The sequence below is a fragment of the Chryseobacterium manosquense genome (genome assembly GCF_014623485.1).
GTDB lineage: Bacteria > Bacteroidota > Bacteroidia > Flavobacteriales > Weeksellaceae > Kaistella > Kaistella haifensis.
In genome coordinates, this window is record NZ_CP060203.1 from 1 (window position 1) to 115,343 (window position 115,343).

113 protein-coding genes, 4 tRNA genes and 2 pseudogenes (1 of these 119 running past the window's edge) are annotated in these 115,343 nt (G+C 37.0%); 63 read left to right on the forward strand and 56 right to left on the reverse strand.

What is annotated here, in order from left to right; all coding sequences use genetic code 11:
- Both H0S70_RS14040 and H0S70_RS00005 read left to right on the forward strand, forming a co-directional pair.
- Positions 1-109 (forward strand): annotated as a pseudogene (locus H0S70_RS14040) (IS982 family transposase); the annotation flags it as partial.
- 16 nt (positions 110-125) lie between these two features.
- Entirely contained in the window at positions 126-962 is an 837-nt protein-coding gene (locus tag H0S70_RS00005) for a dienelactone hydrolase family protein (RefSeq protein WP_188321238.1), read from the forward strand.
- A gap of 70 nt (positions 963-1,032) precedes the next feature.
- Here H0S70_RS00005 and H0S70_RS00010 read toward each other — a convergent pair whose 3' ends face one another.
- Positions 1,033-1,512: a Dps family protein gene (locus tag H0S70_RS00010; protein WP_123248509.1), complete on the reverse strand. Its 480-nt coding sequence runs from the start codon at positions 1,510-1,512 to the stop codon at positions 1,033-1,035.
- A gap of 233 nt (positions 1,513-1,745) precedes the next feature.
- Here H0S70_RS00010 and H0S70_RS00015 point away from each other — a divergent pair, with 233 nt between their 5' ends.
- From H0S70_RS00015 to H0S70_RS00040, 6 genes are all read left to right on the forward strand, one after another.
- Positions 1,746-2,951 carry an NAD(P)/FAD-dependent oxidoreductase gene (locus H0S70_RS00015; protein WP_188321239.1) on the forward strand — a complete coding sequence of 402 codons (1,206 nt, stop codon included), beginning with the start codon at positions 1,746-1,748 and terminating at the stop codon, positions 2,949-2,951.
- Between the two features lie 80 nt (positions 2,952-3,031).
- Complete coding sequence (locus H0S70_RS00020) at positions 3,032-4,285, forward strand: CinA family nicotinamide mononucleotide deamidase-related protein (protein ID WP_188321240.1); 1,254 nt, start codon at positions 3,032-3,034, stop codon at positions 4,283-4,285.
- A gap of 71 nt (positions 4,286-4,356) precedes the next feature.
- Positions 4,357-5,019 (forward strand): head GIN domain-containing protein, encoded by a 663-nt coding sequence (locus H0S70_RS00025; protein WP_188321241.1) that lies wholly within the window; start codon positions 4,357-4,359, stop codon positions 5,017-5,019.
- Between the two features lie 96 nt (positions 5,020-5,115).
- The gene (locus H0S70_RS00030; RefSeq protein ID WP_188321242.1) at positions 5,116-7,203 is read left to right on the forward strand and encodes a M13 family metallopeptidase; all 2,088 of its coding nucleotides are present in this window, start codon (positions 5,116-5,118) and stop codon (positions 7,201-7,203) included.
- Between the two features lie 156 nt (positions 7,204-7,359).
- The gene (locus H0S70_RS00035) at positions 7,360-9,441 is read left to right on the forward strand and encodes a M13 family metallopeptidase (RefSeq protein ID WP_188321243.1); all 2,082 of its coding nucleotides are present in this window, start codon (positions 7,360-7,362) and stop codon (positions 9,439-9,441) included.
- A 108-nt stretch (positions 9,442-9,549) separates the two neighbouring features.
- Positions 9,550-10,377, forward strand: a complete 828-nt coding sequence (locus tag H0S70_RS00040) for a TerC family protein (RefSeq protein WP_123248514.1) — start codon at positions 9,550-9,552, stop codon at positions 10,375-10,377.
- Positions 10,378-10,412: 35 nt separating this feature from the next.
- Here the strand turns inward: H0S70_RS00040 and H0S70_RS00045 are convergent, their stop codons facing one another.
- From H0S70_RS00045 to H0S70_RS00100, 12 genes are all read right to left on the reverse strand, one after another.
- Positions 10,413-11,234: a flavin reductase family protein gene (locus H0S70_RS00045; protein ID WP_123248515.1), complete on the reverse strand. Its 822-nt coding sequence runs from the start codon at positions 11,232-11,234 to the stop codon at positions 10,413-10,415.
- Positions 11,235-11,255: 21 nt separating this feature from the next.
- Entirely contained in the window at positions 11,256-12,503 is a 1,248-nt protein-coding gene (gene fahA / locus H0S70_RS00050; protein WP_188321244.1) for a fumarylacetoacetase, read from the reverse strand.
- Positions 12,504-12,578: 75 nt separating this feature from the next.
- Positions 12,579-13,040, reverse strand: a complete 462-nt coding sequence (locus H0S70_RS00055) for a hypothetical protein (protein ID WP_188321245.1) — start codon at positions 13,038-13,040, stop codon at positions 12,579-12,581.
- Positions 13,041-13,090: 50 nt separating this feature from the next.
- On the reverse strand, positions 13,091-14,221 hold the full coding sequence (gene hppD, locus H0S70_RS00060) for a 4-hydroxyphenylpyruvate dioxygenase (RefSeq protein ID WP_188321246.1): 1,131 nt from the start codon (positions 14,219-14,221) through the stop codon (positions 13,091-13,093).
- 152 nt (positions 14,222-14,373) lie between these two features.
- On the reverse strand, positions 14,374-15,651 hold the full coding sequence (locus H0S70_RS00065) for an acetyl-CoA hydrolase/transferase family protein (protein WP_188322162.1): 1,278 nt from the start codon (positions 15,649-15,651) through the stop codon (positions 14,374-14,376).
- A 119-nt stretch (positions 15,652-15,770) separates the two neighbouring features.
- Positions 15,771-16,958, reverse strand: coding sequence for a homogentisate 1,2-dioxygenase (locus H0S70_RS00070; RefSeq protein ID WP_188321247.1), 1,188 nt, complete (start codon positions 16,956-16,958; stop codon positions 15,771-15,773).
- A 123-nt stretch (positions 16,959-17,081) separates the two neighbouring features.
- Positions 17,082-17,624 carry a hypothetical protein gene (locus H0S70_RS00075; protein ID WP_228453753.1) on the reverse strand — a complete coding sequence of 181 codons (543 nt, stop codon included), beginning with the start codon at positions 17,622-17,624 and terminating at the stop codon, positions 17,082-17,084.
- Positions 17,625-17,641: 17 nt separating this feature from the next.
- Positions 17,642-18,079, reverse strand: a complete 438-nt coding sequence (locus H0S70_RS00080) for a hypothetical protein (protein ID WP_188321249.1) — start codon at positions 18,077-18,079, stop codon at positions 17,642-17,644.
- A gap of 11 nt (positions 18,080-18,090) precedes the next feature.
- Positions 18,091-18,888: a lysophospholipid acyltransferase family protein gene (locus H0S70_RS00085; protein WP_088264246.1), complete on the reverse strand. Its 798-nt coding sequence runs from the start codon at positions 18,886-18,888 to the stop codon at positions 18,091-18,093.
- A 25-nt stretch (positions 18,889-18,913) separates the two neighbouring features.
- Positions 18,914-19,543, reverse strand: coding sequence for an NUDIX hydrolase (locus H0S70_RS00090; protein ID WP_188321250.1), 630 nt, complete (start codon positions 19,541-19,543; stop codon positions 18,914-18,916).
- Positions 19,544-19,705: 162 nt separating this feature from the next.
- Positions 19,706-21,265 (reverse strand): Rne/Rng family ribonuclease, encoded by a 1,560-nt coding sequence (locus H0S70_RS00095; RefSeq protein WP_188321251.1) that lies wholly within the window; start codon positions 21,263-21,265, stop codon positions 19,706-19,708.
- 413 nt (positions 21,266-21,678) lie between these two features.
- Positions 21,679-21,969 (reverse strand): HU family DNA-binding protein, encoded by a 291-nt coding sequence (locus tag H0S70_RS00100; RefSeq protein WP_088264242.1) that lies wholly within the window; start codon positions 21,967-21,969, stop codon positions 21,679-21,681.
- Positions 21,970-22,016: 47 nt separating this feature from the next.
- Between H0S70_RS00100 and mutY the strand changes: the two genes are divergently transcribed.
- From mutY to H0S70_RS00135, 7 genes are all read left to right on the forward strand, one after another.
- Complete coding sequence (gene mutY, locus H0S70_RS00105) at positions 22,017-23,048, forward strand: A/G-specific adenine glycosylase (protein WP_188321252.1); 1,032 nt, start codon at positions 22,017-22,019, stop codon at positions 23,046-23,048.
- Between the two features lie 148 nt (positions 23,049-23,196).
- Positions 23,197-23,823, forward strand: coding sequence for a gliding motility lipoprotein GldD (gene gldD / locus H0S70_RS00110; RefSeq protein WP_228453754.1), 627 nt, complete (start codon positions 23,197-23,199; stop codon positions 23,821-23,823).
- 53 nt (positions 23,824-23,876) lie between these two features.
- The gene (locus tag H0S70_RS00115; protein WP_123904397.1) at positions 23,877-24,797 is read left to right on the forward strand and encodes a PfkB family carbohydrate kinase; all 921 of its coding nucleotides are present in this window, start codon (positions 23,877-23,879) and stop codon (positions 24,795-24,797) included.
- Positions 24,798-24,861: 64 nt separating this feature from the next.
- Positions 24,862-26,691, forward strand: coding sequence for a peptidylprolyl isomerase (locus tag H0S70_RS00120; RefSeq protein ID WP_188321253.1), 1,830 nt, complete (start codon positions 24,862-24,864; stop codon positions 26,689-26,691).
- Between the two features lie 65 nt (positions 26,692-26,756).
- A complete protein-coding gene (locus tag H0S70_RS00125; RefSeq protein ID WP_031502392.1) occupies positions 26,757-28,121 on the forward strand; it encodes a peptidylprolyl isomerase in 1,365 nt (454 codons plus the stop codon).
- Between the two features lie 82 nt (positions 28,122-28,203).
- Entirely contained in the window at positions 28,204-29,187 is a 984-nt protein-coding gene (locus H0S70_RS00130) for an NAD(P)H-dependent flavin oxidoreductase (RefSeq protein ID WP_188321254.1), read from the forward strand.
- Between the two features lie 131 nt (positions 29,188-29,318).
- Positions 29,319-30,767 carry an IS1182 family transposase gene (locus H0S70_RS00135; RefSeq protein ID WP_188321255.1) on the forward strand — a complete coding sequence of 483 codons (1,449 nt, stop codon included), beginning with the start codon at positions 29,319-29,321 and terminating at the stop codon, positions 30,765-30,767.
- Positions 30,768-30,984: 217 nt separating this feature from the next.
- Here the strand turns inward: H0S70_RS00135 and H0S70_RS14395 are convergent, their stop codons facing one another.
- Together H0S70_RS14395 and H0S70_RS00140 are read right to left on the reverse strand one after the other, a co-directional pair.
- A complete protein-coding gene (locus tag H0S70_RS14395) occupies positions 30,985-31,113 on the reverse strand; it encodes a hypothetical protein (RefSeq protein WP_262891123.1) in 129 nt (42 codons plus the stop codon).
- A 56-nt stretch (positions 31,114-31,169) separates the two neighbouring features.
- Positions 31,170-31,505 carry a HopJ type III effector protein gene (locus H0S70_RS00140; RefSeq protein WP_188321256.1) on the reverse strand — a complete coding sequence of 112 codons (336 nt, stop codon included), beginning with the start codon at positions 31,503-31,505 and terminating at the stop codon, positions 31,170-31,172.
- 193 nt (positions 31,506-31,698) lie between these two features.
- On the opposite strand from H0S70_RS00140, the gene H0S70_RS00145 reads away from it, so the two are divergent.
- The 7 genes from H0S70_RS00145 (at position 31,699) to H0S70_RS00175 (ending at position 36,534) form a co-directional block, all read left to right on the forward strand.
- Positions 31,699-32,673, forward strand: a complete 975-nt coding sequence (locus H0S70_RS00145; RefSeq protein ID WP_088264236.1) for a DNA cytosine methyltransferase — start codon at positions 31,699-31,701, stop codon at positions 32,671-32,673.
- Positions 32,660-33,409 carry a hypothetical protein gene (locus H0S70_RS00150; RefSeq protein ID WP_188321257.1) on the forward strand — a complete coding sequence of 250 codons (750 nt, stop codon included), beginning with the start codon at positions 32,660-32,662 and terminating at the stop codon, positions 33,407-33,409. The genes H0S70_RS00145 and H0S70_RS00150 overlap by 14 nt, the downstream gene beginning before the upstream one ends.
- 187 nt (positions 33,410-33,596) lie before the next feature.
- Positions 33,597-33,740 (forward strand): hypothetical protein, encoded by a 144-nt coding sequence (locus H0S70_RS00155; RefSeq protein WP_188321258.1) that lies wholly within the window; start codon positions 33,597-33,599, stop codon positions 33,738-33,740.
- Between the two features lie 115 nt (positions 33,741-33,855).
- Positions 33,856-34,374: an HNH endonuclease gene (locus H0S70_RS00160; protein WP_188321259.1), complete on the forward strand. Its 519-nt coding sequence runs from the start codon at positions 33,856-33,858 to the stop codon at positions 34,372-34,374.
- 61 nt (positions 34,375-34,435) lie between these two features.
- The gene (locus H0S70_RS00165; protein ID WP_123248532.1) at positions 34,436-35,305 is read left to right on the forward strand and encodes an Abi family protein; all 870 of its coding nucleotides are present in this window, start codon (positions 34,436-34,438) and stop codon (positions 35,303-35,305) included.
- A 227-nt stretch (positions 35,306-35,532) separates the two neighbouring features.
- Positions 35,533-35,814 carry a hypothetical protein gene (locus tag H0S70_RS00170; RefSeq protein ID WP_188321260.1) on the forward strand — a complete coding sequence of 94 codons (282 nt, stop codon included), beginning with the start codon at positions 35,533-35,535 and terminating at the stop codon, positions 35,812-35,814.
- Positions 35,815-35,826: 12 nt separating this feature from the next.
- The gene (locus tag H0S70_RS00175) at positions 35,827-36,534 is read left to right on the forward strand and encodes a hypothetical protein (RefSeq protein WP_188321261.1); all 708 of its coding nucleotides are present in this window, start codon (positions 35,827-35,829) and stop codon (positions 36,532-36,534) included.
- A gap of 72 nt (positions 36,535-36,606) precedes the next feature.
- Here H0S70_RS00175 and H0S70_RS00180 read toward each other — a convergent pair whose 3' ends face one another.
- Entirely contained in the window at positions 36,607-38,952 is a 2,346-nt protein-coding gene (locus H0S70_RS00180; RefSeq protein WP_188321262.1) for a polyribonucleotide nucleotidyltransferase, read from the reverse strand.
- Between the two features lie 251 nt (positions 38,953-39,203).
- On the opposite strand from H0S70_RS00180, the gene H0S70_RS00185 reads away from it, so the two are divergent.
- A complete protein-coding gene (locus H0S70_RS00185; RefSeq protein WP_031501857.1) occupies positions 39,204-39,446 on the forward strand; it encodes a GlsB/YeaQ/YmgE family stress response membrane protein in 243 nt (80 codons plus the stop codon).
- A 70-nt stretch (positions 39,447-39,516) separates the two neighbouring features.
- Here H0S70_RS00185 and rpsO read toward each other — a convergent pair whose 3' ends face one another.
- On the reverse strand, positions 39,517-39,786 hold the full coding sequence (gene rpsO / locus H0S70_RS00190) for a 30S ribosomal protein S15 (protein WP_123904408.1): 270 nt from the start codon (positions 39,784-39,786) through the stop codon (positions 39,517-39,519).
- A 176-nt stretch (positions 39,787-39,962) separates the two neighbouring features.
- Here rpsO and H0S70_RS00195 point away from each other — a divergent pair, with 176 nt between their 5' ends.
- From H0S70_RS00195 to H0S70_RS00205, 3 genes are all read left to right on the forward strand, one after another.
- Positions 39,963-40,532 (forward strand): pyruvate decarboxylase, encoded by a 570-nt coding sequence (locus H0S70_RS00195; protein WP_228406609.1) that lies wholly within the window; start codon positions 39,963-39,965, stop codon positions 40,530-40,532.
- Between the two features lie 79 nt (positions 40,533-40,611).
- Positions 40,612-41,934, forward strand: a complete 1,323-nt coding sequence (gene mgtE / locus H0S70_RS00200) for a magnesium transporter (RefSeq protein WP_394367328.1) — start codon at positions 40,612-40,614, stop codon at positions 41,932-41,934.
- Positions 41,935-41,945: 11 nt separating this feature from the next.
- Complete coding sequence (locus tag H0S70_RS00205) at positions 41,946-42,671, forward strand: ABC transporter substrate-binding protein (RefSeq protein ID WP_188321264.1); 726 nt, start codon at positions 41,946-41,948, stop codon at positions 42,669-42,671.
- Positions 42,672-42,722: 51 nt separating this feature from the next.
- On the opposite strand, the gene dapA is transcribed toward H0S70_RS00205, so the two are convergent.
- On the reverse strand, positions 42,723-43,595 hold the full coding sequence (gene dapA, locus H0S70_RS00210) for a 4-hydroxy-tetrahydrodipicolinate synthase (RefSeq protein WP_188321265.1): 873 nt from the start codon (positions 43,593-43,595) through the stop codon (positions 42,723-42,725).
- A 110-nt stretch (positions 43,596-43,705) separates the two neighbouring features.
- Between dapA and H0S70_RS00215 the strand changes: the two genes are divergently transcribed.
- Genes H0S70_RS00215 through recO form a run of 4 tightly spaced genes read left to right on the forward strand, consistent with a single transcriptional unit; the run spans position 43,706 to position 48,383 of the window.
- Positions 43,706-44,476: a 5'-nucleotidase C-terminal domain-containing protein gene (locus H0S70_RS00215; RefSeq protein ID WP_188321266.1), complete on the forward strand. Its 771-nt coding sequence runs from the start codon at positions 43,706-43,708 to the stop codon at positions 44,474-44,476.
- Positions 44,469-45,419: a bifunctional metallophosphatase/5'-nucleotidase gene (locus tag H0S70_RS00220; RefSeq protein ID WP_188321267.1), complete on the forward strand. Its 951-nt coding sequence runs from the start codon at positions 44,469-44,471 to the stop codon at positions 45,417-45,419. The genes H0S70_RS00215 and H0S70_RS00220 overlap by 8 nt, the downstream gene beginning before the upstream one ends.
- A gap of 43 nt (positions 45,420-45,462) precedes the next feature.
- Complete coding sequence (gene porZ / locus H0S70_RS00225) at positions 45,463-47,694, forward strand: type IX secretion system anionic LPS delivery protein PorZ (RefSeq protein WP_188321268.1); 2,232 nt, start codon at positions 45,463-45,465, stop codon at positions 47,692-47,694.
- On the forward strand, positions 47,694-48,383 hold the full coding sequence (recO, locus tag H0S70_RS00230) for a DNA repair protein RecO (protein ID WP_123904415.1): 690 nt from the start codon (positions 47,694-47,696) through the stop codon (positions 48,381-48,383). The genes porZ and recO overlap by 1 nt, the downstream gene beginning before the upstream one ends.
- Before the next feature lie 70 nt (positions 48,384-48,453).
- Here recO and H0S70_RS00235 read toward each other — a convergent pair whose 3' ends face one another.
- Positions 48,454-49,176 carry a hypothetical protein gene (locus H0S70_RS00235; protein WP_188321269.1) on the reverse strand — a complete coding sequence of 241 codons (723 nt, stop codon included), beginning with the start codon at positions 49,174-49,176 and terminating at the stop codon, positions 48,454-48,456.
- Between the two features lie 58 nt (positions 49,177-49,234).
- Between H0S70_RS00235 and H0S70_RS00240 the strand changes: the two genes are divergently transcribed.
- Positions 49,235-49,669 (forward strand): RNA-binding S4 domain-containing protein, encoded by a 435-nt coding sequence (locus H0S70_RS00240; RefSeq protein WP_123248544.1) that lies wholly within the window; start codon positions 49,235-49,237, stop codon positions 49,667-49,669.
- Here H0S70_RS00240 and H0S70_RS00245 read toward each other — a convergent pair.
- Positions 49,666-50,175: a shikimate kinase gene (locus H0S70_RS00245; protein ID WP_123248545.1), complete on the reverse strand. Its 510-nt coding sequence runs from the start codon at positions 50,173-50,175 to the stop codon at positions 49,666-49,668. The genes H0S70_RS00240 and H0S70_RS00245 overlap by 4 nt on opposite strands.
- A gap of 128 nt (positions 50,176-50,303) precedes the next feature.
- Here H0S70_RS00245 and H0S70_RS00250 point away from each other — a divergent pair.
- From H0S70_RS00250 to H0S70_RS00260, 3 genes are all read left to right on the forward strand, one after another.
- Positions 50,304-50,376, forward strand: a tRNA-Lys gene (locus H0S70_RS00250).
- 36 nt (positions 50,377-50,412) lie between these two features.
- A tRNA-Leu gene (locus H0S70_RS00255) sits at positions 50,413-50,498 on the forward strand.
- Between the two features lie 83 nt (positions 50,499-50,581).
- Positions 50,582-50,654 (forward strand) — tRNA-Lys (locus tag H0S70_RS00260).
- A 105-nt stretch (positions 50,655-50,759) separates the two neighbouring features.
- On the opposite strand, the gene panC is transcribed toward H0S70_RS00260, so the two are convergent.
- Positions 50,760-51,608, reverse strand: a complete 849-nt coding sequence (gene panC, locus H0S70_RS00265) for a pantoate--beta-alanine ligase (protein WP_188321270.1) — start codon at positions 51,606-51,608, stop codon at positions 50,760-50,762.
- A gap of 195 nt (positions 51,609-51,803) precedes the next feature.
- On the opposite strand from panC, the gene H0S70_RS00270 reads away from it, so the two are divergent.
- The 8 genes from H0S70_RS00270 (at position 51,804) to H0S70_RS00305 (ending at position 62,163) form a co-directional block, all read left to right on the forward strand.
- The gene (locus tag H0S70_RS00270) at positions 51,804-52,574 is read left to right on the forward strand and encodes a glycogen/starch synthase (protein WP_188321271.1); all 771 of its coding nucleotides are present in this window, start codon (positions 51,804-51,806) and stop codon (positions 52,572-52,574) included.
- A gap of 16 nt (positions 52,575-52,590) precedes the next feature.
- Positions 52,591-54,174 carry a DUF4270 family protein gene (locus tag H0S70_RS00275; protein WP_188321272.1) on the forward strand — a complete coding sequence of 528 codons (1,584 nt, stop codon included), beginning with the start codon at positions 52,591-52,593 and terminating at the stop codon, positions 54,172-54,174.
- Positions 54,175-54,203: 29 nt separating this feature from the next.
- Entirely contained in the window at positions 54,204-56,057 is a 1,854-nt protein-coding gene (glmS, locus tag H0S70_RS00280) for a glutamine--fructose-6-phosphate transaminase (isomerizing) (protein WP_188321273.1), read from the forward strand.
- Between the two features lie 111 nt (positions 56,058-56,168).
- The gene (porK, locus tag H0S70_RS00285) at positions 56,169-57,587 is read left to right on the forward strand and encodes a T9SS ring complex lipoprotein PorK/GldK (protein ID WP_088263528.1); all 1,419 of its coding nucleotides are present in this window, start codon (positions 56,169-56,171) and stop codon (positions 57,585-57,587) included.
- Between the two features lie 41 nt (positions 57,588-57,628).
- Positions 57,629-58,315 carry a type IX secretion system motor protein PorL/GldL gene (gene porL, locus H0S70_RS00290; RefSeq protein ID WP_188321274.1) on the forward strand — a complete coding sequence of 229 codons (687 nt, stop codon included), beginning with the start codon at positions 57,629-57,631 and terminating at the stop codon, positions 58,313-58,315.
- A gap of 54 nt (positions 58,316-58,369) precedes the next feature.
- A complete protein-coding gene (porM, locus tag H0S70_RS00295) occupies positions 58,370-59,929 on the forward strand; it encodes a type IX secretion system motor protein PorM/GldM (RefSeq protein WP_123248354.1) in 1,560 nt (519 codons plus the stop codon).
- A gap of 245 nt (positions 59,930-60,174) precedes the next feature.
- Positions 60,175-61,056 carry a type IX secretion system ring subunit PorN/GldN gene (porN, locus tag H0S70_RS00300; protein WP_228406785.1) on the forward strand — a complete coding sequence of 294 codons (882 nt, stop codon included), beginning with the start codon at positions 60,175-60,177 and terminating at the stop codon, positions 61,054-61,056.
- Positions 61,057-61,134: 78 nt separating this feature from the next.
- Entirely contained in the window at positions 61,135-62,163 is a 1,029-nt protein-coding gene (locus H0S70_RS00305; RefSeq protein ID WP_188321275.1) for an NAD(P)/FAD-dependent oxidoreductase, read from the forward strand.
- A gap of 143 nt (positions 62,164-62,306) precedes the next feature.
- On the opposite strand, the gene H0S70_RS00310 is transcribed toward H0S70_RS00305, so the two are convergent.
- The 7 genes from H0S70_RS00310 to H0S70_RS00340 all read right to left on the reverse strand — a co-directional run bounded on the left by H0S70_RS00310 (position 62,307) and on the right by H0S70_RS00340 (position 69,926).
- Positions 62,307-63,062: a succinate dehydrogenase/fumarate reductase iron-sulfur subunit gene (locus H0S70_RS00310; protein ID WP_123248351.1), complete on the reverse strand. Its 756-nt coding sequence runs from the start codon at positions 63,060-63,062 to the stop codon at positions 62,307-62,309.
- Positions 63,063-63,075: 13 nt separating this feature from the next.
- A complete protein-coding gene (locus H0S70_RS00315) occupies positions 63,076-64,992 on the reverse strand; it encodes a fumarate reductase/succinate dehydrogenase flavoprotein subunit (protein ID WP_188321276.1) in 1,917 nt (638 codons plus the stop codon).
- Between the two features lie 11 nt (positions 64,993-65,003).
- Positions 65,004-65,660, reverse strand: a complete 657-nt coding sequence (locus H0S70_RS00320) for a succinate dehydrogenase cytochrome b subunit (protein WP_188321277.1) — start codon at positions 65,658-65,660, stop codon at positions 65,004-65,006.
- 16 nt (positions 65,661-65,676) lie between these two features.
- Complete coding sequence (locus H0S70_RS00325) at positions 65,677-67,107, reverse strand: anion permease (RefSeq protein ID WP_031502137.1); 1,431 nt, start codon at positions 67,105-67,107, stop codon at positions 65,677-65,679.
- A 14-nt stretch (positions 67,108-67,121) separates the two neighbouring features.
- Positions 67,122-68,282, reverse strand: coding sequence for a porin (locus H0S70_RS00330; RefSeq protein WP_188321278.1), 1,161 nt, complete (start codon positions 68,280-68,282; stop codon positions 67,122-67,124).
- A gap of 470 nt (positions 68,283-68,752) precedes the next feature.
- Positions 68,753-68,839, reverse strand: a tRNA-Ser gene (locus H0S70_RS00335).
- Between the two features lie 67 nt (positions 68,840-68,906).
- The gene (locus H0S70_RS00340; RefSeq protein WP_188321279.1) at positions 68,907-69,926 is read right to left on the reverse strand and encodes an asparaginase; all 1,020 of its coding nucleotides are present in this window, start codon (positions 69,924-69,926) and stop codon (positions 68,907-68,909) included.
- A 289-nt stretch (positions 69,927-70,215) separates the two neighbouring features.
- On the opposite strand from H0S70_RS00340, the gene H0S70_RS00345 reads away from it, so the two are divergent.
- Positions 70,216-70,884 (forward strand): TrmH family RNA methyltransferase, encoded by a 669-nt coding sequence (locus tag H0S70_RS00345; RefSeq protein ID WP_188321280.1) that lies wholly within the window; start codon positions 70,216-70,218, stop codon positions 70,882-70,884.
- Here H0S70_RS00345 and H0S70_RS00350 read toward each other — a convergent pair.
- Both H0S70_RS00350 and tsaD read right to left on the reverse strand, forming a co-directional pair.
- Complete coding sequence (locus tag H0S70_RS00350; RefSeq protein WP_188321281.1) at positions 70,871-71,563, reverse strand: RsmE family RNA methyltransferase; 693 nt, start codon at positions 71,561-71,563, stop codon at positions 70,871-70,873. The two genes, H0S70_RS00345 and H0S70_RS00350, sit on opposite strands and share 14 nt — an antisense overlap.
- 1 nt (position 71,564) lies before the next feature.
- A complete protein-coding gene (gene tsaD / locus H0S70_RS00355) occupies positions 71,565-72,608 on the reverse strand; it encodes a tRNA (adenosine(37)-N6)-threonylcarbamoyltransferase complex transferase subunit TsaD (protein WP_188321282.1) in 1,044 nt (347 codons plus the stop codon).
- 4 nt (positions 72,609-72,612) lie between these two features.
- Between tsaD and H0S70_RS00360 the strand changes: the two genes are divergently transcribed.
- The 3 genes from H0S70_RS00360 (at position 72,613) to H0S70_RS00370 (ending at position 78,442) form a co-directional block, all read left to right on the forward strand.
- Complete coding sequence (locus H0S70_RS00360) at positions 72,613-77,397, forward strand: translocation/assembly module TamB domain-containing protein (protein WP_188321283.1); 4,785 nt, start codon at positions 72,613-72,615, stop codon at positions 77,395-77,397.
- A gap of 130 nt (positions 77,398-77,527) precedes the next feature.
- Complete coding sequence (locus H0S70_RS00365) at positions 77,528-77,998, forward strand: Lrp/AsnC family transcriptional regulator (RefSeq protein WP_031502165.1); 471 nt, start codon at positions 77,528-77,530, stop codon at positions 77,996-77,998.
- 69 nt (positions 77,999-78,067) lie between these two features.
- On the forward strand, positions 78,068-78,442 hold the full coding sequence (locus H0S70_RS00370; protein WP_031502164.1) for a hypothetical protein: 375 nt from the start codon (positions 78,068-78,070) through the stop codon (positions 78,440-78,442).
- Between the two features lie 99 nt (positions 78,443-78,541).
- Here the strand turns inward: H0S70_RS00370 and H0S70_RS00375 are convergent, their stop codons facing one another.
- The 14 genes and pseudogenes from H0S70_RS00375 to H0S70_RS00440 all read right to left on the reverse strand — a co-directional run bounded on the left by H0S70_RS00375 (position 78,542) and on the right by H0S70_RS00440 (position 91,184).
- Positions 78,542-79,489, reverse strand: coding sequence for a transketolase family protein (locus H0S70_RS00375; protein ID WP_188321284.1), 948 nt, complete (start codon positions 79,487-79,489; stop codon positions 78,542-78,544).
- A 43-nt stretch (positions 79,490-79,532) separates the two neighbouring features.
- The gene (locus tag H0S70_RS00380; RefSeq protein WP_188321285.1) at positions 79,533-80,384 is read right to left on the reverse strand and encodes a transketolase; all 852 of its coding nucleotides are present in this window, start codon (positions 80,382-80,384) and stop codon (positions 79,533-79,535) included.
- A gap of 83 nt (positions 80,385-80,467) precedes the next feature.
- A complete protein-coding gene (locus tag H0S70_RS00385; protein ID WP_188321286.1) occupies positions 80,468-81,904 on the reverse strand; it encodes a sodium:solute symporter in 1,437 nt (478 codons plus the stop codon).
- A 98-nt stretch (positions 81,905-82,002) separates the two neighbouring features.
- A complete protein-coding gene (locus H0S70_RS00390; RefSeq protein WP_031503175.1) occupies positions 82,003-82,287 on the reverse strand; it encodes a GNAT family N-acetyltransferase in 285 nt (94 codons plus the stop codon).
- A 47-nt stretch (positions 82,288-82,334) separates the two neighbouring features.
- Positions 82,335-82,736 (reverse strand): OsmC family protein, encoded by a 402-nt coding sequence (locus tag H0S70_RS00395; protein ID WP_188321287.1) that lies wholly within the window; start codon positions 82,734-82,736, stop codon positions 82,335-82,337.
- A gap of 98 nt (positions 82,737-82,834) precedes the next feature.
- A complete protein-coding gene (locus tag H0S70_RS00400; RefSeq protein WP_228453755.1) occupies positions 82,835-83,026 on the reverse strand; it encodes a hypothetical protein in 192 nt (63 codons plus the stop codon).
- A 61-nt stretch (positions 83,027-83,087) separates the two neighbouring features.
- A complete protein-coding gene (locus tag H0S70_RS00405; protein ID WP_394367329.1) occupies positions 83,088-84,125 on the reverse strand; it encodes an LLM class flavin-dependent oxidoreductase in 1,038 nt (345 codons plus the stop codon).
- 23 nt (positions 84,126-84,148) lie between these two features.
- Positions 84,149-84,805 carry an NAD(P)-dependent oxidoreductase gene (locus tag H0S70_RS00410; RefSeq protein WP_188321289.1) on the reverse strand — a complete coding sequence of 219 codons (657 nt, stop codon included), beginning with the start codon at positions 84,803-84,805 and terminating at the stop codon, positions 84,149-84,151.
- Positions 84,806-84,900: 95 nt separating this feature from the next.
- A pseudogene (locus tag H0S70_RS00415) lies at positions 84,901-85,776 on the reverse strand (pirin family protein).
- Positions 85,777-85,891: 115 nt separating this feature from the next.
- Positions 85,892-87,283, reverse strand: coding sequence for an MFS transporter (locus tag H0S70_RS00420; protein ID WP_188321290.1), 1,392 nt, complete (start codon positions 87,281-87,283; stop codon positions 85,892-85,894).
- Positions 87,284-87,330: 47 nt separating this feature from the next.
- A complete protein-coding gene (locus H0S70_RS00425) occupies positions 87,331-87,639 on the reverse strand; it encodes a HigA family addiction module antitoxin (protein WP_123248328.1) in 309 nt (102 codons plus the stop codon).
- 11 nt (positions 87,640-87,650) lie between these two features.
- A complete protein-coding gene (locus tag H0S70_RS00430; RefSeq protein WP_031503166.1) occupies positions 87,651-87,932 on the reverse strand; it encodes a type II toxin-antitoxin system RelE/ParE family toxin in 282 nt (93 codons plus the stop codon).
- A gap of 147 nt (positions 87,933-88,079) precedes the next feature.
- Entirely contained in the window at positions 88,080-89,750 is a 1,671-nt protein-coding gene (asnB, locus tag H0S70_RS00435; protein ID WP_188321291.1) for an asparagine synthase B, read from the reverse strand.
- Between the two features lie 228 nt (positions 89,751-89,978).
- Positions 89,979-91,184 carry an RsmB/NOP family class I SAM-dependent RNA methyltransferase gene (locus H0S70_RS00440; protein WP_031503164.1) on the reverse strand — a complete coding sequence of 402 codons (1,206 nt, stop codon included), beginning with the start codon at positions 91,182-91,184 and terminating at the stop codon, positions 89,979-89,981.
- A gap of 172 nt (positions 91,185-91,356) precedes the next feature.
- Here H0S70_RS00440 and H0S70_RS00445 point away from each other — a divergent pair, with 172 nt between their 5' ends.
- Positions 91,357-91,689, forward strand: coding sequence for a zinc ribbon domain-containing protein YjdM (locus H0S70_RS00445; protein WP_123904462.1), 333 nt, complete (start codon positions 91,357-91,359; stop codon positions 91,687-91,689).
- Positions 91,690-91,934: 245 nt separating this feature from the next.
- Here H0S70_RS00445 and H0S70_RS00450 read toward each other — a convergent pair whose 3' ends face one another.
- On the reverse strand, positions 91,935-92,882 hold the full coding sequence (locus H0S70_RS00450; protein WP_123248324.1) for a sulfate/molybdate ABC transporter ATP-binding protein: 948 nt from the start codon (positions 92,880-92,882) through the stop codon (positions 91,935-91,937).
- 80 nt (positions 92,883-92,962) lie between these two features.
- On the opposite strand from H0S70_RS00450, the gene H0S70_RS00455 reads away from it, so the two are divergent.
- Positions 92,963-93,625, forward strand: coding sequence for a YceI family protein (locus H0S70_RS00455; RefSeq protein ID WP_031503159.1), 663 nt, complete (start codon positions 92,963-92,965; stop codon positions 93,623-93,625).
- Between the two features lie 203 nt (positions 93,626-93,828).
- Positions 93,829-96,486 carry an alanine--tRNA ligase gene (gene alaS, locus H0S70_RS00460; RefSeq protein ID WP_188321292.1) on the forward strand — a complete coding sequence of 886 codons (2,658 nt, stop codon included), beginning with the start codon at positions 93,829-93,831 and terminating at the stop codon, positions 96,484-96,486.
- A 68-nt stretch (positions 96,487-96,554) separates the two neighbouring features.
- Here alaS and H0S70_RS00465 read toward each other — a convergent pair whose 3' ends face one another.
- The 4 genes from H0S70_RS00465 to H0S70_RS00480 form a co-directional block, all read right to left on the reverse strand.
- Positions 96,555-96,797: a hypothetical protein gene (locus H0S70_RS00465; RefSeq protein WP_123904465.1), complete on the reverse strand. Its 243-nt coding sequence runs from the start codon at positions 96,795-96,797 to the stop codon at positions 96,555-96,557.
- A 78-nt stretch (positions 96,798-96,875) separates the two neighbouring features.
- Positions 96,876-97,370 (reverse strand): GNAT family N-acetyltransferase, encoded by a 495-nt coding sequence (locus H0S70_RS00470; RefSeq protein WP_188321293.1) that lies wholly within the window; start codon positions 97,368-97,370, stop codon positions 96,876-96,878.
- A gap of 18 nt (positions 97,371-97,388) precedes the next feature.
- Positions 97,389-98,594: a metallophosphoesterase gene (locus tag H0S70_RS00475; protein ID WP_188321294.1), complete on the reverse strand. Its 1,206-nt coding sequence runs from the start codon at positions 98,592-98,594 to the stop codon at positions 97,389-97,391.
- 76 nt (positions 98,595-98,670) lie between these two features.
- Positions 98,671-99,738: a 3-oxoacyl-ACP synthase III family protein gene (locus H0S70_RS00480; protein ID WP_188321295.1), complete on the reverse strand. Its 1,068-nt coding sequence runs from the start codon at positions 99,736-99,738 to the stop codon at positions 98,671-98,673.
- 98 nt (positions 99,739-99,836) lie between these two features.
- Here H0S70_RS00480 and H0S70_RS00485 point away from each other — a divergent pair, with 98 nt between their 5' ends.
- The 6 genes from H0S70_RS00485 (at position 99,837) to rny (ending at position 104,508) form a co-directional block, all read left to right on the forward strand.
- Positions 99,837-100,406, forward strand: coding sequence for a hypothetical protein (locus H0S70_RS00485; RefSeq protein WP_188321296.1), 570 nt, complete (start codon positions 99,837-99,839; stop codon positions 100,404-100,406).
- A gap of 7 nt (positions 100,407-100,413) precedes the next feature.
- Positions 100,414-101,136, forward strand: a complete 723-nt coding sequence (gene ubiE / locus H0S70_RS00490; protein ID WP_188322164.1) for a bifunctional demethylmenaquinone methyltransferase/2-methoxy-6-polyprenyl-1,4-benzoquinol methylase UbiE — start codon at positions 100,414-100,416, stop codon at positions 101,134-101,136.
- 3 nt (positions 101,137-101,139) lie between these two features.
- Positions 101,140-101,910, forward strand: coding sequence for a type IX secretion/gliding motility protein PorT/SprT (gene porT / locus H0S70_RS00495; RefSeq protein WP_188321297.1), 771 nt, complete (start codon positions 101,140-101,142; stop codon positions 101,908-101,910).
- Between the two features lie 141 nt (positions 101,911-102,051).
- Entirely contained in the window at positions 102,052-102,354 is a 303-nt protein-coding gene (locus H0S70_RS00500; RefSeq protein WP_188321298.1) for a hypothetical protein, read from the forward strand.
- Positions 102,354-102,641 (forward strand): cell division protein ZapA, encoded by a 288-nt coding sequence (locus H0S70_RS00505; RefSeq protein ID WP_188321299.1) that lies wholly within the window; start codon positions 102,354-102,356, stop codon positions 102,639-102,641. Before H0S70_RS00500 ends, H0S70_RS00505 begins: the two co-directional genes overlap by 1 nt.
- 295 nt (positions 102,642-102,936) lie before the next feature.
- The gene (gene rny, locus H0S70_RS00510; RefSeq protein WP_188321300.1) at positions 102,937-104,508 is read left to right on the forward strand and encodes a ribonuclease Y; all 1,572 of its coding nucleotides are present in this window, start codon (positions 102,937-102,939) and stop codon (positions 104,506-104,508) included.
- Positions 104,509-104,572: 64 nt separating this feature from the next.
- Here the strand turns inward: rny and H0S70_RS00515 are convergent, their stop codons facing one another.
- Complete coding sequence (locus H0S70_RS00515) at positions 104,573-105,037, reverse strand: acyl-CoA thioesterase (protein WP_188321301.1); 465 nt, start codon at positions 105,035-105,037, stop codon at positions 104,573-104,575.
- 72 nt (positions 105,038-105,109) lie between these two features.
- Between H0S70_RS00515 and H0S70_RS00520 the strand changes: the two genes are divergently transcribed.
- Positions 105,110-105,460, forward strand: a complete 351-nt coding sequence (locus tag H0S70_RS00520; protein WP_188321302.1) for an arsenate reductase family protein — start codon at positions 105,110-105,112, stop codon at positions 105,458-105,460.
- A gap of 60 nt (positions 105,461-105,520) precedes the next feature.
- Here the strand turns inward: H0S70_RS00520 and gcvT are convergent, their stop codons facing one another.
- Both gcvT and idi read right to left on the reverse strand, forming a co-directional pair.
- Positions 105,521-106,603 carry a glycine cleavage system aminomethyltransferase GcvT gene (gene gcvT / locus H0S70_RS00525; RefSeq protein WP_188321303.1) on the reverse strand — a complete coding sequence of 361 codons (1,083 nt, stop codon included), beginning with the start codon at positions 106,601-106,603 and terminating at the stop codon, positions 105,521-105,523.
- Between the two features lie 37 nt (positions 106,604-106,640).
- Positions 106,641-107,150 (reverse strand): isopentenyl-diphosphate Delta-isomerase, encoded by a 510-nt coding sequence (gene idi, locus H0S70_RS00530; RefSeq protein ID WP_188321304.1) that lies wholly within the window; start codon positions 107,148-107,150, stop codon positions 106,641-106,643.
- Positions 107,151-107,296: 146 nt separating this feature from the next.
- Between idi and H0S70_RS00535 the strand changes: the two genes are divergently transcribed.
- Complete coding sequence (locus H0S70_RS00535) at positions 107,297-107,698, forward strand: LNS2 domain-containing protein (RefSeq protein ID WP_031501435.1); 402 nt, start codon at positions 107,297-107,299, stop codon at positions 107,696-107,698.
- A gap of 3 nt (positions 107,699-107,701) precedes the next feature.
- A complete protein-coding gene (locus H0S70_RS00540) occupies positions 107,702-108,661 on the forward strand; it encodes a D-2-hydroxyacid dehydrogenase (RefSeq protein WP_188321305.1) in 960 nt (319 codons plus the stop codon).
- 69 nt (positions 108,662-108,730) lie between these two features.
- On the opposite strand, the gene mscL is transcribed toward H0S70_RS00540, so the two are convergent.
- Positions 108,731-109,102 carry a large conductance mechanosensitive channel protein MscL gene (mscL, locus tag H0S70_RS00545; RefSeq protein WP_188321306.1) on the reverse strand — a complete coding sequence of 124 codons (372 nt, stop codon included), beginning with the start codon at positions 109,100-109,102 and terminating at the stop codon, positions 108,731-108,733.
- 185 nt (positions 109,103-109,287) lie between these two features.
- On the opposite strand from mscL, the gene H0S70_RS14045 reads away from it, so the two are divergent.
- Positions 109,288-109,443 carry a hypothetical protein gene (locus H0S70_RS14045; protein ID WP_228453756.1) on the forward strand — a complete coding sequence of 52 codons (156 nt, stop codon included), beginning with the start codon at positions 109,288-109,290 and terminating at the stop codon, positions 109,441-109,443.
- Positions 109,444-109,491: 48 nt separating this feature from the next.
- On the opposite strand, the gene lgt is transcribed toward H0S70_RS14045, so the two are convergent.
- Positions 109,492-110,361 (reverse strand): prolipoprotein diacylglyceryl transferase, encoded by an 870-nt coding sequence (lgt, locus tag H0S70_RS00555; RefSeq protein WP_123248307.1) that lies wholly within the window; start codon positions 110,359-110,361, stop codon positions 109,492-109,494.
- 18 nt (positions 110,362-110,379) lie between these two features.
- Positions 110,380-110,634, reverse strand: coding sequence for a membrane protein insertion efficiency factor YidD (gene yidD / locus H0S70_RS00560; protein WP_188321307.1), 255 nt, complete (start codon positions 110,632-110,634; stop codon positions 110,380-110,382).
- 184 nt (positions 110,635-110,818) lie between these two features.
- Between yidD and H0S70_RS00565 the strand changes: the two genes are divergently transcribed.
- The 3 genes from H0S70_RS00565 (at position 110,819) to H0S70_RS00575 (ending at position 114,065) form a co-directional block, all read left to right on the forward strand.
- The gene (locus H0S70_RS00565) at positions 110,819-111,790 is read left to right on the forward strand and encodes a beta-ketoacyl-ACP synthase III (RefSeq protein ID WP_088467774.1); all 972 of its coding nucleotides are present in this window, start codon (positions 110,819-110,821) and stop codon (positions 111,788-111,790) included.
- An 81-nt stretch (positions 111,791-111,871) separates the two neighbouring features.
- Positions 111,872-112,696: an SDR family oxidoreductase gene (locus H0S70_RS00570; RefSeq protein WP_123248305.1), complete on the forward strand. Its 825-nt coding sequence runs from the start codon at positions 111,872-111,874 to the stop codon at positions 112,694-112,696.
- Between the two features lie 91 nt (positions 112,697-112,787).
- Positions 112,788-114,065 carry a replication-associated recombination protein A gene (locus H0S70_RS00575; RefSeq protein WP_188321308.1) on the forward strand — a complete coding sequence of 426 codons (1,278 nt, stop codon included), beginning with the start codon at positions 112,788-112,790 and terminating at the stop codon, positions 114,063-114,065.
- A gap of 23 nt (positions 114,066-114,088) precedes the next feature.
- On the opposite strand, the gene pheA is transcribed toward H0S70_RS00575, so the two are convergent.
- Positions 114,089-114,928, reverse strand: coding sequence for a prephenate dehydratase (gene pheA / locus H0S70_RS00580; RefSeq protein WP_188321309.1), 840 nt, complete (start codon positions 114,926-114,928; stop codon positions 114,089-114,091).
- 158 nt (positions 114,929-115,086) lie between these two features.
- On the opposite strand from pheA, the gene pepE reads away from it, so the two are divergent.
- Positions 115,087-115,343 carry the start of a dipeptidase PepE gene (gene pepE, locus H0S70_RS00585; protein WP_188321310.1) on the forward strand. Its footprint extends 436 nt past the window's final position, so the window shows 257 of its 693 coding nt (coding positions 1-257); it begins with the start codon at positions 115,087-115,089; its stop codon lies beyond the right edge, outside the window.

A 115,343-nucleotide genomic window follows, 5' to 3' on the forward strand; every position in this document is an offset into this window, starting at 1 on the left:
TTTTAAAACCAGAATCTTAAGTAAAATTACGGCTCTAACTTTTATTCAATTTGTAAATGTTTTTGTTTTTAATAGAAAAATGAACAAAATTAAAGTATCTTTAATTTAATAATGCACTACGAGTTATGAAACTTTTATTACTCACCGTTTCGCTTTCGATCTTGTTTTCCGCCGCTTCCTGTAAAGAGAAAACTGCTTCTGAAAAAGAAAATACAACAACCGCAGAAAATGTAAGCGGTAATATTAAAACTGAAGAACTGAAAACCGAGATCAACGGTGTTACTCACCGCTCTTTTGCAGCTTACAATCCTGATATTGAAGGAAAATTGCCTGTAGTTTTCGTACTGCCGGAATGGTGGGGACTAAATGATTATGTAAAAAGCCGTGTGAAACAGCTTGCTGGATTGGGTTATTACGCAGTGGGTGTCGATTATTATGGTGACCAGAAAGTGGTTGAAACTCCTGAAGAAGCACAAAAGCTTGCCTCGCATTTCTATAATATTCCGGTTGATGCCCGTAGAATGTTCGATGCGGCAAAGCATCAGGTAATCCTCGCGGAGAAATCTGATTACAGTAAAATGGCCATCGTCGGTTATTGTTTCGGTGGAGCTCAGGCATTGAATATGGGCCGGCTTTCAAGCGATTTCAAAGGTGTGGTAAGCTTCCACGGAAATCTGAAAACAGGCATCCGCGCTAAAAATAATAAAGTAAAGTATCTCGTCCTGAACGGTGCTGCGGATAACTTTGTTCCGAAAGAAGAAATCGCAGCCTTCAAGAAAGAAATGGACAGTGCAAAAATCGATTATAAATTCGTAAATTATCCGAATGCGCTGCATGCCTTTACCAATCCGGATGCAACTGCAATAGGAAAGAAATTTAATCTTCCGATTGCCTACAATAAAGAAGCGGATGAGAAATCATGGCAGGAAATGAAAACTTTTCTAGCGGGAATTTTGAAGTAAATTTTTCATTAGGAAAATCTCCGGCGCAACGAAGTTGCGCCGGAGATTTTATTTAAATATCAAAAACTTTCTACGATCCTTTGAAATATTTTCTCAGTTTCCAAGCCATTTTTTCGTGTTGTTGCATAAGGCCGGTCAAGAAATCGGAAGTACCTTTATCTTTATATTTTGCCTCCGTATCGTCAACATGTTTACGCAAAGCTTTTACAATAGTTTCGTGATCAGCTACCAATTCCTTAATCATTTCCTGGTTGGTTGGGATTTTTCCTGGATTTTCAATCAATAGTGATAATTCTGCAAACTCAGAAGTTGTTCCTACTGCAACTCCGCCCAAAGTGCTGATTCTTTCCGCAACTTCGTCAATCGCTTCCGCAACAGCATCGTACTGTTCTTCGAATAATTTGTGCAGTTCCATGAAATTATCTCCTGAAAGATTCCAATGGAATTTTCTCAACTTGATGTAAAGTACGTTTCCATCAGCCAATACATGGTTTAGAAGGTCATTTACTGAAGTCAAATTTTTGTCTGTAATTCCTAAGTCTGGTTTCATAATAATATTTTTTTTAATGTTATTGAATGATATTTAAAATGAAATGCATCGAGCAAGGGAATGGTCGATGCGGTGTTCTTTACATAACAAATTTTAAACCAATGAAGCAGTAGAAAGCCTGTTTCAGTGTTAATTTTTTCTTAAATCTATAATAAAAGGAAAATTCATTTTTTTTAATTAATATTTAAAAAATTAAGGCTCAGATTTTGATAGGTCTGACAAAAATTAAATCTATGGATCTGAAATCGAATGAACCTTTTTGGTTGGTGAAAAACGGAATTTTAAATTCTTTTCCTTCTTTGAAGTCTGACGAAAATTGTGATGTGTTAATCGTCGGAGGCGGAATTACCGGAAGTTTGATGGCGCACCAAATGATTGCAGACGGTTACAAAACAATCCTCATCGATAAACGTGAAATTGCAAACGGAAGCACTTCTGCAACCACTTCGATGTTGCAATATGAAATCGATATTCCGCTTTACGAATTATCGGAAATGATTGGAAAAGATGGCGCTGTGAAAAGTTATCGAGCTTGTTCGGAATCGATTGATATTTTAGAAAAACTTTCGAAAAAAATAAAATCTAAAGCGGGTTTTCAAAGAAAAAAATCGCTGTATTTCGCTTCTAAAAAGAAAGATATTTCATGGTTGAAAAAGGAATTCGACGCGAGAAATTCTGCCGGTTTTAATGTAAAATGGATTGATTCTGATGAAATCCAAAAAAAATATGGACTGAAGAATACTTTTGGCGGCATTTTATCAGTTAAAGGTGCGAGTATCGATGCATTCATTTTAGCGCACGAACTTTTGGCTTTTAACCTTAAAAAAGGACTCAAAATTTACGATAGAACCGAATTGAAATCCGTGAAATATCATGAGGGATTTAATGAAGTGATGACCAGTAATGAAGTGAAAATTAAAACTAAAAAGATTGTTTATTGCAACGGTTATGAAAGTAAAAATTTAATAAAAGAAAATTTTGTCCAATTGAAAAGCACTTTCGCAGCAGTTTCGGAAATTGATAAGGAAAACATCAAAAATTTAAACAAAACACTCTTCTGGAATACCGATGAGCCCTATCTTTATATGAGAACAACCGACGATGGGAGATTACTGATCGGTGGAGGAGATGAAGATTTTCAGGATCCCGAAAAACGCGATAGAATGATTGTAAAAAAAGAAAAAGAAATTCTGAAAACCTTGAAAAAATTACTTCCGGAACATCAATTTTACACCGATTTTACTTGGGCAGGAACTTTCGGTGAAACCAAAGACGGACTTCCTTATATCGGGGAACACCGGAAATTCAAGAATTCCTATTTTGTACTAGGTTTTGGGGGCAACGGAATCACTTTTTCGGTAACGGGAATGGCGATGGTGTCTGCATTTATGAAAAATAAAAAACATCCGCTCACCGAGTTTTTTAAATTTGGAAGATAAAATACAAAAGAGAAATTAAATATTGGTTGACGAGGTAGTGTTCCTTTCAATTTTAGTAAATTTACATCTCAAACCTTTATATGAAAGCAGTTCTAATCACCATTGGCGACGAAATTTTGTCCGGAAATACCGTAGATACAAACTCCAATTATATCGCAGCTCAACTTAAAAATATTGGAATTGCAGTTCAACAGATTTTCACGATTTCAGATGATGTTGAAACCATTAAAACAGCTTTGAAATCAGCTTTTGAAATTGGGACTCTCGTGATAACAACCGGTGGTTTGGGTCCGACCAAAGATGATAAAACGAAAATTGCTTTTGCGGAATTTTTTGAAGATGAATTGAAGCTGGATGAAGAAACTTTCGAGCATCTTCGAAAATTAATGATTAAAAGAAAACGCGAACATTTGTTGGAAATTAATCAAAATCAAGCAGTAGTACTTTCGAAAGCACAGATTTTTCAAAACGAAAATGGAACCGCACCTTGCCAAATGATATGCAAAGATGGTAAAATTGCAATTTGCCTTCCCGGAGTTCCTTATGAAGTGAAACCGCTGATTCAGAACAAAATTATTCCTTATTTAAAAGAGCATTTTGCGTTGCAATACATCGTTTCACGCATTATTTCGGTGGTTGATTTTCCGGAGAGTTTGCTTTCGATGAGAATTGAAAATTGGGAATTGGCGCTTCCGGAAAATATTTCTTTGTCCTATTTGCCCATCGGAAATCGGGTGAAATTGAGATTAACAGGTGTTGGAGATGATTTTCAAATTATTGAAAATCAATTAGATAAAGAGGTTGAAAAACTTCGACCATTCATTGAAGAAAAAGTAATTTCATGGAACGGAAATGAAATTCAGGAAATTTTAAAAGAAATATTAACGAAAAAAAATCTCACCATATCTACTGCCGAAAGCTGTACGGGAGGCGAAATCGCGCGATTGATTACTTCGGTTTCAGGAAGTTCGAAGTATTTTCAGGGAGGAATTGTGCCTTACAATTATCATCAAAAAATAAAAATTCTAGGTGTTTCTGCGGAAACGATTTCGGAAAAAACGGTGGTTTCCCAAGAAGTCGCTCAGGAAATGACTTTGGGTTGCCAAAAATTGTTCGGAACCGATATTTCGGTTTCTACGACAGGGGTTTCAGGACCAAACTCTGATGAATTTAATAATGAAATTGGGGTTGTTTTCTATTCTATTCGAGTGAGGGATTTTGAGAAAACCAATCGGCTTTTTCTTCCTCATTTAGAGCGAAATGATTTTGCAAATTTTGTTTCTCAACGAGTTTTGCAGGATTTAGTGGAGATTTTGGTGAAAGAAATTAGGTGATTATTATAAAGATTGAAAAGAAATAAAATAATAGAGAAAACGTTTACATAAAAGAAAAAATCAATATCATTATGAAGAAAGTATTAGGAAGTTTTTTGATTCTGGCATTTCAGTTATCATTTGCACAATCCGTTAGAAATGTAGGTTCATTCAATTCGCTGAAGGTTTACAATAAGCTTAACATCACGCTTATTCCATCCAACGAAAACAAAGTGGAAACCGAAACAGAAGATGCGGAGGTAGAAACCATTAACAAAAATGGTGAACTAAAAATAAAATTATCGCCAGCAAAAATCCTTCAAGGCGGAACAATTTCAGTTAAAGTATATTACCAAAAAATCAATGATATCCAGGCAAGCCAAGGTTCATCGATTACTTCAACAGATGAAATGGAAACCAGCATGCTTTCGCTAACCTCAAATGAAGGTTCGAAAATCGATATGAATGTAGATGCAGAAAAATTGAATGTGAAAACAAACTCTGGCGGTGAGGTGAAAATTTCTGGAAAAGCCGATAATCAGGATATTGTAGTGAATTCTGGAGGGAAATATTACGGAAAAAATGCAGTTTCGAAAAACACCAGTGTTACTGCGAATGCAGGTGGCTTTGCTGAAGTATATGTTAAAGATTCCGTAAAAGCAACCACTCGCGCTGGTGGAATTATTGATATTTACGGAGATCCCGACGATCGAAAAGTAAAGAACGTGATTGGCGGAAAAATAAATTTCAAATAAAACCAGAAACCATTCTTTTTCAAGGATGGTTTTTTTATTAAGAAAATGTAACATTTAAAATTTCTTTCAGACTAAACGATAAATCATATTTCATCAATGAAAAAAATCAACATAACCGTGCTTGCTTTTGCAGGAATCATTGCATTAAATTCATGCACCGCAAAAAATGGAGCAGCTACAAATTCCGCTACACCAATTCCACCAACAGAAACGGCGAACGAAAATCCTGAAAAAGGTTTGGATCTCAGCACAATGGACAAATCGGTTCGTCCGCAAGATGATTTCTACAATTTCGTGAACGGAACTTGGATGAAAACAGCTGTAATTCCTTCGGATAAATCCACTTGGGGAAGCTTCAACAAGCTGGCTGAAGATACCGACAATAATTCCATGACGATCCTCAATTCACTTCTTAGCGAGAAATTTGCAGAAGGAAGCGAAGGCAAAAAAATCCAGGATTTATATGGAACTTATATGAATATGGATAAGCGAAATGCAGACGGAATTAATCCGATTAAAGGAGATTTGGCGAAAATTGATGGAATAAAATCGGTTTCGGATCTTCAGAATTATCTGATTGAAGCGACTAAAAATGGAGAAAATCCGTTCTACGGTTGGGAAATCGATGCAGATTTGAAAGATTCTAAAATGAACGCGGTTTATCTAGGAAACGCCAGCTTGGGGATGGGGCGCGATTATTACCAAAAAGACAATCCTAAAAACGCTGAGGCAATGGCAGAATACACCAAATATGTCGCTTCAATGTTGGATGTTTTAGGATACAAAAATTCAGCAGCAACTGCACAGAATATCGTGAAGTTCGAGAAAAGTATTGCAAAAACTTACCTAACCAATGAGCAAATTCGTGACGCTACTTTGCAATACAATCCGAAAACAATGACCGAACTTTCAGCTTTGGTGAAGAATGTAAATCTTCCGAAATATCTTGCAGCAGTTGGCGTTAAAACGGATAAAGTAATTGTTGGCGAATTAAATTATTACAAAAATTTAGATCAGTTCATTAACCAAAAAAATCTTCCTTTAATTAAAGATTATATGAAATTTCACTTGCTTTCCGGCAGTGCATCTTATCTATCTAAAAATTTAGATGAGCAAAAATTCAATTTTTACGGAAAATATTTGAGAGGTCAGCAAGAGCAAAGAGCTCAAAACAAAAGAGGTTTCGAGTTGATCAACGGAGTTTTGGGTGAAGCTTTCGGAAAATTATATGTTGAGAAATATTTCCCGGCTGAAGCGAAATCTCAAATGGTGGAACTGATTGGTTATCTTAAGAAAAGTTTCGCGACACACATCAACAATTTATCATGGATGTCGCCGGTAACCAAAGAAAAAGCGATGAAAAAGCTCAATACTTTCACCGTGAAAGTGGCTTATCCGGACAAGTGGAAAGACTATTCTAAACTTCAGTTTGAATCTGCTGAAACCGGCGGAACTCTGTATAAAAATCTTCAGAATTATACCGCTTGGCAATATCAAAAAGATTTGGATAAAATCGGAAAACAGGTTGATAGAACAGAATGGGGAATGTCACCACAAACCGTAAACGCGTACTATAACCCTCTAAACAACGAAATCGTTTTCCCGGCGGCTATTTTGCAACCTCCGTTCTTTAATCCAGAAGCTGATGCAGCGATTAATTTTGGTGGAATTGGTGCCGTAATTGGCCACGAAATGACTCACGGTTTTGATGATTCCGGAGCCCAATTCGATGCAGAAGGAAATCTTGTTGATTGGTGGACTGCAGAAGATAAAGCCAACTTCGAGAAAGCGACAAAATCCCTCGCAGCACAATACGACAGCTATGAACCAGTGAAGGGAACGCATGTGAATGGAACCTTCACCAATGGTGAAAATATCGCAGATTTGGGAGGAGTAAATATTTCGTACGATGCATTGCAAATGTACCTCAAAGACCACGGAAATCCTGGTTTAATCAGCGGCTACACGCAAGATCAGCGTTTCTTTATGAGTTGGGCAACCGTGTGGAGAACTTTACAAAAAGAAGCGGCATTAATCAACCAAATTAAAACCAACGAGCATGCACCGGGACTTTACCGCGCATTTGGACCTTTGGTGAATACCGACGCATTCTACAAAGCATTTGAGGTGAAAGAAGGCGACAAACATTACAAAAAACCGGAAGAAAGAATTAAAATCTGGTAAAGAAAGATTCGAAAATATTGTATACAAATCACCTTGTGAAATTCTCAGGGTGATTTTTTATTTGCAGGGTTTAAAATATATTTTTATTTTTAGACAAAGAGGTAACAAATCGCTTTGCGAAGCGACTATTTAAGGATCAATTCTAAATTTTATCTAATGAAAAAAATTTCAATAAGTATTCTTGCATTTTCAGGAATCGTATTTCTCAGTTCATGTTCGAGTAAGAATACAGCACAATCTACAACTGCTCCTGAAACGCAAACCACACCGGCAACTGCAAAAGAAGAAGGTCTTAATCTTTCTTATATGGACACTTCGGTGCGTCCACAGGACGATTTCTTTAATTATGTGAACGGCAATTGGATCAAAACTGCAGAAATTCCGTCAGACAAATCGAGTTGGGGAAGTTTTAATGCACTTCGTGAAGATGTGGATGTTGCTTCTTTGGAAATTTTAAATAAAATTTTATCCGATAATTTTGCTCAAGGTTCTGAAGGTCAGAAAATCCAAGCACTTTACGGAACTTTCATGGATTGGGACAAAAGAAATGCCGATGGAATTAATCCTATCAAAGCAGATTTGGCTAAAATTGATCAAATCAAAACGATTGCAGAATTGCAGAAATATTTAATTGATGCCACCAAAACGGGAGATAACCCTTTTTATGCTTGGCGCGTAGGTTCTGATATGAAAAACTCTAAGATGAATGCGGTTTATTTTGGAGGACCTAGTTTGGGATTAGGAAGAGATTATTATCAAAAAGAAAATGAAGCCAACACGAAAACTTTAAATGAATATAAAAATTATGTGGCTCAACTGTTCACTGTTTTAGGCGACACAAAAGCTGATCAAACCGCTCAACGAGTAGTTGCTTTCGAAAAACGTCTTGCGAATGATCTTTTAACAAACGAGCAAAACCGGGATGCAAATTTGCGCTATAACCCGAAAACAGTAGCAGAACTTCCTGGACTGGTGAAGAATATCGATCTGAAAGGATATCTTTCTGCAGCAGGAGTGAAGACCGATAAAGTGATTGTAAGTGAATTGAAATATTATCAAAACATGGATTCTTGGATGAATGCGCGCACGCTGCCTTTAATTAAAGAATACATGAAAGCTAGAATGATTGCCGGAAACGCAACCAATCTTGATAAAAAGTTGGATGATATCAATTTCAATTTCTACTCCAAATATCTTCAAGGACAAAAAGAACAACGCTCTATGGATAAAAGAGCTTTAAGTGTAATAAACGGCACTTTGGGCGAAGCTTTTGGTAAACTTTACGTAGAAAAATATTTCCCAGCTGGTGCAAAGGAGCAGATGGAAACTTATATCGATTACCTGAAAAAAGCTTTCAAACAGCATATTGATAACCTCGATTGGATGTCGGATGTTACAAAAACAAAAGCGCAGGAAAAACTCGCGAAGTTCAGTGTGAAAATTGCTTATCCTGATCAGTGGAAAGATTATTCTAAACTTCAGCTCACCGCTCCAAAAGATGGCGGAACATACTACGGGAACCTGATGAAAGTAAGCGAATGGCAATATGCAAAAAACTTGGACAAGGTAGGAAAACCTGTTGATAAAACGGAATGGGGAATGTCGCCTCAAACAGTAAACGCCTATTACAGCGGTTCCAACAACGAAATCGTTTTCCCTGCAGCTATTTTGCAACCGCCATTTTTCAACTTCAAAGCTGATCCAGCGGTAAATTTCGGTGGAATTGGCGCAGTAATCGGGCACGAAATTTCACATGGTTTCGATGATTCTGGTTCGCGATTTGACGGTGATGGAAATCTCAACAATTGGTGGACGGAAGCTGACAGAAAAAATTTCGATGCGAAAGTGGGAGCTTTGGCAGCTCAATATGATCAATATGAGCCAGTAAAAGGCAGTTTCGTGAACGGAAAATTCACCAGCGGTGAAAATATCGGTGATTTAGGTGGAGTAGCAGTGGCTTACACTGCATTGCAAATGTATTTGAAAGATCATGGAAATCCTGGTTTGATTAGTGGTTTCAATCAAGATCAGAGATTTTTTATGAGTTGGGCCACCGTTTGGCGTACTAAATCTACCGATCAATACATGACTAACCAAGTGAAAACCGATCCGCATTCGCCGGGATATTTCAGAAGTTTCGGGCCGCTTGTCAACCAAGATGCTTTCTACAAAGCATTTGACGTAAAACCAGGCGATAAACTCTATAAAGCTCCAGAAGAAAGAATTAAAATCTGGTAATCACAAAAATCACTCAATTTTTTGGGTGATTTTTTTTTATTAAAACTCGTAAAAATTAACATTCAATATATTATTTAATTGCTATTTTTGTTGAAATTTATATAATCAATGGAATTCCTTTCAGTAATAGATTTACCCAATTTTGCAGATCCTCAAATCTGGATCAGTTTGCTTACACTTACCTTCCTCGAAATTGTTTTAGGAGTAGACAATATTATTTTTATTTCAATCATTTCCGACAAATTACCCAAAGAAAAACAGAGATTTGCCAGAAATCTCGGTTTGGCATTTGCGATGATTTTCCGAATCGGACTTTTGTTGATGATCAATTGGATTATCGGTTTGAAAGAAGCTGTTATCACATTACCTTGGTTCAATGAACCCGGATCGGAATTGCCACTTTCTCTAAGTTGGAAAGATATCATTCTTCTTGCCGGAGGTATTTTCCTTATCGGAAAAAGTACTTTCGAAATTCACGGAAAAATGCAGGGGCATGATGATGCTCCAAAACCAAAATCCAGCGCTTCTACGCTGATGACGATGGTGGTTTTGCAGATTATCCTGATCGATATGGTGTTCTCACTGGATTCTATTCTTACTGCTATTGGATTGGTTGACAGTGTTTTACTGATGATTATTGCGGTAGTTGTTTCCATCGGAATTATGATGGCTTTTGCAGGACCAATTTCTGCAATTATCAATAAATATCCGAGTTTACAGATGTTGGCGCTTTCTTTCTTGGTCGTAATCGGTGTGATGTTGGTTGCGGAAGGAATTCACCAACATGTGAGCAAAAACATCATTTATTCTTGTCTTGCGTTTAGTTTGGTGGTAGAAATGCTCAACATCAAATTTCGAAACAATCAGAAGAAGAAATATCTGAAACTGAATCCGGATTTGAACAAAGATTTAAGCATAAAAGAAGAAAACGAGTAATAAAAAAAGAGTGAATTTTTTCACTCTTTTTTTGTTTAAAATATCAAGGTTTCCCAAGCTTTTTCTATTTCGTTTTCCCTAAGTAATTTTTGGGCTTCTTGGTGTAAATTTTCATCATCGGTAAAATTTCCTTCTGGCAATTTTTCAATGTTGGCAAGCATTCCCAAATCGTTTCCCGTGAAAATTTTGCTGTATTTGATTTCGTTCGGCAACAAATCAAAACCAATTCCTTTGGTTACCAACGGTTTCGGAACTTCAAATAAATTGCTTTCATTGTTTCTGGCGTACCAATTTCCACCTAATCTAGCCACCAAATCGAGTTTCATTTGGTCTAAACTCCCTTCATCATTCAAGTATTTTTCGTGAAGATGAATTTTAATGATTTCACAAATTACCAAATTTCCGGCTCCTCCTTCTGTTCCTAAATGTTTTATTTCTAATACTTTACATTCGAAATTTACAGGGCATTCTTCAATTAGTTTCGGTCGAATTAATTCTGCATCTTTCATCGTAAGACCGGATTTTACAAACTCATTTACGCCTTTTTCGTATTCGGTAGAAGCAAGCGAAATTTGCTGTACAATTGGATGATTCACAATCCCAATCGCCACTTCCGGAACTTCCAAAACGTTTTCCAAAGTATGTTTGGTCGTATTGTCCCGAACTCTTCGCGCCGGAGAAAAAATCACCACCGGTGGATTTGAACTGAATAGATTAAAAAAACTGAATGGGCTTAAATTCACATTTCCTTCCGCGTCAATAGTAGATGCAAGTGCGATCGGTCGTGGTGCAATTGCCGTCTGCAAAAGGGTTTGCAATTGAAGATTGTTTAAATCTTTTGGTGAAATAGTTTTCATGATGAATTTTAATTGAAAGAATTATTTCGCAGGCAATATTTTACCTGAAACTTCGCCAAAACCTACACGAATTCCGTCTTTTTCAGCAAAACCACGCATGATGATCGTATCGTTATCTTCAATAAATTTTCTTTCTTGTCCATTATTTAATTGGATTGGATTTTGGCCTCTCCATGTTAATTCAAGCATGGAACCGAAGGAATTTGGATGCTCTCCCGAAATCGTTCCGGATGCATATAGATCTCCCACTTCCACATTGCAACCATTTACCGTATGATGGGCCAATTGCTGCACCATATTCCAATACATGAATTTGTAATTGCTTTGCGAGATGAGGTTTTCCGAACCATTTTCAGGTTGCAAATAAACCTCAAGATTGATGTCGTAATTCTGTTCTCCTGTAAATTTTAAATAATCCAAAACTTCAGGTTCTTGTTTTGGAGATGAAGTTCTGAATGGGTTTAAAGCTTCCATTGTCACTAACCAAGGCGAAATAGAACTTCCGAAATTTTTCCCTAAAAATGGTCCAAGCGGAACATATTCCCAACTTTGAATATCTCGCGCCGACCAATCGTTGAAAAGCACCATTCCGAAAATAGCATTTTCAGCTTCCGAAGTGGAAATACTTTCGCCCATTTCGGTATGTTTATTCACCACAAAAGCCATTTCCAGCTCGAAATCGAGTTGTTTTGATGGCCCGAAAATAGGTTTTTCGGAATCCGCAGGTTTTGTTTGACCTTTCGGACGAATAATTTCGGTTCCGGAAACCACGATAGATGAAGCGCGACCGTGATATCCTACCGGAAGATGTTTCCAGTTCGGAAGGAGCGCATTTGCTGGATCGCGGAACATTTTTCCTACATTGGTTGCATGTTCGATGCTGCTGTAGAAATCGGTATAATTCGGAATATGCAGTGGCATCATCATTTTCACTTGATCTAAACTGAAAAAACATTCTTCTAAAGTTCTTTCATCATTGGCCATTTGAGAATTTTCTGAGAGAAGTTCTTGGATTTTAAGTCTTACAGCATTGGTAACCGGTTTGCCAAGCTCGATGAATTCATTTAATGTATAAGCCTCAAAAACATTTTCATTAAGACCTTCGATTTCATCAAAAAAACCGTAGTCGTAAAGCGTTGCCAAATCAATCACGATATCGCCAATTCGCGTACAACAAGCTATATATTCTTTATTGAAAGCCGCAACTCCGAACGGTATATTATGGATTGAAAAATCTGAGTTTTGTTCGTAATTTACAAAAGACTTCATTTTGTTTGGTATTTTTAAAAAGAAGGTTCAAGGGTAAAAATTTGCTTTTATCTTGAACCTTTTTTATGTTTAAATTTATTTTTGATTGATGGCAGATTCCTCTATCCATCGTTCTTTGGTATTAATGTCGATCAAGTAAAGGATTTTCTTTTGTTTCGTCATGAGTAAAGTTTTCGTCACTGGCAATGGAATTTTGATGCCTTCGAGTTTGTCGGCCCGCATCGAAATCAAATTGGATTTTGGACGAACGATATCGCCGGAAAAAACATTGGAAGACGATTCTCCGGTTTTTTTGTCATCAAACATCTCTACATAAGTCACCAAATTTCCTTTAATGATGATGAAACTTCGTTCGGTGTGATCCTCAAAATCCTTTATCAGAACAAATTTTCTGTTATCGATGTTTACGTCGGAAAGGTTCTGGTTGATTCCGCGTTTTTCTTCCAATCTTTGGATAATCGCATTGATCGTGCCATACTGAGCATTCAACCCAAGTGTGGAAAAACAAAAGACGATGCTGAAAATTAATTTTTTCATGGATGATTTTAAATGATTTTAAAGGGAACTAAACGATGTTGATTACAGTTTTATAAATTTCCGCGACGTTCTTGTTCTTTTTCTAAAGCTTCAAATAACGCTTTGAAATTTCCTGCACCAAAACTTTGTGCGCCGTGTCTTTCGATAATCTCGTAGAAAAGAGTAGGGCGATCTTCTACTGGTTTGGTGAAGATTTGTAGCAGATAACCTTCTTCATCACAGTCGATCAAAATTCCCAAATCTTCCAATTTTTTCAGGTCTTCGTCGATTTGTCCGACTCTTTGGGGAACCATTTCATAGTAAGCGTTTGGCGGTGCCGGAAGAAATTCTATTCCTCGTGCTTTCAATTCGGTTACGGTTTTGATGATGTCTTTGGTGGCAACCGCAATATGTTGTACGCCTTCACCTTCGTAGAAATCGAGGTATTCTTCAACTTGAGATTTCTTTTTACCTTCCGCAGGTTCATTGATCGGGAATTTCGCGTAACCATTTCCATTACTCATCACTTTCGACATTAGCGCAGAATATTCTGTATTGATTTGTTTGTCATCAAAACTTAAGATATTCACAAATCCCATTACTTTTTCGTACCATTCAACTGTAGGAATCATTCGATCCCATCCTACATTTCCTACGCAATGGTCCACATACAGTAACCCAACTTCCGATGGATTATAATCGCTTTCCCATTTTTGATAACCCGGCATAAAATCTCCGGAATAATTTTTTCTTTCTACAAACATATGAACGGTTTCGCCGTAGGTGTAAATTCCAGACATTCGTACTTCACCGTGTTCATCGGTAATTGTAGTTGGTTCCATATAAGGTTTCCCGCCACGTTTGGTGGTTTCTTCGAAAGCGGCGTAAGCGTCATCAACCCAAAGTGCCAAAATTTTCACTCCATCGCCATGTTTTTTTTGATGCTCACAAATCGGGGAATCAGAGTTTAAACCAGAAGTTAAAACCAAACGAATTTTTCCCTGTTGAACAACGTAAGAAGCGCGATCTCGAACGCCCGTTTCCGGTCCTGCGTAAGCTACTGATTGAAATCCGAAAGCTGTTTTGTAGAAATGGGCTGCTTGTTTTGCATTTCCAACATAAAACTCGATATAATCAGTACCATTAATTGGTAAAAAATTTTCTGCCTGTGCTATTTTTTCGGCGAAAGTAAGTGTTGACATTTTATTCTTTTTTTAGATATGCCAATTTACAAAATTTTTAGGATAGCCGAAATTCCATTTTCTATGGATGTCTTTTAATTAAAATTAATTGATAAAAAAATACCGTAAAAATAAAATGCCCCAAAAAGTTAGAAACTCTTCTGGGGCATTTTTTATTTTTGATAAAATCTTTCAAAGGCTGCTTTTTCGAGCATTTCCCGATCATCAGGATGAGAAATTTCGATAAGGGCTTTTGCTCTCTGTTTTAAATTTTTTCCGTAGAGATAGGCTGTCCCGAATTCAGTTACCACATAGTGAATATGGCCTCTTGTGGTTACCACGCCAGCTCCTGGTTTTAGGAACGGTACAATTCGCGGAACTCCTTTTTTCGTTCTTGATGAAATTGCGATAATAGGTTTTCCTCCTTCGGAAAGCGCTGCGCCACGCATGAAATCCATCTGGCCACCAATTCCGCTGAACTGAAAGGTCCCGATAGAATCTGCGCAAACTTGTCCTGTAAGATCGATCTCAATTGCCGAATTGATAGCCACCATTTTTTTGTTTTTCATGATATTGATCGGGTAATTCACATGTTCCACATCCATGAAAGCAAATGAAGGATTATCATCAATGTAATCATACAATTTCTTGGTTCCGAAGGCAAAACTGGTAATGGTTCTGTTCAGGTGCGTTCCTTTATATTTGTTATTTACGATGTCTTTTGCCACCAAATCTACAATACCATCGCTGATCATTTCGGTATGAATTCCTAAATCTTTATGGTTATTTAAACATTTCAAAACGGCATCAGGGATGGTTCCAATTCCCATTTGCAGGGTGGACCGATCGTCAATCAATTCCGCGACATTTTTGCCGATCAGTAGTTCTTGTTCGCCCACTTTTGCGCCATAATCTACGGTTAAAAGTTCCTCTTCATGCCAAACCATTTTATGTATTTTAGAAACATGAATCAACCCATCACCATGAGTTCTCGGCATTTTTGGATTTACCTGAGCAATAATTGTTTTCGCAGTATCTACAGCACTTCTAGCGACATCTACTGAGGTTCCCAAGGTGCAATATCCGTGTTGATCGGGTGGTGAAACGGTTATCATCGCAACATCAATTGGTAAATGTCCGTTTTTGAAAAGCAATGGAATTTCACTTAAAAAAACAGGAACGAAATCTCCATGATCGGAATTTACGGCATCGCGAACCGGTGAGGAAACAAATAGGGAATTAACAAAAAAATGATCGCCGTATTGAGGTTTTGCAATTTCTACATTTCCTTGTTGGGTAATAGAAACAAATTCTACATTGGTGAGGCGTGAGGATTGCTTTGCAAGCTCATTAATCAAAAAGTTTGGGGTACATGCGCTGCCATGCGAAAAAATTCTATCTCCGCTTTTTATGAGAGATACCGCTTCTTCTGCGCTTACATATTGAATCATATTTTCAGTTGTTTGATTTCTCAAATTTACTAAATTCTGCTAAGAGCCGAAATGAGGAATCTCAGCTTTTGAAGAAATTATCGCTAATTTCTGTCATGTTTTAGGAAAAAAAATAATGATTATTCTTGGGAACGATCCCCTAAATAATTATCTGAATTTTCGAGCCACGAAGTCGCATACGAAGGATCTTCGACTTTCATTGCTTCTTCGGTAAGCTTCAAAGGGCGGAAAGGATCAACCATTACGGCGTACTCTTCGGTAAATTTTTTGCCAATGCTGCGTTCCATCGCTCCAGGATGCGGGCCATGTACAATTCCTCCCGGATGTAGGGTAAAATCCATCAAATCGATATGATTTCTGCTCATGAAATCGCCTTCAGTATAGAAAAGAACTTCGTCCGAATCAATATTCGAGTGGTTGTAAGGAGCCGGAATCGCAAGCGGATGATAATCGTACATTCTTGCCACAAACGAACAAACTACGAAGTTGTGCGCCTCAAATGTTTGATGAATAGGCGGTGGTAAATGAACTCGACCGGTAATAGGTTCGAAATTTTTGATATTAAATTTAAAAGGATAAAAATATCCGTCCCAACCAACCACATCGAAAGGGTGGCTTGCATATACGAAATCCCAAATTTGATTTTCCTTTTTTATTTTAATCGTGAATTCACCTTTTTCATCTTTGGGATCTACAAAGGTTGGCGCAATGATATCCCTTTCGCAAAACGGAGAATGTTCCAGAAGTTGCCCAAATTCGTTTCGATAGCGCTTTGGGGTGTAAATAGGCGAGTGTGCTTCAATAAAGAAAATTACATTATTCTCAGTTTCAAATTCGATTTGATAAATGGTACCCCGAGGAATAATAAGGTAATCGCCCACGGAAAATTCCAGATTTCCAAGAAAAGTTTTCAACGTTCCTTTACCTTCGTGAATAAAGAGTAACTCGTCGCATTCCGCATTTTTGTAGAAATATTCGGTGGATTTTTTCGGTTTTGCCAATCCCATTTTCAGATCATTGTTCAGCAAAAGTGCTTTTCGGCTGTCGATAAAGTCGTTTTCTGCAGTGATATTCATTCCTTTAAGCATTCTGGGAGTCACATTTTTTTCAACTGCAATTTTCGGCGTCACATCTTTAGGTTCGCTGATCGATTTGATTTGCGTTGGACGATGGATATGATAGAGTAGGGATGAAATTCCGTGAAAACCTTCGGTACCAAACAATTGTTCGTAATAAAATTGGTCGTTTTCAGACTTGAAAATCGTATGTCTTTTCTGAGGTATTTTTCCGGAATGGTGGTATCTCATTTTTATTTACTTTTTAATTATCGTAAATTTAATGAAATTTTCCTGATCTTGAGGGAATGAATATATCTGGTTTAATTTCAGATATTTAATGGTTGAAAATCAAACGAAAAAGGATTTGGATATTTATTCAAAAGTCATCATCGGCTCATAAAAATCTTCCTCCATCAGGCCGAATTGCTGACAAAGAAGCTGAATTCCATTGATATTTTTTAGGAGATCTTCCTCTTTTGAAATTAAAGGGATATTTCCCATATCCGTATGCAGGATAAAATTATCGTCGGATTTACTGATTTCGGTAGGTGAAAAAGGAAGTTTACGGAAATAATTTTCTGCCTTTTCTATAAGCACTTCTTTGTTTTCAGGATAAATCAAAACTCCGCCGGGAGTAATTTTTTCTAATACTGAAACTAAATCATCTGAGTTGATTTCTTCGGATATTAAAATGATATTTGGTTCAAAATCTTTCGCTTTTTCGGCATCATCCGTTTCTAAAATCACAAAATCATGATTTGAAAATCGATTTTCGCCATTCATTAGAAAAAAATCATATTCTTTTCCTGAAAAATCAAGTACGTGAAAAACCATTTTGGCAATAGAAAACTGAGAAGTATAAAGTAATACACGAGTTTTGCTTGTAGAATATTGCAAGATTTCTGAAAAGGTCATGGTCTTTGATCGAAAAGTTATGAAGTAGCGTTAATTTTATTTTTGATGATTTCCTGAAAAACCGAAGTTATATTGTTCCAACGGTTTTTATCGCCTTCCATAATCATCGATGCATCGGATTTGCTTCCCGATTGCTTCCCGATTTTTACATTAATGCTTGTCGAAATATTGTCGTAAACTTTTTGATAATCTTCGCGAATCATGCGGAAATTATTTTGCGAAAGTGCATTTTCAATTTTTTTGCGCTCCTCGGATGTAATTTTGAAATCTTTTTTGAATTTCTTGCCCTGTGCTTCCAAAGAATAATGTGCATTATTCCCTTTGATTAAAAGGTTTTCGTAGATCGGAGCATAACCGCCGCTTCGGGAATAGCTGTAATCGAAATCAGAATATTTCTTCTGCGTATTACAGGCAGCTAATATTACAAATATGAATAATGCAATAATTTTTTTCATTAAGAAAATTTTTAAGATTTTACAGTAGCTTTTTGAGCTTTCAAGGTTTCATCATATTCATGTAGAACGTTGAAATCTTCGGTCTGTTCGATGGCGACCATTATTTTATTCAGAATGGTTTGTGCATCATCATTATCATAATCAATATCTAAAGGCTTCTTAAATTCCATCGTAGGTTTAACGCCGGTTACTTTAACTCGCAAACCTTTTTTATCGAAAGCTCTTCTAAAACCATTAATTTTAATAGGAATCACGATCGGTCTTTGGTTTTTTACCAGCTTAGCGGTTCCTTTTCTTCCCTGCGCGAAAGCCGAGGTTGTTCCTTGTGGGAAAGTGATTACCCATCCGTTATCCAGTGCTTTCATGATATTTTCAACCTCGGTTAAATCTACCATTCTATTCACATTTTGCCCTTCTGCGCGCCAAGTTCTTTTTACGGTAACAGCACCTGCAAGTTTGAAGATCTTGGTCATCAACCCTTTATTCATCGTTTCTTCGGCAGCTACGTAATAAAAATCTACTTTCGGATTCAACAGGTAAATCGGATTTTTAATGGAATTAAGGTAACCATTGTTCACTGCGCAAAAAGCGTGATACATCGCCGCTACATCGGCAAAATACGTTTGGTGATTTGAGACGAAAAGAACATTGGAATCCGGAAGATTTACCAGATTTTCGGTTCCAGAAATTTTAAGTTTATTAAAACCATTAAATCTTCTGTAAGACACGATCCCCAGAATGAAAATGATGAGTCTTTTTAGGAAATACAGATTGCCAAATGCATCCGTGAAAATATTTTTCTTCGCCATTATCAGTTTATCATAATCTGCGAATTTACAAATTTTTCATTAATGTACTGAATTCGCTTAAAATCATTGAAGTTGCTCCCCAAATTATGTATCCATTGAAGTTAATTACCGGAACTTCAATCCCTCTGGAACTTGGCAAAACCATCATTTCCGGACGATCCGAAAGCGAGAGGATTGAGGAAACCGGAAACTCAATTAATTCGACAGCTTCGCTCTCTTGTAAAATAAATTCCGGATTTTTTTTGGTGTAGGAAATAAATGGTCTTACATAAAAATTGCTTGGCGGAATATAAATAGGCGACATTTCCCGAATAATCCGGATGTAATGTTCTGGAATTCCCATTTCTTCAGAAGTTTCGCGTTTTGCGGTTGCTTCAAAATTACGATCGTTTTCTTCTTTTTTTCCACCCGGAAGTGAAATCTGGCCACTGTGACGGTCGCGTTGGTTCGTACTTCTCACCATCAATGGGAAATGCCATTCATTGTTTTTCAGGTAAAGAACAATATTTACCGCCGCAAATTTTGGGTTTTTGGTAAGAATTTCGTCATAAGAAAATACGGGGCGATATGGTGGCGAATAAATGGCGTGGGCATTTTCGCCTGAAAGTTCGGCGGTTTGTATTTTTTTTACTAAATCTCGTCCATATAATTCCATATCCCAAATATATGAAATTGAGGATGGAATTTGTTTTAAATAGATGTTAAAATTGAAATGTTTTCAAAGGATTTTTTATCAAAAAATCAAAAAAAAACTCCCGAAAATTTACGAGAGTTCTGAATTTTTATAAAAAAATGGGACTTTCTGAGTTTCAAATTTTTAATTCGAATAACTCATTAATTCTTCTTTTTTCGAGTTGATAATCTTGTATTCCAGGTATTTGAAGGAATCTCTTGGGATGATGGTGACCCACTTTTTGTACCTTAAAAACCATTTCATTTGGGTGCTTATTAAACCTTTCGTAAGATAAGCTTCCACAAATGGGTGAACATGTAAGAAGATTTTGCCTTTTTCCTTTTGGATGATGTTTCGAATGACTTCTTCCATACGTTCTACCACAACAATTGGGGCCAAGATTTCGCCATCAATATTTGGGTTCTCTTCTTTGGTTTCTATTTGTTTTTCGGGACGCGTTCTTTGTCGCGTGATTTGGATGAGTCCGAATTTGCTAGGTGGTAAAATTTTGTGGCGCGCTTTGTCGCGGCTCATTTCTGATTTCAGGTGTTCGTATAAATCTTTTCGGTGGTCAGCGTTGATCATGTCGATAAAATCTACCACGATAATTCCGCCCATATCGCGAAGTCTGAGTTGGCGAGCAATCTCTGTAGCAGCCATTTTGTTCACAGTCAATGCGTGTTCTTTGCTTGCTGAATTTCCAGATGAAATGTTGTTTCCGGAGTTTACATCGATCACATGTAGTGCTTCGGTGTGTTCGATGACCAAATAGGCGCCTTTAGAACTTGGAATATTTACGTGCTTGCCGAAACTTTGTTTCAGTTGTTTTTCTACGTTGTAATATTCCAACAATGGAATTGGTTTGTCGTAGAACTGCACGATATTTTTCCGTTCCGGAGCGATAACTTCGATATAAGCTTCCATATCGTTCACCATTTGCTCGTCGTCACAAATAATAGAAACGAAATCTGCATTGAAATTGTCGCGAAGAATCGCAGAAGCTTTATCTTCTTCACTTAAAATCTTGCTTGGAACTTTGTTTTTTTGAAGATTTTTGAAGGTTGTTTCCCATTTCTGCACCAATTGATTCATGTCATTGTGCAGTTCGGCCACTTTTTTACCTTCGGCTACGGTTCTTATGATAACTCCGAATCCTTCTGGTTTAATGCTTTCAATTAAAGTTCGCAAACGTTCCCTTTCTTCGGCATTGCTTATTTTTTTGGAAATTGAAACGCTTTTGTCGAAAGGAATCAGTACGAGAAATCTTCCGGTTAAAGAAATTTGGGTAGAAATTCTAGGGCCTTTTGTGGAAATCGGTTCTTTAGTGATTTGCAAAATTACGCTATCGTCTTTTGCGAGAACTTTGTCTATCGCTCCATTTTTGTTGATTTCCGGCTGAATTTCGAAGTTTTTCAGTGAAGAATTCTGCTGTTTTTTAGCGAGAGTATCTTTTAGAAATTTTTTATACGTGAGAAATTGCGGTCCCAAATCCTGATAGTGCAAGAAAGCATCTTTTTCGTAACCGATGTTTACAAAAGCTGCGTTGAGGTTGGGAGCCAGTTTTTTTACCTTACCAATAAATAAATCCCCAACTACGAAGTCGCTTTTGTCTTCCTGCTCGTGTAATTCGAACAGCCGACCGTCTTCGAGTAGGGCGATTTTGGAGTTCTCATCTTCATGTGAAATAATCAGTTCTTTCTTCATTGTTGAGTTAAGGAATTAAAAAATTTAGAGGGATAGTCAATAAAGATTTCTGGATTTTATGGCTATTGTTTAAAATTATTTAATTGTTTTTTATTGCTTAATGATGTTTTATCTGTTTAAAGGATATTTGAAAAAGATTGATTAATGGGAGATTTTCGTGAGAAAAATCTGCAATGATTTGAGAGTTTTCAAATTTTAGATAAAACAAAATATAGTTGGTGAGGTTTTATGAATATAAAAACACCAACTATATTGTTATATTGTAAATCGCGAAGAGATTATTTTTTCTTGTGTCTGTTCGCTCTTCTTCTTTTCTTTCTTTTGTGAGTTGCAACCTTGTGTCTCTTTCTTTTCTTTCCGCTTGGCATAATTTATAAATTTTTAATTTGTAACTTATCGTTTTATTCAGTTTACTATTTAATTGCTACTTTGGTTTTCACCTTCTCAACGAATGTTTTTGATGGTTTGAAAGCCGGGATATTGTGAGCTGGGATTTCAATTGCTGTATTTTTAGAAATGTTTCTTCCCGTTTTTGCTGCTCTGGTTTTAATTACAAATGATCCGAATCCTCTTAAATAAACATTGTCGCCATTATACATTGAAGTTCTGATTTCCTGCATGAATGCTTCTACAACTTTCTGAGTCTCATTCTTTTCAGTTCCCAATTTATTTGAGATGGTGTTCACCAATTCTGCCTTTGTCATTTCCTTTATTTATTTATATTTTTGGTGTGCAAATATAAGAACATTTTTTGAAAACTAAAAAACAAAATGCTGATTTTCTTCACGTTGGTGAAAAACTATTGGCTTGGTACAGAACGCACGGAAGAGACTTGCCTTTTCGATCTACAAATGATCCCTACAAAATTTGGATCTGCGAAATTATTTTTCAGCAAACCAGAATCGAACAAGGTCTTAATCATTATCATAATTTCATTAACAGATTTCCAGATGTAGAAACCTTAGCAAATGCGGATACAGAGGAGGTTCTCCTCTACTGGAAAGGGCTTGGTTACTATTCTCGCGCATTGAATCTTCATAAAGCAGCACAACAAATTATGGAGGATTATCAAGGGATATTTCCTGAAAAGTATGAAGATATTTTGCAATTAAAAGGGGTCGGAAAATATACTGCGGCAGCGATTTCCAGTATTTGTTTCGGGGCAAAGATTCCGGCGGTTGATGGTAATTTTTATCGGGTATTGTCGCGGGTTTTTGCGGATGATTTTGATGTGTCGAATTCCAGCGCATTTAAATATTTCTCTGAATTGACTTTGCGAATGATGCCTGAGAAACATGCTGGCCATTTCAACGAAGCGATGATGGATTTGGGTTCAGAAATTTGCAAACCTCGAAATCCGAAATGTGAAATTTGCCCTTTAAATAAAGACTGTTTGGCATTTAATTTAGGAAAAATTCAGGACTTTCCGGTGAAATCGAAGAAGGTGAAACCACAGGATTTGGAACTTACTTATTATTTTGTTCAGTTCGGCCATTCGTTTTTAATTAAACAAAGAAAAGAAGATTTTATATGGAAAAAATTGTATGAATTTCCGGTTGAAATTCCCGAGTCTTTTTCAAGATATTTGGTATCAATGAAGACGGTTTTGCACAAACTCACTCATAAAAATTTAACCATATATATATATAAGGTCAACTTACCGACGAAAAAATTATTGAATGATTTTGCTAAAGAATACGATTTTACCATTGAAAATCTAGAAGGTTCTTCCAAGAAATCTTTCCCAAAACCACTGGAAAATTATTTAAAAATCATTGAATAACAGAAGTTTAACTTTTATAATTAAATGAAATCTAAAAACAAAAGTTGTACGAAAAAATAACTTTTGATCTGACTTAGGAATCTCATAGAATTGAATGATTGATAACACAAAACCGGGATTCCTAAGTCTTTTTTTGTTTAAAATAACAATGAAAATTAACAAGAAATCACTCTTGGGAAATCTGCTTCACCATCTCAAATCTAATTTGTACTTTTGCGCAATGTTTAAAAAACTCATTTTCACTTTTTTAGGATTTGTTTTGGTTTCCTGTAGTCCAGAAACGCAGCCGAAACCTTCCGGTGAACTACGTTTGGAATATCCGCAACCCAATTATCAGGCGTTTTCTTCGCCATGTAATTTTACTTTCGAATATTCGGATTTTGCCAAAATTGAAAATGCCAAAAATGCTTGTTGGTATTACATTTATTACCCAAAAATGAAAGCCAAAGTTTTCATCACTTATTTTCCGATAAAGAACGATTTTGCTCTTCATGTTAAAGAATCCGAGAAAATGGTGTACGAACATACGATCAAAGCCAGCTCGATTGATACCAAATCTTTCAGTTATCCGGAACGCAAAGTTTTCGGGAATTTCTATGAGCTGAAAGGTCCAACAGCATCGAATCTCCAGTTTTTTGTCACCGATTCCACAAGGCATTACGTGACCGCAAATTTATATTTTAACTCTCGTCCAAAACCAGATTCTTTGGCACCTGCGATAGAATATATCAAAAAAGATATGCTGCATTTAATCGATACTTTTCAGTGGAAATAAGCAGTAGAAAGAATAACAAACCCATAATTTTTAATTAAAATAAAACTTTATAAATGAAACTTTTAGTCGTAGGATCAGTCGCTTTTGATGCCATTGAAACGCCATTCGGAAAAACAGATAAAATTTTAGGTGGAGCCGCAACTTACATTGGTATTGCAGCTTCAATTTTGAATGTGAAATCAGGAATTGTATCGGTTGTAGGAGGCGATTTTCATCAATCCGATTTAGATATGTTGAGCGGAAGAGGCGTAAATATCGAAGGTATTGAAGTCGTAAAAGACGGAAAAACTTTCTTCTGGAGCGGAAAATACCACAATGATCTGAATTCTAGAGATACTTTGGCCACTGAAGTGAATGTTTTAGAAAACTTTGATCCGAAAATTCCAGAATCTATGCAGGATTCCGAGATCTTACTTTTAGGAAACCTTCATCCTGGAGTACAGCTTTCTGTGCTGGAAAAAATGAACACACGTCCAAAATTAGTGATTCTCGACACCATGAATTTCTGGATGGATTCCGCTTGGGATGTTTTGATGGAAATGATTGCAAAGACCGATGTTATTACTATTAATGATGAAGAAGCGCGCCAACTTTCCGGAGAATATTCTTTGGTAAAAGCCGCGAAAAAAATCCATACCATGGGGCCGAAATTTGTCATCATTAAAAAAGGTGAGCACGGTGCATTGCTCTTCCACGACGGTAAGATCTTCGCCATTCCGGCGCTTCCTTTGGAAGAAGTTTTCGATCCAACCGGAGCCGGAGATACGTTTGCTGGTGGTTTTGCTTCTTATCTTGCCAAAAAAGAAGATTTCAGTTTCGAAACCATGAAATCTGCTATAATGGTAGGTTCGGCAATGGCATCTTTCACTGTTGAAAAATTCGGAACCGAAAAATTACAGGAAGTTACAGAAGTTGAGATGATGAACAGAATTCAGGAGTTCAAGGAATTAACGACTTTTGAAGTAGAGGTATAAATTATTTCGGACAACACACGAACTTTTAATTAAAATAAAATCTTCACCACAAGAAGACCGTAGTATGAAAAAAATAGTTGCTTTCATGATGTTGGCAGGTTTGGGAAACACCCTTTCTGCGCAGTATATGATTATCGGAAAAGATAGCATTTCGCTAACCGATTTCAAAAAGGAGTACCAATATGGTTTGCAAAATGCAGGCATCACCAAAACCATTAAAGCAACAGAAGATTTTATTCTTCTGCAACAGTTTGCTGCCCAAAAAATGGTGGATACAACAGCATCTTTCCGCGAAAAAATGATGGATAAAGAAGGTGAACTGCGATCGAAATTTTTCTATCCTAAAAATGTGGTAGATCCGGTTTTGAACCAATATTTGAAAGACAGCCAGACCGAGAAATTGGTGCAAATTTTCATGGTGCAAAAAGCGGAAGGCGATAAAAATAATTATCAACAGATTTACGATGACGTGAAATCCGGGAAAATGACGATGGAAGATGCGATTTCCAAGTACACGAAAAACGGGCCGAAGGGGATTTACATTAAGCCGGGAAGCGTTGATAACGGTTTGTATTCTGAAATAAAGGTTTTGCCAAATAATTCACTTACCAAATTGCAAAATACTCCAAATTATGTAGCTTTTGCTAAAGTCCAAAACTCAAGACCAAGTTTGGGATATATGATTTTCGGAACTATTTCTTATCCGAAAAATGCCGAGTCCGAAGCGATGAAAACCAAAATTTACACCGATTTGAAATCGGGAAAAAGCTTTCAAGAAGTTGCTAAATTGTACGGAGCCAACGAGCATGAAAAAGAAAACGGTGGAGTAGTCATGGGTTCACCAACGCTTCCAGATGATGTGTATGAAGCTTTCAAAGGAAAAAAATCCGGGTATTATTTGCCGGAACCAATTCTTTTCGGGGAAAATTATTTTGTTTTTAATCTTTATAATGTTGAACCTTATATTTTGACGGATAAAAACAGAGAATTTTTCTTAAAAGACATGAACAGCGCATTGTATGGCGAAAATCTTCAGGAAAAAATGCTTGCTTTCGTGAAATCCGATCCATCCTACAAGGAATTTCCGGAATTTCAGAACGTGAAGAAATCTTACCAAGCGTTCAACGCGGCGAAAGATAATACGGTTCTTTATCAGTACAAAAAGTATAAAACCACCATAGGTGATCTTAAAAAATTAATTGCTGATAAAAAAAGTGAAGCAGAAAAATTAACTCCGGAATTGTGGGCAGAAGCTTTGAAAGGTGTTAATGATCAAGATGTGATGAGGTTTTACAGCGAAGATTTCACCAATCAAAAAGAGATTAAAAAAGAACTTACCGATTTCAGAAAAGGTTTGTTTTCAGATTATATTTTTTCGAAATACATTAACGAAGAAATTACAAAACATCCGGAGTGGTTGACCGAATATTACAATAAAAACAAAGCAAAATACTTTTGGGGTAACAGAGCAGAAGGTAGAGTGGCCATCATTGCTGATGAAAAACTCAATAGCGAAATTCAAAAGGAAATCAAGAATCCTAAAAACTGGGAAAACTTGAAAGCTAAATATTATGGTAAACTCAACGATAAAAAGCAAATCCTCGTACATTTTGAAAAAGGGGAAATGTCGGAAGATGCAGATGTTTTTACCAAATACAAAGTTCCTTTCAAAACCGGTGTTCATCAAACTAAAATGGAGGAAAGATCTCTGGTTATCGCAATCGACCAAATTCTTCCCCCTACCCAAATGACGCAGGAAGAAGCTAAAGAATTGCTAAAAGATGCAGTAACTGAAGCGAAGCTTTCCGAGATTATCGCTCAGCAAAAAGCCAACACCAATATTGTGATTCAGCCCGAGTTTATGAAAGATTTGGAAAAGAATTTTAAGAAATAATTATAATAAAAAATGCAGTTTATCTCGTTTAGAATGATAATTTTGCAAATCGTTAAAAAATGAATATGAACAAGAAAATAAAATTTGCGCTTCTTTTTACCATGATTTTTGCCTTTTTTGGGGTGAAATTAAATGCACAATTACAATCCGGAGCTTTGGTGGATGGAATTGCGGTGGTAGTAGGAAACGAAATTATTTTGGAATCGGATATCGAGGATCAAGCCAATTATGCTAAGCAACAAGGGGCGCAAGTTTCCGATCGTTGCGAATTTGTAGAAAGCATCATCAGCAACAAATTGATGATTTATGAAGCCAAAAGAGATACTTTGATCGAAAACAGATCCGAAGCCATCAAAGAAGCTGCTAACCAAAAATACGAGCAGATCCTAGGTCAGTTTCCGGATGAAAAAACCATGTTGGCAACTTATAAATTCCGTACAGGCTATGAGATGAAAAACGCCATCGAAAAAATTGATACCGACAACTATTACGGACAAATGAAATATGGTAGAATTACCGAAAAAGCCGACGTAACTCCGAACGAAGTAACTGATTTTTTCAATACGTACAAATTTCAGCTGCCCGAAGTGAAAGACGAGGTGAGTTTGTCACAAATTACGATGTATCCGAAGCTTACAGATGCTCATAAAGACGAAATCATCGCTAAACTCAACAAAATAAAACAAGACATTCAAGCCGGCGAATCTTTCGAAAATCTGGCGAGAATTTACTCCGAAGATCCGGGTTCCGCAGCGAACGGTGGTCTGTACAAGAATATTTCTAAAGGAAAAATGGTGAAACCTTTCGAAGCTGCGGCGCTTAATCTTCAGGAAGGTGAAATTTCTGATCCAGTAGAATCTGAATTCGGTTATCACTTAATTCAATTAGTGAAAAAAAGCGGTAAGAACTACGATGCAAGACACATTTTATTGAAAGCTGAACCTAATGATGCAGAAATTGAAGCGGCAAAAAAAGAACTCGATAGTATAAGAACTTTAATTTTAAATGGCAGACTTACCTTTAAGGAAGCAGCTTATCGATTTTCTGATGACAAGAAAACGAAGTTCAATGCTGGTATTATAACTGCAGAAGATGGATCCGACAGAATTGAAAAACTGAATCTCCCTCCATCCATCTCTTATCAGATTGCTGGTTTAAATAAAGGGGATATTACTGATGTTTTCCAAGATACTTTGCAACAAGATAAAAAAGTAGTAAGTATCGTGAAAGTTGACGATATCATCGCAGCTCACCAACTGGACCTTGTGACCGATTACGACAGAATTAAGCAAATGGCGCTTAATAAAAAGAAAAACGAAATGGTTGAAAAATGGGTGAAAGAGAAATTACCAGATGTATTTATCTCCATCAACGATCGATATAAAGATTGTACTTTCAAAACCGATTGGCGCAAAGCTGAAGCCAAATAAATTTATAATCTCTGCAATTGCGGAGATTTTTTTTTGAAATATAAAGGTTCCAAGCTTCTCAGATTTTTTTTAAATTTACATCATGAGCAATTTTATCCATTTCGGAATCGCCGAGAAAATCTACAAGGAAAACCAAAACAAAATCACAGAATTATTTCAAATTAAATATCCCATTATCCAAGGTGGAATGATATGGCATTCCGGTTGGCGTTTGGCATCTGCGGTTTCCAATAACGGCGGTTTGGGACTCATTGGTTCCGCAAGTATGTATCCCGATATTTTACGCGAAAACATCAGGAAATGCAAAGCTGCAACCGACAAACCTTTTGGGGTAAATGTGGCATTGCTCTATCCAAATTTAGAAGAAATCATCAATATTATCTTGGAAGAAGACGTGAAAATCGTGTTCACTTCTGCCGGAAATCCTAAAGTTTATACAGAAACTTTACAAAAAGAAGGCATAAAAGTGGCGCACGTGGTTTCGTCAACAAAATTTGCAATGAAATGTGAAGAAGCTGGTGTTGATGCAATTGTAGCCGAAGGTTTCGAAGCCGGAGGTCACAACGGAAGAGATGAAACAACTACTTTCTGCCTCATCCCGAATGTGAGAAAACACATCACAAAACCGCTGATTGCCGCCGGCGGAATTGCTTTGGGTTCTCAGATGAAAGCTGCGATGATTCTCGGTGCAGATGGCGTACAGATCGGTTCTCGCTTTGCAGCGACTGAAGAAGCGAGCTCTCATGCTGATTTTAAAAATAAAATTATTTCTTTAGGGGAAGGAGATACACAACTTACCTTGAAAGAATTAGCACCCGTTCGATTGATTAAAAATAAATTTTTCTACGAATTAGAAGAACTTTATGAGAAAGGAAGAGATGCAGAAGCTTTAAAGAAAATGCTCGGCAGAGCGCGCGCAAAACGCGGCATGTTCGAAGGTGATTTAGAAGATGGTGAACTGGAAATCGGCCAGGTTTCCGCATTAATTGATGAGATATTGCCGGTAGAAAAGGTATTTGAAAATCTATTGAAAGAATATAGAGAAGCAAAAGCCTTTGAACTTTAAAAATAAAAAATACCGCGTCGTAAATGGAGGCCACTGAAAAAGTCTTCTGGGCAATCAGAAAAAAGGAGTTAAAACAGTAATGTTTTCGCTCCTTTTTTTGTATATTTAATTTGTAAACCAGTCATTTATAGATGTTAGTACAACAGCAAAGAGTTCAGTTTAGTGCCTATTCTGATTTATATAACCTGATCATTCCAAAGGAGAATATTCTTCGTAAAATTAACGAGGTGATTGACTTCTCCTTCATTTATGATGAACTTTTGAACAAATATTGTTTAAATAATGGTCGTAATGCCGAAAGTCCAATCCGCATGTTTAAATATCTTTTGCTTAAAAGTATTTATACCCTTTCTGATGTGGACGTTGTGGAGCGTTCGCGGTTCGATATGTCGTTCAAATATTTTTTGGAAATGGCTCCGGAAGAGGACGTGATCAATCCCAGTTCCCTCACTAAATTTAGAAAACTGCGTTTGAAGGACACCGATTTATTGAATTTGCTGATAGGAAAAACCGTCGCAATAGCTATTGACAAAGGCATCATAAAAAGCAAATCCATCATTGTGGATGCCACGCATACCTTGTCCCGATCAAACCCTTTTTCGGCGCTGGAAGTGCTTAGGGAACGTTCCAAGTTACTTCGCAAAACAGTTTATCAGTTTGACGAAGAGTTCAAGTCTAAAATGCCATCCAAGAATGTTGAAAATGATTTGAACAAAGAATTAGCCTACTGCAAAGAGCTTGAAAAATCTATTGAAAACGAGCCCTCCCTAAGTTCGATTCCGGCAGTAAAGGAGAAACTGAACCTGTTAAAGGAAACAGCCAATGACACTGGCGAACAGTTGGTTTTTTCAAAAGATACGGATGCCAAAACAGGACACAAGTCGGCTGACAGTCCATTTTTTGGTTACAAGACACACCTGGCAATGAGTGAGGAACGCATTATTACGGCGGCGGTGGTTACTTCGGGCGAAAAAGGAGACGGCCCAGAACTGCCCAAACTCTTAAAAATCAGCCAGGAAAACGGAATGGACGTGGAGGCGATCATTGGTGATGCCGCTTATTCCGGGAAAGAAAATCTGAAAATTGCCCGTGATCAGAGCATTAAAATCGTAGCAAAACTGAATCCTTCTATTACACAGAGATTTAGAAAAGATCAAGACCGGTTTGACTATAACAAAGATGCTGACAGATTTGTTTGTCCCGCAGGACATCTGGCGACAAGAAAAGCCCGCCAAAACAAAAAGAATGTTGGCAAAAACCAAGTGGATGTATATTATTTTGATATAGAAAAATGCAGATTATGCCCCATGAGAGAAGGCTGTTACAAAGATGGAGCAAAATCTAAGACCTATTCTGTCTCCATAAAATCAGAACTGCATCAGGATCAAATGGATTTTCAGGAAAGCGATTATTACAGGGAGAAATCGAAGCAACGGTATAAGATTGAGGCGAAAAACAGCGAACTTAAAAACGCCCACGGATACGGCAAAGCAACATCCTATGGCCTAGAAAATATGCAGATGCAGGGAGCGATGGCTATTTTCGCAGTCAATTTGAAGAGAATTCTGAAATTAATCTGAAAGGGAAGGGCAAAAAACCAATACATCTAAAAACGGGCAATGCTTAAGCCAAAAGCAGCCTCATACCCCCGATAAAATCAAAACTTCAAAAAAAGGAAAAGAGCTCATTACAGAATTTAAACTCCTGTAATAAGCTCTTAGTTAATGACCGAAAACCATAAATCCTAAAATTGATACGGTTTTTCAGTGGCCTCCGTAAATGATGCGGTATTTTTATTTACTTGGCGTTTGCCATTGTTTTTTCCTGTTGTTTTTTGGCTTGACGTTCTTCGTATTTTTTCATAAAATAACCGATTGCAATTGGCGCAACCCACATCAGGATTTTTCTTAAAAGTGCTGGATTCATAATAATATTTTTTTATGACTTAGCACTTTCAAGAATTACGCCAAACATTTTGCAGGTTAGTCCTTTTCAGCCAGTGCCTCTCCCTCGAAAGCAATTCCGTCCCATCCATATTGCATAAAGTTGCGGATGTTTTGGTGGTCGCTGCCTTCAGGATTTTCCAGCACATCAGTTCTGTAGAAATCCCCGAACAGCGCCAGCGTTTCCTCTTCGTTAAGCCCCTTCAGCTTTGCAAAACTGAAAACCTTACACGAGCCGTTATTTTCCCCCGCTTCATTCACCGCAGTTCCGTTCCTGAATTTCGTCGGCACGAAATCATAATGTTCATCAATATAGGCAATCACTTCTTTAAAGTTGATGGTGGTAGGGGAGGTTTTGAGTTGGTTTAGTAGCATTTTTAAATTTTTTTTCAAAAATAAAGTTTATTTGAGAAAATAGCTTTGTTTCTAATGAAATTTTGCTCTGTGATTTGACTGCTAACGAATTGTAGTAAAGTTGGAATGTTTTAGATTGATTTTGCAGGTAATTTAAATACATACTTTCTTAATAATCTTAAATACATTAAGTTTGCATAATATAATTTTCAAAATGGAAACAATAAAATTTATTGACTTGTTTTGTGGGATTGGCGGTTTCAGAGTTGCAATGGATGAGGCTTGTACTGAAAACAACATTGTTCCCAAGTGTGTCTTCTCTTCTGACATAGATAAATATTGCCAAGATAGTTACGAAAATAATTTTGGACATAGGCCTGCAGGGGATATTACACAAGTTGACGTAAAATCAATTCCTGATCATGATATCCTATTTGCGGGTTTTCCTTGCCAACCTTTTAGTATCATCGGACAGATGAAAGGTTTTGATGATACTCGAGGAACATTGTTTTTTCATATTGCTAACATTTTGAAAGAAAAAATGCCCAAGGCATTTATTCTTGAAAATGTGAAACAATTGGTAGGACATAATGGAGGCCAAACGTTAAAGGTTATCCTTAAAACCTTAAGTGATCTTGGTTATCACGTTCAATATGCAGTATTAAATGCCCTTGATTACGGTCTCCCACAAAAAAGAGAAAGAGTTTTAATAGTAGGACATAGGGAACCAATTCTGTTTTCTTTTCCTTCACCTGTGCGTCCATTTAGACCTCTATCTGAAATATTAGAGAAAAAGGTTGACCAAAAGTATCATGCTTCTGAATATATAAGAGAAAAAAGAAAGAACAGCCATAAATCCGCATATAAACTATCCATTTGGCACGAAAACAAATCTGGAAATATTTGCAGCTATCCATATTCTTGTGCATTACGAGCGGGAGCTTCCTATAATTATTTACTTGTAAATGGCGAAAGAAGGTTAACTCCAAGAGAGATGTTTAGATTACAAGGTTTTCCGGACACATACCATATTATTAATAACGATACTCAGGCGAGAAAACAAGCAGGAAACGCAGTTCCTGTAAACCTGGTAAAAGCCACGATTTTAAAGTTATTGCCTTATGTAGCAACAACTTTGGATATGACGACCGTTTTGAGAGAATATCAAGTAGAATATGGCAAAAAATAAACCCAAGCTAAGAACGGTAGAGAAATCGTTACCACCATTTCCTTTAAATGAGTTTCCAAAGAACTTTCCATTTATCCTTGGTAAAGAGCTAGTTTATCTACTAGCATCCAAAGGTAAAGCGATACTCGAAGGCTCCGAGTTCGAAGCAATTTTTGCAACTTGTATCGGTGCTGAATGGAAACCCTCAAATGTTGGCCTTGATGATATTATTCTAGGTAATACTGCTTGGGGAGCAAAAACTGTTAAAGCAACTAAACCTGCAACGCAGAAAAAGGTAAGATTAATTTCAGGCCGAAACTCCCCAGTGTATTCTTTCGGTGAAACGATTGATACACAGCATGATCCAAATGTAGTTGGACAATCCGTTTTAGAAATATGGAATGAAAGAGTTTCTGCTGTTAGAGAAAAATTTCAAAACTTACGAACAGTAGTTTTAGTAAAATCTAACGACCTGACTGAAGTTGTGGTATTTGAATTTGACACTATTCGATATGATCCGGAGCTTTTTGCTTGGGAATGGAACAAAAATGATAATCTTGTTGGGATTGAGAAATCTACAACAGAACACCGGTTTACATGGCAACCTCATGGATCCCAGTTTACCATAATTGAGGAAATTCCAGAAGATAGTTTACTAGTAAAAATTAAAGAGCCTGAAACGCTAAATAAAGAAGATGTCTTAACGGCATTAGGTTTTGATAAATCTTGGATTAGTGTAACCAAACGTAATGGCTGAGATTTATAGAATCCCCCGCTCCCGCGCGATTCCATAGCGTAGCCCCCACTAAACCCAACCTCCGAAGTCCACCACTTCGGAAGTTTCTTTTTGCGCCGCTAAATCCTTCCACAACCCCTCAGAAATCCTTCCGCAACCCCCAGAAATCCCTCCGCAACTGCAGGAAATCATTCCGCAACTCCAGGAAATGGTTCCGCAACTGCAGGAAATGGTTCCGCAACTGTTAGAAATGGTTCCGCAAGTGCAGGAAATGGTAAAACAACATTGCGGAATGATTTCTGTAATTGATAATTTGTTTATTTTACCATTTATTTGTTATATTTACAATTAAATACATAAAATAATGGAAAATCCTGAAAACACAAATCCGCAAAGCGGTAATTCTCCCAGAAACCAATATGTTTCCGCAGAACAGTTGATTGCGAAAATGAAAGATTGACGATTACATGAGCAGCCACCGGTTCCAAACCAACATCACGGAACTCAAAAATTATTTTACGAGTGTGATCGATTGGGTTTCCACCGTATTTGATGACGTAGAAACAGAAATGCGCGGACTAGAGTGGGGCAGATTATACGAAACTTACCGCAAAAAACCATATGACCCGAAAGCAATATCAGCGCAAGTTCGCGAACTCTACGCAGACCCTTACATCAAAACTCGAAAAGGAATCTTTGAATATATTTTGGGCGGTTGTGTAGACACAAAATTATTAGAAGTCCGCGTTTTCGATGAAGCCACGAAGAAATCGGTGTACGCCCTGCAAACCAAAAAGGCAATTGATAACAAAATTTCCAACTGTCCTTTATGCACTCTTGGTCACGATTCCAACAAAACCCGAATTTACAAATTCACTGAAATGGATGCAGACCATGTTTCAGCATGGAGCAAAGGGGGTGCAACTGATTCAAAAAACTGCGAGATGTTGTGCAAAACGCACAATAGGGCGAAAGGGAATAAGTAAAGTTTGATTATATCGGAAAAACTTTTAACCTAAACATATTAAACAAACACATTCAGGAAATATGGGAAATGTTGCGACTACTGTTCAAGCCCAACTAAAATTGTTAAAAGATAGGGGCCTGGAAATACGAAATGACGAAAAAGCAATGGAAATCTTGCTGGATGTTGGTTATTACAGGTTGGGGTTTTACTTTTATTACTTTCAGGATCCACTAACGCACAATTTTGAAGAAGGAATATGTTTGGATGACATTATAGATCTCTATTATTTTGATTTCGATATAAAAATGCTCTTGCTCCGGTATATATACAGGTTAGAAGTTCATTTTCGTACACAATTGGTCTATTACGCTTCCAATCTTTACAGTTCCAATAATATATGGTATGCAGATCCAAAGATCGTGAACAATGAAATTCTTAAGGAGTTTAATAATATTTATTACATACTTAAAACAAATAACAACATTTTAGCAAAGCACCACATAAAATATCCCCATGATGCATTTGCGCCCGCATGGAAAGTATTTGAATTTTTTACTTTTGGGCAGACGTTCAAGTTTTATTCTAACCTGAAAAATGAAGAACTAAAAAAGAAAATAGCAGGTGTGTATGGATTTCGCGACGTATCTCTTCTAAACAACTATTTGCTATCTATAATTAATATCCGGAATATTTGCTCACATAATGCGGTACTATATGATTTTAATCAACCCATCGGAATCAGAAGAATCCCTAATTTAAAATATAGATTCAAGACCAGCAATACTACAAATCTGAATGCTTCTATTAGGTTATTGCTTTATTTGTTAAGTAAAGTTTCCCAAAATAGAGCGGAAGATTTGGAGCGCGATTTGCGAGCAGAATTTGAAAAAGGAAAATCTAAAGTTTTAGTAAACAGAATAATAAATAATAAGATAAAGTTTGATTTATAGCATCTAATGTTATATATTTGCAGAACAAAAGTGCCCTATTATACAATCTGCTATAACTGAGCACTATAAAATAAGAATATTTTAACCCGAACATTGCAAAATGCTTCGGGTTTTTTTATCGAGTTGAAAACAAAGATTCATAAGTTATCCCCAAACGCTCCCGCGCGATTCGATCGCGTAGCATCTAAAACCCCAACCTCCGAAGTTCCCACTTCGGAGATTTCTTTTTGCTCTGCCAAATCCTTCCACACGCTTCAGAAATCCTTCCGCAAGCGCAGGAAATAGTTCCGCAACTGCATGAAATCATTCCGCAACTGCAGGAAATGGTTCCGCAACTGCTAGAAATGGTTCCGCAACTGTTAGAAAGGGTTCCGCAACTGTTAGAAATCATTCCGCAAGCGTTAGAAATGGTTCCGCAAGTGCAGGAAATGGTAAAACAACATTGCGGAATGATTTCTGTAATTGATAATTTGTTTATTTCACTATTTATTTGTTATATTTACAATTAAATACATAAAATAATGGAAAATCCTGAAAACACAAATCCGCAAAGCGGTAACAAATCGTCGAGAAACCAATATGTTTCCGCAGAACAGTTGATTGCGAAAATGAAAGTCGCTTTCACCAATGCCAAACAGCCCGAAATCTTGGCCGAGCTGGGTACTGTAGGCATTACGGAAACTCAACTGGATGATTATCTTACAGAAATTAGCAATCTGGAACAGCTTAGCCAGCAACAGATTCGGGAGTATGGCGAGCAGTATGCTGCGACTGATCTATTTAATAAAAAGAGAGAGGAAATTGACGGTACCTTTGCCCGCCACCGTAATCTGGCGAAAATTATTTTCAAAGGCGACCGCCAGGCCAATACAACGCTGGGCATCGATGATGGTCGCAAACAGGCGTATGCGGCGTGGTATCAGCAGGTCAATAATTTCTATTCTCAGATTTTAGCGAATCCGGAATTCAAAACCAAAGCCGCCACAGTGAATATCGACGATGCCGCAATTGCTGCGCAACAAGCCGCGTTGCAGGAAGTGTCGGCATTGAAAGAATCTCAGAAAAAAGAACTCGGCGAGGCGCAGAGAGCAACCGATACGCGGGATGCCGCTTTGGATCTGCTTTATCCAAAATATACGCAGCTCGTGGCTTTTGCCAAGGTGCTTTTCCCCAATGATCAAACGCTGGAAAAACTCGGCATTATCGTAAAAAGGGAAAGCAGTTTCTAATCATACATTATATCGATATTATAAAAAAAACCACCGAATCATCGGTGGTTTCATTATTATAAATCTGGAAGATTAGAATCCTTCCGGCTTCTGATCTTCAGTGTTTTCACTTTCATTCAATGGCTTGAAGGTGTCTTCACCGGCAGGTCTTTCGTTTTGTCGACCACTGTGTTGTGGTCTGTCGTTGCCTGGTCTGTGGTTTCCTCCCTCTCTTCTGTCGCCACCGTCTCTGCGGTCATCTCTTCTGTCGTTTCTTGGGCCACGGTTGTCGCGGTTGTCACCTTCACCTTCTTTACGTTCCGTTCTTGGAGGTCTTTGCAACAATACTTTTCTGGAAAGTTTCATCTTCTTACGGTCGTCGTAACCCATGAATTTTACTTCCACCATGTCGCCTTCGTTATAAGGAACCTTGTCAAGTCTTGCCCATTCGATTTCTGAGATGTGAAGAAGACCTTCAGTACCTTTAGCAATCGCTACAAACGCACCGAAATCCATTACTTTCACCACTTTACCGTTGTAAACTTCGCCTACTACAGGAACGAAAGTGATTTCGTTGATCGCAGCGATGGTCGCATTGATATTCTCTCTGCTTACGCCGGAGATTTCAATTCTTCCGATTTCACCGATTTCTTCAATCGCGATTACGGTATCGAAATCTTTCTGCATCTGTTGAATGATTTTTCCACCAGGCCCGATTACAGCACCGATAAATTCTTTCGGAATTTCCAATACTTCCATTTTCGGAGCGTGTGGTTTCACATCAACTCTTGGTTTATCAATAGTTTTTAGGATTTCTCCTAAAATATGAAGTCTTCCTTCTCTTGCTTGGTTTAGCGCGGTTTCCATGATGTCCATTGTTAAACCTTGGATTTTGATATCCATTTGGCAAGCGGTGATTCCGTCGGCAGTTCCGGTTACTTTGAAATCCATGTCACCCAAGTGATCTTCATCTCCTAAGATATCAGAAAGTACCGTGAATTTGCCTGATTTAGGATCGGTAATTAATCCCATTGCAATTCCGGAAACTGGTTTTGAAATTTGTACACCGGCATCCATTAAAGCTAATGTTCCGGCACAAACTGTTGCCATGGAAGAAGAACCGTTGGATTCCAAAATATCGGAAACAATACGGATGGTATATGGATTTTCTTTAGGAATCACATTTGCCAAGGCTCTTTGAGCAAGATTTCCGTGTCCAACCTCTCTTCTTGAAGTTCCTCTTAAAGGTCTTGCTTCACCAGTTGAAAATGGTGGGAAATTATAGTGTAAGAAGAATTTTTCATCATAATTAATCGCAACAGAATCTACCATATTTGCATCTTTTACAGAACCTAAAGTTACCGCTGTTAAAGATTGAGTTTCCCCTCTGGTAAAGATTGCAGAACCGTGTGCTCCTGGTAAATAATCGATTTCAGACCAAATTGGGCGAATCGTTTTTGGATCTCTACCATCTAATCTGATTCCTTCGTTAAGGATCATTTGGCGCATTGCCTCTTTTTCAACATCGTGGAAGTAAACTTTCGCGAAAGGTTTTACGGTTTCTAGTTCTTCTTCAGAGTATTGTGCTAAAAATTCATTTAAAACCGCTTTGAAGTTTTCACCTCTTTCTTCTTTAGTAGAAGGTGTTTTAGCTACAGCATATACTTTGTCGTAAGTTTCTTTCCAAACTTTTTCGCGAATTTCTTCGTCGTGAGTTTCGTGGGAATATTCTCTTTTGGTAAGAGAAGACGCTACTTTTGCAGCAAATCTTTCTTGAGCTTCTACTTGAATTTTAATTTCTTCGTGAGCGTACTGGATCGCTTCGATCATTTCCGCTTCGGTGATTTCTTTCATTTCACCTTCCACCATTACGATAGAGTCTTTTGTAGCTCCTACCATAATGTCTAAATCTGCGTTCGCTAAATTTTCAAGACTTGGGTTGATGGAAAATGTACCATCGATTCTTACAACTCTTACTTCAGACATTGGTCCGTTGAAAGGAATATCTGTAATAGCAATGGCTGCAGAAGCTGCAAGACCTGCTAAAGTTTCCGGCATCACTTCCTTGTCATAAGAAATCAAGGAAATCATCACCTGAACTTCCGCGTGGAAATCTTCAGGGAAAAGTGGACGTAGAACTCGGTCTACCAATCTCATGGTTAAAATTTCTTCGTCGGAAGGTCTTGCTTCTCTTCTAAAGAAATTTCCCGGAATTTTACCGCCGGCGTAGAATTTTTCGCGGTAATCTACTGTTAATGGAAGGAAATCTACACCAGGATTGGCTTCTTTGTTGGCTACTACAGTTGCGAGCAACATCGTTCCGCCACATTTCACTACTACCGAACCATCGGCTTGTTTTGCCAGTTTACCTGTTTCTAAGGTAATTTCCCGGCCGTCTTTTAATTGAAATTTTTCAATAATTGCTTGTGGAGCATTCATAAATTGGTTTCGTCTTTGGCACTCCGTATTGAGTGCGGTTAAATATTTAATCGTTTTAAATTTTCGTGAGCAAATATACGGTTTTTCTGCGAATTTATTTTTTCAAATATCGGTTGATGGCGATTTTTGATCTTGTTTAATAGTGATTTATGGTGGTTTTTAACCTCTTTGTAATGCCGGAAATTTTTATTTGAATTTTAAAATGGCATATTTAATGTATTAAAACGAGCAAGCATTAAAAATATAGAATTATGGAAATTTTATGGACACTCATTATTGGCGCAGTCGCAGGATGGCTTGGTGCGCAGATTTTTAAAGGCGGAAGTCTTGGGTTAATCGGGAATATTATCGTCGGAATTATCGGTGGTGTAATTGGATATTACCTTTTAGGGACCACTTTTGGTACAGCGGTAATCGGTCAGATTTTAACCGGAGCTGTTGGTTCTATTATTTTATTGGCTGTGATTAATCTTTTAACCGGAAGGAGGGTTTAATTTTATTAAATTAAATCTCATAAAAAAAGCAACCCATTTCTGAGTTGCTTTTTTTAATTGTAATCGAAGATTATTTTCTGATTCCTAATTCAGCGATAATTGCTCTGTAACGTGCAATTTCTTTTTTCTTAAGATAATCTAATAAACTTTTTCTTTTCCCTACTAATTTTACCAAAGATCTTTCGGTATTGTAATCGTGACGATTAGCTTTTAAGTGTTGAGATAAGTGATTGATTCTGTAGGTAAATAGTGCAATTTGCCCTTCAGCGCTTCCTGTGTCTGAGTCAGACTTTCCGTGTTTTGCGAAGATTTCTTTCTTCTTGTCAGTTGTTAAGTACATTCCAATATTATTTTAATGATTATTATGTAACGGGTGCAAAAGTACAACATTATTTTCTTTCCTGAAAAACATTATTAATCTAATGAATTAAATTATTCAAAATAAATGTTAAAAAAACCTTAAAATTTTCATTGTCAATTCATTCAATGGCAGTATTTTTGCTGAGACAAATACCAATGAAAAAAATCTATCAACTTCTTTTCTCGCTCCTTTTTATACTATCTGGTTTTCAAATGGTTTCGGCTCAATTTGGCGTATCGCAAAAAGAAGACAAGAAGCAGAATATCATTTATTTCAATCCAGAAATTTTCCCCGAAATTGAGGAAATCAAAGAGCCAACTTACATGGCATTTTATGCCGCGACTTCAGAAAAAAGCAGTCCGTTTCGCAGCTACAAATCTTTAAGAGTTGATGCCAATATTCCTTATGATTCCGTAGATATTGATGCGATTAAAGAATATTGTAAAAACAACAATGCACAACTTGCTGTCGTTCCGAAGGTTAAATATTTCAAAGTAGGTTTTGGTAAATATGTTTTTTCCAATCAGGTGATTATCAGTATGAAATTGTATGATTCTATGGGAAATTTCCTAACGGAAACCAATTACGATACCTACAAGAAGAATGCGAGAATTCTTGGCTCAGCTGAAAATTCTATTAAGATCGGTACTTCCGGCGCGGTAAGTAAAATGGGTAAAAACCTTCGCAAGTCCAAAAGTTTTTTTCTTGGTAGTACCGAAGATTAAGCTTTTTTCGCCTTTATAAACATCATTTAATTCGGTTTTTGTAAGTTTTTGATTTATTTTTGCAATTCTAGAAAAAAGAATTTTGAATACACAGGAACTTATTTTTAACCCGGCAGATATTGCAGAAACGCTTAGCGAACTTCCTGTTAAAGAGCGTGTCCTGGCATTTCTGAAAGTTCCGAAACAATACAAAGCCGAAGTTTTTTCGCATCTGGATCCAGATTTTCAAGAAGAAACAATCCGCAGCATCGGCAGTGAAGAGGTTTCTGAAATCCTCAATGCGATGACTCCAGATGACAGAACTGCTTTGTTCGAAGATTTTCCGGATGAACTCATTAAGTATTCCATCAACCACCTTAATCCTCAGGAAAGAAGAATTGCCCTGAAACTTTTGGGTTATAATGCAGATTCTATCGCACGTTTGATGACGCCTTATTACATTCAAATTCGCAAAGAATGGACGGTGAAAAGATGTTTCCAACAAATTAAAAAAGTTGGTAAAAAGATGGAAACCATGAATCATCTTTATGTGGTAGATGAAAGAAATAAGTTAATTGATGATATCGCCATTGGATCCTTGCTTTTGGCAGAAGAAGATACCCTGATTTCAGAAATTACCGATAATCATTTTGTGGCGATTACCACGACCACTTCCAAGGAAGATGCGGTGCAATATTTTGAAAAATATGATAGAACCGCGCTTCCGATTGTTACCGAAGCCGGAGTTTTGGTCGGCATTGTAACGATTGATGATATTTTGGATCAAATCGAGCAACAAAATACCGAAGATATCCAAAAATTCGGAGGGATGGAAGCGCTGGATGAACCATACCGACAAACTCATTGGTTTGAAATGATCAAAAAGCGGGGTTTTTGGTTGATTTTATTATTTTTATTTCAAATGTTAACAGCTTCCGCGATGGGATTTTTCGAAGATGAAATTCAGAAAGCGGTGGTGCTCACTTTATTTGTTCCACTCATTATTTCAAGTGGCGGAAACACTGGTTCGCAAGCGGCTACATTGATTATTCGTGCGATGGCACTTCAGGAAATTACCGTGAAAGATTGGTGGTTGGTTATCAAAAAAGAAATCGTTACCGGAATGGTTCTCGGCGGACTTTTGGGAGTATTCGGATTCTTCAGAATTATGCTTTGGCAAAATGCTGGTTGGTTCGATTATGGCCAATATTGGGAATTTATCGGAGTCAGTGTCGGGATTTCTTTGATGATGATTGTAATGTGGGGAACACTTTCCGGGTCGATGGTTCCTTTCGTTTTGAAGCGTTTTAAGCTTGATCCTGCAACTTCTTCGGCTCCATTTGTGGCAACTTTGGTCGATGTTACCGGATTGGTTATCTATTTTTCCGTTGCAGGTTTCCTTTTGAGTGGGAAACTTCTTTAAAAAAACTTGCTATGAAAATCATTTCTCTGGTTCCTAGTATTACCGAAGCGCTTTTTGATTTTGGATTGAGTGAGAAAGAAGTTATTGGCCGAACGAAATTTTGTATTCAACCTAAAAATACCGTCCAAAAAGTTGAAATCATCGGTGGAACAAAAAATCTGAATATTGCCAAAATTAAAAGTCTAAATCCCGATTTAATCATTGCCAATAAAGAAGAAAACGTAAAAGAGCAGATCGAAGAATTGCAGAAAGATTTCAAAGTTTTGGTGACCAATATTTCCAATTTGGAAGATAATTATTACCTTCTAAAAACGTTGGGAAATTTACTTGAAAAACAAGAAATCGCGCAGAAATTTAATTTGAAAATCTATGAAATTTTAGCTAAATTTTCTGATTTAGAAAAGAAAAAATGCGCTTATTTGATTTGGAAAAATCCTTATATGACGGTAGGTTTTGATACTTTTATTCATGATATTTTGGATAAAATAGGTTTTCAAAATATTTTTAAAAATCAAAAAAGATATCCGGAAGTTTCAGTGGTAGATTTGAAAGCTGCGGATTATATTTTTCTTTCTTCGGAACCGTTTCCGTTTCAGCAAAAACATATCGATGAACTTCAGAAAGAACTTCCTGCTGCGAAAATATTTTTAGTAGATGGTGAAGCTTTTTCGTGGTACGGCACCCGACTTGCGAAGTGTGAAAGTTATTTTCAAAATTTGGTTGAAAATTGCAGATAAAAAAAAGGACTTTTCGAAAGAAGAGTCCTTTTAAATTTGATTTAAATTGAATTAAATTTTAGCCATTTCAGCTTTTATTTTTTCCTGCAAACCATTGCTTGCAGCAACTAACGGAAGTCTTAAATAATTTTTGATGATTCCTAATTCAGCTAAAACGGTTTTAATTCCGGCCGGATTTCCTTCCGCGAAGATCAATCTTGTGATTTCAACCAATTTATTGTGGATTTCGTACGCTTCGTTCACTTTTCCGTCAAAAGCTAGCTGAACCATCGTAGAAAATTCTTTGGGATAACCTTGTCCGATCACCGAAATAACGCCGTTTCCGCCTGCTAAAGTTACGGGAAGCGTATATTCATCATCACCGGAAACCAAATTGAAATTCGCAGGTTTTAATCTTAAAATATCAAAATACTGCAAGATATTTGGCGCGGCCTCTTTGATCATGATTAAATTCGGAAATTCCTCTGCTAATCTCAAAGTTGTGGATGCTTCAACATTTTGTCCGGTTCGGGAAGGAACGTTGTAAATAATGATGTTTTTTCCTGTTGAAGCCAATGCTTTATAATGTTGGTAAAGCCCTTCCTGATTAGGTTTGTTGTAATATGGCGAAACAGAAAGCACCGCATCGAAATCTGATAAATCGGTTTCTTCGATTTGTTTTTTTACTTCCATCGTATCGTTTCCGCCGATGCCTAAAACCAAAGGAACGCGTTTGTTGTTGGCCTTTATGATATGATCGATTACCTGTTTTTTTTCTTCTGAAGAAAGCGTCGCAGCTTCTGCAGTAGTTCCCAAAATCACCAAATAATCGGTTCCGTTTTCGATATTGAAGTTGACCAATTTAGTAAGTGAATCAAAATCAACCGATAAATCTTCATTAAAAGGTGTAACCAAAGCAACACCAACTCCTTTAAAATTACTCATTTTTATAAAATTAATATTTTCAAAATTACAAAATTAAATGGAAGAATTTTCAAAAAAAATCATTAGTTAATATTCATATCTTTATATTTGCAATACAAGATTTTATCTCAATGAATACCAAATTTTTAGTTCTTGGTTTAGCAATTTTGTCGCTTTCTTCATGTAGAACGCCGCTGAATGTTGCTCAAATAAAACCAGAAAAAAACATTTCCATCTCCAAGGATTTACAGGAAGACCAAAATTTCAAAAATTTTATAGAACCTTATAAAAAGGAGGTTGAAGGGAAGATGAATACTAAAATTTCCCATACTTCGGTTGAGCTCAATAAAAAAGGGGACAATAGCAATTTGGGCAATTTGTTGGCAGATTTCACTTTCGAAGGAGCCGATGATTGGGCGAGAAAAAATGGAATTACAACTGGTGTAGATGCTGCAGTAATCAATATCGGAGGAATTCGTACAACGATTGGTGCGGGAGATATTCTCACCAAACATATTTATGAAGTTATGCCCTTTGAAAACGAGGTAATGATCGTGAAAATGAAAGGTTCGGACCTGAAAGGACTTTTCGAATATTATCTGAAAACCCAGAAAAATAATCCGGTTTCGCATTTGGTGATCGAAACGGATAATGGACTGATTGTTAATGAATTAATTAATGGTCAAAAAGTAGATGCCAACAAAGATTATTATATTGCAACCTCCGATTATTTAGCTTTGGGTGGCGATAATATGGCGTTTTTCGGAAAAGGAGAAATTATTTCAACCGGAATTAAGTTGAGAGATTTGTTTCTTGAAAAATTTAAGGCAAATCCGGAAATTGTAGCTCCGAAAGATGTACGATTGAATTTTAAAAATAAAAAAGTTAAAACTGATGAATAGAAAGCAGTTTTTGAAAACAATAGGCGTCGGAACTTTATCAATGACTTTGGCTCCGAATCTTTTGCTCGCTGAAAATCTGAAATTTTTAGAAGTAAATTCTGAACATAAACTCACAATTCTTCACACCAACGATCAACACAGCCGAATTGAACCTTTCGATGCAAGTTATACGAGAAATCCCAATCAAGGCGGTTTTGCTAGAAGAGCTGCTTTGATTCAAAAAATAAGATCAGAGGAGAAAAATCTTCTTTTGCTGGATTCCGGCGATATTTTTCAAGGAACTCCGTATTTCAATTTCTTTGGTGGTGAACTGGAATTTAAGCTAATGTCGATGATGGGTTATGATGCATCCACAATGGGAAATCATGATTTTGATAACGGTTTGGAAGGTTTCAAAAAAGTGTTGCCGAATGCGAAATTCCCTTTCATTTGTTCGAATTATGATTTCAAAAATACCATTCTCGATGGACAGACGATTCCATATAAAATTTTCAATAAAAATGGAATCAAAGTGGGTATTTTCGGTGTTGGAATAGAACTCGCAGGTTTGGTAGGAAAGAAAAGTTACGGCGAAACGGTATGGCAAAATCCCATAGAAATTGCGCAACACTATTCCGAATTTTTGAGAAATGATAAAAAATGCGATTTGGTGATCTGTCTTTCGCACATCGGCTACGATTACAAAGATGATCCAAAGAAAATTTCAGATAAAAATCTCGCTGCTCAAACCGATGGAATCGACCTTATTTTGGGTGGTCATACGCATACTTTCTTGCCGGAACCACAATCTTTTACCAATAGAAAAGGCAAAAATGTTTTGGTAAACCAAGTGGGTTGGGCAGGTTTGCTTTTAGGAAAAATCGATTTTTATTTTGATAAAAACAAAAAGGTGCAAAATATTTCATGGAATAACCAAGTTATAGATGATAGAATTTTAGTTTAATTAAACAAAAAAAGCTGGTTGCTCCTGATTATACCAAATACACATGAAAAAAATATTACCGTTTTTACTCTTTTTATTCGCTCTGAGCTTCAATGCGCAGGTTATTTCGTCTAGCAAATGGAGCGATTTGTTTTCTTATAATAATGTTTTGGCGATTCGAGAAGATAATGGGAAACTCATCGCTGCTACCGAAAACGGGATTTTTTATTACACACCGGCGACGGGCGAACTCAGTAAACTTTCCAAAGCAAACGGCTTGCACGAGGTGAAAATTTCGGCATTCGATTATAATCCGGAAACTAAAATCGGTTTGGTAGGTTATGCAAATGGCTCTATGGACGTGATTACCCCGGAAGGAATTACTTATGTAGTAGATATTCCAATTGCTTCGGGCTATACTGGAAACAAGAAAATCAATCATATTTCTATTTCAGGAAATCTTGCGGTAATTTCGGTAGATTACGGAGTTTCTATTTTTAAATTGGATAAGAAGGAATTTGCAGAGTCTTCTTTTTTTATGGTAAATGGCGTTTACGAAGCTGCAAAAGAAGCGGTAATAAAGGATAATTTCGTTTATGTTGTTACCGCTGCAGGATTGAAATCTCACGAAATGAATGTTACTTTTCCTATTTTTTCTACTTGGAATCCTCCTGTAGCAACGGGCAATTTTACTCAAATTTCTGGCAATTCAGTTATTGCTTATGCGAATACGAACACTGTGAAATTTGGCGATGGAAGCTCTTTTGTAGATTTACCAAAAAGTTTTACCGACATTCGAGATGTGGTAGTTACGGCGCAAAATATCATTGTTGCAGATGCCAATGTGGTTTCCGTGTTTAATCTATCAGGAGCTTTTGTGAAATCTTACGATGCAGGCGAATATTTGAATACTGCGTTTTATTCCGATTCGAAAATTTATGCAGCCACCAAGCTTTCCGGGATGAAAAACGAATCCGGCGATTCGCTAAAACCCGATGGACCGTATAATAATACTTCTTACAAAATTGATATCAAAGGAAGTCAGATTGTGATAGCATCAGGTAGTAAAAACGAGAATTTAGACCCAATTACTAATAGGCATTTAGGTTATTATCATTTTGATGGTGCGAAATGGAATTACCCACAATTGTTTATTAATTTTCCTGGAAATTTAAATGTTTTAGATGCTGTAATTAATCCTTCTATGCCCAATGAAGTCTTTTTTTATAACTATGCATTTGATGTAGCAGTTAAAGGCATTTATAAAATGGATGGCAATCAATTCGTGAAAAAATATGTGACAGGTAATCAGTTTTTAAATCGTGTGGGAGGATTAGCGTTTGATGAAAATAATCAACTTTTTGCTTCTGTTGCTTATAATCCTGGTCAGAAACTGGGATTTTATTACTACAATCGTTCGGGAGATAATTTCCAGTTGGTGAGTGTTTTAGACGCAAAGGATGCACAAAAACCTAATGTAAAATCTGGTATACTTTACATACCTTCAAATAGAACAGGAGGAGGTTTACTTGTTTATGATTACAAAAATACACCTTCCTCTACCGGTGATGATCGTTTTATTATTCTTCGTAAAAACAACAATCTTCCTACCGAAGTAGTGGTTTCGTCTAATTTAGATAAAAATGATGACTTGTGGATCGGTACTGCAAATGGTTTACGAGTAATCAGCAATCCTTCATCAATTATTTCGGAAGATAACCCACAAACAAATCCGATTATTATTGAAGAAAACGGACTTGGTGAAGAGCTTTTCCGAGATAGTAGTGTTCTTCAAATTGAAGTGGATGCTGGAAACCAAAAATGGATATCAATTGATGGTGGCGGAGTTTTTTATTTGAACTCTACTGGTGAACAAACCTTGAAACATTTCACCAAAGAAAATTCTCCACTTCCGAGTAATAGCGTAACCGACATCAAGGTGGATAATACTTCCGGGAAGGTGTATTTTGTAACAGTAGACGGGGTGATGGTTTATCAAGGCGATGTACTCGATGTTTCCGAAAATTTTGGAGATGTACTGGTATATCCAAATCCGGTGGTTTACTCGAAATATAAAGGGAATGTTAACATTCGTGGCTTAGCCGAGAAAACCAATATTAGAATTACCGATGCAGCCGGAAATTTGGTTCATCAAGCTGTTTCTAGAGGTGGATATTATGAATGGAATCTCAATAACCAGCGCGGCGTTCGTGTGGCGTCCGGAATTTATTTTGTATTGATGACAAATTCTGATGGAACCGATACCGCTACAGCCAAAATTGCCGTGGTGAATTGATGATAACCATAAATTGTTTTATTCTTTCCTATGTAAAATATGGTGATCATGATGCTGTTCTTCATTGTTTTTGTGAAGAGTGTGGCTTCCAAAGTTTTTTTGCAAAAGGGATTTATTCTTCTAAAAACAAGAAGAAACCTTATCTTTTTCCATTGAATTTACTCAATATTACGCTTTCAAAAACTAGCAATCATCAATCGATTTCCAATGTTTCCAAAATCGAACTTGCTCCCGGATTTTATGATTTTAATGAGGTTAAAATAAACTCTATTCTCTTTTTCGCAGCAGATTTTTTACATCAAATTCTAAGAAATGAAGCCCAAAATCAAGTGGCATTTGATGAAATTAAAACCTTCAGAGATGAGTTGTCCGTAAACAATCCCGATTCTTCGATTTCGTTGATTTTTAATTTTCTTAAAATTATAGGAATAGCACCTCTTTTGAGTGAAGAAAATTTTCTAAATCCAGAATCCGGAACATTTAATATGGAAATTTCGCATCCTATTTTCAGTGAAGAAATTTCGCAACTTTGGAAAAGATTTTTAAGCGCCGAAAAATCCTATGAAATCCGCTTAAAAAGAGGCGAAAGAACTAGATTTCTCGATTCGTTGATGGTCTATTATCATCTTCATTTTACGGGATTTTATGTTCCGGCTTCCCTGGCGATATTGAGACAGATTTATGAATAAAAATGTCTTTAAAAAAAGCAAAAAAAGTTCCTCGAAAAAGGAACTTTTTTATTTTTATTAAACGAAAATATTATCTTTCCGCGTCGAAATGCGTAGTTTTATAAATCTGAAAGTTGAATATAAAACTTCTGTCTTTAAAGGATATTCCTGAATAGTTGAAATGCGAGTCTCTTGCAAAAGCAGCACGAGAAGGAACGATAATTACTCCTTGAAGGTTATAATTACTCTCATCAGGAATGTTATAAGCTTTAAACTTTTTCAAAGCTTCCTGAAATCCTTCGATTTCATAGTAACTTCTTTGTTTTGCTGCATCGGTGGTCGCATTATCCAAAACAGATTTTTTTACATAGAAATAAGCTGGATCGACTTCTGGTACGCCCGCTCCAGAGATTGTATTTCTGAAAGTTTGCCCTGAAGCAAAAGAAACAACACCGTCGGTTTTTGTAGCAACGTAAGTTGTAGCTCTTCCCATAAAACGGATAAGATCGTAAGTTCCAATAGCATCTCCGGGCTCTGGTTGTGCGCCTTCTCGCATAATGTAAATAACACCTGAAGGCAATGTTACTGGAGCAAGATCAGCTAATTTCACATTGGTAGTATCGGTGTCGCTTAATTGCTTGATGTTTCCTTTTACGTCCAAATAGTGGGTTTCCAAAAATTTCTGTGCAGCTTGGTCATCATAGCTATTTTGGGTCTCAATGCTTACTTCTTCCACAGTATCCTCGTTATCATCCTTTCTACAAGAAACAAGGGCAATAGAAGCTAAAGCCAGAAATAAGATGGTTTTTTTCATTTTCAATATTATCATTAAATTGCTAAAATTTTTAATCCAGCAAAAGTATAAATAAAATATGAGAATTGATAAATTTTTATGGTGCGTTCGCTTTTATAAAACCAGAAGCATCGCAGCTGAAGAAATAAAAAAGAATAGAGTAGCAATTGGCGGGCAAATCGTGAAATCATCAAAAGAGGTGAAACCCGGCGACATCATTAAAATAAGAAAAAATCAAATTGATTATCAGATAAAGGTGGTGCAAATCCCCAAAAGTAGGTTAGGAGCGAAGCTGGTTCCTTTACACATCGAAGATAAAACCGATAAACAGCAGTACGAAATCCTAAAACTACGCAAATCCGAGCAAGATTACTACAGAATTAAAGGCGAGGGTAGACCCACCAAAAAAGACCGAAGGGAAATTGATGAATACGTTTCCGGTGATGGTGATGCTTCCTTTGAGGAAGGTGATTGGGATTTATTTTTCAGTGAATTAGAAGATACCGAAGACTAGAGAAGAGCAGCAATTTCCGTTACAATTTCTTCCGGCGATTTTCCGTCGGTGATCACCTTGTGTTTGGATTGGGAGTAAAAGACATTTCTTTCAAACAGATGTTTCGCAATAAATTCGGGTAGATCTTCATCAGCAATCTTAGCTACTAAAGGTCTTTTCTCTTTTTGTTTAAGAATTCTTTCAGAAAGGGTTTTCACCGAAGTTTGCAGAAAAACACTCTCGGAATATCGGTTGATGATTTCCATGTTGTTGAAGTAAGCCGGAGTTCCACCTCCCACACTTAAAATAAAGTCGTCAGTGGAGTCTAAAATTTCATTTAAAATGTGATTTTCTTGTTTTCGAAAGTAAATTTCACCCTTCTTTTCGAAAATTTCGGGAATTGTCATTTTATTTTTCAAAGAAATTTGCCGATCGAGGTCAAATAATTTTAAATTAAGTTTTTTGCTCAAAACTTTGGAAATGTGGGATTTACCGCTGCCCATGTATCCTATCAGGGAAATAATCATGTTTTAATTTTGTACAAATTACCAAAAAAATTTTGAGATTTTAAAAAAAGGCCTATCTTTGCACCACTCAAAAACGGAAAATAATTATTAAATCTTGTTTTTTAATTATTGGTTTTAAAAGAGTGGCCGACTCGGTAGCTCAGCTGGTAGAGCAATACACTTTTAATGTATGGGTCCTGGGTTCGAATCCCAGCCGGGTCACTAGTGAAAAATTCCGTAACCATACGGATTTTTTTTGCCTGCGTGGTGAAATTGGTAGACACGCCATCTTGAGGGGGTGGTTTCCTAAGGATGTGCTGGTTCGAGTCCAGTCGCAGGCACCATCAGAAAATAAAAAAAATAGTAGATTATTTTTCTTATTAAAAAAAATATTTTAATTATTAATCTTAGGTATTATTAATTAAAAGACTCGGTAGCTCAGCTGGTAGAGCAATACACTTTTAATGTATGGGTCCTGGGTTCGAATCCCAGCCGGGTCACAAATTTACCTTCCGGGGTAATTTTTTTTCATATTAATATTTTGTGATTTGGTGCTCAAAAGTCTTCTTAATTAGGAAGACTTTTGACGTTTTTAGGAAGTGCTCCTAATCCAAATGCATATTGTCGATAAGGCGGACATCTCCCACATGCACTACAATAAATGCACGGTAGCTTCTGTCTTTATAGAAGAAGTCGGTCTGTTTCAATGTAGTTTCGTCGGCAATTTCGAAATATTCGAGTTTCATCCCGGGTTGATCATCAAAAATATCGTGCACGCGGCGATTAATTTCCGGAATTGTGATGACGCGGAACCAATCATTTACTTTAACCAAAGTTTCGTAAATAATTTTGGCGGATTCTTTTTCTTTTGCGCTTAGTCGCTGGTTTCGGGAGCTCATTGCGAGTCCATTTTTTTCGCGGAAAATAGGAACTCCGTGTATTTTGATTGGGAGTTTTAGTTTGTCTGTAAGTTTTTTGATGATGGCTAATTGCTGATAATCTTTGTCGCCAAAGTACGCATTGTCGGGTTTTACTTGCAGAAATAGCTCTTCTACCACAGTTCCAACGCCATTGAAATGTCCAGGACGTGATTTCCCCTCCATTTCGTTTTCCAATCCATCGAAATCGTATTCTTTACTTTCCAAAACATCAGGATAGATATCAGAAATTTCCGGAATATAAACAGCATCTACATTTCCTGATTCTTCAAGGATTTTGATGTCTTTTTTGATATTTCGAGGGTATTTTTCTAAATCTTGAGGATTGTTAAATTGGGTTGGATTTACGAAAATTGAAGAAATTACGAGGTCGTTTTCTTCTCTGGCATGTGCATAAAGTGAGAGGTGACCTTCGTGTAGCGCGCCCATAGTGGGAGCGAACCCGATTTTTTTTCCCATTTCTTTTTGTCTTTCCACAAAATCGAGGAGCGGTTTCTTAGTTTTAAAAATTTCCATAGTTTGGTATTAACTGTGTAAAAATAAAAAAATCCGATAAAAAAGATCGTTTGGAATCTATTTATTTTATGGAATAATGGAATGATTTGAAATATAATTATTAAAATTTGTTAATTAAAAAATATTCACTCAAAATTTTGTAATTTTGCACAACAGAAAAAAATCTGTTTTATTAATAAGAAGAACGAAGAATTTATGCCGAACCAAAAGATTTTATATGTCACCACAGAAATGTTCCCTTATCAGGAAGACAGCAATATGGCGACAATGGTGAGCAAAATGGCTCTAAAAATGCACCAGGACGGAAATGATGTTAGAGTTTTTATGCCACGCTTTGGACAAATCAGCGAGCGCAAGTTCCAGCTTCATGAAGTTATTCGACTTTCAGGAATGAATATCATCATCAATGACCTCGATCAGCCGTTAATCATTAAAGTAGCGTCTCTTCCGGGCGAAAGACTTCAAGTTTATTTTATTGATAACGAAGAGTATTTCAAAAGAAAACAGTTGTATGCTGACGACGACGGAAATGCTTTTGATGATAATGATGAGCGCGCGATTTTCTTTGCACGCGGTGTTATCGAAACCATCAAGAAACTCAATTGGGTTCCTGATGTGATTCATTTGAATGGTTGGATGGCTTCTTTCATTCCTATTTATCTAAAAACTTTCTACAAAACCGATTCTTATTTCAAAGATTCTAAAATTGTATTGTCGGTTTATAATGAAGAGGATACCCCGCTTTCCGCTTCGATAGAAGAAAAAATGAATTTTGACAATATTACCTCACTTAAAGCGTTTAAGAAACCGAGCATTCAGCAATTCGTAATTGAAAGCATGGATTTGGTAGATGTTATAGTAAAAGGTGACGAGTTTTTACAAGATGAACTCGATGAAGCTTTTAACAAAACCAAAACCCAAAAATCGGAGTATTTGGATGCGCAATCAATCGAAACTTTATACTAAATCAATTTAAATTTTAATGATAAAAAATATTAAAAAATTACTCAATATTACCGCATCTTTGGTAATGGGAAGTTTAATTTTATGGAGCTGTGAGTCTGATGCAGATCAATTGGGATCTCAATTTTTTCAGGATGGTGCACAAGGTAATCAGACTCCGTACGATGTGATTGCTTACAATGTAAATAATGGAGATTCGATAAGAGTCGATAACTCTAGACTGCAAACCGCTACTTTGGGAGCTTTCAGCGAATCTCAATTCGGAATGCAAAAATCAGCTTATGTTTCTCAGGTAAGAATGTCGTCTTATGAACCTGATTTCGGGACTAATGCAGTTTTGGATTCAGCGGTTATGGTTATAAAACCTACATATCCTACAGATTCTGTTACCACGACTACGACTGAGGATTATATTTATGCTGACGGTAATGTAGCAGCAAAAAAAGTTGTAACGACCTACCCAATCTCCAAATATGGTAAAACTAAACTGAATGGAGGGAAAACAGTTTTCAATATTAAAGTTCATGAAGTAACCGAATTTCTTGGCTCGAATGTAGATCAGGTTCGTTCTAACCGTTCCGTTGCTACTGGAGCGCTTATCGGAAGCAAAGTTTTCAATGGTGACATCAGCGGAATTAAAATTACAAAAGATAGTGATAACAGCGAACTTTATATAAGAGAGGCAAACCTTCGAATTCCAATGGATTCTACTTTCTTCCAGAATAAAATTGTTTCAAAAGGTTCTTCAGCGGAATTGGCAGATGTAGCTTCATTTATCCGTTATTTTAAAGGGTTGAAAGTTTCTGTTGATGAAAACGACGGCTATATCTTTAGTTTCGATCCAACTTCAATTGTTGTCAATCTGTATTATAAGAATGATGTTGTCGAAAATGGAACTACAACCCGCCCTCAATCTGTATTTTCACTTGATTTAGGTCCTTCAAATGCTTATTTTAATGAAATAAAATACAACAGAGCAGGAACAGCATCTGAAACCGCTTTGGCTACAATTGACCAAGTGAATGGTGATCAGAAATTATTTGCACAAGGAATGGGAGGGCCAGGAATTGGAGTAAGAATCCCTGCAGCAACCGTAGCAGCGATCAAACAACTTTATAACGAAGACAAAATCGGGATTATCTCAGCGAAAATTAGACTTTATACTGATGTTCAAAGCTGGAATAATAATTACGCTAAACCTAATTATTTTGTAGTTCGACAAAGAGATTTAACTCCAGCAGCGGGCGAACCGGAATATCTTGACGATTTCTTGGAAGACATGAGCGCGATGGCTTACAACTCGGTGTATAGTTTAGTGAAACCATATGATTTAGATAAAAATCCGGCTTATTATGATATTGCAATTACCCAAACTTTTAAAAATATCATTGAAAAAGAAGCCGAAAATCACGATTTGATTCTCAATGTAGGAAGTTATACGACAGATTTTACAACCGGAAGTCTTATGGGAACAATTTATTCGAGTTTAGGAGCTCAAAATTTCACCACAAGAGCTTATACACCTAATAGAGCAGTGTTTGTAGGTAGCGACCCGGCGAATGATAAAAGAGCGCAGCTTCTTTTAACTTATGGAAAAAAATAATAATTAAGAACGAATAAAATAAATAAAATATGTGTGGAATCGTTGGATACACAGGTTTTCAAGATGCTTACGAAGTAGTAATCAACGGTCTTCGTAGATTAGAATACCGAGGTTATGATAGTGCAGGAATTGTTTTAAATCGAGAAAATTCCAGTTTCGAGGTTGCGAAAACAAAAGGAAAAGTAGATGATTTGGTGGCTATTTCTGAAAATCTAGCAGGAAAATCACACGTCGGAATGGGACATACCAGATGGGCAACCCATGGCGTACCAAGTGATCGAAATTCGCATCCGCACCTTTCTAATAATGGAAAAATTGCCTTAGTGCATAATGGAATTATTGAAAATTATGATACCATTAAAATTATGCTTACCGAAAAAGGCTTCACCTTTAAATCTGAAACAGATACCGAAGTTTTAGTCAATTTGGTTCAATATTTTATGGATGTGGATGCCTCTCTCGATTTTCCAACTGCGGTGAGATATGCATTAAATGAAGTATATGGAGCATATGCAATTACTGTAATGCATGATGATTACCCAGGAATATTGGTGGTTGCGAGATTAGGTTCTCCGTTAGCAATCGGTTTGGGAACTAATGAATATTTTATTGCTTCCGATGCTTCTCCATTTGTGGAGTTTACCAAAGAAGCAGTTTATCTTGAAGAAGGTCATATGGCAACTATCTCTCTTGAAAAAGGAGTGGATATAAGAACCATAAAAGATAACGAAAAAATTGTTCCACAAGTTCAAGAATTAAAGTTGAGTTTGGAACAAATTGAAAAAGGTGGATATGAACATTTTATGTTGAAAGAAATTTTCGAACAACCTAAATCAATCCACGATACATTAAGAGGAAGATTGCTTGTTGAAGAGGGAATCATTAAAATGGCGGGAATTTGGGATCATTTGGATAGAATCAATAATGCTCAAAAAATTACCATCATTGCTTGTGGAACTTCTTGGCATGCAGGATTAATTGGAGAATATCTAATTGAAGAATTCGCGAGAATTCCAGTTGAGGTTGAATATGCTTCAGAATTTAGATACAGAAATCCAATTATTACGGAAAACGATGTAGTAATTGCAATTTCCCAATCAGGTGAAACTGCAGATACAATGGCGGCTTTAAAAATGGCCAAAGAAAAAGGAGCGTTTATCTACGGAATTTGTAATGTGGTAGATTCTTCAATTGCAAGAATTACGGATGCAGGTTCTTATACCCACGCTGGTCCTGAAATCGGAGTGGCTTCTACAAAAGCATTTACTGCACAACTTACGGTTCTTTCTTTAATTGCATTGAAGCTAGGTAAACACAAAGGAAACCTTAGCAATCAGGAATTCATGAGATTGATTACAGAGCTTGAAGCGATTCCGAAAAAAGTGGAAGAAGTATTGGAAAAGACTCATGAGATCACCAAAGAAATAGCGAAGGACTTTGTGAATGCTCAAAACTTCCTTTATTTAGGAAGAGGATATAATTTCCCGGCAGCATTAGAAGGAGCCTTAAAGCTTAAAGAAATTTCTTATATCCACGCGGAAGGCTATCCAGCAGCGGAAATGAAACACGGTCCAATTGCATTAATCGACGAGAATATGCCAATAGTGATCATCGCGCCAAAACAGGGGCATTATGACAAAATTGTGAGCAATGTTCAGGAAATTAAAGCAAGAAAAGGAAAAATAATCGCATTGGTAAATAAAGGAGACACTCAGGTTGCGGCAATGGCAGATTACGTGATAGAATTTCCGGAGACATCCGAATGCTTTTCTCCAATAGTGGCTTCAGTTCCTTTGCAATTATTGTCTTATTATATTGCCGTTTACAGAGGAGCAAATGTGGATCAGCCTAGAAATTTGGCAAAATCCGTTACTGTGGAGTAAAATAAATGTTAAATCTTACGAAATAATCCAAACAATTTTTCGTTTTCCAAAAAAAACAATAATTGTTTTTCCAAAAAATTATATAATTACCGCTTAATTTTTAAAAATAGCATGAAAAGAATATTTCTTTTATTATTATCGGCATCTGCTGTAATCTCTTGTTCGAAAGGAGGCACAACTGCAGGAAGACCTGGATCTAAAACCAAAGGTGAACTAGTTTCTGCAAGCAAAGGAAAATCTTTCGTTGCAGAGAGACCTTACGGGATGGTTGCAATACCTGCTGGTTCCTATGTAATGGGTTTAGCTGATCAGGATTTTACCAATACTCCGGAAAAAGCAAATCTGAAAACGGTTACTGTTTCTTCATTTTTTATGGATGAAACCGAGATTACCAATGCAGAATACAGACTTTTCGTTAATTATGTAAAAGATTCTATTGCACGTACATTGTTGGCTGAAGCAGCTGGTGATGGCGGTTCTACAGGCGACGGAAAATCAATCGGTGACTTTGCTTATGCTTCAAAAAAAGCTGGTGGCGAGAAAACAGCTTATCAAGAATTTATGGAATCCCAAGGCGGAAGACAAGGATATGATGAGTCTAAAAAATTAGACTGGTCGGTTCCTTTGACTTGGAAAACTTCAGAATATCCTGATGCGCAATATGCAGAAGTTTTAGAATCAATGTATTTGCCTCCAGCAGAAAGAATTAATAATGAAAGAATTCTTGATACTAGAAAATTACAATATGCTTATAGCTGGGAAGATGTGGAATCTGCTGTAAAAGATAAATCAAGAGGTGCAAATTATTTAAAGAAAGAAAGTATCGCAGTGTATCCGGATACTACTGTTTGGATCAAGGATTTCAATTATGCTTATAATGAACCTTTATACGACGGATATTTTTGGCACAGTGCTTATAAAAATTATCCGGTAGTAGGAGTTACTTGGGATCAGGCAAGAGCTTTTTGTAACTATAGATCAAAAAGAAAATCTGATTATAACGAATCTTTGAAAAAGAAAAAACAAAAACCAATGTCTTTCCGTCTTCCAACGGAAGCTGAATGGGAATATGCAGCTAGAGGAGGACTTTCTAACGCAACTTATCCATGGGGTCTACCTTATTTGCTAGACGACAGAGGATGTTACTTAGCGAACTTCAAACCAAAACGTGGTAATTATATCGAAGATGAGAAGAAAGGAACCTATACTTACACGGCTCCAGTAAAACAATTTAAAAAAAATGGTTACGGGTTATACGATATGGCAGGTAACGTAGCAGAGTGGACAGAATCTCCGTACAATAACTCTACGTATGAGTTTGCATCTACCTTAAATCCTTATCTATCAAACCAAGCTTACAGAGAACCAAGAAAAACTGTAAGAGGAGGTTCATGGAAAGATATCGGATACTTATTAATGACTGGTGCTAGAGATTATGAAAGAAAAGATTCAGCAAGAAGCTACATCGGATTCCGAACTGTACAGGATATTCCTGAAGGTTCAGCTAAATACAAAAAGAGAACAAACTAAAAAGCAAATAATTGATTTTAACAAAAAAATATTCACATAACATGTTTAAAACGAAAGAAGGAATTTATAATTTCATTTATTCTATTGGTGCAGCAATCGTAATTTTAGGTGCGCTTTTTAAAATGACTCACTGGAGTTTGGGACCACTTTCTGGTAACGTAATGTTGGCTGTAGGTCTTATCACCGAAGCTATAATTTTTGTTATTTTCGCATTCGATCCTCCTAAATCTGAAGAATCTTATGCATGGGAAAATGTTTATCCTGAATTGCTAGATTCACACGCAACTCCAAATCCAAGACATTCAACATTGGGAGTTCAATCTGCAGAAGTAAAAGAATTGCAGGTTTCATTGTCTGATAAATTAGATCAAATGCTTGCTGATGCTAAATTAGACGCTGGTTTATTCGAAAGATTAAGAGCTGGTATTGATAATTTTTCAAATTCTGTTGATCAAATCAATAAAACGGTTGATGTTACAGGTGCTACTCAAAAATATAATGACCAATTGACTTTAGCGTCAAGCCACTTGGAAAGCTTGAACGCACTTTATGCACTACAATTAGAACACGGAAAAATGCAATCTGAATATAGCAAAAAATATGTTGAGAATATGCAGAAATCTGCTGCTCATTCAGAAAAATTCAACGAAGAATTATCAGGATTAACTTCTAACCTCAATAATCTTAATAGAGTATACGGCGGAATGCTTAGCGCGATGAAATCATAGTTTTCTAACCATTATTTATTTAAAATTTAAAATTATTATCAAAATTTACTAAAAATGGCACAGGGAAAACAGACACCTCGTCAGAAGATGATCAACTTGATGTATCTTGTTTTCATTGCAATGCTCGCAATGCAAATCGACCAGGAAATCATCCGCTCATATAAAGATACTACCGGATCTCTGGAAGAAACCAGAGTTCTTACTGAAAACAACAATTCAATCTTTAAAAGGACTTTAGAAGCAAAAGCAAAAAATTCTCCTGAAACTTTTCAGGCGCCTTTAGATAGCTACAAAGGTTTAGAAGCAAAAGCTGATGACTTAGTTTCAACTATTGAAGGAATGAAAACTTCATTAAGCAAAGAAGCTGAGTATAACAAAAGTGCAGAAATTCAAGAAAGTTTTGCAGCTCTTAACAATACTGAACCGTCTACCCGTATGTTTTTTGTTGGTGGTGATGAAACTAAACCATCAAAAGCCGCTCAAGAATTAAAAACAAAAATAGAAGCTTTCAAAGCTTATATCACCCAAACCTATGGATCTAATCCATTGATGAAAGAAGTGGTAGCAAGAACGAATAAGCAAATGATCTCTGAGTTCGCAAAACCACAGAATGGTAAAAACTGGTTGCAGTACAAGTTTTACAATCAGCCACTTATTGCGGCATTGTCTAACCTTGAAGTCATTCAGTCTTCAGCTAGAGGAATCCAAGGGGATGCATTATCAGTAATGCTTCAGGAAAAAGTAGATGCAGATATCAAGTTTGATGCTTATCAAGCTATAGTTTCTGCTCCTGCTATTGTAATTCAAGGTGAAGCTGCTCCGGCTTCTGTTGCTATTGGAAATTATTCTAGCAATGTTCCCGGATTATCTATGCCTGGATTGTCAGTACAAAACGGACAAGGAACTACTACACTTAATACAAGCGCCTTGGGTGAGCATAAATTCGCTGGTACCATTTCATTCACCGATGTGAATGGTAAAGTGATTTCATTACCTTATGATCATACTTATAAAGTAATCGCAGGTGCTCAAGAGTTGAAAGCTCAAAAAGGTGCAATCGTAACTGCTGATAAAATGAATGTATTGTACCGAGGATTAGCCAACCCAGTTTCAGGATCAATCTTAGGAGCTGATATGTCGGGCATTTCTCTTTCTGCTGCTGGCGCATCTGTAAGTGGAAGCGGTGGTAAATGGACTGTAACACCTGGTGCGGGAAGCACGGTAACATTAACGATTTCTGGTAGAGATCCTAAAGGAGGTACAATCTCTCAGGCATTCCCTTTCAGAATTAAAAATGTTCCGCCGCCAATCGGTCAGGTACAAGGCAAAAACATCGTTTCGATGCCTGCAAGTTCTATTCCTAACCAAAGAGTAACTGCTGACATGCCAGATTTCGATTTCCCTGTAAGTTTCACTGTAAACAGTTTCATGTTTAAAGTTCCTGGTAAAGCAGCGATGCTTGTAAACGGAAACTCCATGAGCTCTGTAGCTAATCTTACTAAAGGACTTAGAAATGGCGATATTGCTTATGTATTTAACATCAAAGCGACTGCAACAGGACTTGGAAACCAACAATTGCAGAATATCGGAAACGTCATAATAAACGTACAATAATTACGTTGTAAAATCATATATAATAATTTTCCAGAAAGATGAGAAAGATACTATTTCTATTTTTAGCTTTAAGTTTTCTAGGGTTAAATGCTCAAAAAAAGAAAAAAACTGTTAGAAAGAAAAAAGCTAAAACAACCAAAGTCGCTAAAGCTGATGCTGGCGCAAACATGGGAAATGTTGATTCATTGGTCAATGCGTATGCCGCACCAGCTGTTCAAGAAGTGCCTGATGAGCCAATTACTTCAATGTCTATTCTGAATGCAAAATCTCCGGAATCTTTCAGAAAATACCGCGATCTTGGTCTTGTAAAAAAAGGAGACTCTTTAGTTTCCAATAAAGTTACACCACTGAGTTACGGTTATATCGAAGATAAAGATATCTTGAAGAGTATGGTAGTTTGGGAAATTATTGATATGAATGATAAATTGAACCAACCTTTTTACCACAATGAAGATGGTTTGGTTTCTAAAAATAAATCTTTATACCAAGTGCTTTTTGATGCCATAAACGATGGTAAAATCAAAGAAGTGTATGACGATGAAATGTTTATGACCAGATTAAGCCCAGATGCAATTCAAGCCAGAATTAAAAATGCGGTTTTGAGTGACGCTGGTATCAACAAAATGAACGAAAATGGTGGTAAACTTACCGAAGAGGAGCAAAAAGAATTTACCAACGTTTACGAAACCAAAACTGAAAATGTAAAAGTTCTGAAAATTAAAGGGATGTGGTATATCGACAGAAGAGATAGCCAAATGAAGTATAGACTTTTGGGTATCGCTGCAATGGGACAAGATCCTGCGACTATGGGACAGTACGGACCAGATGGGCAACCTTTGGCTTCTAAAGACGAACTGATTGACTTGTTCTGGGTATATTACCCTGATGCAAGAGAAGTTTTAGCAAATACCATTGTTTTCAATAGTAAAAACTTGGCTTCTGACATTAGTTTTGACGATATCCTTAATGCAAGAAGATTTTCTACCGTGATTTACAAATCAAATAACGGTTTAGGAAATGGGGTGATCAAAGATTACATTCCACGTGATGCAGATGCTCAATTGGAAGAAAGCGAAAGAATCAAAGCCCAAATCCTTCAAATGGAAAATGATATGTGGAATTACTAAAATTCCATTGTAATACAACAAAAACCTGAGTATCTTTACTCAGGTTTTTTTTTAACCAAAATGTAAGTTTGTTTTAAAATGAAAAATATAGATTATATCATCGTTGGAAGTGGCTATGCAGGACTTTTTTTTGCCCATCAATTGATAAAAAATAAAAAGAGTTTTGTTCTTTTTTCTGATGAAAATAAAGGCGCATCGCAGGTGTCTGCAGGCATTGTAAATCCTGTGGTGCTCAAAAGATTTACAACCTTCTGGATGGCAAATGAACAAATAAATTTCTTAGAGCAAATCTTAGATGAAATTCAAGTTTATACCGGTAGAAACTATGGCATTAAGCAGCCTGTTCAACGTATTTTTCATGATGAAGGTGAACAGAAATTATGGCGCAAAAAAGCAGAAAATGAAACGCTACAACCTTTTCTGAATACCCATTTTGATTATGCCGAAGGTGTAAATAATCCTTTTAAAACCGGGATTGTAAACCATTCTCTAAGGTTAGCAGTAAGTGATTTTTTTGAAGATTTTTTTGGCTACCTTTCCAAAGAAAACATCCTTATCTCTGAGCGGTTTGAATATGATTCGCTCAACAAAAACACCTATAAAGATTTTAGATTTAAGCACATTGTTTTCTGTGAAGGAATGGAGGTGAAGCGTAATCCTTTTTTTAATTTTATCCCTGTAGAACCAAATAAAGGACATCATTTATTGGTGAAATTGGCTCAACCGTTACCGTCGAAGTTTACCATTAAAAAGAAACATTTCCTGTTTCCACTAAAAGATGGACTTTATTATTATGGCGGCACCTATGATAGAGATGGACAAGGAGAGGTCGTAGATCCGGTAGCGGTTCGACAACTGAAAGAAGGATTGCAGGAAATTTATCAGCATCATTTCGATATAGTAGAGGTAAAAGTAGGTTTCAGACCGACAGTGAAAGACAGAAGACCTATTTTAGGAAGACATGCCACGGAAGAAAACTATTATATTTTCAACGGTCTCGGTGCAAGAGGTATTCTGAACGGAAGTTATTTTTCAGCTCAATTGTATAATTTTATAGAAAACGGAACAGCCCTAAACGACGAGGTTTCCTTAGAACGTTTTTCATAATTAATATTTTGTTGCCATAGACGCCGTGCATTAAATACACAAAATCCTCATTAACGATAATGTGTACTGAGGATTTCTGCAAAATACTCATCAAAATTGATGGCGCTGAGACGATTAGGTTCGGATGCTGAATTTATAATCGGTTAGAAACTATTTTTTCTTAAAAACAAAGCTCTACCATATTCAAAATTCATTCTTGCAATATTTAAAACAGAAATTCCTTGTGGACATTCTATTTCGCACGCTTCAGTGTTGGAACAGTGACCAAAATGCTCAGCATCCATTTGTTTTACCATATTAATCACTCTTTCACTCCGTTCTTCTTTTCCTTGTGGAAGCAAAACCATGTGACTAATCTTTGCGGAGGTAAATAAGGCTGCGCTTGCATTCTTACAGGTTGCAACGCAGGCTCCGCAACCAATACAAGCTGCGGAATCAAAGGCTTCTTCAGCAGTTTGATGGGTAATGGCAATAGCTGTTGCATCCGGTGCTTGACCAGTATTCACAGAGACAAAACCACCGGAAGAAATAATTCTATCAAATGCCGAACGGTCAATTTTCAAATCTTTTTTAACAGGGAAGGCTAATGCACGGAAAGGCTCAATAACAATGGTATCTCCATCTTTGAAAGACCTTAAGTGAAGCTGACAGGTGGTAGTATGTTCTAATGGTCCATGAGCCAAACCATTAATCATTACCCCACATTGGCCGCAAATGCCTTCCCGGCAATCATGATCAAACTCAACAGGTTCGTCACCTTGCAGGATTAATTTTTCGTTCAAAGTATCCAGCATTTCTAAAAAAGACATATGAGGATTTAAGTCTTTTAAATCATAATTCACCAGTTTCCCTTCACTCTGATAATCTTTCTGTCTCCATATTTTAAGATGTAAATCCATAGGTTTTTGTGTTTTATTTGTAACTTCTTACAGTTGGCTGTATTTCTTCAAAAATCAAGGGCTCTTTAATGAGCTCAGGTTCATTATTTTCCCCCTTCCACGCCCAAGCTGAAATAAATTGAAATTCATCATCATTCCTCAAAGCTTCTCCATCCGCGGTTTGAAATTCTTCACGAAAATGTGCGCCGCAAGATTCATTTCGGGTTAGAGCATCATAGCACATTAATTCACCTATTTCAAAATAATCAGCAACGCGACCAGCTTTTTCAAGTTCAGCGTTCATTGCTTCGGCTTTTCCTGATACTTTTACATCCCTATAAAATTCCTGTTTTAGCTTTTTTATCTCTTTGATGGCGAATTGTAAACCTTCTTCATTCCGGGCTAAACCACAATAATCATAAAGTAATTTGCCCAAAGTTTTGTGGAAATGGTCAACAGTTTTTGTTCCATTAATGTTGATGAAACGATCAATTTGCTGCTTAATTTGATTTTCAGCTTTCTCAAATTCTACACCATCGGTTGAGATTTTTCCGGTATGGATTTCCTGAGACAAGTAATTCGCAATGGTATATGGCGCAATAAAATATCCGTCAACAGATGCCTGAAGCAGGGAATTTGCACCCAATCGATTCGCGCCGTGATCGGCAAAATTAGCTTCTCCTAAAGCAAACAATCCTGGAATGGTGGTCATTAATTCATAATCAACCCAAAGTCCACCCATAGAAAAATGTGCAGATGGCGAAATCATCATTGGCTCCTGATAGGCGTTATATCCTGTGATTTTCAGATACATATCGAATAAATTCCCATATTTCTCCGCAATTTTTTCTTTACCTTGTTCTTTAATTGCTTTAGAAAAATCAAGATATACTGCATTTTTCAACGGTCCGATTCCGAAACCTGCATCTATTCTTTCTTTTGCAGCTCGCGAGGAAATATCTCGTGGTGCGAGATTTCCGAAAGCAGGATATCGTCTTTCCAGATAATAATCTCTTTCATTTTCAGGGATTTCATTAGGAGGCCTTGTTTCATGTTCTTTTAAAGGAACCCAGATTCTACCGTCATTTCTCAAAGACTCAGACATCAAAGTTAATTTTGATTGATAGTCTCCTGACTGTGGTAATGAAGTAGGATGCACTTGAATCCAGCTGGGTGAAGCCATCAAGGCCCCCTTTTTATGCGCTCTCCAAATGGCAGAAGCATTACAACCCATCGCTAAAGTCGATAAATAATAGATTTTTCCATAACCTCCTGTAGCCAAAACAACGGCGTGGGCGGCGTGTCTTTCGATTTCTCCAGTATCTAAATTTCTTACGATAATACCTCTCGCTTTTCCTTCGATGACCACCAAATCCAGCATTTCGTGTCTGGTAAATAACTGAACGCTTTTTTTTCCGACCTGACGCATTAAAGCCTGATAAGCGCCCAGAAGCAATTGCTGTCCTGTTTGTCCTCTCGCATAAAAAGTTCGGCTAACCTGAACGCCACCAAATGAACGGTTATTCAAATATCCTCCATATTCTCTTCCAAAAGGAACACCTTGTGCAACAGCTTGGTCGATAAGGTTTAAAGAACATTCTGCCATTCGGTAAACATTGGCTTCACGGGCTCTGAAATCTCCACCTTTTAAAGTATCAACAAACATTCGGTACACACTGTCACCATCATTTTTGTAATTTTTAGCGGCATTCACTCCTCCTTGAGCCGCTACAGAATGTGCCCTTCTCGCACTGTCCTGAAAACAGAATGATTTTACATTATAGCCCATCTCACCTAATGAAGCTGCAACCGAGCTTCCTGCCAATCCTGTACCGACAACAATAATATCCAATTTTTTTCTGTTGGCGGGATTGACAAGCTTCGCTGTTTTCTTATAGTTTTCCCATTTCTGTTCTAATGGTCCTTCCGGTATTTTTGAATTTAAGATCATACTGTCAAAATTTAGCGGTTAGTGAAGAATATATAAATAGGCATTAATGCAAAGCCACAACATATGATTAGTGAATACGCGATTCCAGCATTTTTAAACCATCTTACAAATTTCGGATGAAATACACCTAAAGTTCTAACTGCACTTTGAATTCCGTGAATCAAGTGATAGCACAATGCAATCATTGATGCCACATAAATGAGCACGTACCACCATTCTTTAAAAACAGTTATGACTAAAATGTACAAATCTTTATTTCCGTTATCATCCAAAGGAAGATTACCAAATTTATAGACGTACCAAAAATTCTGAAAATGAATTACAAGGAAGATTAAAATCAATGTTCCCAAAATTCCCATATTTCTGGAAGCCCATGTACTGGCTCTTTTTCTGTTGTCGGTTCTGTAATTTCCTCCTGATTTTCGATTTCTTAAAGTAATAATTAATCCATCCACGGCATGCACGATGATGCTCGTATATAAAACATACGAAACGATTTTAATAATTATATTTCCTGACAAAAAATGCGAATAGGCATTGAATTGAAGATGAGCCTGCTCCTGTGGTAAAAAGAGCTGAAGATTTCCAAGGAAATGAATCAACAGAAAGAAACTAAGGAACAACCCGGTAGCGCACATCAGTATTTTTCGTGATAACGTAGACAGCATATTGTATGTTTTATGATTAATAATACCCTAGAATCTTCATCCACAGACCACCAACGCCCATATAAATGATTAGTAAAACAATTCCTATTTCCAACCCTCTAAGCCACCATTCTTTTAAATCAACATATCCGCTTCCAAAAAATACCGGAGCGGGACCATGACCATAATGGGTTAGAACTCCATAAATTGAACCCATAAACCCTAGCATCATTGCTAAAAGCATCGGAGGAATTCCTACGGCAACTCCAACGCTCAATAAGGCCGCGTACATTGCTGCTACGTGCGCGGTAGCACTTGCGAAAATATAATGGCTAAAGAAGTAAACGAGAATAATAACTGGAAATGCAATGGTCCAGGTCATTCCACCTACTTCCATTTTAATCAGATTGCTAAACCATCCAATAAATCCTAGCTCATTAAGAGAACTGGCCATCATAACAAGCACAGCAAACCATACTATGGTATCCCAAGCTCCTTTCTCTCCTTTGACGTCTTCCCACGTTAAGACTGATGTGAGCAGTAATAGCGTTAAACCGATAAAAGCTGTAGTAGTGGCATCAATTGACAATGCACCACCAAAAATCCAAAGTCCCAGCAAAATAAAAAATGCCAAAAGCATGAGCCATTCATTTTTAGAAATAGGTCCCATTTCTTTTAATTTCTCTGCAGCCATTTTAGGAGCATCGGCGGTTTTCTTTAATTCAGGTGGATATAATTTATACAAGACCAGCGGCACTACAAAGAACGCTACCAATCCCGGTACAAATCCAGCAGCAGCCCAAGACATCCAAGTGATGTTGATTCCCAAGTTGGCAGCGAATTTCTGACACATAGGGTTACTTGCGGTTCCGGTCAAAAACATGGAAGATGCAATAAGATTCATGTAATAACTGTTCAACGTCAAATAAGAACCCAATTTCCTGTGTGTTTCCGGCTTATCGGGAACAGAGTCAAAGCTGATCGCCATCGATTTCATAATAGGATAGATAATTCCGCCACCTCTTGCGGTATTACTCGGAATTGCAGGAGCTAAGCATAAATCCGCTAATCCTAAACCATAGGCCAAGCCCAATGAACTTTTACCAAAAACTTTGATGAACAGGAAAGCAATTCTGTTTCCCAGTCCTGTTTTGATAAATCCTCTTGCAATAAAGAATGAAATTCCTATCAGCCAAATTACTTTATCTCCAAAACCACTTAATGCCTTGGTAATTGATTTTCCTGCATCTCCCGGAGCAACAACTTGCGTAAGTGCAGTAAAACCTATTGCCATCATGCACATCGTCCCCATTGGAGCAGCCTTTAAGATGATTCCAAGAATTGTGGCTGCAAAAATTGCAAACAGATGCCATGCATTTTCCGCTACTCCTTGCGGTGCGGGTATAAACCATATTACAAGTGCAACTGCAAAAGTAATTGCAACAGCTTTAATGTTAATTTCTTTCATAATGATTGGTTTTATTAAAATCTACTTTGAACCTGAACAACGAAAAGATTGTTGTTGTATTGACTGGTGTTTTCAATGGAATGTTTATAACGGTCGAACTGCATACCGAGTTGAATTCTTGCACCATAGTCTTTTAAAAATTCCAATCCAAACATAGGGGTGATGGTCTGTTTGGGATTTGAATTAAGCCTAAAATTGGTATCCAAATATTCATAACGGCACGATAATTCTAGTGCGCTGAGATTCTTATGATTGATTTCGTACCGAACATGAGGCAAAAAATAAGCACCCCGAATTTGATATTCATCTGGATTTACTGGCCGTAATTCAGGTGCTACAGCAAAATAAAGAGGATGATTTGTTCCCTGTTTTGCTTCAAGCTGCATATCCAAACTCCACTTTGGATTAAGATGAATAAATGAACTTACGTCTAGTCCAACGGCATATACCTTTTTGCTCATTACTTCCCCCACACCGCCATTGAGGCCAATATTTAAACCGTTTTTTTTCAAAAGTCCAAAAACCAACCTTGTAGAATAGTGTTTTCCATTGTCATTGTCATTAATCTGATTTTTACCATTTCCATTAACTACGGAGACTGCATATTGAAAGGGAATATCTCCAAGCTGCAGTTGCCCGGTTGCAGATATACCAATCTGAAAGCTAGTCCAACCTAGTTTCCCAAATTCTGTGTACTGGTTTGACCAATCAAGAGACTTATGAATATCGATAGGGTAGGTTTCTTCAAGACCAAACAATGGCCTGAATTGTCCAAACGTCAAAGCCAATTTTGGATTGAGCGTATATTTTAAATAGGCATTTTCAAGAACTCGCGTTTTAGGATCATTCTTAAAATCTGCGAGATTGGCAAGGACTGCAACTTCTGTTCGCTCACTGATTTTAGCACGTACTTGAACCCTCATGTATTTGATCATGAAATTATTGTCAGTTCCGCTATTATCTAAGTGATGAAGTCCATTAACATCTACATTATCCTTCATGCTTACAAGATACCTTGCCTGAAATAATCCCTTGATTTGAAGTTTCGGATATACTACAGACTCCGCAGGCTTATGGACGGTTTGTGTAGAATCCGGAATCTGAGCTTTAGTAACGGAAAAGAACAATAAAAAATAGATTGGAAGAAACTTTCTTATTGATGAATAAGTTTTCATATTCCTATTGTATTTCTTGGTTTTTAAATGTAACCTGCAGATAACTTTCAGTCGTTAAGATATATCAAAGGTAGTGAATTGCTCTACAAATTTTACAGGAATTGGAATAAATTTTTAAGAAAACTTACAAAAATCATAAAAATGAATGGGGAGTTTTTTATGGTATTAATTTGTCCACTATTAGTACTATTTTATCCTTAGTATTATGAATTGTTTTTTCTATGCGATATTAATTCTTCAATATTAAAAATATGTTAATCAATGAAATAACCTAAAGGTATCTATAAGTCTTAAAAACGAAAATATTGTTTGATTAGAAAATGTTGTGGCTGATGCGATGATTTAGAAGACATCATTTGTAGCTTCTGAAATAAAAATATCTTTAGATGGAAATGAGAAGAAATATTAGCGCCTATTTTAGAAACTAAAAATTAAAAACCCCTGTAAAAAATCATTTACAGGGGTTTTAGCAGAGAGGAAGGGATTCGAACCCTCGATACAGTTACCCGTATACTAGCTTTCCAGGCTAGCTCCTTCAACCACTCGGACACCTCTCTAATTGAAGACTGCAAAAATAGGATATTTTGGCGAGATTAAAAAATTCAATCGAAAAAAATATAAACTTTAGCTTTCTGTGACTTCGCCGCAAAGGTTTTTAGCAAAATTTTCTGCAAAATTCCCTTTGTAATTAGGGTTTTCCAGAAGATGCATCGCTTTGGTAATTGCACTTTCTGCAGTCATATCGTTTCCGCTAATGGCTCCAATTTTGGTAAAAATATTCGAATTGGAATATTTCCCGAAAGAAATTCCACCCGAAACGCATTGCGAAACGACCACTATTTCCGTTCCGCGATCGCGCAAAAGTTGTAAAATATCCAGCGTTTTTTTGGTGTTAAAAATAGTTCCGGAACCGAAAACCTGCAAAATCAAAACCTTCATTTGTGGAATTTCGGAAAAATGTTCAAGATGCATTCCCGGAAAAATTCGCCAAAAAAGAACATCCTGTGACAAGTGCAAATCTACAGTAAAAGGAGCATCAGATTTTGCACGCCACAAAAAATCTTTTTCAATATTCAAATGAACTCCGGATTGACCCAACGCAGGATAGTTCGGACTCTGGTACGCATCGAAATATTCTGCGGAATATTTTAAAGTTCGGTTTCCGCGGAGTAATTTATATTCAAAATATATGGTAACTTCCTGAATTAAAGCTTTATCGTTTTCGTATAAACTTGCGTAATACAAAGCTGTCAGTAGATTTTCCTTCGCATCGGTACGTAAATCTCCAATTGGCAATTGCGAACCGGTCAAAATCACAGGTTTGCTTAAATTCTTTAGCATGAAACTCAATGCTGAAGCCGTGTAAGACATCGTGTCGGTGCCGTGTAAAATCACAAAACCATCATAGAGATCGTAATTTTTTCCGATTAATTTGGCGATAATTTTCCATTCTTTCGGTCCCATATCGGAAGAATCAAGGGGTTTTTTGAAAGGATGAACATCAACTTCGCACTCGATCAATTTCATTTCCGGCAACTTTTGGAAAATACTTCCAAAATCGAAAGCCCGCAAACTCCCGGTTTCGTAATCTTTTTCCATGCCGATCGTGCCGCCGGTGTAAATGAGGAGTACTTTTCTTTTCATAGATTCAAAAATACATTTTTTCCACAGAATTTCACTTATTTAGTCGCTTATTTGACTTTGTCGAATGGCGAGATTTAATTTTTTATGGCGCCTATTTCCGTCTTCCACTCCCGCTTTTTTGTTCCGCTTCGCTACACAAAAAGAGCTCCGTTCAAGCCGGGGCGCGGTACCATTTTCCAAATCAAAAGAAAGTTATAATTAACTATTTTCGATAAAGAACAAAACCTTTCAAAACTTTTTGGCGCTCGCTTCGCTCGCGCCAACCACAAAAAATTCTTATTTTTGAAAAATGAATTCACAAAAAACTTTTGAGTATCTAAAGCAATTTCTTACAGACGAACGCCTTAGCAAAATAGAATTTTACGCCCAAGAAAGTTCAGATTTTGTATTGCCGGTGATGGAAGATATTTTTCAGTTCCGGAATGCCGCGGCGATTGTGAGGTCAGTTGAGGCGTGTGGATTTCATAAAATTGTGGCGATGGAAAGCGAGAACGAATTCAATCCGAACCTTCGCGTGACCAAAGGTGCAGAAACGTGGGTGGAAGTTGAAAAAATGCCTCACCAATTAGAATCGTTAAAGAAAATTAAAGAAAGAGGGTACAAAATTCTGGCTGTTTCGCCCGAAAAAAATGCTACAATGCTTCCGGATTACGATTTGAAAGAACCCGTTGCGTTGGTTTTCGGGACCGAAAAAGAAGGCGTTACAGAAGAAATTCTGGATTTTGCCGATGAAACCTTGGCGATTCCGATGTATGGTTTTACCAAAAGTTTTAATGTTTCTGTAGCTGCTGCGATTTGTTTCTATGATTTAAAGCAAAAACTCGTGAAGTCCGATTTCGATTACAAATTGGCCAATGAGAAACTCTGGGATCTTAAAGTTCGATGGGCGAAAAATTCAATTAAAAGTGGCGAAGAAATTCTCCAGAAATTTCTGAAAGAGCAAGCTACATCATCTTAAAATAATTCCAAGCAGAAACGAAAACGCCCGCTGTTTCCGTTCTCAATCGTTGATTTCCGAGGGAAATGGCCTTAATGCCTTTTTCTGCTAAAGTCTGAATTTCTTTTTCCGAAAAGTCGCCTTCGGGACCGATCAGGAAAGTAATTTTTTCTTTTAAATTGATGTCTTTCAAATTAATTCTTTCCAGATTTTCGTTGCAATGGGCAACAAATGTGGTTTCAGGATCTAAATTTTTTATAAAATCTGGAAATTTCATTAAATCATTAATCACTGGAAAATGAAACCGCAAACTTTGTTTGGATGCGGCAATGCTTTGTTTTCTTAGCTTTTCGATGTTCAGAATTTTTCGTTCCGTTTTTTCGGTTTGAATTAAAGTAACCTCGGAAATTCCCATTTCTGTTGCTTTTTCAATAAAAAATTCAATTCTGTCGATGTTTTTGGTTGGAGCAATCGCAATCTGCAGTTTCGGAGAAAATTCCGGAAGATTTTTTTGGATTTCTTTGATGTCTAAAGAAACTTTTTTGCCTTCAAAAACCAGTTTTCCGTTGGCGAGATTTCCTTTTCCGTCGGTTACGGAAATTTCTTCGCCATCGCGCATTCTTAGAACTTTTATAATATGTTGCTGTTCTTCATCATTAATATGAACCGCAGGGAAAATTTCACCAAAAAATAACTTCATTTTACTCGGGTTTTTGCTTAAAACTTTCTTCAATATCATACCGTGCCGTCGCGGAAACGGAAAGGTCGGTAAATTCGCCTCGGTCGTATTTCAGTTTTGCAACCATCGCGATCATCGCTGCATTATCGGTGGTGTATTCGAATTTTGGGATGTATATATTCCAGCCAAGTTTTTCTTCATTTTTCTTCATCGCTTCTCGAAGTCCGGAATTTGCGGAAACTCCACCAGCGATGGCAATATGATGAATGTTGTAATCTTTTGCGGCTTTTTCCAGTTTGTTCATCAAGGTTTCTACGATGGTTTTTTGAACGGAAGCTGCTAAGTTTTCAATGTTTTCTTTAACGAAATCCGGATTTTTTTTGATTTCTTTTTGAATGAAATATAAAACCGAAGTTTTCACTCCGCTGAAGGAATAATCGTATTTTTCTAAACGTGGTTTACTGAAAGTAAATGCGTTTGGATCTCCGTTTTTTGCCAGTTTATCGATAATGGGACCTGCAGGATAATCGAGATCGAAAATTTTTCCGATTTTATCGAAAGCTTCTCCGGCAGCATCATCAATGGTTTTTCCGATGATTTCCATATCGAAATAATCTTTCACCAAAACAATCATCGTGTGACCGCCAGAAACTGTTAAACATAGAAAAGGAAACGGTGGAGGTGCAATATTTGCATCGTCGATAAAGTGTGCTAAAATGTGTGCCTGAAGGTGATTAACCTCAATTAAAGGAACATTTAAACTCATCGCTAAAGATTTGGCAAATGAAGTTCCTACAAGCAAGGAACCCAAAAGTCCCGGTCCGCGTGTAAATCCCACGGCAGAAATATCTTTTTGTTGTATATTTGCTTTGCTGACGGATTTTTCAACCACAGGAATGATATTTTGCTGATGTGCACGGGAAGCCAGCTCGGGAACCACACCACCATATTCGTTGTGGATCGCCTGATTGGCCGCAATGTTTGAAAGAATTTTATTCCCTCTGATGATCGCAGCAGAAGTATCGTCGCAGGATGATTCTATCCCTAAAATTATTGAGTCGCTCATAACAATGGCAAATTTAGAGAATAATAACGATAACGAAAATAAAAAATCGCTCACTGAAAATATTGGAGATTCTGTGCAGAAGGGAGTAGAAAACGTGCAGGATACGGTGAAAGAAACAGTAAAAGGAGCTAAGGATTTGGCTTCGGATGCCATCAATCATCCTGTTGAGACTGCGGGCGAATTTGTGCAACAAGCGGCAAAAGACGTCACCAACTACAAATGGTGGGCAAAATTGTTGCTCGTTTTGTTTTGGGTTTCATTGTTTTTGGTAATTTCTTTTTTTGTAATTGTAAGTTTACCGGCAACCAAAAACTGGGCAGCTCAGAAAGTGATTGAAAAACTCAATACCGATATGAAGGCGCAAATGTCTTTCAAAAGTGTTGATATTAATTATTTTGGCGACATTCATATTCACGAAGTTGCGATTAAGGATTACAAAAATTTCCCATTTCTGAAAGCAAAAGAACTTTATGCAGATTCCAATTGGTTTTCCATCATCAGCAATTCCCGAAATTTGCAGTTTCAATCTTTGTCTTTGCAAGAATTGGATTTAAAAGTAATTACTTACAAAGGCGACAGTATTTCGAATTTTATCCGATTTGTTGATCTTTTTAATACGCCTTCTCCAACAGTGAAAAAAGAACCGTTTCAATTGAAATCGCGTATTTTTATTACAAATTCCAAAGTTTCTATTGTTAACCAAAATAGCGAAGGAGAACAAGGAAAATGGCTCACCGCCGAGAATTTGAATCTTGTAGTCCCTGAGCTGAAAGTGGAAGGTTCGGATATTTTTGCTCAAATAAATAACATGCGATTTACCACGGAAAGATGGGGTAAAAAGCATTATGTAGATACATTTTCCACCGAATTGGCGCTTACTAAAGAGTTTTTGGTTTTAAATGATTTAACTATCAATACCAATCATTCTTTATTGCAAGGTGATATGAAATTCCATTTGAATAATGGCTCTTGGGCAGATTTTGCGGATAAAGTGAAATGGGAAATGAAAATGCAGCAAGGAAGCCAAATTAGTGGTTACGACATCAGTTATTTTGTTACGAATTGGGATAATTACATACCGATCAACATTTCTGGAGATATGACCGGACCGCTGAACAATTTTTATTTGGATAATTTCCTAGTTAGAAATCCACAGGTGAATATTCGAACCCAAAAAATGAAAGTAAGCAATCTGCTTAAAGGTAATTTTCAAATTGAAACCAATAGTCTTTCCACCGATTTTACTTATAAAGAGCTGAAAAACATGATGCCGACTTTCATTTCATCAAAAATGAAAAATTTCGCAGATGATTTCGGAAGGTTAAAATACAACGGAGCGGTTCGGGTGAATCCGAAAGAAGTTTTTGTTTCCAATGCAAACCTTGTCACTGGAATCGGGCAAGCAAAAATCAGTAATTTTTATTTAAATGATTACAGCTCGAATTTGCCTAAATACCGTGGTTATGCTGAAATTAACGATCTGAATACCTCGGTCATTACCAAAAATAAACAAGTAGGATTGATTTCCGGTAAATTTAATCTTCAGGGTCAAAGTTTCGATGTGAATACGATGCGATTGAAAACCCGTTCCCAGATTTCAAAAATCGAGATTATGGACAAGGAAATCAATAATATTTTTCTTGATGGCTTGCTCGATCACAAAACCTATCGCGGTATTGTAAATGTAAATGATGAGCAGGCAAAAGCCGATGTTAACGGATTTATCGATTTCCGAACAAGCAGATTATTGGCAGATATTAATGCTGATATTAAACATTTAAACATCAATTATTTCACCGGAGCAAAGGGCAATCAAATCGTTACTGGTTTGGTAGATGGGAAAATTTCGATGACGAATATTAATGATTTAAACCTCGATGCGGATCTTCAACGCGTCACTTTTGCAAATGCCTCTCAAAAATTCCTAATTCCGAATGCAAAAGTAAAAGCATTCTTCGAAAACGGGAACAGAATCGTTTCAGTTGATGCTCCAGGAGCCGTAACTGGACAGATTTCGGGAAGATATAATCTTGGCGATTTGATGGGAATGGTGCAAAACGGAATCGGGAAAATTCTTGTGGGTCCTCCGCCAAGAAAATTATATCGTGGACAAAATTTCTCCATGAATTTTGATGTAAAACAAGGTTTGGTAAGCTATTTTCAACCTAATTTGCAAATTCCAAAAGGCGCATCTTTAAATGGTTCTTATGATGGGAATTCGAATAATTTGATTTTGAATGTCGATGCGGAAACTTTAAAATATATCATGACCAAAAAGCAGGAAATCACTGATGCTGACAAAGCTTTAGCAGCTGCAAATCCTGCATATAAAATCTCCGAACGTGACAAAATTACCCGAGACAGTGCGATGGTAGACAGCCTGATGGTGAGAATTAATACTGCAAACCTAGATGAACAGATTTACGCGAAAATTAATCGGGTAGAATACAATAAAAATATCTTAAAAGATATTACTTTAAGTGGAAGAAACGAAAATAATCAACTTCTTCACATCGTGGCGAATTTTAAACACGGAACTCCGGAAGATGAAGTGAAACAAAATTTGAAAGAATATGCCATAAATCTTAATCAAACTACCAATTCTGCTGGCGATTATGTAGTAAGATTCGAGCCTACAACGGTGAAATTTAATGATGTAGCGTGGAGCGTCGATACTTCAGCCGAGTTGAATCATTCGATTACATACAGGAAGAAAACTTCAGATTTTCTGATACAGAATTTACGGCTTTACTCGGACGCCAGTGAATTATTTTTGAGAGATGCCATTTTCAAATCAGCTAAGGATTTTTCTGCCGATGGCGAAGTGAAAAACCTCGATATTTCGAAAATTTTTGCTTTGACAAAGAGTGAAAATAGCATGGATATTCAGGGAATTGCGAATGGAACTTTCGACATTAAAATGAATAAAAATAATCTGGAACCGCTCATCGATTTCAATATTAATGATATTTTGATGAACGGAAAAGATATGGGAAATGTAATGATTTCTGCCAAAAAAAGTGATACACCCAACGTTTTTGATATCGATGCAAAAATAGTTTCTGCAGGAATTATTGGGGATAATAATCTGCATCTTACCGGAACAATTAATAACAATACATCTTCACCAAACCTCGATTTGGTCGCAGATATGAAGGAATTTGATATCGGTTTTGCTCAAGAATTTGTAAAAGGAGTTTTCGGAAATCTTCGCGGAAAAGCTTCCGGCAAACTGAAGATTTCCGGAAAATTGAGTGATATCGATTACAGTGGCGATATAGCAATGAAAGATTTGGGATTGAAACTTAATTTTACGGGTGTTGATTATGCTTTTGATGACACTGTGATTTCGCTTTCCAGAGGTTTGGCGATACTGAATGACATCGGTGTTCGGGACGGAAGAACCAATTCTCGAGGCTCAATTTCTGGTGCGATCCAGTTTGAAACTTTAGCTTCAATGGGTGTCAACTTGGTGATGAGAGCAGATAATTTAATGCTTCTCAATACAACGCAGAAAGACTTTGATCTGTTTTGGGGCAGAGTATATGGCACAGGAACGATCTATGTGGACGGACCAGTTTCCGCATTGAATATTTCGACTCCGGAAATGAAAGTGCTCAACAACAGTGTATTTACTTTTAACTCGAATTCTACTTCCAATATTGAGGAATTTAAAATGCTTCGATTCTTGAAAAGAGACGAAACCGGTGTAGTTTCTGTAGAAGAAAGGAAAAGATCCAGCGCGAATATTAATATCGATTTTACACTTTCTTTAGATCGCGGAACTACGGTAAACGTTTTGGTAGGAGATGATATCGGTGATATTACGGTTCGTGGAAGTTCTGAAAGTTTGCGTTTTGTGATGAACCGTACCGGAGCGATTACGATGAACGGAAATTATTTTGTGGACAATGGAACTTTCGTTTCTAAAGCGATTCTGAATAGAACTTTTCACATCACCAAAGGAAGCAGCATCCGTTGGGATGGAGATGCGATGTCGCCGGAACTCGATATTGACGCGACTTATTTAAGAACGGTAACTAATGCCGGATCTTATCTGGGAATGTCGAATTTGCAACCTATTAACGTTTTGCTTTCTACTAAAATTACCCAAACACTAAACAATCCGAACGTGCAGTTAGGGGTTTCTGCTTTGGATGTTTCCAGTAATTTGAAAGAAACGCTTGCTCAGAAAATGAGTAATGAGGACGAAAAAATCATTCAATTCGGGTCTATTTTGGTGTTGAGCAGTTTCAATGAAGCAAATGCAGGTTTCGGAAATCTTAATCTCGGAAATACTTTGGAAACCTCGGGTTACAACATGCTTTTCAAACAACTGGGTTCGGTTTTAAATACCATTAGCAACGAGTTTCAGGTGGACTTGAATTATTTGCAAGGCGACAACAATTCCAACAGTGGCGATCGTGCGAACGCAAGTTTAAGTTTCGCCCTTTCGCCTAGAGTAAAAGTGAAGACGGGACTGGGGATTCCTATTTCTAAAACACAAAATACCAACGCCCAATATCTTTCAGGTGAGGGAATTATTGAATATGACTGGTCTAAGAAAAACGACGGAACACGACTTCTTCGAGCTTATTCAAAACCAAGTAACATCGGATTGAACGGTGCTGTCGCCGGAAATGCCAATGCGAACCAAAGCTATGGAGTAGGGGTAGTTTATAGTAAAAGCTTTAATACAATATTTAAAAGGAAGAAAAAAGATAAAAAAAATAAAAGTTCAACCGGTGATATCATAAAAGATTCTATTAAAAAAGATACAATAAGATAGGAATAATAATATGAAAATCATCATTTACGTTAAAAGTTGTTAATATATCATTATATTTTTTCATTTTAATATTTTTTCATAAATTTGCAAAAATATTCACGGAGTATTATTAAATGCATAAAATTCAAAAATGAACTATCAACTTGACGAAATAGATAAAAAAATCCTTGATTTTTTAGTAGAAAACACAAGAATGCCTTTTACAGAAATTGCTAAACAAATGGACGTTTCTGCAGGAACCATTCACGTAAGAGTAAAAAAGATGGAAGATGCGGGGATTATCCTGGGATCTTCTTTAAGCATCGATTATGGTAAATTAGATTATCATTTTACCGCTTTCATCGGAATTCTTCTTACCAAATCAAACAGAACTCAAGAAGTTTTGAAGGAATTAACGACCATTCCAAACGTAATCGAAGCGAGTGTAATTTCAGGTAAATACAACATTTTCTGTAAAGTGAGAGCTAAAAATACCGAAGATGCAAAAAGAATTATTTACCAAATCGACGATATCCAGGATGTGATGAGAACTGAAAGTATGATTTCGATGGAAGAATACATTTCGGATAAAAACAGATTGATCGATGCAGTAACCATCTAATTAGAAAACACTTTAACATATATTAAAAAACTTTTGAATCTATTCAAAAGTTTTTTTACTTTTACCCTTATGAATAACGAATTTGCCAACGAAAATCCAAAAAAAGATTTAGGTTTTATCCTTTCACTTGCCGCGCTGCTTTTGTTCACATTGATGGGCGTAGGAATCGATTACGACGAGTTTTTGCAAAAAGATGAAATCAATATTCCAGATTTTTATTTCCTACTCATTTTTTTTGTAGATTTTCTAATGATCGTAGGATTGGTGCTCATTTATTTCTACCGAAAAATTGGGATTTATCTTTTTCCAATTGCTGTAGTTTTACATTTCATGATGCACAATTATTATCTTTCCACTTTCCTCTACACCGATGTTACCAATCTTTTCCTTTATATCTCGGTAGGATTACTTGCTATAATTCCAAAGTGGCAATTTTTTAAGTGAATGAAGAATTATTTTTGCAGTGTTAAGATTATTATTTGAAAATAAAAAACCCGTTTAGCAGTTCTAAACGGGTTTACTTTTTCGATTGAATTTCCTGAATTATTTTTCTAAAATTCTTTTCACAGCTTCTTTTACTGCAGTGGAGTCGATTTTGTATTTTTTCATCAATTCGGCAGGCGTTGCAGATTCCCCGAAAGTATCATTTACAGCTACAAATTCTTGTTTTGTCGGTCTTTTTCTAGCCAGCATTCCAGCAACGGATTCGCCTAAACCTCCTAAATAATTGTGTTCTTCAGCAGTTACAATTTTTCCTGTTTTCTCCACAGATTTCAGGATAATTTCTTCGTCTAAAGGTTTAATGGTGTGAATGTTAATAACTTCACAAGAAATGCCTTCTTTCTCCAGTTCTTCTGCAGCAACCAAAGATTCCCAAACCAAATGTCCGGTTGCCACGATGGTTACGTCCGTTCCTTCTTGTAAAAGAATTCCTTTTCCGATTTCAAACGGCATATCCTCTGGAATGAAAACTGGAACTACAGGTCGTCCGAATCGTAAATATACTGGACCTTCAAAATCGGCAATTGCTAAAGTTGCGGCTTTCGTTTGGTTGTAATCGCAAGTGTTGATCACTGTCATTCCCGGAAGCATTTTCATCATTCCGATGTCTTCCAAAACTTGGTGTGTAGCGCCATCTTCTCCTAGGGTTAATCCAGCATGAGAAGCACAAATTTTTACATTTTTATTGGAATAAGCGATTGATTGACGAATTTGGTCATAAACTCTTGAGGTAGAAAAGTTTGCAAAAGTTCCGGTAAAAGGGATTTTCCCATTGATGGTTAATCCGGCTGCTATTCCCATCATATTGGCTTCTGCAATTCCGACTTGGAAGAATCTTTCCGGGGCTTTTTCAATAAATTTTTCCATTTTTAGCGATCCGATAAGATCTGCGCAAAGTGCAACTACATTTGGATTTTTATCTGCCAATTCAGCCAATCCGGCTCCGAAACCGCTTCTCGTATCTTTTTTTTCTGTATAGGTGTATTTCATTTCTTTCTTTTTTGTTTTAGGAATTACTTCAAATATTAAAAATTTAGTAATCCGCCGGCGCTTCTAAATACAATTGTTTGAAGGCAGTGATTAATTGCTCATCATTAGGTGCTTTTCCGTGCCATGCGTGGGTTCCCATCATATAATCTACGCCAAATCCCATTTCTGTATGAAGGATAATCGCGATTGGTTTCCCGTTTCCGGTTTTGGCTTTGGCGTGTTCCAGAACTGCAATAACGGCTTCCAAATCGTTTCCGTTTTTCTCTTCCAAAACGTCCCAACCAAAAGCACGAAGTTTTGCATTTAAATCTCCTAAACTCAAGACATCATCAACGTCACCGTCAATTTGTCGGTTATTGTAGTCGATGGTTGCGATGAGGTTATCTACTTTGTTGTGAGCGGCATACATCAATGCTTCCCAAATTTGCCCTTCCTGAAGTTCTCCGTCACCATGTAGGGTATACACTAAGCTTTGGTCTCCGTCCAATTTTTTTCCTAATGCTGCACCAATTGCGACTGAAAGTCCTTGTCCTAAAGAACCTGAAGCAACACGAACTCCCGGTAAACCTTCGTGCGTCGTTGGGTGACCTTGTAATCTGGAATTTAACTTTCTGAAAGTCGCCAATTCTGCAACCGGAAAGAAATCAAATCTTGCCAGAGTGGAGTAGAATACAGGCGAAATATGCCCATTGGAAAGGAAGAAAAGATCCTCATTTTTGCCTTCCATGGTGAATGGCAATTTGTAATTCATCACTTTACCATAAAGTGCGGTGAAAAACTCGGTACAGCCCAAACTTCCTCCTGGATGGCCCGAATTTACAGCGTGAACCATTCTTAGAATGTCTCTTCTGATCTGTGTTGTAAGAGATTTCAGCTCTTCAATACTTTTACTCATTTTTTTGATTTATTTGCAAGCGAATTTACGAATTTTTGATGGGTTAAGAAAATGGAAAACCATTGATTTTATATCGACGAAAATTATTTTTTTCTAATCAACCATAAACCAATAAAGGTGAGTAATCCATTGATAATCAATAATTCTAATCCAATTTTAAAATCTCCGAAAATATTTTCCTGGAATTTATCGATAAAGTAAGAAATTACCGGAGCAGCAACGCAAACGTAAGGTACCAAATGATCTTTTACTTTGAATTTGGTGAAAATTCCGAATGCGAAAAGTCCCAAAAGTGGTCCGTAAGTGAAGCCGGCAAGTTTAAGAATCAAACCAATCATCGAATTGTCATTAATGATTTTAAAAATCACCACCATTATCAAAAATGCAAAAGCAACAATTAAGTGAACTTTTTTTCTGAATTTTTCTTTTTCTTTCTCTGAAATATTTTTTTCCTTTAAGCCAAAAATATCAATGCAAAGTGAGGAAGTAAGCGCCGTCATCGCTCCATCAGCACTCGGAAAAAGCGCGGAAATTAATGCAATGATGAAGATGATTGAAATAAATGGAGGCATGTGATTCAGCGCGATATCGGGGAATAACTGATCACCTGAACTCGCTACATGTTCTGTGGTTCCATAAAGGTGCAGCAAACCGCCCATGAAGAGGAATAAGGAAATTACGCCTACCAAAATAATTCCAAGAACAACCATGTTTTTTTGCGAATCTTTTAATTTAGTTACGGAAAGCGATTTCTGCATCATTTCCTGGTCGATTCCCGTCATTGTAATCGTGATAAATGCTCCTGCTAAAATCTGTTTAAAGAAAAATGCTTTTGAATTGATATCAGTATTGAAAACTTCGGTGTATCCGAGTTTATTCATCTCTTTTAAACTTTCAAAAAAGCCCAAATTCAAATGGTTCAGCATATATGCGGAGCAAATGATGAGCCCCAAAAGCATACAGGTTGTTTGTAAAGTATCCGTCCAAACAATGGTTTTTACCCCTCCTTCGTAAGTATAAAGAATAATCATCCCCAAAATCACCAAAGTAGTAACGATAAAAGGAACTCCCAAACTATCGAGAATGGTAAATTGAAGAATATTTACTACTAAATAAAGTCGCGCTGTAGCACCAACTAATCGGGAAACAATGAAAATCCAAGCTCCGGATTTGTAGGAAATCTGGCCCATTCTTTCTTGAAGATACCCATAAATTGAGGTGAGTTTCAACCGATAATACAATGGCAGAAGCACATAAGCGATAATTACATAACCAATAAGATATCCAATGGTGATTTGTAAATAATGAAATTTATCCGCACCCACTGCACCCGGAACCGAAACAAAAGTGACGCCGGAAAGGGACGTTCCAATCATCCCGAAAGCAACGAGCATCCAATTCGATTTTCTGTTTCCGATGAAGAAACTGTCGTTGTTACTGCCTTTTCCGGTTCGGTAAGCTACCCAAAGTAAAAGCGCGAAATAGGCGATAATAATACACAACAGCAAAATCGGATTCATAGAATTTTGTTTTTGAAAATTTCACAAATATAGTTTTTTTGGGCAAATGAAAAAACGCACCGGTTTGGTGAGTTTTATTTTAGAAAAATTAAGAAATTTCACGAAAGTACATCCTGAAATTGCAGAGTCTTTTCAATGGTTTTTTTGGCAAACGAACATAACGGTATAATCTTTATTCCTTTTTCTCGGGCATATTCCACGCCGGCGTAAATCAGTTGTTTAGCATATCCTTTTCCGTTAAAAGCTTCATCAACACCGGTGTGATCGATGATAAATTTATCGGTTCCTGCCCAAGTATATGTCATTTCTCCGGCTTTTACGCCATCTTCATAAATTTCGAAAACGCCGTTTTTCTCGTTGTTTTGGTGTTTTATTTCTGTCATAATATTGTTTATTTTTTGTTTAATTAAAATGGTTTTTCCTGAAAATTTTATTCAATGAAACTAGTGTTAACCTCCATACTTCCGTGAAGAATTTTGTGTACAGGGCAAGCCTCGGCAACAGAAAGTAGGTGCTTAAGCTGATCTTCATCTAAATTTGCACCTTCATAACTGATTTTTCTGATGAAAATTACATTTTTGGTTAGCGGATAATTTTCCAGTTCTACTTCCACATTAATTTTCGGAATTTCCCAACCTTTTCGGTCAATATACATTCTTAAAGTCGCCGCAGTACAACTCGCCAAAGAAGTTGCCAAAATTTCAAGTGGATTGAATCCTTTGTTTTGGCCACCTTTTTCCAACGGTTCATCGGTGATGATTTTGTTTTCGCCTGCAGTAAATTCTGTATAATACTTTTCGTTTCCTAATATTGCTTTTACCGTAACACTCATATTTATTTTTTTTTAATTAAAAATTTTCCGTTAGTGCAACGAATTTAATTCCAATACCTTATACAGTGACATTTTTTTTTAAAGATTTCGACATTCTGTTATTTCGAAAGTTTTCCGTTCAAAATCGCTTTTGGAAGTGGCACATATTCTTCTTCATCACCCGGAACGAGTGGAAAAGCTTCGTGGTTTTGCTCATGCCAGTTGATTTTAGCCTTCTCGATGATTTCTTTATCAAAAAAGTTTCCTATGTCCGCAGCTTTTTCTTCAATGATGAGTCCGATGTTTGACATGATTAAATTGGGTTTTTAATGATATAAAAAAGGTCATAGAATAAGCAATATCTGCAATATTTTAGTTGAGTCCTAATTTTCTTTTGACCGCAGGAATGACCTGTGTTGCAAATAACTCGATGGATTTCATCGTCATTTCATGTGGAACAAATCCCATGCTCGCCTGCGCAAAAAATCGGGTAAAGCCGAAAAGTTCGTATTCATAAATAATTTTTTCAACTACTTGTTCTACACTTCCTACCATCAGTGATCCTTCCGGACTTCTCATGAACTCAAATTGTTCGCGGGACATCGGTTGCCAACCGCGGCTTTTTCCTACACGATCCATCATTTGGGCGTAATAAGGAAAAAATTCGTCAGCAGTTTTTTCCCCATCTTCTCCTACAAACATATGGTTATTGATTCCCACTTGAAGATCTTCCGGTTTTACTCCATTTTCTAAGGCAGATTTTTTATAAAGATTAATAAATGGCACAAACTGACTTGGCATTCCACCGATAATTGCAAGCATTAATGGAAGCTTAAGTTTTGCAGCTCTCACCGCCGAAGCGGGAGTTCCGCCCACAGCAAGCCAAATTGGAAGTTCTCCGTTTAATGCTCTTGGATAAACGCCTAAATCATGAATTGGTGCACGAAGTGTTCCTCGCCACGAAACTTTTTCTTCTTTATTAATTTTAAGCAAAAGATCGAGTTTCTCATCAAAAAGCTCGTTGTAATCATTCAAATCAAACCCAAACAAAGGGAAAGATTCTATGAAAGAACCCCGTCCGGCCATGATTTCTGCTCTCCCTCCGGAAATTGCATCCACCGTAGCAAATTGCTGATAAACGCGAACCGGATCTTCAGAACTTAAAACTGTTACCGCACTCGATAATTTAATGTTTTTGGTGATTGCAGCAGCAGCCGCCAAAACGGTGGTTGGTGACGATACTGCGTAATCCGGCCGGTGATGTTCGCCAATTCCGAAAACATCAACGCCCAATTCATCGGCTAGTTTTATTTCTTCTAAAAGATTTTGTATTCTTTGGTGTGCATTAAATCCTTTACCGGAAACAGGTTCCGGAGCCATATCGGCAAAGGTCATCAAGCCAAATTCGATGTTTTTCATATGTTCCGTTAAAATTAATAAGCTGCTGTGAAAATCTGATGTTTGAATTTTTTGTTTTTAAGTTCATCAACAACCGCTACTGCCAAATCCTGAACAGAATGTCTGGAATGTCCTTCCTCATCAAAAACCGGTGAATCGGTTGCCAATCGGTATTTTCCGGTTTTGGTTTTGTCTTCGCTGAACATGCTCATTTCCAGAGCAGGGCTGAAGAATTCCCAATCGAGGTTTTCGTTTTTAGAAAGATTTTCAACAAAATATTTCTTCACTGCACTTGCAGCGGGATAGATTTCTTTCGGGAAATCAGGTCCGTCAACGATGTGATTTCCATCTATTTTTAAAGTTCCTGCACCTCCGATAACGATCAATTTCTTCACGCCTGAATTTTCAACTGCATTTTGAATAGAAGTTGCTCCTTTCAAATATTCTTCGTGAATATTTGGATTGGTCCAACCTGGGTTAAAGGCGCTTACCACGGCGTCACTGTCTTTTACAGCTTCTGCCAAATCGGTTTCATTAAAAACATCAACGTTTTTTTTCTTTAGATTTTCGTTTTCAATGGTTAATTTATCTGCGTTTCTGGAAATTGCATTTACTTGATAATTTCTTTCTAAAAGTTCGTTAAGAATGGCATTTCCTACATAACCTGTAGCGCCGATCAGTGATATTTTCATTTTTTTATAATTTAAAATATAAAGTTTTTTTTTATTAATTAAAGGTAGAGGAAAAATAACAACTCAAATAGTTTGTAGTTATTTTTAACAAAATTTTAATCTTCCAGATAGCCAAACTTGCCTGTATTGAAATCATCAAAAGCTTGAATGATTTCTTCGCGGGAATTCATCACGAAAGGACCGTGAGGAAAAATTGGTTCGTTCAACGGTTCACCGCTAATGATTAAAACGATAGCGTTTTCCGATGCCTCGATGGTGAAATCTTCGCCTTCATTTTCGAACAAAACGAAATGATCTGTAGTAACTTTTTCTTGACCATTAACCAAAATATTTCCTTCAATCACCAAAGCTGCGGTATTGAAATTTGCCGGGAAACTGAAATCTGTTTTTCCTCCTTTTTTCAGTTTCGCATTCATCAGATGAACCGGACTGAAAGTAGTTGCGGGACCTTTTTCACCTTGGTATTCGCCTGCAATCAGTTCGATGAATCCGTTTTCGTCAAGATCTACTTTTTTCATTTCTGAATTTTGGATGGCTTGATATTTCGGCGGACTCATTTTGTCTTTTGCCGGAAGATTCACCCAAAGTTGCACCATCTGGAAAATTCCGCCTTCTTTTGCTCATTCTGTTTCGTGAAATTCTTTATGAAGAACTCCGGAAGCAGCGGTCATCCATTGTACATCGCCTTCACCGATAATTCCGCCACCACCTGCGCTATCGCCGTGTTCTACACGACCTTTGTAAGCGATGGTTACGGTTTCGAAACCTCTGTGAGGATGTACGCCAACTCCGCGAGGAGTTTCTGTTCCTGAAAAATGAAATTTCGAGTTATAATCGAGTAATATGAATGGATCCATTCTTTTCATATCCAAACGAAAACCGCTTGGAATAAAGTTGTGTACCCGAAAACCATCGCCCACGAAATGGGGAGGTCGGGGAGCTGCTACTATTTCTACTTTTTTTGTTGACATTGTGTTCTTTATTTTGTCTTACAAAAGTACTTCAAGCGAAACACAAAAACATTGATCTAGGATAAGAACTAATCTTGCTGTAAATCAGTTGTTTTATTAATGAAATGGCTTTTGCCTATTCCGATTTCATGTTTTCGCCATCTTTTACATGAAGGCGTCGGAAAACAAAACCTGAGAGAATGGTGAGAATTCCTACTACAAAAAAGGTGTAGCGAAAGGCAAGGTGTGGATTTTCAAACTTTGCTTCAAATGATTTTAAAATAATCAGTCCAAAAGCGATTCCGAAACCAATGGCCAATTGTTGATTTACGGCGAGCAAAGAGTTTCCGCTGCTCGTATGATCATTTCGCAAATCGGCGATAGAAATCGTATTCATCGAAGTGAACTGAATGGAATTGAAAAACCCAAGTACTGCAATAATCGGAATAAACCAGAAAATGGAAGTATGAATTCCCGGAATTCCGAGGCAACAAATGAGTGCACCAATGATGAAAGTATTGGTCATCAACGTTTTTCGGTAACCGAATTTATTTAAAATATGAATCACGGAAGATTTTCCGAACATCGCTGTTATCGCCATCGGAGCTACGATCCATCCGGAAATTACCGCACTTTCCTTATAAGCAATTTGTATTAATAAAGGTAAAAGCAAAGGAATGGAACTGATTCCTAATCGTGTAGCGAGATTTCCTAGAATTCCTACTCGAAAGGTTCTAACCTGAAAAAGGTTTAAAGGAAAAATCGGATTTTTGGTTTTAGTTGCGTGTTTGTAATAGTAATAAATCATTAAAAATCCCAAAATGAAAATCAGCAAAACGGGAGTGGTGTGCGTCGTATTTCCAAATAATTCCAAGGAAACCGAGAGCAGCAAAGACGCTGAGGCGAAGATGATAAACCCTTTCAAATCAAATTCCGAAGACGCAGACTGATAATTTGGCATGTACCTGAGTCCTAAAATTATTCCCAGCAAACCAATAGGAATATTGATGAGAAAAATCCAGTGCCAAGAAAGATAATCCACCATGTATCCGCCAACCAGTGGCCCTAAAACCGGACCGATTAATGCAGGAATAATTGCGAAATTCATCGCTTTTAGCAATTCGTTTTTCGGAAAAGTTTTGATCAGTGCCAATTTGCCCACTGGTGTCATTAAGCTTCCGCCAATGCCTTGTATCACTCTGGAAATCACCAAATGCATCAGGTTTTGAGATAATGCACAAAACAAAGATCCTATACTGAAAATAATTAAAGCGAAAATGAAAATCTTCTTGGTTCCGAATTTATCCGCCAAAAAACCGCTTACCGGCATGAATAAAGCCAAAGTCAACACATAACTAATGATTGCATTTTGCATATTCATTGGCGATTCGTTTAAATCTTTTGCGATTGATGGCAACGATGTGTTCAGAATAGTAGAATCCAGCATTTGCATGAAAATTGCCGTTGCAAGAATTATCGGGAGAAATTTTTTAACAGATGGGTTTGGTGTATTAATGGATTCAGACATTAAACAAAAATAAAAAAATCCTATGATTTTTCACAGGATTTAGAGTTTTAAGCAACGTTTTCTTTCTCTTTTCGGATTCGTTTAATTCTTGTCACTTCGCTAGATTTCTCTTTTAATTCATTTTCAATATCGTAATCATCTTGAAGTCCGAGCCAAAATTTCGGAGAATTTCCAAAATATGCGCTTAATCTCACTGCGGTATCGGCAGAAATTCTTCTATTTCCTTTAATGATTTCCGAAATTCTGGTTTGTGGAATTTCCAAATCTTTCGAAAGTCTGTATTGTGAAATTTCGAGTGGAACCAAAAATTCCTCTAATAATATTTCTCCTGGTGATATATTTCTCAACTTTTCCATGTTTTTTCAATTTAATGATAATCTATAATTTCAACTTCAAACGCATTACGATTTTCCCATTTGAAAGTAATTCTCCACTGATTATTAATTCGAATGCTATAAAATTCTGATAAATCACCTTTTAGTTTCTCAAGCCGATTTGCGGGTGGAACTCTAAGGTCAGCAATATCAACGGAGTTATTAATCATCCTCAGTTTTCTTCTGGCAACCTCCTGAATTTCTCTTGGAAGTTTTTTAGAAACAACTCCATTCCAGATTTTTTCTGTTTCTTTATTTCCAAAATTGATAATCATCCTCTTTTGCGTTACTAACGTCAAAGGTAAGTAAAAATTTTTGAACATGAAGAATGTTTATCTTGAATAATCTTCACTCCAAAAAAACACCCCTAAAAAGCTTAAACTTCTTAAGGGTATTTCAAATTTTTTAAATGTAAATATCGATTAATAACTGTCTTCATGAACTGTTTTCACGGCTCTACCACTTGGATCGTTGGCGTTTTTGAAAGCTTCATCCCATTCTAAAGCGATAGGAGTGGAGCATGCAACCGACGGAACCGATGGAACTGTAGCGGCGGCGGTTTCACTTGGGAAATGCTCTTCGAAAATGGTTCTGTAGCGGTATTCTTCTTTGTTTTGTGGCGTGTTCAGCGGGAATCGGAATTTTGCATTCACCATCATCTCATCTGTCACTTCTTTTTCGGCAACTTCTTTTAAGGAATCAATCCATGAATAGCCAACTCCGTCGGAAAATTGCTCTTTTTGTCTCCACGCGATAGATTTCGGCAACAAATCTTCAAAAGCTTTTCTTAGCATCCATTTTTCGATTTTTGGTTCGTGAGCGGTCACCATTTTATCTTTTGGATTTTGGCGCATCGCAACATCCATAAATTCTTTATCCAAGAAAGGAACGCGACCTTCGATTCCCCAACTCATCAATGCTTTATTGGCGCGCAAACAATCGTATAAGTGAAGTTTTCCTAATTTTCTAACGTTTTCTTCATGAAATTCTTTTGCGTTCGGCGCTTTGTGGAAATACAGATATCCTCCAAATAATTCATCACTTCCTTCGCCGGAAAGTACCATTTTAATTCCCATTGATTTGATGACTCTTGCCAATAAATACATCGGTGTAGAAGCTCTAACTGTGGTTACATCATAAGTTTCCAGATGATAGATAACATCGCGAACCGCATCCAAACCTTCCTGAACGGTAAAATGAACTTCGTGGTGAATAGAACCGATATGATCCGCAGCTTTCTGGGCAGCTACCAAATCCGGGCTTCCTTCCAAACCTACCGCAAAACTGTGCAAACGTGGATACCAAGCTTCCTGAGTGTCGCCACTTTCGATGCGGTTTCGGGAATATTTTGCAGTTACTGCAGAAATAATCGAAGAATCCAATCCACCGGAAAGCAAAACGCCATAAGGAACGTCACTCATCAATTGTCTGTGAACGGCTTCTTCCAAAGCTTTTCTCAGTTCCGCCAAATCGGTGGTGTTGTCTTTTACGTTTTCAAAATCTTCCCAATCTCTTTTGTACCATTGCTGCAATTCGTAACCTTCGGGGCTGTAAAGAAAATGTCCCGGTAAAAATGTTTCAATGGTTTTGCAAACGCCTTCCAAAGCTTTAAGTTCAGAAGCTACATAATAATTTCCGTGTTGATCCCAACCTTGGTAAAGTGGGCAGATTCCCATGTGATCACGGGCAACAAAATAGACATTGTTTTCGATATCATATAAGGAGAAAGCAAAAATTCCATTCAGTTTATCCACGAAATTTTTTCCGTATTTTTTGAATAAAGGAATGATTACTTCGCAGTCGGATTCGGTTTGGAAATCGTAGTCCGGAAATTCTTTTCTAAGTTCGCGGTGGTTGTAAATTTCACCATTTACGGCGAGAACGATTTTTTTATCATTAGAAAATAAAGGCTGTTTCCCAGAAGTTGGGTCAACAATCGCCAATCTTTCGTGGGAGAAAATTACTTTTTCGTCCTGAAAAATTCCGCTCCAATCTGGTCCGCGGTGACGAATTTTTTTAGACATTTCTAAAACCTGAGGTCTTAGTGTTTCGGTTTTTTGTTTGGCATCAAACAAGCATACAATTCCGCACATAATTCAAATATTTTTAGTTTGGTAACTTTTAATTAAAATTCTACTGCAAACATATTGCAAATGATTAAAAATAGAAACAAAAATTAATAAAATATGAAAATTTTACTAAAATTAATTTTTAGAAAGGAAAAATTTAAGTTCAATCGCTGATTCTGTACTTTTCAGCGGAAAAAATTCCAAAAAAAATAGCAGATTTTTGTCTGCTACTATCTTTAATTAGTTTTTCAATTACGCTTTTCTTTCGATTAACGCCATGTAGAAACCATCGAAACCATCGCTCGGCATTATTTTTTCTTCTTTTATTAAAGAAAATCCGTCGTTGTTTTTCAGGAAAGTTTCCACCTGTTCGTTATTTTCACTTGGCAAAATAGAACAAGTTGCGTAAATCATTTTTCCGCCTTTTTTCAAAATTTTAGAATAATCTTGAAGAATTTGCTGTTGTTCTTTTTTAATTCTGTCGATGAAATCTTGGTCGATTTTCCATTTAGAATCGGGGTTTCTTTTCAAAACTCCCAAACCTGAACATGGTGCATCGATTAACAGTCTGTCGGCTTTTTCATGAAGTCTTTTGATGACTTTATTGTCGTCGATGTATCTTGTTTCGATGTTGTGAGCCCCGGCTCTTTTAGCGCGGCGTTTCAGTTCTGCGAGTTTCCATTCGTAGATATCTAAAGCGATAATCTGACCTTTATTTTTCATCAAAGCCGCTAAGTGAAGAGTTTTTCCACCGGCTCCGGCGCAAGCATCTACAACGCGCATTCCTTCGTGAACGTCCAAAAGTTCACCAATTTTCTGCGAAGAAGCATCTTGAACTTCGAACAAGCCATCTTTAAAAGCCGAAGTAAGGAAAACGTTTTTCTTTTCCGCAAGCTGAACTGCATCAGGATAATTTCTAATCTGGAAACTTTCTACATTTTCGTCATTCAAATCGGAAATCAATTCTTTTGCCGTGGTTTTTAGGGTGTTGGCTCTAAGAATCGTGGGAGCTTGCTCGTTCAGTGCTTCCATTTCGCGTTCCCATTTGTTGCCCAATTCTTTTTCTAAAGTTTCGGCGAGCCATTCAGGAATTGAATATTCCACCGCTTTCGTAGGAACCGTATTTTTCTTGAGTTTGTTGAGGATGTCGGCATTTTTAATTCCGTCAAACTCTTCAAATTTTTTGTAATGTGTTTTGGTCCAAAGGCAATATGCGAGAATCATTTTATAGATGTTGCCTGGTTTTGCGCCTTCGCCCATGTAATATTCGAGGCGTTTTTTCCAACGGATGATATCGTAGAAAATCTGTGAAACTACTTTTCGGTCTTCGCTGCCCCATTTTCTGTTGGCTTTCAAAAGGCGTTCTATGACCTTGTCCGCGTATTTTTTATCTTCAAAAAAAGTTTCTTGCAAAGCATCGTGAATTCCGATGAGGAGGTTTCTGTGTATAAGTTCCATTGGGAGATTTTAATAGTTGAATTTTAGTTTTTTAACCTAAAATTTTTTGCAAAAATACAGAATTTAAAACAGAAAGTGGGAACCGTTTTTTTGTAGTTAAAATTTTAGTGATCGTGCTATATTGACAAGCATCATTAAATATCGTATTTTTGGATGATAAAAAATTGAAGAAATGAGCGACGCTATTATATGCCCGAAATGCCAATCCGAATTTACCTATGAACAGGATAACTTGATGGTTTGTTCCCAGTGTTTTCACGAGTGGGATCCGAAAGAAACATCAAATGATGATAAAATTTTAGATATCAACGGAAATGAGCTGCAGAATGGCGATTCGGTGATCGTGATGAAAGATTTGCCGGTGAAAGGTGCGCCAAAACCAGTAAAAGCCGGAACGAAAGTGAAAAATATCCGTTTGAGACCAGATTCCGATCATAATATCGATTGTAAAATTGATGGTTTCGGAGCAATGGCTTTGAAATCTGAATTTGTAAAGAAAGCGTAAATAATTTTCAAATAACAATATAAAAAACACGTTTCGGCGTGTTTTTTACTTTTTGGGCATAAAAAAAGGAAAGATTTGGACAGGGTTCTTTTCCGGACTTGGTTGTTCGAGAACCGAACTAATTTCGTCTTAAAGGTAGAAAGAGAATTAACCAAAAATTTCCTTATTCGGGAAGTGTAAAGTTAGGTTTTTACTTTGATAAGTGCAAAAAATTCCCCTGATATTTTTTCATGAAAATGAAAATTCTAAATGAATTCGATGTTTACATCGCCTACTAATTCATGGTTGGTATAAACAACCAATTTTTTGTCGTTCCAGGAAATTTTGTTCCAGAAATGGTTTCCTGCGAAGCGGCTTTCCAAAACTTTTGCATTTAATTGTTGCTGATTTTCGCTAACTGAAATTTTTATTTCGTGTGGAAACCAGAAGGTTTTTGCAAGATTCCAAAGTTTTTTTTCTTCATCGGAAAATACATTCACTTCACCAAAAAGTTTTGCAACATATTCATTGTAAGGGTTTTTGTAAGTTTCTATGGGCGAATCGTTTTGGATCAATCTTCCTTCCTGCAGTACAATTATCTGGTCTAGCCACGGCATCACTTCCTGTATTTCGTGCGTAGAAATCAGCATCGAAATATTTTTTTCTTTCGCATAATTGAATAATTTTTCTCTGAGTTCAATTTTGCGCGAAAAATCGAGATTGCTGAAGGGTTCATCCAACAAAAGCAGTTTCGGCATTACTGAAAGCGCGCGTGCAATCGCAACCCTTTGCTGTTGGCCTCCACTTAGATATTTAGGCAAAATCAATGCGTATTCTTCCAGCCCAACGACCTTGAGCAATTCCATTACTTTCGCTTTTTTCTCAGTCAAATTAATGTTTGAGATAAATTTCCCAACGTTGTCTGCTACGGTCGCATATGGCATTAAATCGTAATTTTGTGCAACCAATTTCATTTCTGGTTCTCCCGGAACAAGGTTTTTCTTCGGCCCAAAAATCGGTTTTCCAGAGAAAATAATTTCTCCTTTTTCCCAATCGAGCAAGCCATAAATTAAGCTCAGCAAAGTGGATTTCCCACAACCGCTCTCGCCGGCAAGAGCAATAATTTTGCCTTCGCTAATTCGCAGATTGAGGTTTTGAAAAAGTTTTTTTTCGGGCGTGTATGAAAAAAATAATTGATTGATTTCTAAAAGCATACTGCGAAAATAAGATTTTTATAAATAATCTGAATTTTTTTATTATTTTAGCGGAAACAATTAAAAATTCAATTTTCTAAATGAAAACGGTATTCAAAACTACAATTTTTTCAGCATTTATTGCGGGAATTTTACTGGTTTCTTGCGGGAAAGATAAACCGTTAACCAGCGAAAGCAATACTGTTTCTACCACAAAAGAAGGAGATGTTTTCGTGTTGGATACGCTCAATAGCCGTATAGAATGGAAAGGTTTTAAAGTGGTGAAAACCGACAATACCAGTCATTTCGGAACTATAAAGTTTGAAAGTGGGGAAGTAACTGCAAATAAAGGAAAACTGGAAAGTGGGAAATTTGTAGCAGATATGAATTCGCTGACTTCCGTTGATTTAAAAGATGATCCCGAGCAATTGAATAAATTGAACGGTCACTTAAAAAGTGCCGATTTCTTCGATGTAGAAAAATTCCCTACAGCTTCTTACGAAATTACAAAGGTTTCTGAAAATACTTCCGGAGGCGATTACAACACTGTTTTAGAAGGAAATCTTACCATTAAAGGAATTACAAAACCGGTACAGTTTAATGCCAATGTCTCGGTTAAAGACGGCATTGTAAGCATTGCCACTGAACCTAAAGATATCAATAGAGAAGATTTTGGAGTAAAATTCCAAATGCCAATTGAAAATGGTTTAATTAAAAATGAAATTAATATTCAGATTTTAGTTAAAGCCATGGAAATGAAATAAGAATAATTTTTTTTTATTAAGTGTAATAAGTGATGTTGATTCGTCTCGTTTTTTAGCGAGACGAATTTTTTTTAATTACTTCTCCCTCATCACTTCAGATAATTTTTCCGGTAGCGAATTTGCGTTCAATTTTCTCCCAAAATTTCCTAAATTTGCATGCTTACCAAAAAGCCAAAAGCAACCGCTAACAGCAAAACTCAACTATGACTTCACAACAAATACGAAAACAGTTTTTAGATTATTTTAAAGAAAAAGGACATCTTATCGTTCCTTCAGCGCCTATTGTATTGAAAGATGATCCTACATTGATGTTCTCCAACTCCGGAATGACGCAGTTTAAGGACTATTTTCTTGGTTACAAACAACCGAAAGCACCTCGAATTGCCGATACCCAAAAATGTTTAAGAGTTTCAGGGAAACACAACGATTTGGATGATGTAGGTCGCGATACTTACCATCACACGATGTTCGAAATGCTCGGAAACTGGTCTTTTGGCGATTATTTCAAGAAAGAAGCGATTGCTTTTGCATGGGAACTGTTGACGGAAGTTTATAAAATTCCAAAAGAAAATCTTTACGTAACTATTTTTGAAGGGGATGCGTCTGAAAACTTAGAACGCGATCAGGATGCCTACGACTACTGGAAAACCCACATTGACGAAAGCAGAATTATCAACGGAAACAAGAAAGATAATTTCTGGGAAATGGGCGAGAGCGGACCGTGCGGACCTTGCTCGGAAATTCACGTTGATTTGCGTTCTGAAGAGGAAAAAGCGTTAGTTCCGGGAATCGATCTGATTAATAATGATCATCCGCAAGTGGTGGAAATCTGGAATAATGTATTCATGGAATTCAACCGAAAAGCTGATGGTTCTTTAGAGAAATTACCTTCGCAGCATGTGGATACAGGAATGGGTTTTGAGCGTTTGTGTATGGCTTTGCAAGGAAAAAAATCTAATTATGATACCGATGTTTTCACGCCTTTAATAGCTAAAGTTGAAGAACTTTCAGGGAAGAAATATGCCGGAATTTTGGAAGACGAAAAAGATATTGCAATTCGTGTTGTAGTCGATCATATTCGTGCGGTAGCATTTGCAATTGCCGATGGACAACTTCCTTCAAACGGCGGAGCGGGTTATGTAATCCGAAGAATTTTAAGAAGAGCAATTTCGTATTCTTACCGTTTTTTAGGGATGAAAGAGCCTTTCCTTTTCGAATTGGTAGCAGTTTTGAAAAAAGAAATGGGCGAATTTTTCCCAGAATTGGTGAAACAGGAAAAATTGGTAACTGAAGTTATAAAAGAAGAAGAAACTTCTTTCCTGAAAACCATCGAGCACGGTTTGAAAAGAATCGATTTAATTATCAATGAAACGCTATCCAGAAACGAAAAAACACTTCCTGGAGCTGAGGTTTTTGAATTGTATGACACTTATGGTTTTCCGGCGGATTTGTCGAGAATTATTGCTGAAGAAAAGAATTTAACCGTTGATGAAAAAGGTTTTGATGAGGAAATGGAAAAGCAAAAACAGCGTTCCAAGAAATCATCGGCTCAAAAAGTTCACGATTGGGTTATTTTAGAAGAAAAACAAGAAGTTTTCGTTGGTTACGACCAAACAGAAGCTGAAACATATATCACTCGCTACCGAAAAATTGAAAATAAAGACGGTGAATTTTACCAAATAGTACTTTCGAAATCACCTTTTTATCCTGAAGGTGGTGGACAAATCGGTGACAAAGGACTTTTGATTCCAAGTTATACCGAAGGTTTCGATATTGCAAACCCTGATGTTTTTGATATCACGAATTGCAGCGACGTTGTTGAGGTTTTGGAAACTCGCAAAGAAAATAATTTGATTGTTTCTTTAATTAAAGATTTGCCGAAAGATGCGGGTGCAGTTTTTTATGCAAAAGTGAATACCGCGGACAGAAAAAACACTCAGGCGAACCACTCGGTAACGCACCTGTTGCACGAAGCTTTGCGCGAAGTTTTGGGCACTCACGTTGAGCAGAAAGGATCTTTTGTTGGTCCCGATTATCTCCGTTTCGATTTTTCACATTTCTCAAAAATGAGCGAGGAAGAATTGAAATTGGTTGAAGATAAAGTGAACGCAAAAATTAAAGAAAATATTGCGTTACAAGAATTTAGAAATATCCCAATTGCAGAGGCTTTAGAGAAAGGAGCAATGGCTCTTTTCGGTGAAAAATACGGCGACACCGTTCGAATGATTCAGTTCGGGACTTCACGGGAACTTTGCGGAGGAACACACGTGAAAAATACCGGTGAAATCGGCTATTTTAAAATTCAGAATGAAAGTTCTACCGCTGCAGGAATCCGTAGAATTGAAGCGATTTCCGGAGATAAATCTGCGGAATATTTCCAGAATTTGGAACTTCAGATCAAAGAAATTTCTGCTTTGCTGAAATCCAAAGATTTAGCAAAATCTGTAGAAAAATTAATCGAAGAAAACGCCACTTTGAAATCTGAGGTTGAAGCTTTGAAAAAAGAGAAAGCCAAAGGTGAAACTGCCAACTGGAAAAATGATTTTGTAGAAAATGGTGGCAAAAAATTATTGGTGAAAAAAGTTTCAATGGATGCTGGTAGCGTGAAAGATATCGTTTTTCAGTTGAAAAAAGAAGTTGAAAACGCTGTGATCATCATTATTTCCGATGCGGATGGAAAACCGATGATTACGGTAGGTGTTTCGCAGGATTTGGAAGCTCAATACCACGCCGGAAATATCGTGAAAGATTTGGCGAAAGAAATCCAAGGTGGAGGTGGTGGAAATCCAGGATTTGCTACTGCAGGCGGAAAAAACTTGGATGGAATTGAAAACGCTTACCAAAAAGCGTTAGCATTATAAAAATCAAATTTTTTGATAATAAAAAAATCCCGAAAATTCATTCGGGATTTTTTATTATGTATAGTTTGTTATTTGCTTCCGCCGCCTCTGGTGATCAATGCGATGATGATGATTAGAACTACTGCTCCAATTACCCAAACGATCGGGTTGCTCATCCATTCTGCGCCCATTGCGTCGCTTCCTTTATTGACATCAACATCAACTTTTAAGTCCGCAGCTTTGTCTTGTGCTTTTACGATAATTGCAGCGAAGTTTGCGAATAATGCTAATGCTAGCATCTGAATCTTGGTGAATAAATTTGCTCGTGTCATAGGTTTATTTTTTAATGTTATGATTTTAGACATTCTAAAATTGTACCAAAAAATTTTTAATGAGCAATTTAATAATGATTAAAGGAAAAATTCCATCAAAAAATCATCCATTACATATCCATTTCCAATATCGAAAACGTCTTCTTTGTAAGTTGTAAATCCTTGTGATTCATATACTTGCTTTGCGTTATTGTTTTTATTTACATTCAGAATGATTCTTTTGTCGGAAGTTTCGGAAGTTTTTTCTTTTAAGAAATTTATTGCGGCTTTTCCGAGACCTTGACCTTTGAAATCCTCCAAAAGATAAATTCGATGAAGTTTCGTAGTAGCATTTTCATAGTGAAATTCAAAACCCATGAATCCAGCCGCTGTTTCAGCTTTTAAAATTAAATAATATTGATAATTCGGATTTTCCAAATGATTGGAAATTTCTTCTTCCGAATACATTTGTTGTAACATATAATCAATTTGATCTTGCGAAATAATGTTTTGATAAGCTGAATTCCACGACTTTTTTGCCAATTCCTGAATTAGTGGAATATCAACTTTTGTGGCTTTTTTAAATGAAATCATTAGACTAAAAAAAATTAATTAAACAAGTTCTATCAAAGTGATTTCCGGCTCAATACCAACTCTTCCTGGGAAGGCAATTACGCCGAAACCTCGGTTTACATAGAGATATTTACCCGAACTTTCATATAAATCCGCCCATTTTTTATATCGATACTGCACAGGAGACCAACGAACATTTTTCAAATCGAGGCCAAATTGCATTCCGTGGGTATGTCCGGAAAGTGTGAGTTGTACATTGGCAGGGTGGTTTTTCACCACCGCATCGAAATGGGTAGGATCGTGGCTCATCAATATTTTCGCTGCCTCAGCGGGGATTCCGGCGGAAGCCTTATTTAAATCACCGTATTGTGGAAAAGGTTTTTCGCCCCAGTTTTCAACCCCGAGAATATAGAGCTTTTCACCATTTTTCTGGATAACTCGGTGTTCATTTCTCAGCATTTCGAAGCCGGCTTGCTTTTGTAACTGAATTAAATTGGGAATATTTTGGGCTTTTTCTTCAGCGGAATTCCATTCGGCATAATCTCCGTAATCGTGATTTCCTAAAACTGAAAATTTCCCGTCTTTCGCTTGAATGCTAGAAAATAATGGTACAAATGGCGCAAATTCGCTGGCAAAATTATTCACCATATCACCAGTGAATAGCACTAAATCTGCTTTTTGTTCATTGATTAAATCCACTGCTTTCTGCAATTTTTCGGGATGAAAAAAACTTCCCGAATGGACATCAGAAATCTGAACGATTTTGTAACCTTTGAAAATTTCGGGCAAACCAGCGATGTTTAATTTCACTTTTCTTACGCGGTGGCGGTATTTCCCGAAGATAATTCCATCGATTACCAAAGCAGAAAAAATTCCGGCAATTCCTAATCCGATGAGACTGATGAATTGTCTTCGCTCGGGAAAATAACTTTCCGGTCTTGCGAAAAAAGTAAATAAGTACTTAAAAAACCTCCCGATATCTTCAATTAACAGGAAAAAAACGATGAAAAGTTTAGGAATTAGAAAAATTAAAAAAATAGAAGACACTATTTGTATGCGATGATGATCTCGGTCGCTTCGCCTGAAATTGAGTAATTCATAAAGTAAGAAGCCGTACACCAACAGTGTTACGGCCCAATATCCGATACGCAACCAATTGTTGGAAGCGATGGTTTTGAACGCTTGATAAACGTAAAATTCCAGAATAAAAATGATTCCGGTGATGATTAAAAAATTTTTCTGCATAGGAGAATTTCAATAAAAAAGCACAAAAAAAATTTTGCGCTTTTAATTTTTAACTATATTATTTCAAAAAACATGATTAAGGAAATCTGTAAACAATCGCGTTAATGTTCATTCCTGCACCAACGGAAGCGAATACGATATTTCCTTTGTCTTTGAATTGATGACCTTTCATATTTCCTTTTCTGATTAAATCAAACATCGTAGGAATTGTAGCAACCGACGAATTTCCGAATTCCTGAATCGTCATTGGCGCAATATCGTGGCTGTAATCAGTTTTTCCATAGAGCTTGTGCAATCTCGAAATCATTGCATAATCCATTTTAGCATTGGCTTGGTGGATCAATATTTTATCGATATCATCAATAGTTAAATTTGCTTTATCGATGGTTTCTTTGATCGCATCCGGAACGTATTTCAACGCGTATTCATAGATTTTTCTGCCGTGCATTCTGATGTAAAGAGGTCTTCTGTCTTCATCTTTTTTCAATGAAGGTGCATTTTCCAGGTAATTTAATTCTAAATTATTATCACAAATAGTAGCATCAGCGATAATTCCTACATTTTCTTCATCAGTAGCTTTTACTACGACAGCGCCGGCTCCGTCCGCAAAAATCATTTTGTTTCTATCGAAAGGATCAGTTACGCGGCTCAAGGTTTCGGTACCTACCACCAAAATCAGTTTTGCTCTTTTTGCTTTAATTAAAGTATCAGCCAAAATCATTGCTTCTATCCAACCTGGGCAACCGAAAATCATGTCGTAATTGATGCATTTCCTGTTGAGGATTCCCAATTTGTTTTTGATGCGTGCAGACATAGAAGGCATGAAATTAGTCATTCCGTTTTTATCCACCTCGCCAAAATTGCTGGCACAAATGATATAATCAAGTTCTTCTTGATCAATTTTGGCATCAGCAATAGCTTCCATTGCAGCTCTATGTCCAAGATCCGAATTGAATTCATCATCTTCCAGATATCTTCGATTTTCTATTTCTGTGATGTCCACAAATTTTTGGATGATTTCCGGATTGGGTTTATCGATTTTTTCACCTTCGTCAGTGTAGAAAACTGAATCCATAAAGTGTTCCCGGCCGATAACTTTTTTAGGAATATAACTTCCTGAACCTATAATGATTGTATTGGGCATATTTTTTTTGAAAATTTCCGACAAAGTTAAGAATTATATTGTATCGGCTTAAATGAAAATTATTATTAAATTTGCAAAAGTTTTTTCAAGAATAAATTATGAAAATGAGTGCGTCCACGAAAGGTTTGATTATATCGGTGATTGCGGTGCTCTTTGCGTTTGGAATTTATTTTTTGTTTTTAGCTAAAAGAAATTATTTTCTGGTCGATAATCCTACCAACGATACATTTTATTTCAAAATCAACAATGAAGCTGAAAATATTATCGCTCCCGGACAGAAACTTCAGGTAGATTTATCGAAAGGGAAAAACCAAATTAAGGTTTTCGATGGACAGAAGAAAATGCTCTACGATTCTGGTTTTGTAGTAAATAAAGATCGGGGTTTGCTGAATATTGCGCATCAAGATTACTATATCAATGAGCAATTTTACGGTTATGGACTCAACAAAGATTCACTGATCGCCGCTCGTGGTGCTACTATCATTGATGGGAAAAACTATCTTAACGAGCCCAAACTCTTCAATAAATTATATACTGACGATTTCTACTTCAATATTGACGAAGATTACGATAAAGTGGTAAAAAACGTCCAGAAAATAGAATCCCGAACAAAGATTTTCAGAAAACAGGATTTTCTCAATTATTATAAAGAATACTATCAATTTTAAATAAAGCATTTTGAGCCAAGTAAAACCATACAACACAAAAGCAGGGAAAAAGAGCGAAGTTGAAGACATGTTCGACAATATCGCTCCCAAATATGACTTACTGAACCACGTGCTTTCTATGAAAATAGATGTGCTCTGGAGAAATACTTTGGTAAAATGGATGCAGAAAGACCAACCGAAAGAAGTTCTAGATGTAGCGACAGGAACCGGAGATTTGGCCATTGCCGTACAAAAAGGAACTTCGGCGAAAGTAGTAGGTTTGGATCTTTCCCAGCAAATGCTGAACGTGGGAATCGAGAAAATCAAGAAACTCAACTTGGATCAGCAAATTTCCATGCAGAAAGGTGATGCGGAAAACCTTCCGTTCGAAAGCAATAAATTCGATGCTGTTTCCGTTGCATTTGGAGTAAGAAATTTCGAGAATTTAGAAAAAGGATTAGCAGAACTCAGAAGAGTAGTGAAGGAGGAAAAAAGCGTATATATTTTAGAATTTTCTAAAGTGGAAGGCTTTTTAGGACCTTTTTATATGTTTTATTTTAAAAATATTTTGCCACAAATCGGGAAACTGGTTTCCAAAGACAACAGAGCTTACACCTACCTTCCGGATTCGGTAAACGCTTTTCCTTATGGTGAAAAAATGAAAAACATTCTTCTAAATACCGGTTTCAAGAAAGTGGAATATAAAAAACTAAGTTTAGGAATCGCAACGATTTATAAGGCAACCAAGTAAAATATGGGTAAAATAGGGTTAAAAATTAATCTGTTTACGGCGATTTTTGCTGCATCTCTTTTCAGTGCGCAACTTTTCCGTACCAAAGACAGAATGGACAATCTGGAAGGTTTTGATGACCAAAAGCTCAGCTACGGTTTCTATCTTGCTGCGAATAATTTCGATTATAAATTGGTTTTGGACCCGAAATTTGGGATGAATAAGGGCAAAAATCTCGTTCGAACCAAATCTTCCTATAGTTTTGGTGCAGGATTGATTGGGAAATTCAGATTGAATGAAAATTTTGATTTAAGATTTGAACCTGGTTTACATTTCGTGGAAAGAGAAGTGTATTTCGATACCCAATCGTATGACCAATATTCCACTGGAACCACTGCATATCCACCACTCACCGATGCGCATAAATTAAGAACCGTAAAATCGACTTATGTCGATTTGCCGTTGCTCATCGAAGTTCATGGCGACAGATGGTACAATTCTCGTCCTTATGCGGCAGCCGGAGTGAATTGGATGATGAATTTACAATCGAATAACAATGCTACAGGCGATAACCAGCAAGGACTTTTCCGAACTACTGCGAGTAATTTTGCGTGGTCAGCAGAAATCGGTATTCAGTTCTATTTCAGCAGATTTAAGTTGACACCAGGTTTCCGTGGAACATTTATGATTAATGATGAAATGGTAGCGGACAATCCAGAAACGCCACCATATTGGAACGCCGCCATCGCCAGTGGAAAAACCCGCGCATTAATGTTTGTTTTGAAATTTGAGTAAAGAAACCTTCGTGATAAAAATAATAGAGAAAGTAAATCATTGCTTTCTCTTTTTTATTTCAATAAATTGTTGAAATAATTCATCAATTCAAATTAAAATTTTATATTTTTGCTAAATAGTTAGAATTAATTAAGCCTGAAAATGCTCAAAGATTTAGAAAACAACTTTTCGGTTTTAGAAAAAAAAATTCTTAGTGTAACGAAGAATTACCGGGATTTGGACGAAAAGTATGCGGAATTATCGAAAGAGCACGACGAACTGAAGAAGAAATACGAAGAGGAAAAAAGAAAAAGCCAGGTTTTAGCAGAAGAACAAAAAAATATAAAGTTGTACTCAGCAATATCCGGAAATCCTGATCATAACCGATTGATGAAAAATCATATCAACCGATTGATCAAAGAAGTGGAAAACTGCATTGCTGAACTTCAAAACAGCGGGTTGTAATGGAAGTAAGAAGAATTACCATCAACATTGCCGGAAGAAATTATCCGCTGAATGTACCTGCCACCGAAGAAGAAACACTTCGGAAAGTAGGTAAACAGATTGAAGCAATGATTAAAGATTTTGAACAAAATTTTGACGTGAGAGATAAACAAGATGCTTTGGCAATGTGTGCTTTAAAACTAGGCACGAATGCAGAAGTTTCGGCAATATCCAACGAAAAAAATATAGAAGCTTCCAACGAAAGATTAATGCAAATTAACCGCTTGCTGGAAGAATTGGAAAAGTAGATTTTTCTTTTCCAAAATACGACTGCCTACAATAGTTCTAACACATTAAGGTAAACTCAACGCTAAACAATTACCGGACGAAAGTTCGCTTGAAGGCGCGCCGACTTGCTCGGATTACAGAAAGCGAAAATCAGTTCAAATCGTGTTGATTAGGAGTTTACTCTAAATCACTGAATTATTGTGGGCTTTTTTTATTTAAAAATGAATAGAAAATAATTAAGAAAATCAACAATTTCGAAAATAGACTAGCAACTTCGAGATTGTTTAAACATAGGAATATTTAAACTAAACATATATGACAACAACCGCAATTATTATCGGTATTGTTTGCGTTATTTTAGGAGCCATTATAGGAATGCTATTTTCTAAAAGCTCACTCAACGCAAAAGCAAAATTCATCATTCAGGATGCAAAGAAAAACGCCGAAAACCTTATAGAAAAAGCCAACGTACAGGCCGAATCCATTAGAAAAGAAAAACAACTCCAGGCCAAAGAAAAGTTTCTTGAATTGAAATCTCAGCATGACGCCGATATTCAGGCGAGAGAAAAAAAGATGCAAGATGCCGAAAAAAGAATTAAAGAAAAAGAAAATAAGCTTAATGATGAATTGAGCAAAACCGGGAAACTGGAAAAAGATTTGGTCCGACAAATTGCCGATTACAGCAAAAAGCACGAAATCCTCGAAAGAAAACAGCAAGAATTAGATATTGCTACTTCCCAAAAAGTAGAAATGTTAGAAAAAATAGCAAATTATTCTGCCGAAGAAGCAAGAAATGAATTGATAGAATCCCTGAAAGCAGAAGCGAAGACAAGAGCTCAGGCTCATGTTCAATCCATTATGGAAGAAGCTAATCTTAACGCAAAACAAGAAGCTAAAAAGATTGTTATTCAAACCATTCAGCGAATCGGAACCGAACAGGCAATTGAAAATTCAGTGTCAGTTTTCAACATCGAATCAGATGAGGTTAAAGGTAGAATTATCGGTAGAGAAGGTAGAAATATCCGTGCTTTGGAAGCTGCTACAGGTGTAGAAATTATCGTTGATGATACTCCGGAAGCGATTTTGCTTTCATGTTTTGATCCTGTAAGAAGAGAAATCGCAAGACTTTCGCTTCACCGTTTGGTAACCGACGGAAGAATTCACCCTGCGAGAATAGAAGAAGTGGTAGAGAAAACCAAAAAACATATAGAAGAAGAAATCATCGAAGTGGGTAAAAGAACCGTTATAGATTTAGGCATACACGGACTTCACCCGGAATTGGTGAAAATCGTAGGACGAATGAAATTCAGATCTTCTTATGGCCAAAACCTTTTGCAACACTCCAGAGAAGTAGCGAATATCGCTGCAACGATGGCTGCAGAACTGGGTTTAAACGTAAAAATGGCGAAAAGAGCAGGTTTGCTTCACGATATCGGGAAAGTTCCGGAACAAGAGTCCGAACTTCCACATGCGCTTTTGGGGATGCAATGGGCCGAAAAGTATGGTGAAAATCCTGAAGTAGTCAATGCAATTGGAGCGCACCACGATGAAGTTGAAATGACTTCGTTGTTGTCGCCGATTATTCAGGTTGCCGATGCAATTTCGGGAGCGAGACCTGGAGCAAGACGCCAAGTTTTGGAATCCTATATCCAAAGGTTAAAAGATTTGGAAGCAGCAGCATTAAGTTTTGATGGTGTTTCCAGCGCTTATGCGATTCAGGCGGGACGAGAGCTTCGTGTGATGGTTGAAAGTGGGAAAGTAAATGATGACCAATCATCTCAACTTTCTTATGATATTTCAGAAAAAATTCAGAATGAATTGACTTATCCCGGACAAGTTCGAGTAACGGTAATCCGCGAAACCAGATCAGTAAATATTGCAAGATAATTTCTTGTTATTGATAAAAAAAAACCTTCCGGCAAATCGGAAGGTTTTTTTATGAAATGAATTTTTATAAGAATGGTTTCATCTCGTCCTCGATATTTTTTCGCAGATCCATGAGTTTTATGGCGTATTGTTCCATTTGTTTTTCGGCTTCGGTTTCGGGTTCGAATTTTGGGACTTGTACCGAATTTCCTTCGTCGTCTACCGCCACAAAAACAATGATGCAGTGTGTTTTCTTTTCAAAATCTTTTCGCTTGATATTTCTCGAAAATACATTGATGGCAATGTGCATACTTGTACTTCCGGTGTAAATTACTTCGGCTTCCACTTTTACGATATGCCCGATTTTTATGGGAGAATAGAACCGGATTCCGCCCACATAAACGGTTACACAATAGCTGGAACTCCACGAACTTGCACAAGCGTAACCCGCCTGATCGATCCATTTCATTACGCTTCCACCGTGCACATTTCCACCATAATTCACATCACTTGGCTCCGAAATAAACTGAAAAACCGTTTTTGTCTGCATTTTTTACTTAAATTTTTAATAAAGATATTGATAAAATTTTTAAATTCCTTTTATTAAGACTATTTTTGGAAAATGAAAAAAGTATTTTATTTAAAAACCTGCGATACCTGTCTGAAAATTCTTAAGAAATATAGTCTTAAAGATTGGGAATTGCGCGAAATAAAAATAAACCCGATTTCTACCGAAGAACTGGAACAGATGTATCAGTTAGCAGGCTCTTATGAAGCTCTTTTTAGCAAGAAATCGAATCAAATCAAGTTGAGAGAACTCAATTTAAAAACAATGACCGAAGACGATTTCAAGGAACTGATTTTGGATCATTACACCTTTTTGAAAAGGCCAGTTTTTATGACTGACAAAGAAATATTCATCGGTAATGAAAAGGCAAATCTGGAAGCGCTCCGAAGCTTCTTCGCCGAGTAGAAAAAACCGCCTGAAAATTTTCCAGGCGGTTTTAATTTTATATAAAAAAAAGTTTCGGTTTTATACAAAAGGTAGTTTCACAACTTTCGCAGGAACATTTTTATTTCTAATCTGGATGAAAATTTCCGAACCTACTTTAAAGTGTGGTTTTGCCACGTAAGCAAGACCGATCCCGATATTTTTCATCGGGCTCATGGTTCCTGATGTTACTTTTCCTATTTCGTGTCCATCAGCGTCTACGACCAAGTAATCGTGTCTTGGGATGGCTCTTTCCTGCATTTCGAAACCAACTAATTTTCTGGTAACGCCTTCCTCTTTTTGTTTTTCAAGGAATTCTTTGTCTACAAAATCTTTGTCGAACTTGGTGATCCAGCCCAAACCTGCTTCCAACGGTGACGTAGTATCGTCGATATCGTTTCCGTAAAGGCAGAATCCTTTTTCCAATCTCAAAGTATCTCGGGAAGCGAGGCCGCAAGGAATCAAGCCGAATTCTTGGCCAGCTTCGGTCAGCGAATCCCAAATTTTTTCAGCACTTTCATTTTTAAAATAGACTTCGAAACCACCGCTTCCGGTATAACCTGTGTTGGAAATAATCACATCCGAAACTCCCGCAACAGTTCCCACTTTGAAGTGATAGTAAGGAATATCGGAAAGTTGCGTGTCGGTTAATTTTTGAAGGGTTTCGGTAGCTTTTGGACCTTGGATGGCGATCAAGGACATTTCGTCTGAAGCATTAGTAAGTTTCGCGCCGAATTTTTCGTTGTATTTGGAGATGTGATTCCAGTCTTTCTCGATGTTAGAAGCATTGACCACCACGAAATATTTTTCGTCTTCCATTTTGTAAATAATCAAATCATCTACTATTCCGCCGTTTCCGTTGGGCAAGCAAGAATAATGAGCTTTTCCATCTTCCAGAGCATCCACATTATTGGTGGTAACATATTGCAATAAATCTTTTGCAGAAGGTCCTTCCACAAAAAACTGCCCCATGTGGGAAACATCAAAAATTCCTACTTTTTCGCGCACAGCAAAGTGTTCTTCGGTAACGCCGGAATATTGTACAGGCATTTCGAAACCTGCAAAAGGTACTATTTTTGCGCCCAAAGAAACATGTTTGTCAAACAGCGCAGTTTTTTTCTCCATTCTTCAAATTTATTAATTAGATTATATTTCGATTATTTTAAAGATGATCTTTGTATTCCTTTAAAATGATTTTAAACCATTCTGTGAATTTTTCAGGATTTGCATTCATTTCCTCATCAAGTTGTTGCATGGAAATATATCTTATTTCCGAAACTTCTTCTTCATTCAGCGCGAAATTTCCTTCGTAATTTCCTGTAAAAACGTGGTCTAGCTCATGTTCCCAAAGATTTTGGCCTACATCGGCTTTGTAGATAAAGCTAAATTTTTCGGTAAGATTGGCAGTGATTCCCAATTCTTCATTCAATCGGCGTTGTGCACCTTCGAGATAAGTTTCATCGATTTTTGGATGTGAACAAACGGCGTTGGTCCACTGATTTGGGGAATGATATTTTCCGGAAGCGCGCTTCTGAAGTAGCATTTCGCCTTTATCATTAAACAAAAAAACAGAAAATGCACGATGAAGAATTCCATTTTCATGGGCATTCATTTTTTCCATCAGTCCTAAAATTTCATCATTTTCAGAAACTACAACTACTTGTTCTTCCATATCTCACAAATTTAAGTTTTAAAACTTAGTTGGTAAAATTTTTAATAAAAATTTATGCTTTCTGTTTTTTTATTTAAAAACTCAAAAAATTAAACCGCTGTAAACCAATCAAAATTTGTAATTTTGCCTCTTAAAATTTTTGTGATATGGAACTGGATTATAAAGATCATTTGAGCCCAATACTGAAAGGTGGTGTAAAGAATTACCTCATTGATATCGATGGAACGATTACCGACGATGTGCCCAATGAAGAGCCCGAAAGAATGATCGATTGCGAGCCGTACCCCGATGCGCTGGAAACCATCAACAGATGGTATGATCAGGGACATATCATTTGTTTTTTCACTTCGCGCACCGAGAATTTAAAGCAAATTACCATCGACTGGCTCGATAAACACGGGTTTAAATATCACAGCGTTTTGTGCGGAAAACCGAGAGGTGGGAACTATCATTGGATTGATAACCACCTCGTGAAAGCGACCAGATACAAAGGAAAATTTACCGATATGGTGGAGAGACAAGTAACAATTGAAGTATTTAAAGATTAATAAATGAAGATATTAGCTAATGATGGTTTAGACCAATCTGGGATTGATGCACTTACTGAAAAAGGTTTCGAGGTAATTACCAATAAAGTTCCTCAGGAATTTTTGATAGATTATATTAATGAAAACCAAATCCGCACGATCCTTGTAAGAAGTGCAACACAAGTAAGAAAAGAACTCATCGACGCTTGTCCAAGCATCGAAATCATCGGAAGAGGTGGAGTAGGAATGGATAATATCGATGTCGATTATGCGCGTTCGAAAAACATTCACGTAATTAATACACCGTCAGCTTCTTCGGAATCGGTGGCGGAACTCGTTTTCGCGCATTTGTTTTCAGGAGCTCGTTTTTTGCACGATTCCAATAGAAAAATGCCGGCTTTAGGAGATTCTGAATTTGCTAAACTGAAAAAATCTTACGAAAAAGGAATCGAACTTCGAGGGAAAACCATCGGAATTGTAGGGATGGGAAGGATAGGGCAAGAAGTTGCCAGGATCGCATTGGGATTAGGAATGCGGGTAATTGCAGCCGACAGCAATGTAGGTCGCGCAAGCATTAAAGTGAAATTTTACAATAACCAATTTATCAACGTAGATATCGAAACTGAACCGATCGAAGGTGTTTTGAAACATGCTGATTTCATCACTTTGCACGTTCCAGCACAGAAAAACGGTTATATGATCGGTAAAAAAGAATTTGATTTGATGAAAAACGGCGTAGCAATCGTAAACTGTTCCCGTGGCGGCGTAATCGATGAAGAAGCGCTGATTGCCGCATTGAATTCCGGAAAAGTGGCCTTCGCAGGATTAGATGTTTTCATCAACGAGCCAACTCCTTCAAAAAATATTTTGAACCATCCAAAAATCTCTCTTACTCCGCATACCGGAGCTTCAACTTTGGAAGCGCAAGACCGAATCGGACTTTCTTTGGCTCATCAAATTTGCAGCATTTTGCAAATTCAATAATTTTTGAAAGAACATATCTGAACAAAAAAATCCCGGAATTTCCGGGATTTTTTATTATTGTGGAATAATTTATTTATTCTTCAGTAAATCTCTAATTTCTGCCAAAAGAACCTCTTCGTTTGAAGGTCCTGCAGGTGCAACTTCAGCCGGCTTAGAGATTTTATTAGCCGCCTTTATCAACCAAAATAGTACCATCGCAATACATAGGAAACTAATCACCGCGGACAGGAAATTTCCGTATTTCACGCCGTTCCAGCTCAGTTGTGCGATGTTTTCTGCGCCTACTGCTTTCAGCGTAGGATTTAGGAGTAATGGTGTAATTACATCTTCAACCAAAGAGGAAACAATTTTACCAAATGCAGCTCCAATGATCACACCGACTGCCAAATCTACCACATTTCCTTTGAAAGCAAATGCTTTAAATTCTTGTACAAATCCCATAGTTTTATATTTTAATATTTTTAAGTTCAGCTAAATTAATAAATAATTTTAAAATTTGTTGATAAATCTTATCATTTATTGATTTTAAAGGTAGAAATAATGCTGAGTTCTCAATTTTCATTAAATTTATTTACTATTTAAGTTCTTTAAAAATAAAAATATTTTCGGCTCAGGAAACCTCATTTTTGGCGCAGCAATATTCTTCGGAAGAATCAGCTGTTTTCGGGGTTTGGCTTCATGGAAAAGCCGGAGATTTTACAGCCGAAAAACATTCAAAAGAATCAATGTTGCCTTCAGATTTGATTGATGAATTGGGAAATGTTTTTAAAATTTTATCATAAAAAAACCTTTCAAAAAATTTGAAAGGCTTTGCTAGTTTTATTTAGAAATTATTCCGGTTGACCGTTTTCTTCTTCGGTAATTTTGTTGTTTTTAGAATACCACATGCTTACAAAACCTGCAATCATAAAAGGGATTGAAAGAACTTGGCCGGTATTTAAACCTGCAAATTGAATAAATTCGTCGCCTTGTGGTTCTTTTAAAAATTCTACAAAAAATCTTATTGCCCAAAGAATGATGAAAAACACTCCAAATAACCAACCTTGTTGATATTTTTTGTTGGTGTAGCGGTATAGAATCCACAATAAGATAAAGAGTAGGAAGTAACCTATTGCTTCGAAAAGCTGGGTAGGATAGCGCGGAACGATGGCGCCGTACTCGGAACTTTGCTGAGGGAAAAGTATAGCGAATGCAGATCCTTCGGGAGCGGGTTTTCCTATGATTTCTGAATTGAAAAAATTTCCGATTCTTACAAAGGCACCTCCTAAAGCAACTACAATTCCGATTCGGTCATATACCCAAAAAGGATTTTTCTTAATGATTTTAAAGGAATAATAAAGCGTTGTGAAAATCAAAGCAATAGTAGCACCGTGACTTGCCAAACCAGAAAAACCGGTGAATTTGAACTCAGGTTTCGTTTGGATCGGAAGAAAAACCGACCAAAAATCCTGTTTAAAAAGTTCGGGTTGGTAAAAAATAACATGTCCCAATCTTGCACCCAAAATTGTTCCCACCAAAGTCCAGGTGAAAAGCGGTTCTAGATATTTTTGGTTGACATTGTCGATTTTGAAGATTTTCGCCATAATCGCATAGCCAAGTCCGAATGCTAGAACAAACATTAAACTGTAATAGTGCAGCGTTATTGGACCTAAATTGATACCGGTTGACGGATCCCAAGTGGTATATAAGAATGAAACCATATTTTTTATTTAATTTTTTTAATGTTGATGTTCGCATTTCGGCGGAACCGGATCGTAACCTTCACCTCCCCAGGGATGGCAGCGTGCAATTCTTTTGGCTCCCAGCCAAAAACCTTTAATGGGGCCGTGAACTTGAAGTGCTTCAACCATATAATGAGAACAAGTCGGTTCGTAACGGCAATTTTTCGGGAGTAAAGGCGAAATAAACCATTGGTAAAATTTAATGAAAATTACCAAAGGAAACGTGATGATTTTGTTGAATGTGCTTTTCAAAACAGTGCAAAAATAAACTAAAATTTTTTTACATTAAAACTTGCCTGTATGAAGATGTTTGGTACATTTGTTTATTAAAAATTTGATAAAAAAGGATTCAAATAGATAGATTATAGATAAAAATTGTTCATTCTGAACATCAAATTTTCAAAATTTTATTAAAACACAAAAATTACAATTATATATGGCAAGAGCAATTATTAAAGGAACCGGATCTTACACGCCACCAAAAGTTTTAAAAAATGATTTTTTTGAAGCCGTAGGTTCTAACGACGAATGGATTTATTCCCACTTAGGAATTAAAGAAAGAAGAATTGTAGATGGAGAAGTGACGAGCGATTTAGCTTCCAAAGCAGGTTTAAAAGCCTTGGAAAACGCCGGAATCACTTCGAAAGAGGTGGATTTAATTATAGTTGCCACTTCCACTCCCGACAGACAGGCACCTTCTACTGCGTGTTTTGTTCAGGAAAAAATTGATGCAAATCACGCTGTTGCTTTTGATATTTCCGCAGTTTGTTCCGGTGGAATTTATGGTTTAGCCATTGGTTCTCAGTTCATTCAAACGGGGATGTACAAAAATGTTTTAGTAATTGGAGCAGATACTTTTTCGAGCATTACGGATTGGTCTCGCAAAGATTCTGTGTTTTTCGGAGATGGAGCCGGTGCAATTTTATTGTCTGCAACAGAAGAAGATAAAGGATTTATCGATTTCAAGCTTCATGCAGACGGAACCGGGAAAATGCATTTCAATATTCCTGCAGGTGGCTGCGAAATTCCTGCCTCAGAAGAAACCATCAAAAACGGACTCCATTATTTTCAGATGAACGGAAAGGAGGTTTACAGCACTGCCACCAAAGTTTTGCCTGAATGCATCAACGAAATTCTCGAAGCCAACCAAATGAAATCCGATGACATCGATTGGGTAATTCCACACCAGCCCAGCATCAGAATTTTAAAGGAAGTCGCCGAAAAAGTGAATATCCCGTTTGAAAAGGTGATGACGAATATGGACAAATACGCCAATACTTCCGGCGGAACCATCCCAATTGTGCTTGATGAAACCTACCGAAGCGGAAAAATTAAAGAAGGCGACACATTACTATTCGCCGCTGTGGGTTCCGGTTGGACTTGGGGAACTGCGATTTATAAAGTTTAGGTTTTAGGATTTATGTATTAGTTAATAAACATTCAACATTATTTCATAATTCATCATTTATAATTCATAATTAAACAAAATATGTTCACCAATAAAACCTTTTTAATCACCGGAATTGCAGATGAAAATTCATTAGCGATGAAAGTGGCCGAAAAAATTATTCAAAACAACGGAAAAGTAGTTTGCACCGGACTTGGCGTAACGCCTTTCCACAAAAACCTGTCTGAAAAAGCTACCGGTTTCTTAAATAAATCATACAGCGACTTCGAAGCGGCCTGCAAGAATAGACTTGGCGCTGAAACTTTAACATTTCCACTCGACGTAACACTTCCCGAAAGTTTGGATTCTTTGGTGGAGTTTTTAAATCAAAACGGCGTAAAACTCGATGGTTTTCTACACGCAATAGCAATGGACAAAACCATTCGTAACAAATCTGTAAAACCAATGTTGGAAGTTACGGCAGAAGAATTTAATGATACGATGACGGTTTCAGCGTTTTCACTGATTTCACTTTCGCACGTTCTTTTGATGAGCCATATTTTACAAAAAGGCGCTTCCATAGTTTCTTTAAGCTATATTGCCGCGGAAAAAGTTTCGTTTTTCCCATACATTAACATGAGTATTGCCAAAGCTGCACTTGAAAGATTAACCATTGAAATGGCTTATGAATTGGGCAGAGATTACGGAATTCGTGCTAATTGTGTGCGTTTTTCACCTTACATGGGAAGTAAAGCCGGAAACGCCACGTTGAAAACCGAAGATGTCGACAGAGCCGACCGTTTGAGTCCGCTCGGAAATGCCACTCCGGAAGATTTGGCACACGAAGTCGTTCATCTTTTCCGTCCGGAAACCCGAATTACCGGCGAAATTCGTCATGTAGACGGTGGCTTTCATATTATGGGATAACACCATTTCGAGGTTAAAGTTCAGGGTTAAAGTTTATAAAATTGTTTTTTAATTGTAATTTTGTTTAATCTAAAACTTTGAACCCGAAACCTTGAGCTCCAATACACCTTTAGCCGAAATTTTAAGACCGAAAACGCTAGACGAAGTTCTCGGGCAGGAACATTTAACAGGAAAAAACGGCACCATCCGAAAAATGCTGGAGAATGACACGCTGAATTCTCTGATTTTTTGGGGACCACCCGGAACCGGGAAAACAACTTTAGCGGAAATTATTTCAGAGAAATCCGGAAGAAAATTTTTTAAGCTTTCTGCGGTTTCCAGTGGTGTGAAAGACGTTCGCGAGGTAATAGAAGATGCCAAAAAGCAAAATCTTTTTTCAGGAAAATCACCTATTTTGTTTATAGATGAAATTCACCGGTTCAATAAATCTCAACAAGATTCGTTGCTTCACGCCGTCGAGAAAGGTTGGATCGTTCTCATCGGAGCTACGACTGAAAACCCAAGTTTTGAGGTGGTTTCAGCATTGCTTTCGCGTTCGCAAGTTTATGTTCTGAAATCTTTAAGTTATGAAAAGCTCGAAGAACTGGCAGAAATTGCTTTCAAAAAATACAACGAAAAAGAGGACACCGATTTTAAGCTTAAAGATAAAGAAGCATTCATTCAATATTCCGGCGGAGATGCCAGAAAGCTCATCAATTCTGTAGAAAATGTTTTGAATAATTTTAAAAATTCAAAAAAACAAGAAATATCCAACGAAGATGTTTTGGAGGTTTTGCAGGAAACCATGGCGCTTTACGATAAAAATGGAGAGCAACATTACGACATCATTTCTGCGTTTATAAAATCCATGCGCGGCTCGGATCCCAATGGTGCCGTCTATTGGCTCGCAAGAATGCTGGTAGGTGGCGAAGATATTAAATTTATTGCACGAAGAATGCTTATTTTGGCCTCCGAAGATATTGGTTTGGCAAATCCAAATGCATTGGTGATTGCCAATAATTGTTTTCAGGCGGTAAATGTCATCGGAAATCCCGAGGCGCGGATCATTCTTAGCGAAACTGCAGTTTATTTAGCGGTTTCGCCCAAAAGTAACTCGACCTATTTAGCGATAAATGAAGCGATGGCGTTGGTGAAAAAGACGGGAAATTTGCCGGTTCCGCTTCATTTAAGAAATGCTCCAACCAAATTGATGAAAGATTTGAATTACGGAAAAGATTATCAGTATGCCCATTCTCACGAAGGCAACTTTGTTGATTTAGAGTTTTTGCCGGAAGAAATTTCAGGAACGCAATTCTATGAACCGGGCAATAATTCTACCGAAAATAAAATCGCGGAACAGCTTCGCAAGAAGTGGAAAGGTAAATATTGAAAATTTTAGGTCTACAAAAAATATTATCCTTCCAGCTCGTATTCGCTATAGTGACCCGCAAATCTCACCTCGGCGCCGATAGATTTTAGTTCTTCCAAGGAATTCTTATAAAGGATGTTTTCCCAATTTCCTTCGACATTGATGTAGAAAAAATAATTTCCAAGTCCGGTTTTTAGGGTTCGGCTTTCAATTTTCGAAAGGTTCATTTTGCGCCAAGCAAAAACCGATAAGACTTGATGCAAACCACCGGCGTGATCTTCGGGAAGTGTTATTAGTAAAGAAGTTTTCTCAGAAGTTTTCTTGAAGTTGAGTTGTAATGCTTCGTTTTCTCTGGAAATTACAATAAATCGGGTATGGTTTTGCTCAAAATCCTGGATGTTTTCATCGATGATTTTTAAACCATATAATTTTGCTGCGTAATGATTGGCAATCGCCGCGATTTTTTCCTCTGGATTTTCCGCAACCAATTTGGCAGAAGCAGAAGTGGAAGAAAAATCTTGAGTAGGAATATTGCCGTATTTATTGACTCTGAAATGAAAAGTTTGTGCTAAAGCTTGCGGATGTGAAATGATTTTCTCGAAATTTTCGTTTTCAGGATGGATCATTAAATGATGTGAAATCGGCATGATGACTTCGCTTTGAATGGAAATTTCATCAAATTGATAAAGATAATCGAGCGTCATCGATACGGTTCCTTCAATGGAATTTTCCAATGGTACAACGGCTTTTTCGGCGTCGCCATTTTTCACTGCATTGAAACAATCTAAAATACTCGATTGTGGAACGAGTTCTTCTGACGGGAAAATTTGCGAACAGGCAAGTTGTGTAAAGCTGGCTTGCGGACCGAGAAATGCTATTTTCATGCAACAAAAATAGAAAAAAGATGGCTTCTTGAATTTTAATGAAGATAAAAACTTGCGTTTTGAAATAAAAATAAGGTTTTGAACAAAATTCCAAATGAAAAATCTGCTTTTTTTGTGATGAAATTTCCAAGTATCTTTGTGTTTTAATTATCGCAGTTATGAATATCGTTCTTGCTTCTACTTCCACGCTTTTTGGTGGAAATTATTTGGAATATCTCACGGAGGAAATCAAAATTCTTTATAATGGAATTGATGAAATTGTTTTTATTCCTTTTGCAAGACCGGGCGGGATATCTCATGAAGAATATACTGAAAAAGTCCATGCGTTTTTTGCTCCGCTTGGAATTCGAGTAAAAGGATTGCATGAATTTGATGATAAGAAAGCAGCGATTGAATCTGCCCAAGGATTTTTCAC

Bases quoted from the DNA above. Each gene is read 5' to 3' on its own strand.
- H0S70_RS00005 (WP_188321238.1), top strand. From the start codon at position 126: ATGAAACTTTTATTACTCACCGTTTCGCTTTCGATCTTGTTTTCCGCC.
- H0S70_RS00010 (WP_123248509.1), bottom strand. From the start codon at position 1,512: ATGAAACCAGACTTAGGAATTACAGACAAAAATTTGACTTCAGTAAAT.
- H0S70_RS00015 (WP_188321239.1), top strand. From the start codon at position 1,746: ATGGATCTGAAATCGAATGAACCTTTTTGGTTGGTGAAAAACGGAATT.
- H0S70_RS00020 (WP_188321240.1), top strand. From the start codon at position 3,032: ATGAAAGCAGTTCTAATCACCATTGGCGACGAAATTTTGTCCGGAAAT.
- H0S70_RS00025 (WP_188321241.1), top strand. From the start codon at position 4,357: ATGAAGAAAGTATTAGGAAGTTTTTTGATTCTGGCATTTCAGTTATCA.
- H0S70_RS00030 (WP_188321242.1), top strand. From the start codon at position 5,116: ATGAAAAAAATCAACATAACCGTGCTTGCTTTTGCAGGAATCATTGCA.
- H0S70_RS00035 (WP_188321243.1), top strand. From the start codon at position 7,360: ATGAAAAAAATTTCAATAAGTATTCTTGCATTTTCAGGAATCGTATTT.
- H0S70_RS00040 (WP_123248514.1), top strand. From the start codon at position 9,550: ATGGAATTCCTTTCAGTAATAGATTTACCCAATTTTGCAGATCCTCAA.
- H0S70_RS00045 (WP_123248515.1), bottom strand. From the start codon at position 11,234: ATGAAAACTATTTCACCAAAAGATTTAAACAATCTTCAATTGCAAACC.
- fahA (WP_188321244.1), bottom strand. From the start codon at position 12,503: ATGAAGTCTTTTGTAAATTACGAACAAAACTCAGATTTTTCAATCCAT.
- H0S70_RS00055 (WP_188321245.1), bottom strand. From the start codon at position 13,040: ATGAAAAAATTAATTTTCAGCATCGTCTTTTGTTTTTCCACACTTGGG.
- hppD (WP_188321246.1), bottom strand. From the start codon at position 14,221: ATGTCAACACTTACTTTCGCCGAAAAAATAGCACAGGCAGAAAATTTT.
- H0S70_RS00065 (WP_188322162.1), bottom strand. From the start codon at position 15,651: ATGATTCAATATGTAAGCGCAGAAGAAGCGGTATCTCTCATAAAAAGC.
- H0S70_RS00070 (WP_188321247.1), bottom strand. From the start codon at position 16,958: ATGAGATACCACCATTCCGGAAAAATACCTCAGAAAAGACATACGATT.
- H0S70_RS00075 (WP_228453753.1), bottom strand. From the start codon at position 17,624: ATGACCTTTTCAGAAATCTTGCAATATTCTACAAGCAAAACTCGTGTA.
- H0S70_RS00080 (WP_188321249.1), bottom strand. From the start codon at position 18,079: ATGAAAAAAATTATTGCATTATTCATATTTGTAATATTAGCTGCCTGT.
- H0S70_RS00085 (WP_088264246.1), bottom strand. From the start codon at position 18,888: ATGGCGAAGAAAAATATTTTCACGGATGCATTTGGCAATCTGTATTTC.
- H0S70_RS00090 (WP_188321250.1), bottom strand. From the start codon at position 19,543: ATGGAATTATATGGACGAGATTTAGTAAAAAAAATACAAACCGCCGAA.
- H0S70_RS00095 (WP_188321251.1), bottom strand. From the start codon at position 21,265: ATGAAGAAAGAACTGATTATTTCACATGAAGATGAGAACTCCAAAATC.
- H0S70_RS00100 (WP_088264242.1), bottom strand. From the start codon at position 21,969: ATGACAAAGGCAGAATTGGTGAACACCATCTCAAATAAATTGGGAACT.
- gldD (WP_228453754.1), top strand. From the start codon at position 23,197: ATGAAAATTAACAAGAAATCACTCTTGGGAAATCTGCTTCACCATCTC.
- H0S70_RS00115 (WP_123904397.1), top strand. From the start codon at position 23,877: ATGAAACTTTTAGTCGTAGGATCAGTCGCTTTTGATGCCATTGAAACG.
- H0S70_RS00120 (WP_188321253.1), top strand. From the start codon at position 24,862: ATGAAAAAAATAGTTGCTTTCATGATGTTGGCAGGTTTGGGAAACACC.
- H0S70_RS00125 (WP_031502392.1), top strand. From the start codon at position 26,757: ATGAACAAGAAAATAAAATTTGCGCTTCTTTTTACCATGATTTTTGCC.
- H0S70_RS00130 (WP_188321254.1), top strand. From the start codon at position 28,204: ATGAGCAATTTTATCCATTTCGGAATCGCCGAGAAAATCTACAAGGAA.
- H0S70_RS00135 (WP_188321255.1), top strand. From the start codon at position 29,319: ATGTTAGTACAACAGCAAAGAGTTCAGTTTAGTGCCTATTCTGATTTA.
- H0S70_RS14395 (WP_262891123.1), bottom strand. From the start codon at position 31,113: ATGAATCCAGCACTTTTAAGAAAAATCCTGATGTGGGTTGCGCCAATT.
- H0S70_RS00140 (WP_188321256.1), bottom strand. From the start codon at position 31,505: ATGCTACTAAACCAACTCAAAACCTCCCCTACCACCATCAACTTTAAA.
- H0S70_RS00145 (WP_088264236.1), top strand. From the start codon at position 31,699: ATGGAAACAATAAAATTTATTGACTTGTTTTGTGGGATTGGCGGTTTC.
- H0S70_RS00150 (WP_188321257.1), top strand. From the start codon at position 32,660: ATGGCAAAAAATAAACCCAAGCTAAGAACGGTAGAGAAATCGTTACCA.
- H0S70_RS00155 (WP_188321258.1), top strand. From the start codon at position 33,597: ATGGTTCCGCAACTGCAGGAAATGGTTCCGCAACTGTTAGAAATGGTT.
- H0S70_RS00160 (WP_188321259.1), top strand. From the start codon at position 33,856: ATGAGCAGCCACCGGTTCCAAACCAACATCACGGAACTCAAAAATTAT.
- H0S70_RS00165 (WP_123248532.1), top strand. From the start codon at position 34,436: ATGGGAAATGTTGCGACTACTGTTCAAGCCCAACTAAAATTGTTAAAA.
- H0S70_RS00175 (WP_188321261.1), top strand. From the start codon at position 35,827: ATGGAAAATCCTGAAAACACAAATCCGCAAAGCGGTAACAAATCGTCG.
- H0S70_RS00180 (WP_188321262.1), bottom strand. From the start codon at position 38,952: ATGAATGCTCCACAAGCAATTATTGAAAAATTTCAATTAAAAGACGGC.
- H0S70_RS00185 (WP_031501857.1), top strand. From the start codon at position 39,204: ATGGAAATTTTATGGACACTCATTATTGGCGCAGTCGCAGGATGGCTT.
- rpsO (WP_123904408.1), bottom strand. From the start codon at position 39,786: ATGTACTTAACAACTGACAAGAAGAAAGAAATCTTCGCAAAACACGGA.
- H0S70_RS00195 (WP_228406609.1), top strand. From the start codon at position 39,963: ATGAAAAAAATCTATCAACTTCTTTTCTCGCTCCTTTTTATACTATCT.
- H0S70_RS00205 (WP_188321264.1), top strand. From the start codon at position 41,946: ATGAAAATCATTTCTCTGGTTCCTAGTATTACCGAAGCGCTTTTTGAT.
- dapA (WP_188321265.1), bottom strand. From the start codon at position 43,595: ATGAGTAATTTTAAAGGAGTTGGTGTTGCTTTGGTTACACCTTTTAAT.
- H0S70_RS00215 (WP_188321266.1), top strand. From the start codon at position 43,706: ATGAATACCAAATTTTTAGTTCTTGGTTTAGCAATTTTGTCGCTTTCT.
- H0S70_RS00220 (WP_188321267.1), top strand. From the start codon at position 44,469: ATGAATAGAAAGCAGTTTTTGAAAACAATAGGCGTCGGAACTTTATCA.
- porZ (WP_188321268.1), top strand. From the start codon at position 45,463: ATGAAAAAAATATTACCGTTTTTACTCTTTTTATTCGCTCTGAGCTTC.
- recO (WP_123904415.1), top strand. From the start codon at position 47,694: ATGATAACCATAAATTGTTTTATTCTTTCCTATGTAAAATATGGTGAT.
- H0S70_RS00235 (WP_188321269.1), bottom strand. From the start codon at position 49,176: ATGAAAAAAACCATCTTATTTCTGGCTTTAGCTTCTATTGCCCTTGTT.
- H0S70_RS00240 (WP_123248544.1), top strand. From the start codon at position 49,235: ATGAGAATTGATAAATTTTTATGGTGCGTTCGCTTTTATAAAACCAGA.
- H0S70_RS00245 (WP_123248545.1), bottom strand. From the start codon at position 50,175: ATGATTATTTCCCTGATAGGATACATGGGCAGCGGTAAATCCCACATT.
- panC (WP_188321270.1), bottom strand. From the start codon at position 51,608: ATGGAAATTTTTAAAACTAAGAAACCGCTCCTCGATTTTGTGGAAAGA.
- H0S70_RS00270 (WP_188321271.1), top strand. From the start codon at position 51,804: ATGCCGAACCAAAAGATTTTATATGTCACCACAGAAATGTTCCCTTAT.
- H0S70_RS00275 (WP_188321272.1), top strand. From the start codon at position 52,591: ATGATAAAAAATATTAAAAAATTACTCAATATTACCGCATCTTTGGTA.
- glmS (WP_188321273.1), top strand. From the start codon at position 54,204: ATGTGTGGAATCGTTGGATACACAGGTTTTCAAGATGCTTACGAAGTA.
- porK (WP_088263528.1), top strand. From the start codon at position 56,169: ATGAAAAGAATATTTCTTTTATTATTATCGGCATCTGCTGTAATCTCT.
- porL (WP_188321274.1), top strand. From the start codon at position 57,629: ATGTTTAAAACGAAAGAAGGAATTTATAATTTCATTTATTCTATTGGT.
- porM (WP_123248354.1), top strand. From the start codon at position 58,370: ATGGCACAGGGAAAACAGACACCTCGTCAGAAGATGATCAACTTGATG.
- porN (WP_228406785.1), top strand. From the start codon at position 60,175: ATGTCTATTCTGAATGCAAAATCTCCGGAATCTTTCAGAAAATACCGC.
- H0S70_RS00305 (WP_188321275.1), top strand. From the start codon at position 61,135: ATGAAAAATATAGATTATATCATCGTTGGAAGTGGCTATGCAGGACTT.
- H0S70_RS00310 (WP_123248351.1), bottom strand. From the start codon at position 63,062: ATGGATTTACATCTTAAAATATGGAGACAGAAAGATTATCAGAGTGAA.
- H0S70_RS00315 (WP_188321276.1), bottom strand. From the start codon at position 64,992: ATGATCTTAAATTCAAAAATACCGGAAGGACCATTAGAACAGAAATGG.
- H0S70_RS00320 (WP_188321277.1), bottom strand. From the start codon at position 65,660: ATGCTGTCTACGTTATCACGAAAAATACTGATGTGCGCTACCGGGTTG.
- H0S70_RS00325 (WP_031502137.1), bottom strand. From the start codon at position 67,107: ATGAAAGAAATTAACATTAAAGCTGTTGCAATTACTTTTGCAGTTGCA.
- H0S70_RS00330 (WP_188321278.1), bottom strand. From the start codon at position 68,282: ATGAAAACTTATTCATCAATAAGAAAGTTTCTTCCAATCTATTTTTTA.
- H0S70_RS00340 (WP_188321279.1), bottom strand. From the start codon at position 69,926: ATGAAAAGAAAAGTACTCCTCATTTACACCGGCGGCACGATCGGCATG.
- H0S70_RS00345 (WP_188321280.1), top strand. From the start codon at position 70,216: ATGAATTCACAAAAAACTTTTGAGTATCTAAAGCAATTTCTTACAGAC.
- H0S70_RS00350 (WP_188321281.1), bottom strand. From the start codon at position 71,563: ATGAAGTTATTTTTTGGTGAAATTTTCCCTGCGGTTCATATTAATGAT.
- tsaD (WP_188321282.1), bottom strand. From the start codon at position 72,608: ATGAGCGACTCAATAATTTTAGGGATAGAATCATCCTGCGACGATACT.
- H0S70_RS00360 (WP_188321283.1), top strand. From the start codon at position 72,613: ATGGCAAATTTAGAGAATAATAACGATAACGAAAATAAAAAATCGCTC.
- H0S70_RS00365 (WP_031502165.1), top strand. From the start codon at position 77,528: ATGAACTATCAACTTGACGAAATAGATAAAAAAATCCTTGATTTTTTA.
- H0S70_RS00370 (WP_031502164.1), top strand. From the start codon at position 78,068: ATGAATAACGAATTTGCCAACGAAAATCCAAAAAAAGATTTAGGTTTT.
- H0S70_RS00375 (WP_188321284.1), bottom strand. From the start codon at position 79,489: ATGAAATACACCTATACAGAAAAAAAAGATACGAGAAGCGGTTTCGGA.
- H0S70_RS00380 (WP_188321285.1), bottom strand. From the start codon at position 80,384: ATGAGTAAAAGTATTGAAGAGCTGAAATCTCTTACAACACAGATCAGA.
- H0S70_RS00385 (WP_188321286.1), bottom strand. From the start codon at position 81,904: ATGAATCCGATTTTGCTGTTGTGTATTATTATCGCCTATTTCGCGCTT.
- H0S70_RS00390 (WP_031503175.1), bottom strand. From the start codon at position 82,287: ATGACAGAAATAAAACACCAAAACAACGAGAAAAACGGCGTTTTCGAA.
- H0S70_RS00395 (WP_188321287.1), bottom strand. From the start codon at position 82,736: ATGAGTGTTACGGTAAAAGCAATATTAGGAAACGAAAAGTATTATACA.
- H0S70_RS00400 (WP_228453755.1), bottom strand. From the start codon at position 83,026: ATGTCAAACATCGGACTCATCATTGAAGAAAAAGCTGCGGACATAGGA.
- H0S70_RS00410 (WP_188321289.1), bottom strand. From the start codon at position 84,805: ATGAAAATATCACTGATCGGCGCTACAGGTTATGTAGGAAATGCCATT.
- H0S70_RS00420 (WP_188321290.1), bottom strand. From the start codon at position 87,283: ATGTCTGAATCCATTAATACACCAAACCCATCTGTTAAAAAATTTCTC.
- H0S70_RS00425 (WP_123248328.1), bottom strand. From the start codon at position 87,639: ATGGAAAAGTTGAGAAATATATCACCAGGAGAAATATTATTAGAGGAA.
- H0S70_RS00430 (WP_031503166.1), bottom strand. From the start codon at position 87,932: ATGATTATCAATTTTGGAAATAAAGAAACAGAAAAAATCTGGAATGGA.
- asnB (WP_188321291.1), bottom strand. From the start codon at position 89,750: ATGTGCGGAATTGTATGCTTGTTTGATGCCAAACAAAAAACCGAAACA.
- H0S70_RS00440 (WP_031503164.1), bottom strand. From the start codon at position 91,184: ATGGAACTTATACACAGAAACCTCCTCATCGGAATTCACGATGCTTTG.
- H0S70_RS00445 (WP_123904462.1), top strand. From the start codon at position 91,357: ATGAGCGACGCTATTATATGCCCGAAATGCCAATCCGAATTTACCTAT.
- H0S70_RS00450 (WP_123248324.1), bottom strand. From the start codon at position 92,882: ATGCTTTTAGAAATCAATCAATTATTTTTTTCATACACGCCCGAAAAA.
- H0S70_RS00455 (WP_031503159.1), top strand. From the start codon at position 92,963: ATGAAAACGGTATTCAAAACTACAATTTTTTCAGCATTTATTGCGGGA.
- alaS (WP_188321292.1), top strand. From the start codon at position 93,829: ATGACTTCACAACAAATACGAAAACAGTTTTTAGATTATTTTAAAGAA.
- H0S70_RS00465 (WP_123904465.1), bottom strand. From the start codon at position 96,797: ATGACACGAGCAAATTTATTCACCAAGATTCAGATGCTAGCATTAGCA.
- H0S70_RS00470 (WP_188321293.1), bottom strand. From the start codon at position 97,370: ATGATTTCATTTAAAAAAGCCACAAAAGTTGATATTCCACTAATTCAG.
- H0S70_RS00475 (WP_188321294.1), bottom strand. From the start codon at position 98,594: ATGCAGAAAAATTTTTTAATCATCACCGGAATCATTTTTATTCTGGAA.
- H0S70_RS00480 (WP_188321295.1), bottom strand. From the start codon at position 99,738: ATGCCCAATACAATCATTATAGGTTCAGGAAGTTATATTCCTAAAAAA.
- H0S70_RS00485 (WP_188321296.1), top strand. From the start codon at position 99,837: ATGAAAATGAGTGCGTCCACGAAAGGTTTGATTATATCGGTGATTGCG.
- porT (WP_188321297.1), top strand. From the start codon at position 101,140: ATGGGTAAAATAGGGTTAAAAATTAATCTGTTTACGGCGATTTTTGCT.
- H0S70_RS00500 (WP_188321298.1), top strand. From the start codon at position 102,052: ATGCTCAAAGATTTAGAAAACAACTTTTCGGTTTTAGAAAAAAAAATT.
- H0S70_RS00505 (WP_188321299.1), top strand. From the start codon at position 102,354: ATGGAAGTAAGAAGAATTACCATCAACATTGCCGGAAGAAATTATCCG.
- rny (WP_188321300.1), top strand. From the start codon at position 102,937: ATGACAACAACCGCAATTATTATCGGTATTGTTTGCGTTATTTTAGGA.
- H0S70_RS00515 (WP_188321301.1), bottom strand. From the start codon at position 105,037: ATGCAGACAAAAACGGTTTTTCAGTTTATTTCGGAGCCAAGTGATGTG.
- H0S70_RS00520 (WP_188321302.1), top strand. From the start codon at position 105,110: ATGAAAAAAGTATTTTATTTAAAAACCTGCGATACCTGTCTGAAAATT.
- gcvT (WP_188321303.1), bottom strand. From the start codon at position 106,603: ATGGAGAAAAAAACTGCGCTGTTTGACAAACATGTTTCTTTGGGCGCA.
- idi (WP_188321304.1), bottom strand. From the start codon at position 107,150: ATGGAAGAACAAGTAGTTGTAGTTTCTGAAAATGATGAAATTTTAGGA.
- H0S70_RS00535 (WP_031501435.1), top strand. From the start codon at position 107,297: ATGGAACTGGATTATAAAGATCATTTGAGCCCAATACTGAAAGGTGGT.
- H0S70_RS00540 (WP_188321305.1), top strand. From the start codon at position 107,702: ATGAAGATATTAGCTAATGATGGTTTAGACCAATCTGGGATTGATGCA.
- mscL (WP_188321306.1), bottom strand. From the start codon at position 109,102: ATGGGATTTGTACAAGAATTTAAAGCATTTGCTTTCAAAGGAAATGTG.
- lgt (WP_123248307.1), bottom strand. From the start codon at position 110,361: ATGGTTTCATTCTTATATACCACTTGGGATCCGTCAACCGGTATCAAT.
- H0S70_RS00565 (WP_088467774.1), top strand. From the start codon at position 110,819: ATGGCAAGAGCAATTATTAAAGGAACCGGATCTTACACGCCACCAAAA.
- H0S70_RS00570 (WP_123248305.1), top strand. From the start codon at position 111,872: ATGTTCACCAATAAAACCTTTTTAATCACCGGAATTGCAGATGAAAAT.
- pheA (WP_188321309.1), bottom strand. From the start codon at position 114,928: ATGAAAATAGCATTTCTCGGTCCGCAAGCCAGCTTTACACAACTTGCC.